The 115,343-nt window shown below is 37.2% G+C and carries 119 protein-coding genes, 1 pseudogene and 1 riboswitch (2 of these 121 cut by a window edge); of the genes and pseudogenes, 83 read left to right on the forward strand and 37 right to left on the reverse strand.

The window, feature by feature from the left end; translation table 11 throughout:
• Nucleotides 1-527, reverse strand: the 5' portion of a protein-coding gene (gene mutL / locus ACZZZC_RS04970; protein ID WP_463485091.1) for a DNA mismatch repair endonuclease MutL. It extends 1,309 nt beyond the left edge of the window; only the first 527 of its 1,836 coding nucleotides appear in the window; its start codon is at nt 525-527; its stop codon lies off the left edge, out of view.
• 275 nt (nt 528-802) lie between these two features.
• On the opposite strand from mutL, the gene ACZZZC_RS04975 reads away from it, so the two are divergent.
• Together ACZZZC_RS04975 and ACZZZC_RS04980 are read left to right on the forward strand one after the other, a co-directional pair.
• On the forward strand, nt 803-2,437 hold the full coding sequence (locus ACZZZC_RS04975) for an amidohydrolase (protein WP_463485092.1): 1,635 nt from the start codon (nt 803-805) through the stop codon (nt 2,435-2,437).
• On the forward strand, nt 2,424-4,241 hold the full coding sequence (locus ACZZZC_RS04980; protein WP_463485093.1) for a serine hydrolase domain-containing protein: 1,818 nt from the start codon (nt 2,424-2,426) through the stop codon (nt 4,239-4,241). The genes ACZZZC_RS04975 and ACZZZC_RS04980 overlap by 14 nt, the downstream gene beginning before the upstream one ends.
• Nucleotides 4,242-4,350: 109 nt before the next feature.
• Here the strand turns inward: ACZZZC_RS04980 and ACZZZC_RS04985 are convergent, their stop codons facing one another.
• The 5 genes from ACZZZC_RS04985 to ACZZZC_RS05005 all read right to left on the reverse strand — a co-directional run bounded on the left by ACZZZC_RS04985 (nt 4,351) and on the right by ACZZZC_RS05005 (nt 8,343).
• Complete coding sequence (locus ACZZZC_RS04985; RefSeq protein WP_463486672.1) at nt 4,351-4,953, reverse strand: tetratricopeptide repeat protein; 603 nt, start codon at nt 4,951-4,953, stop codon at nt 4,351-4,353.
• A gap of 91 nt (nt 4,954-5,044) precedes the next feature.
• The gene (locus ACZZZC_RS04990) at nt 5,045-5,764 is read right to left on the reverse strand and encodes a sterol desaturase family protein (protein ID WP_463485095.1); all 720 of its coding nucleotides are present in this window, start codon (nt 5,762-5,764) and stop codon (nt 5,045-5,047) included.
• Between the two features lie 67 nt (nt 5,765-5,831).
• The gene (locus tag ACZZZC_RS04995) at nt 5,832-6,425 is read right to left on the reverse strand and encodes a Crp/Fnr family transcriptional regulator (RefSeq protein ID WP_463485096.1); all 594 of its coding nucleotides are present in this window, start codon (nt 6,423-6,425) and stop codon (nt 5,832-5,834) included.
• 13 nt (nt 6,426-6,438) lie between these two features.
• Nucleotides 6,439-7,281 carry a DUF6929 family protein gene (locus ACZZZC_RS05000; RefSeq protein ID WP_463486673.1) on the reverse strand — a complete coding sequence of 281 codons (843 nt, stop codon included), beginning with the start codon at nt 7,279-7,281 and terminating at the stop codon, nt 6,439-6,441.
• Nucleotides 7,282-7,380: 99 nt separating this feature from the next.
• Complete coding sequence (locus ACZZZC_RS05005; protein WP_463485098.1) at nt 7,381-8,343, reverse strand: isopenicillin N synthase family dioxygenase; 963 nt, start codon at nt 8,341-8,343, stop codon at nt 7,381-7,383.
• A 246-nt stretch (nt 8,344-8,589) separates the two neighbouring features.
• Here ACZZZC_RS05005 and msrA point away from each other — a divergent pair, with 246 nt between their 5' ends.
• On the forward strand, nt 8,590-9,189 hold the full coding sequence (msrA, locus tag ACZZZC_RS05010) for a peptide-methionine (S)-S-oxide reductase MsrA (RefSeq protein WP_265801735.1): 600 nt from the start codon (nt 8,590-8,592) through the stop codon (nt 9,187-9,189).
• Nucleotides 9,190-9,524: 335 nt separating this feature from the next.
• Nucleotides 9,525-10,985: a cysteine--tRNA ligase gene (cysS, locus tag ACZZZC_RS05015; protein WP_463485099.1), complete on the forward strand. Its 1,461-nt coding sequence runs from the start codon at nt 9,525-9,527 to the stop codon at nt 10,983-10,985.
• 21 nt (nt 10,986-11,006) lie between these two features.
• Here cysS and ACZZZC_RS05020 read toward each other — a convergent pair whose 3' ends face one another.
• Complete coding sequence (locus ACZZZC_RS05020; RefSeq protein WP_463485100.1) at nt 11,007-11,171, reverse strand: hypothetical protein; 165 nt, start codon at nt 11,169-11,171, stop codon at nt 11,007-11,009.
• A 15-nt stretch (nt 11,172-11,186) separates the two neighbouring features.
• Between ACZZZC_RS05020 and ACZZZC_RS05025 the strand changes: the two genes are divergently transcribed.
• The 3 genes from ACZZZC_RS05025 (at nt 11,187) to ACZZZC_RS05035 (ending at nt 14,212) form a co-directional block, all read left to right on the forward strand.
• Nucleotides 11,187-12,167, forward strand: a complete 981-nt coding sequence (locus ACZZZC_RS05025) for a M28 family peptidase (RefSeq protein ID WP_463485101.1) — start codon at nt 11,187-11,189, stop codon at nt 12,165-12,167.
• Between the two features lie 80 nt (nt 12,168-12,247).
• Nucleotides 12,248-13,105: a DUF4440 domain-containing protein gene (locus tag ACZZZC_RS05030; RefSeq protein WP_463485102.1), complete on the forward strand. Its 858-nt coding sequence runs from the start codon at nt 12,248-12,250 to the stop codon at nt 13,103-13,105.
• Between the two features lie 222 nt (nt 13,106-13,327).
• Nucleotides 13,328-14,212 (forward strand): glycerophosphodiester phosphodiesterase family protein, encoded by an 885-nt coding sequence (locus ACZZZC_RS05035; protein WP_463485103.1) that lies wholly within the window; start codon nt 13,328-13,330, stop codon nt 14,210-14,212.
• Between the two features lie 107 nt (nt 14,213-14,319).
• Here ACZZZC_RS05035 and ACZZZC_RS05040 read toward each other — a convergent pair whose 3' ends face one another.
• The 4 genes from ACZZZC_RS05040 to ACZZZC_RS05055 all read right to left on the reverse strand — a co-directional run bounded on the left by ACZZZC_RS05040 (nt 14,320) and on the right by ACZZZC_RS05055 (nt 17,809).
• Complete coding sequence (locus ACZZZC_RS05040; RefSeq protein WP_463485104.1) at nt 14,320-14,520, reverse strand: hypothetical protein; 201 nt, start codon at nt 14,518-14,520, stop codon at nt 14,320-14,322.
• A gap of 377 nt (nt 14,521-14,897) precedes the next feature.
• Entirely contained in the window at nt 14,898-15,860 is a 963-nt protein-coding gene (locus tag ACZZZC_RS05045; RefSeq protein WP_463486674.1) for an AAA family ATPase, read from the reverse strand.
• A 5-nt stretch (nt 15,861-15,865) separates the two neighbouring features.
• Entirely contained in the window at nt 15,866-17,233 is a 1,368-nt protein-coding gene (locus tag ACZZZC_RS05050) for a peptidylprolyl isomerase (RefSeq protein ID WP_056848484.1), read from the reverse strand.
• 51 nt (nt 17,234-17,284) lie between these two features.
• On the reverse strand, nt 17,285-17,809 hold the full coding sequence (locus ACZZZC_RS05055; protein WP_463486675.1) for a hypothetical protein: 525 nt from the start codon (nt 17,807-17,809) through the stop codon (nt 17,285-17,287).
• Nucleotides 17,810-17,976: 167 nt separating this feature from the next.
• Here ACZZZC_RS05055 and ACZZZC_RS05060 point away from each other — a divergent pair, with 167 nt between their 5' ends.
• Nucleotides 17,977-18,633 (forward strand): hypothetical protein, encoded by a 657-nt coding sequence (locus tag ACZZZC_RS05060; protein WP_463486676.1) that lies wholly within the window; start codon nt 17,977-17,979, stop codon nt 18,631-18,633.
• A 59-nt stretch (nt 18,634-18,692) separates the two neighbouring features.
• A complete protein-coding gene (locus ACZZZC_RS05065) occupies nt 18,693-19,268 on the forward strand; it encodes a non-canonical purine NTP diphosphatase (protein ID WP_463486677.1) in 576 nt (191 codons plus the stop codon).
• 194 nt (nt 19,269-19,462) lie between these two features.
• Here ACZZZC_RS05065 and ACZZZC_RS05070 read toward each other — a convergent pair whose 3' ends face one another.
• On the reverse strand, nt 19,463-21,778 hold the full coding sequence (locus ACZZZC_RS05070) for an OstA-like protein (protein ID WP_463486678.1): 2,316 nt from the start codon (nt 21,776-21,778) through the stop codon (nt 19,463-19,465).
• Nucleotides 21,779-21,843: 65 nt separating this feature from the next.
• Between ACZZZC_RS05070 and tilS the strand changes: the two genes are divergently transcribed.
• From tilS to ACZZZC_RS05105, 7 genes are all read left to right on the forward strand, one after another.
• Nucleotides 21,844-23,175, forward strand: a complete 1,332-nt coding sequence (gene tilS / locus ACZZZC_RS05075; RefSeq protein WP_463486679.1) for a tRNA lysidine(34) synthetase TilS — start codon at nt 21,844-21,846, stop codon at nt 23,173-23,175.
• Nucleotides 23,176-23,664, forward strand: a complete 489-nt coding sequence (locus ACZZZC_RS05080; RefSeq protein WP_029282618.1) for a hypothetical protein — start codon at nt 23,176-23,178, stop codon at nt 23,662-23,664.
• Between the two features lie 135 nt (nt 23,665-23,799).
• On the forward strand, nt 23,800-24,258 hold the full coding sequence (locus ACZZZC_RS05085) for a hypothetical protein (protein ID WP_463486680.1): 459 nt from the start codon (nt 23,800-23,802) through the stop codon (nt 24,256-24,258).
• 84 nt (nt 24,259-24,342) lie between these two features.
• Nucleotides 24,343-24,693, forward strand: coding sequence for a GxxExxY protein (locus ACZZZC_RS05090; protein ID WP_463486681.1), 351 nt, complete (start codon nt 24,343-24,345; stop codon nt 24,691-24,693).
• 242 nt (nt 24,694-24,935) lie between these two features.
• Nucleotides 24,936-26,078 carry an N-acetyl-alpha-D-glucosaminyl L-malate synthase BshA gene (bshA, locus tag ACZZZC_RS05095; protein WP_463486682.1) on the forward strand — a complete coding sequence of 381 codons (1,143 nt, stop codon included), beginning with the start codon at nt 24,936-24,938 and terminating at the stop codon, nt 26,076-26,078.
• A 247-nt stretch (nt 26,079-26,325) separates the two neighbouring features.
• Nucleotides 26,326-28,206: a glycoside hydrolase family 35 protein gene (locus tag ACZZZC_RS05100; RefSeq protein WP_463486683.1), complete on the forward strand. Its 1,881-nt coding sequence runs from the start codon at nt 26,326-26,328 to the stop codon at nt 28,204-28,206.
• A 235-nt stretch (nt 28,207-28,441) separates the two neighbouring features.
• A complete protein-coding gene (locus ACZZZC_RS05105; protein ID WP_463485115.1) occupies nt 28,442-28,888 on the forward strand; it encodes a KTSC domain-containing protein in 447 nt (148 codons plus the stop codon).
• A 191-nt stretch (nt 28,889-29,079) separates the two neighbouring features.
• On the opposite strand, the gene ACZZZC_RS05110 is transcribed toward ACZZZC_RS05105, so the two are convergent.
• The 3 genes from ACZZZC_RS05110 to ACZZZC_RS05120 all read right to left on the reverse strand — a co-directional run bounded on the left by ACZZZC_RS05110 (nt 29,080) and on the right by ACZZZC_RS05120 (nt 32,427).
• On the reverse strand, nt 29,080-29,574 hold the full coding sequence (locus ACZZZC_RS05110) for an SRPBCC family protein (RefSeq protein WP_463486684.1): 495 nt from the start codon (nt 29,572-29,574) through the stop codon (nt 29,080-29,082).
• A gap of 5 nt (nt 29,575-29,579) precedes the next feature.
• Nucleotides 29,580-30,689 carry a lactonase family protein gene (locus tag ACZZZC_RS05115; RefSeq protein ID WP_463486685.1) on the reverse strand — a complete coding sequence of 370 codons (1,110 nt, stop codon included), beginning with the start codon at nt 30,687-30,689 and terminating at the stop codon, nt 29,580-29,582.
• Between the two features lie 139 nt (nt 30,690-30,828).
• Entirely contained in the window at nt 30,829-32,427 is a 1,599-nt protein-coding gene (locus ACZZZC_RS05120) for a pseudouridine synthase (RefSeq protein WP_463486686.1), read from the reverse strand.
• A gap of 265 nt (nt 32,428-32,692) precedes the next feature.
• On the opposite strand from ACZZZC_RS05120, the gene ACZZZC_RS05125 reads away from it, so the two are divergent.
• The 8 genes and pseudogenes from ACZZZC_RS05125 (at nt 32,693) to ACZZZC_RS05160 (ending at nt 44,872) form a co-directional block, all read left to right on the forward strand.
• Nucleotides 32,693-33,475: a lytic transglycosylase domain-containing protein gene (locus ACZZZC_RS05125; protein WP_265799082.1), complete on the forward strand. Its 783-nt coding sequence runs from the start codon at nt 32,693-32,695 to the stop codon at nt 33,473-33,475.
• A gap of 308 nt (nt 33,476-33,783) precedes the next feature.
• A complete protein-coding gene (locus ACZZZC_RS05130) occupies nt 33,784-34,827 on the forward strand; it encodes a 2Fe-2S iron-sulfur cluster-binding protein (protein ID WP_463485120.1) in 1,044 nt (347 codons plus the stop codon).
• A 759-nt stretch (nt 34,828-35,586) separates the two neighbouring features.
• Complete coding sequence (locus ACZZZC_RS05135) at nt 35,587-36,495, forward strand: hypothetical protein (protein WP_463485121.1); 909 nt, start codon at nt 35,587-35,589, stop codon at nt 36,493-36,495.
• 112 nt (nt 36,496-36,607) lie between these two features.
• Nucleotides 36,608-39,441: pseudogene (gene uvrA / locus ACZZZC_RS05140) on the forward strand (excinuclease ABC subunit UvrA); the annotation flags it as partial.
• Between the two features lie 214 nt (nt 39,442-39,655).
• Entirely contained in the window at nt 39,656-40,423 is a 768-nt protein-coding gene (locus tag ACZZZC_RS05145; protein WP_463485123.1) for a TatD family hydrolase, read from the forward strand.
• Nucleotides 40,424-40,924: 501 nt separating this feature from the next.
• Nucleotides 40,925-41,944, forward strand: a complete 1,020-nt coding sequence (locus tag ACZZZC_RS05150; protein ID WP_265799077.1) for an asparaginase — start codon at nt 40,925-40,927, stop codon at nt 41,942-41,944.
• A gap of 332 nt (nt 41,945-42,276) precedes the next feature.
• Nucleotides 42,277-43,689 (forward strand): MBL fold metallo-hydrolase, encoded by a 1,413-nt coding sequence (locus ACZZZC_RS05155; protein ID WP_463485124.1) that lies wholly within the window; start codon nt 42,277-42,279, stop codon nt 43,687-43,689.
• A 274-nt stretch (nt 43,690-43,963) separates the two neighbouring features.
• Nucleotides 43,964-44,872: a YpdA family putative bacillithiol disulfide reductase gene (locus tag ACZZZC_RS05160; RefSeq protein WP_463486299.1), complete on the forward strand. Its 909-nt coding sequence runs from the start codon at nt 43,964-43,966 to the stop codon at nt 44,870-44,872.
• Here the strand turns inward: ACZZZC_RS05160 and ACZZZC_RS05165 are convergent.
• Together ACZZZC_RS05165 and ACZZZC_RS05170 are read right to left on the reverse strand one after the other, a co-directional pair.
• On the reverse strand, nt 44,869-45,681 hold the full coding sequence (locus ACZZZC_RS05165; protein ID WP_463485125.1) for an alpha/beta hydrolase: 813 nt from the start codon (nt 45,679-45,681) through the stop codon (nt 44,869-44,871). The genes ACZZZC_RS05160 and ACZZZC_RS05165 overlap by 4 nt on opposite strands.
• Nucleotides 45,682-45,704: 23 nt before the next feature.
• Nucleotides 45,705-46,736 (reverse strand): alpha/beta hydrolase, encoded by a 1,032-nt coding sequence (locus ACZZZC_RS05170; protein ID WP_463485126.1) that lies wholly within the window; start codon nt 46,734-46,736, stop codon nt 45,705-45,707.
• 282 nt (nt 46,737-47,018) lie between these two features.
• On the opposite strand from ACZZZC_RS05170, the gene ACZZZC_RS05175 reads away from it, so the two are divergent.
• The 4 genes from ACZZZC_RS05175 (at nt 47,019) to ACZZZC_RS05190 (ending at nt 51,549) form a co-directional block, all read left to right on the forward strand.
• Nucleotides 47,019-47,990 carry a polyprenyl synthetase family protein gene (locus ACZZZC_RS05175; RefSeq protein ID WP_463486300.1) on the forward strand — a complete coding sequence of 324 codons (972 nt, stop codon included), beginning with the start codon at nt 47,019-47,021 and terminating at the stop codon, nt 47,988-47,990.
• Entirely contained in the window at nt 47,990-49,039 is a 1,050-nt protein-coding gene (locus ACZZZC_RS05180) for a TerC family protein (RefSeq protein WP_463485127.1), read from the forward strand. The genes ACZZZC_RS05175 and ACZZZC_RS05180 overlap by 1 nt, the downstream gene beginning before the upstream one ends.
• 300 nt (nt 49,040-49,339) lie before the next feature.
• Nucleotides 49,340-49,567 (forward strand): hypothetical protein, encoded by a 228-nt coding sequence (locus ACZZZC_RS05185; protein WP_463485128.1) that lies wholly within the window; start codon nt 49,340-49,342, stop codon nt 49,565-49,567.
• A gap of 533 nt (nt 49,568-50,100) precedes the next feature.
• Nucleotides 50,101-51,549, forward strand: coding sequence for a M20/M25/M40 family metallo-hydrolase (locus ACZZZC_RS05190; protein WP_463485129.1), 1,449 nt, complete (start codon nt 50,101-50,103; stop codon nt 51,547-51,549).
• 147 nt (nt 51,550-51,696) lie between these two features.
• On the opposite strand, the gene ACZZZC_RS05195 is transcribed toward ACZZZC_RS05190, so the two are convergent.
• On the reverse strand, nt 51,697-52,125 hold the full coding sequence (locus tag ACZZZC_RS05195; protein ID WP_463485130.1) for a CBS domain-containing protein: 429 nt from the start codon (nt 52,123-52,125) through the stop codon (nt 51,697-51,699).
• Between the two features lie 318 nt (nt 52,126-52,443).
• Here ACZZZC_RS05195 and ahcY point away from each other — a divergent pair, with 318 nt between their 5' ends.
• The 10 genes from ahcY to ACZZZC_RS05245 all read left to right on the forward strand — a co-directional run bounded on the left by ahcY (nt 52,444) and on the right by ACZZZC_RS05245 (nt 63,019).
• Complete coding sequence (ahcY, locus tag ACZZZC_RS05200) at nt 52,444-53,760, forward strand: adenosylhomocysteinase (protein WP_463486687.1); 1,317 nt, start codon at nt 52,444-52,446, stop codon at nt 53,758-53,760.
• A 337-nt stretch (nt 53,761-54,097) separates the two neighbouring features.
• Nucleotides 54,098-54,433, forward strand: coding sequence for a DUF6370 family protein (locus ACZZZC_RS05205; protein WP_463486688.1), 336 nt, complete (start codon nt 54,098-54,100; stop codon nt 54,431-54,433).
• Between the two features lie 135 nt (nt 54,434-54,568).
• On the forward strand, nt 54,569-57,382 hold the full coding sequence (locus ACZZZC_RS05210; RefSeq protein ID WP_463486689.1) for a TonB-dependent receptor: 2,814 nt from the start codon (nt 54,569-54,571) through the stop codon (nt 57,380-57,382).
• Between the two features lie 92 nt (nt 57,383-57,474).
• Complete coding sequence (locus ACZZZC_RS05215) at nt 57,475-57,933, forward strand: hypothetical protein (RefSeq protein ID WP_463485134.1); 459 nt, start codon at nt 57,475-57,477, stop codon at nt 57,931-57,933.
• A 419-nt stretch (nt 57,934-58,352) separates the two neighbouring features.
• Nucleotides 58,353-58,763, forward strand: coding sequence for a RidA family protein (locus tag ACZZZC_RS05220; RefSeq protein ID WP_463486690.1), 411 nt, complete (start codon nt 58,353-58,355; stop codon nt 58,761-58,763).
• A gap of 191 nt (nt 58,764-58,954) precedes the next feature.
• A complete protein-coding gene (gene rpsL, locus ACZZZC_RS05225; RefSeq protein WP_010599925.1) occupies nt 58,955-59,368 on the forward strand; it encodes a 30S ribosomal protein S12 in 414 nt (137 codons plus the stop codon).
• 17 nt (nt 59,369-59,385) lie between these two features.
• Complete coding sequence (gene rpsG / locus ACZZZC_RS05230; RefSeq protein ID WP_056848515.1) at nt 59,386-59,853, forward strand: 30S ribosomal protein S7; 468 nt, start codon at nt 59,386-59,388, stop codon at nt 59,851-59,853.
• 131 nt (nt 59,854-59,984) lie between these two features.
• The gene (gene fusA / locus ACZZZC_RS05235) at nt 59,985-62,099 is read left to right on the forward strand and encodes an elongation factor G (RefSeq protein ID WP_056848516.1); all 2,115 of its coding nucleotides are present in this window, start codon (nt 59,985-59,987) and stop codon (nt 62,097-62,099) included.
• A gap of 140 nt (nt 62,100-62,239) precedes the next feature.
• Nucleotides 62,240-62,545: a 30S ribosomal protein S10 gene (gene rpsJ / locus ACZZZC_RS05240; RefSeq protein ID WP_008244591.1), complete on the forward strand. Its 306-nt coding sequence runs from the start codon at nt 62,240-62,242 to the stop codon at nt 62,543-62,545.
• A 228-nt stretch (nt 62,546-62,773) separates the two neighbouring features.
• Entirely contained in the window at nt 62,774-63,019 is a 246-nt protein-coding gene (locus ACZZZC_RS05245; RefSeq protein ID WP_463485136.1) for a hypothetical protein, read from the forward strand.
• 3 nt (nt 63,020-63,022) lie between these two features.
• On the opposite strand, the gene ACZZZC_RS05250 is transcribed toward ACZZZC_RS05245, so the two are convergent.
• Nucleotides 63,023-63,682 (reverse strand): response regulator, encoded by a 660-nt coding sequence (locus tag ACZZZC_RS05250; RefSeq protein ID WP_463485137.1) that lies wholly within the window; start codon nt 63,680-63,682, stop codon nt 63,023-63,025.
• A 308-nt stretch (nt 63,683-63,990) separates the two neighbouring features.
• Between ACZZZC_RS05250 and ACZZZC_RS05255 the strand changes: the two genes are divergently transcribed.
• Nucleotides 63,991-64,260, forward strand: coding sequence for a hypothetical protein (locus ACZZZC_RS05255; protein WP_463485138.1), 270 nt, complete (start codon nt 63,991-63,993; stop codon nt 64,258-64,260).
• Between the two features lie 263 nt (nt 64,261-64,523).
• On the opposite strand, the gene ACZZZC_RS05260 is transcribed toward ACZZZC_RS05255, so the two are convergent.
• Together ACZZZC_RS05260 and ACZZZC_RS05265 are read right to left on the reverse strand one after the other, a co-directional pair.
• Nucleotides 64,524-64,718 carry a YtxH domain-containing protein gene (locus ACZZZC_RS05260; RefSeq protein ID WP_463485139.1) on the reverse strand — a complete coding sequence of 65 codons (195 nt, stop codon included), beginning with the start codon at nt 64,716-64,718 and terminating at the stop codon, nt 64,524-64,526.
• Between the two features lie 10 nt (nt 64,719-64,728).
• The gene (locus ACZZZC_RS05265; protein WP_463485140.1) at nt 64,729-65,091 is read right to left on the reverse strand and encodes a hypothetical protein; all 363 of its coding nucleotides are present in this window, start codon (nt 65,089-65,091) and stop codon (nt 64,729-64,731) included.
• Nucleotides 65,092-65,205: 114 nt separating this feature from the next.
• Here ACZZZC_RS05265 and dgt point away from each other — a divergent pair, with 114 nt between their 5' ends.
• Nucleotides 65,206-66,546: a dGTP triphosphohydrolase gene (gene dgt, locus ACZZZC_RS05270; RefSeq protein ID WP_463486691.1), complete on the forward strand. Its 1,341-nt coding sequence runs from the start codon at nt 65,206-65,208 to the stop codon at nt 66,544-66,546.
• Nucleotides 66,547-66,611: 65 nt separating this feature from the next.
• Here the strand turns inward: dgt and ACZZZC_RS05275 are convergent, their stop codons facing one another.
• On the reverse strand, nt 66,612-67,223 hold the full coding sequence (locus tag ACZZZC_RS05275) for a hypothetical protein (RefSeq protein WP_463486692.1): 612 nt from the start codon (nt 67,221-67,223) through the stop codon (nt 66,612-66,614).
• A gap of 173 nt (nt 67,224-67,396) precedes the next feature.
• Between ACZZZC_RS05275 and ACZZZC_RS05280 the strand changes: the two genes are divergently transcribed.
• The 34 genes from ACZZZC_RS05280 to ACZZZC_RS05445 all read left to right on the forward strand — a co-directional run bounded on the left by ACZZZC_RS05280 (nt 67,397) and on the right by ACZZZC_RS05445 (nt 87,090).
• A complete protein-coding gene (locus tag ACZZZC_RS05280; protein WP_463486693.1) occupies nt 67,397-68,653 on the forward strand; it encodes an NAD(P)-binding domain-containing protein in 1,257 nt (418 codons plus the stop codon).
• The gene (locus ACZZZC_RS05285) at nt 68,653-69,234 is read left to right on the forward strand and encodes a hypothetical protein (protein WP_463485143.1); all 582 of its coding nucleotides are present in this window, start codon (nt 68,653-68,655) and stop codon (nt 69,232-69,234) included. The genes ACZZZC_RS05280 and ACZZZC_RS05285 overlap by 1 nt, the downstream gene beginning before the upstream one ends.
• A gap of 244 nt (nt 69,235-69,478) precedes the next feature.
• Nucleotides 69,479-70,312, forward strand: a complete 834-nt coding sequence (locus ACZZZC_RS05290) for a sulfite exporter TauE/SafE family protein (RefSeq protein WP_463485144.1) — start codon at nt 69,479-69,481, stop codon at nt 70,310-70,312.
• A gap of 1 nt (nt 70,313) precedes the next feature.
• The gene (locus ACZZZC_RS05295; RefSeq protein ID WP_463485145.1) at nt 70,314-70,709 is read left to right on the forward strand and encodes a DUF1634 domain-containing protein; all 396 of its coding nucleotides are present in this window, start codon (nt 70,314-70,316) and stop codon (nt 70,707-70,709) included.
• A gap of 172 nt (nt 70,710-70,881) precedes the next feature.
• Nucleotides 70,882-71,499 carry a 50S ribosomal protein L3 gene (gene rplC, locus ACZZZC_RS05300; RefSeq protein WP_056849254.1) on the forward strand — a complete coding sequence of 206 codons (618 nt, stop codon included), beginning with the start codon at nt 70,882-70,884 and terminating at the stop codon, nt 71,497-71,499.
• A 4-nt stretch (nt 71,500-71,503) separates the two neighbouring features.
• Nucleotides 71,504-72,133: a 50S ribosomal protein L4 gene (gene rplD / locus ACZZZC_RS05305; RefSeq protein WP_010599909.1), complete on the forward strand. Its 630-nt coding sequence runs from the start codon at nt 71,504-71,506 to the stop codon at nt 72,131-72,133.
• A gap of 1 nt (nt 72,134) precedes the next feature.
• The gene (gene rplW, locus ACZZZC_RS05310) at nt 72,135-72,425 is read left to right on the forward strand and encodes a 50S ribosomal protein L23 (protein WP_056848527.1); all 291 of its coding nucleotides are present in this window, start codon (nt 72,135-72,137) and stop codon (nt 72,423-72,425) included.
• Between the two features lie 20 nt (nt 72,426-72,445).
• Complete coding sequence (gene rplB / locus ACZZZC_RS05315; protein WP_056848528.1) at nt 72,446-73,270, forward strand: 50S ribosomal protein L2; 825 nt, start codon at nt 72,446-72,448, stop codon at nt 73,268-73,270.
• Nucleotides 73,270-73,536, forward strand: coding sequence for a 30S ribosomal protein S19 (gene rpsS, locus ACZZZC_RS05320; RefSeq protein WP_010599906.1), 267 nt, complete (start codon nt 73,270-73,272; stop codon nt 73,534-73,536). The genes rplB and rpsS overlap by 1 nt, the downstream gene beginning before the upstream one ends.
• Before the next feature lie 7 nt (nt 73,537-73,543).
• On the forward strand, nt 73,544-73,903 hold the full coding sequence (gene rplV, locus ACZZZC_RS05325; RefSeq protein WP_056848529.1) for a 50S ribosomal protein L22: 360 nt from the start codon (nt 73,544-73,546) through the stop codon (nt 73,901-73,903).
• A gap of 9 nt (nt 73,904-73,912) precedes the next feature.
• Entirely contained in the window at nt 73,913-74,758 is an 846-nt protein-coding gene (gene rpsC / locus ACZZZC_RS05330; protein WP_056848530.1) for a 30S ribosomal protein S3, read from the forward strand.
• A gap of 40 nt (nt 74,759-74,798) precedes the next feature.
• Nucleotides 74,799-75,221, forward strand: coding sequence for a 50S ribosomal protein L16 (gene rplP, locus ACZZZC_RS05335; RefSeq protein ID WP_010599903.1), 423 nt, complete (start codon nt 74,799-74,801; stop codon nt 75,219-75,221).
• 71 nt (nt 75,222-75,292) lie between these two features.
• Nucleotides 75,293-75,505 carry a 50S ribosomal protein L29 gene (gene rpmC / locus ACZZZC_RS05340; RefSeq protein WP_025145217.1) on the forward strand — a complete coding sequence of 71 codons (213 nt, stop codon included), beginning with the start codon at nt 75,293-75,295 and terminating at the stop codon, nt 75,503-75,505.
• A gap of 13 nt (nt 75,506-75,518) precedes the next feature.
• Complete coding sequence (rpsQ, locus tag ACZZZC_RS05345; protein WP_010599901.1) at nt 75,519-75,773, forward strand: 30S ribosomal protein S17; 255 nt, start codon at nt 75,519-75,521, stop codon at nt 75,771-75,773.
• A 1-nt stretch (nt 75,774) separates the two neighbouring features.
• Nucleotides 75,775-76,143, forward strand: a complete 369-nt coding sequence (gene rplN / locus ACZZZC_RS05350) for a 50S ribosomal protein L14 (RefSeq protein WP_010599900.1) — start codon at nt 75,775-75,777, stop codon at nt 76,141-76,143.
• Nucleotide 76,144: 1 nt separating this feature from the next.
• Entirely contained in the window at nt 76,145-76,486 is a 342-nt protein-coding gene (gene rplX, locus ACZZZC_RS05355; RefSeq protein WP_029282701.1) for a 50S ribosomal protein L24, read from the forward strand.
• Nucleotides 76,483-77,049 (forward strand): 50S ribosomal protein L5, encoded by a 567-nt coding sequence (rplE, locus tag ACZZZC_RS05360; RefSeq protein WP_086547740.1) that lies wholly within the window; start codon nt 76,483-76,485, stop codon nt 77,047-77,049. The genes rplX and rplE overlap by 4 nt, the downstream gene beginning before the upstream one ends.
• Nucleotides 77,049-77,318 carry a 30S ribosomal protein S14 gene (gene rpsN / locus ACZZZC_RS05365; protein ID WP_025145214.1) on the forward strand — a complete coding sequence of 90 codons (270 nt, stop codon included), beginning with the start codon at nt 77,049-77,051 and terminating at the stop codon, nt 77,316-77,318. The genes rplE and rpsN overlap by 1 nt, the downstream gene beginning before the upstream one ends.
• A 148-nt stretch (nt 77,319-77,466) precedes the next feature.
• A complete protein-coding gene (gene rpsH / locus ACZZZC_RS05370; protein WP_025145213.1) occupies nt 77,467-77,865 on the forward strand; it encodes a 30S ribosomal protein S8 in 399 nt (132 codons plus the stop codon).
• A gap of 18 nt (nt 77,866-77,883) precedes the next feature.
• Nucleotides 77,884-78,441, forward strand: coding sequence for a 50S ribosomal protein L6 (rplF, locus tag ACZZZC_RS05375; protein ID WP_056848531.1), 558 nt, complete (start codon nt 77,884-77,886; stop codon nt 78,439-78,441).
• A gap of 5 nt (nt 78,442-78,446) precedes the next feature.
• Nucleotides 78,447-78,800, forward strand: coding sequence for a 50S ribosomal protein L18 (gene rplR / locus ACZZZC_RS05380; RefSeq protein WP_025145211.1), 354 nt, complete (start codon nt 78,447-78,449; stop codon nt 78,798-78,800).
• Nucleotides 78,801-78,817: 17 nt separating this feature from the next.
• Complete coding sequence (rpsE, locus tag ACZZZC_RS05385; protein ID WP_056848532.1) at nt 78,818-79,336, forward strand: 30S ribosomal protein S5; 519 nt, start codon at nt 78,818-78,820, stop codon at nt 79,334-79,336.
• 4 nt (nt 79,337-79,340) lie between these two features.
• Nucleotides 79,341-79,520, forward strand: a complete 180-nt coding sequence (rpmD, locus tag ACZZZC_RS05390; protein WP_010599892.1) for a 50S ribosomal protein L30 — start codon at nt 79,341-79,343, stop codon at nt 79,518-79,520.
• Between the two features lie 136 nt (nt 79,521-79,656).
• Complete coding sequence (gene rplO, locus ACZZZC_RS05395) at nt 79,657-80,103, forward strand: 50S ribosomal protein L15 (protein WP_056849255.1); 447 nt, start codon at nt 79,657-79,659, stop codon at nt 80,101-80,103.
• Between the two features lie 7 nt (nt 80,104-80,110).
• On the forward strand, nt 80,111-81,451 hold the full coding sequence (gene secY / locus ACZZZC_RS05400; protein WP_056848533.1) for a preprotein translocase subunit SecY: 1,341 nt from the start codon (nt 80,111-80,113) through the stop codon (nt 81,449-81,451).
• Between the two features lie 99 nt (nt 81,452-81,550).
• Entirely contained in the window at nt 81,551-82,336 is a 786-nt protein-coding gene (map, locus tag ACZZZC_RS05405; RefSeq protein WP_463485146.1) for a type I methionyl aminopeptidase, read from the forward strand.
• Nucleotides 82,337-82,407: 71 nt separating this feature from the next.
• A complete protein-coding gene (gene infA / locus ACZZZC_RS05410; protein ID WP_010599888.1) occupies nt 82,408-82,626 on the forward strand; it encodes a translation initiation factor IF-1 in 219 nt (72 codons plus the stop codon).
• Nucleotide 82,627: 1 nt separating this feature from the next.
• On the forward strand, nt 82,628-82,744 hold the full coding sequence (gene rpmJ / locus ACZZZC_RS05415) for a 50S ribosomal protein L36 (protein ID WP_010599887.1): 117 nt from the start codon (nt 82,628-82,630) through the stop codon (nt 82,742-82,744).
• 70 nt (nt 82,745-82,814) lie between these two features.
• The gene (gene rpsM, locus ACZZZC_RS05420; RefSeq protein ID WP_010599886.1) at nt 82,815-83,192 is read left to right on the forward strand and encodes a 30S ribosomal protein S13; all 378 of its coding nucleotides are present in this window, start codon (nt 82,815-82,817) and stop codon (nt 83,190-83,192) included.
• A gap of 151 nt (nt 83,193-83,343) precedes the next feature.
• On the forward strand, nt 83,344-83,733 hold the full coding sequence (gene rpsK, locus ACZZZC_RS05425; RefSeq protein WP_010599885.1) for a 30S ribosomal protein S11: 390 nt from the start codon (nt 83,344-83,346) through the stop codon (nt 83,731-83,733).
• Nucleotides 83,734-83,794: 61 nt separating this feature from the next.
• The gene (gene rpsD, locus ACZZZC_RS05430) at nt 83,795-84,403 is read left to right on the forward strand and encodes a 30S ribosomal protein S4 (protein WP_056848535.1); all 609 of its coding nucleotides are present in this window, start codon (nt 83,795-83,797) and stop codon (nt 84,401-84,403) included.
• A gap of 85 nt (nt 84,404-84,488) precedes the next feature.
• Nucleotides 84,489-85,481 (forward strand): DNA-directed RNA polymerase subunit alpha, encoded by a 993-nt coding sequence (locus ACZZZC_RS05435; protein ID WP_056848536.1) that lies wholly within the window; start codon nt 84,489-84,491, stop codon nt 85,479-85,481.
• Between the two features lie 119 nt (nt 85,482-85,600).
• Nucleotides 85,601-86,134: a 50S ribosomal protein L17 gene (gene rplQ / locus ACZZZC_RS05440; protein ID WP_265799048.1), complete on the forward strand. Its 534-nt coding sequence runs from the start codon at nt 85,601-85,603 to the stop codon at nt 86,132-86,134.
• Nucleotides 86,135-86,220: 86 nt separating this feature from the next.
• On the forward strand, nt 86,221-87,090 hold the full coding sequence (locus ACZZZC_RS05445) for a glycoside hydrolase domain-containing protein (protein WP_463485147.1): 870 nt from the start codon (nt 86,221-86,223) through the stop codon (nt 87,088-87,090).
• Here the strand turns inward: ACZZZC_RS05445 and ACZZZC_RS05450 are convergent, their stop codons facing one another.
• From ACZZZC_RS05450 to ACZZZC_RS05460, 3 genes are all read right to left on the reverse strand, one after another.
• Nucleotides 87,091-88,509 carry a TlpA family protein disulfide reductase gene (locus ACZZZC_RS05450; RefSeq protein WP_463485148.1) on the reverse strand — a complete coding sequence of 473 codons (1,419 nt, stop codon included), beginning with the start codon at nt 88,507-88,509 and terminating at the stop codon, nt 87,091-87,093.
• Between the two features lie 75 nt (nt 88,510-88,584).
• Nucleotides 88,585-89,217: a gluconate 2-dehydrogenase subunit 3 family protein gene (locus tag ACZZZC_RS05455; protein ID WP_463485149.1), complete on the reverse strand. Its 633-nt coding sequence runs from the start codon at nt 89,215-89,217 to the stop codon at nt 88,585-88,587.
• Between the two features lie 11 nt (nt 89,218-89,228).
• Complete coding sequence (locus ACZZZC_RS05460) at nt 89,229-90,965, reverse strand: GMC oxidoreductase (RefSeq protein ID WP_463485150.1); 1,737 nt, start codon at nt 90,963-90,965, stop codon at nt 89,229-89,231.
• 280 nt (nt 90,966-91,245) lie between these two features.
• On the opposite strand from ACZZZC_RS05460, the gene ACZZZC_RS05465 reads away from it, so the two are divergent.
• On the forward strand, nt 91,246-92,433 hold the full coding sequence (locus tag ACZZZC_RS05465) for a class I SAM-dependent methyltransferase (RefSeq protein WP_463486694.1): 1,188 nt from the start codon (nt 91,246-91,248) through the stop codon (nt 92,431-92,433).
• A gap of 164 nt (nt 92,434-92,597) precedes the next feature.
• Here ACZZZC_RS05465 and ACZZZC_RS05470 read toward each other — a convergent pair whose 3' ends face one another.
• Nucleotides 92,598-92,960 carry a DUF1304 domain-containing protein gene (locus tag ACZZZC_RS05470; protein WP_463485152.1) on the reverse strand — a complete coding sequence of 121 codons (363 nt, stop codon included), beginning with the start codon at nt 92,958-92,960 and terminating at the stop codon, nt 92,598-92,600.
• 731 nt (nt 92,961-93,691) lie between these two features.
• On the opposite strand from ACZZZC_RS05470, the gene dnaK reads away from it, so the two are divergent.
• Entirely contained in the window at nt 93,692-95,596 is a 1,905-nt protein-coding gene (gene dnaK, locus ACZZZC_RS05475; protein WP_056848543.1) for a molecular chaperone DnaK, read from the forward strand.
• A 378-nt stretch (nt 95,597-95,974) separates the two neighbouring features.
• On the forward strand, nt 95,975-96,466 hold the full coding sequence (locus ACZZZC_RS05480) for a hypothetical protein (RefSeq protein WP_463485153.1): 492 nt from the start codon (nt 95,975-95,977) through the stop codon (nt 96,464-96,466).
• 64 nt (nt 96,467-96,530) lie between these two features.
• Here the strand turns inward: ACZZZC_RS05480 and ACZZZC_RS05485 are convergent, their stop codons facing one another.
• From ACZZZC_RS05485 to ACZZZC_RS05515, 7 genes are all read right to left on the reverse strand, one after another.
• Entirely contained in the window at nt 96,531-97,604 is a 1,074-nt protein-coding gene (locus ACZZZC_RS05485; RefSeq protein ID WP_463485154.1) for a phosphotransferase enzyme family protein, read from the reverse strand.
• Nucleotides 97,595-98,494 (reverse strand): nucleotidyltransferase family protein, encoded by a 900-nt coding sequence (locus tag ACZZZC_RS05490; RefSeq protein WP_463485155.1) that lies wholly within the window; start codon nt 98,492-98,494, stop codon nt 97,595-97,597. The genes ACZZZC_RS05485 and ACZZZC_RS05490 overlap by 10 nt, the downstream gene beginning before the upstream one ends.
• A gap of 135 nt (nt 98,495-98,629) precedes the next feature.
• Nucleotides 98,630-100,201, reverse strand: a complete 1,572-nt coding sequence (locus ACZZZC_RS05495; protein WP_463485156.1) for a helicase HerA-like domain-containing protein — start codon at nt 100,199-100,201, stop codon at nt 98,630-98,632.
• A 104-nt stretch (nt 100,202-100,305) separates the two neighbouring features.
• Nucleotides 100,306-100,602: a chaperone modulator CbpM gene (locus ACZZZC_RS05500; RefSeq protein ID WP_463485157.1), complete on the reverse strand. Its 297-nt coding sequence runs from the start codon at nt 100,600-100,602 to the stop codon at nt 100,306-100,308.
• A gap of 5 nt (nt 100,603-100,607) precedes the next feature.
• A complete protein-coding gene (locus ACZZZC_RS05505) occupies nt 100,608-101,495 on the reverse strand; it encodes a DnaJ C-terminal domain-containing protein (protein WP_463485158.1) in 888 nt (295 codons plus the stop codon).
• Between the two features lie 160 nt (nt 101,496-101,655).
• Nucleotides 101,656-104,073, reverse strand: coding sequence for an alpha/beta hydrolase family protein (locus ACZZZC_RS05510; protein WP_463486695.1), 2,418 nt, complete (start codon nt 104,071-104,073; stop codon nt 101,656-101,658).
• A 972-nt stretch (nt 104,074-105,045) separates the two neighbouring features.
• Nucleotides 105,046-105,462 (reverse strand): DUF1810 domain-containing protein, encoded by a 417-nt coding sequence (locus ACZZZC_RS05515; RefSeq protein ID WP_463486696.1) that lies wholly within the window; start codon nt 105,460-105,462, stop codon nt 105,046-105,048.
• A 142-nt stretch (nt 105,463-105,604) separates the two neighbouring features.
• Between ACZZZC_RS05515 and ACZZZC_RS05520 the strand changes: the two genes are divergently transcribed.
• Nucleotides 105,605-106,003 carry a LytR/AlgR family response regulator transcription factor gene (locus tag ACZZZC_RS05520; RefSeq protein WP_463486697.1) on the forward strand — a complete coding sequence of 133 codons (399 nt, stop codon included), beginning with the start codon at nt 105,605-105,607 and terminating at the stop codon, nt 106,001-106,003.
• A 114-nt stretch (nt 106,004-106,117) separates the two neighbouring features.
• Entirely contained in the window at nt 106,118-107,836 is a 1,719-nt protein-coding gene (locus ACZZZC_RS05525) for an FAD/NAD(P)-binding protein (RefSeq protein WP_463486698.1), read from the forward strand.
• 44 nt (nt 107,837-107,880) lie between these two features.
• Here the strand turns inward: ACZZZC_RS05525 and ACZZZC_RS05530 are convergent, their stop codons facing one another.
• The 4 genes from ACZZZC_RS05530 to ACZZZC_RS05545 all read right to left on the reverse strand — a co-directional run bounded on the left by ACZZZC_RS05530 (nt 107,881) and on the right by ACZZZC_RS05545 (nt 110,138).
• Nucleotides 107,881-108,468: a DUF4142 domain-containing protein gene (locus ACZZZC_RS05530; protein WP_463485163.1), complete on the reverse strand. Its 588-nt coding sequence runs from the start codon at nt 108,466-108,468 to the stop codon at nt 107,881-107,883.
• Between the two features lie 78 nt (nt 108,469-108,546).
• Nucleotides 108,547-109,128, reverse strand: a complete 582-nt coding sequence (locus ACZZZC_RS05535) for a DUF1543 domain-containing protein (RefSeq protein ID WP_463486699.1) — start codon at nt 109,126-109,128, stop codon at nt 108,547-108,549.
• 73 nt (nt 109,129-109,201) lie between these two features.
• Nucleotides 109,202-109,705, reverse strand: a complete 504-nt coding sequence (locus ACZZZC_RS05540) for a hypothetical protein (protein ID WP_463485165.1) — start codon at nt 109,703-109,705, stop codon at nt 109,202-109,204.
• A complete protein-coding gene (locus tag ACZZZC_RS05545) occupies nt 109,695-110,138 on the reverse strand; it encodes an RNA polymerase sigma factor (protein WP_463486700.1) in 444 nt (147 codons plus the stop codon). The genes ACZZZC_RS05540 and ACZZZC_RS05545 overlap by 11 nt, the downstream gene beginning before the upstream one ends.
• A gap of 193 nt (nt 110,139-110,331) precedes the next feature.
• Between ACZZZC_RS05545 and xth the strand changes: the two genes are divergently transcribed.
• From xth to ACZZZC_RS05565, 4 genes are all read left to right on the forward strand, one after another.
• Nucleotides 110,332-111,114: an exodeoxyribonuclease III gene (xth, locus tag ACZZZC_RS05550; protein WP_463486701.1), complete on the forward strand. Its 783-nt coding sequence runs from the start codon at nt 110,332-110,334 to the stop codon at nt 111,112-111,114.
• Nucleotides 111,115-111,309: 195 nt separating this feature from the next.
• Nucleotides 111,310-111,503: riboswitch (cobalamin riboswitch) on the forward strand.
• A 97-nt stretch (nt 111,504-111,600) separates the two neighbouring features.
• On the forward strand, nt 111,601-113,634 hold the full coding sequence (locus ACZZZC_RS05555) for a TonB-dependent receptor plug domain-containing protein (protein ID WP_463486702.1): 2,034 nt from the start codon (nt 111,601-111,603) through the stop codon (nt 113,632-113,634).
• Nucleotides 113,635-113,640: 6 nt separating this feature from the next.
• Nucleotides 113,641-114,750: a YncE family protein gene (locus ACZZZC_RS05560; RefSeq protein ID WP_463486703.1), complete on the forward strand. Its 1,110-nt coding sequence runs from the start codon at nt 113,641-113,643 to the stop codon at nt 114,748-114,750.
• Nucleotides 114,751-114,771: 21 nt separating this feature from the next.
• Nucleotides 114,772-115,343, forward strand: the 5' portion of a protein-coding gene (locus tag ACZZZC_RS05565; protein WP_463486704.1) for a PKD domain-containing protein. Its footprint extends 553 nt past the window's final position; 572 of the gene's 1,125 nt are visible here — the first part of the coding sequence; it begins with the start codon at nt 114,772-114,774; its stop codon lies off the right edge, out of view.

The raw sequence follows: 115,343 nt of genomic DNA on the forward strand, positions 1-115,343 counted from the left end.
AATTCATCAATAATATGACGCATTTCTACCGGATTGCTCTTTAAAAAATTACGACGGGCAGGGGTATTGTAAAACAAATTTTTAATGGCAATCTGTGTGCCCGCAGGCGTCGCCACCGGTTCTTGTGCTGTTACTACAGCACCTTCAATAGAAATGCAGGTACCAATTTCGTCTTCATGGCGGCGGGTTTTCATTTCTACCTGAGAAATTGCAGCTATCGAAGCCATCGCTTCGCCACGAAAACCCATTGTACGAATAGCAAATAAATCTTCGGCCTTTTTTACTTTTGAGGTGGCGTGGCGCTCGAAACACATTCTGGCATCGGTAACGCTCATGCCGCAACCATTGTCAACGATCTGAATGAGTGCTTTTCCGGCATCTTTTATCACCAATTGAATTTTATCTGCGCCAGCATCAATTGAATTTTCAAGTAATTCTTTTACAGCAGAAGCAGGTCGTTGAACAACTTCTCCGGCAGCAATTTGATTGGCAACAGCATCAGGCAATAAGTGAATAATATCAGTCATGTATTAGGGCAAAGTGAATTTGCTAAATTATGCAAAATAAGCTTAAGGATTTGGCTTTGTTTAAAACTCAACATGTAAATGACGGTTCGAAAAAGTCCAAAGTCAACAGTCTGAAGTCCTAAGTCTTTTGACTTGAACATCACCTATCAATTGTGCATCTCCTTTTAATCTTGATAAGAAAATATTAATGATCGCCAGCCGAATTTAAGAGCTAACCAATTTCGTAATCGGCATTTTACAAAGCCAATTCATTTCAATTTTCTATCTTTAACAACATGAAATCATTTCTCTGCGTCCTTTCTTTGGCGTTGTTTTTTTCTTCCTGCGGGAAAAAAGAACAAGCTGACCTGATCATTTATAATGCCACTATTTATACTGTTAATGATCAATTCGAAAAAGTTGAAGCTTTTGCCGTTAAAGATGGAAAAATTCTAAGTTTAGGTTCTTCAAAAGATATTCAGTCAAAATACGAGGCTAAAGAAGAAGTTGATGCCGATGGAAAATCTGTTTACCCAGGTTTTATTGATGCACATGCACATTTTTTTGGATACGGACAAAGCCTGCAAACAGCAGATTTAAGGGATACCAAATCCTGGGACGAGATTTTGGAGAGATTGAAAGCGTTCGCTAAAACCCATCCGGATGGTTGGTTAATTGGCAATGGCTGGGATCAAAATGATTGGGAACATAAAGCTTTCCCCACCAATGAAAAATTAACGGAATTGTTTCCAAACCGGCCAGTATTGTTAAATCGCGTAGATGGACATGCTGCTGTGGTTAATCAAAAAGCCTTCGATGAAGCTGGGATAAAAGGCGAGCAGAAATTAGTGGGTGGTGATATGCTTACCGCAAACGGGAAATTGACGGGAGTTTTAATTGATAATGCGGTTGGCCTTGTAGATAGCAAAATTCCTTCCCCAGATGAAAAACTGGCAACTAAAATTTTAACCGATGCGCAAACAAATTGTTTTGCCGCTGGCTTAACAACGATCGATGATTGTGGCTTACCCTTCCAAGCGGTAGATTTTATCGAAAAAATGCAAAAGAACGGAAAGTTGAAAATGCGTTTATATGTCATGTTATCCGATGCTGAACAAAATTATGATTACCTGTTTAAACGCGGAGCGATAAAAACCGATCGACTAAATGTTCGCTCATTTAAAGTTTATGCTGATGGCGCTTTGGGATCAAGAGGAGCATGTTTATTGCATCCTTACAACGATATGCCAGCGAAAAGCGGTTTCTTGTTGAGCAATCAGAAGCATTTTGAGGAGGTAGCTGCAAAAATTGCAGCGCATAATTTTCAAATGTGCACCCATGCCATTGGCGATTCTGCCAACCGGTTAATGCTCAACATTTATAATAAAGTGCTCAAAGGCAAAAACGATAAACGCTGGAGAATTGAGCATGCTCAGGTGGTAAACTCAAATGATTTCGCTCTTTTTGGAAAAGCGAATATTATTCCTTCCGTTCAGCCAACACACGCTACTTCGGATATGTATTGGGCTGGAGAAAGATTGGGGCCAGAGCGGGTTAAAGATGCTTATGCCTATAAACAACTCCTTAAACAAAATGGCTGGATACCCCTGGGAACTGATTTTCCGGTGGAAAACATTAATCCATTATTAACGTTTTATGCTGCAACAGTAAGAGAAGATGGAAAGGGTTTTCCGAAAGGCGGTTTTCAAATGGAAAATGCGCTTACACCAGAAGAAGCTTTACGTGGAATGACCATTTGGGCCGCAAAAGCGAATTTTGAAGAAAAGGAAAAAGGCAGTTTAGAAAAAGGTAAGTTTGCCGATTTTGTTATTCTTGATCATGATATTTTAACATCAACCCCACAAAACATATTAAAAACCAAAGTTTTAAAAACCTATTTGAACGGAGAAAAAGTATATGAAGCGAAATAGATTAGTCATTCTGGCCGTAGCGAGTTTCTTTAATGTTTTATGTTTAATGGCTTGTGCCCAAGACCATGCTACAAACGAAAAAAAGCTTTCTGTTGCCAATAACATTACCAGTTCAACCATTTTGCTGAACAATAAAGATGCTGTTATACCCTTAAAATCTCTCGATAAAATAAACATTGCCTCAGTAAGTCTGGGGTTTTCTTACAGCTTAGTTTTTGATAGTTTAGCTAACAAATATGATAAAATTACATCGTTTTCTGCAGATAAATATAAGGATAGCGTAAACTTGAATGATCTGGAAGACGACCTTAAGTATTTCAACGTTGTGCTGATTGCCATTGATGATCAGCAAACCAACAATGCCAAATACATCAATTTTATTAACAGTTTAAGCAAAACAAAAAAGGTGATCATTTCCCTTTTTGGAAATGGAACAGCATTAAAATCGTTTGATTTACTCCAGTCGCCCATTATTTGGACGGGAGAAAATACTGCAGACGCGGCGGCCATTGTTCCGCAATATATTTTTGGTGGCATTGCAGCGGTAAATAAATTAACTAAAGCCTATTCTGCAAAATATACCATAGGCTCTGGCTTTACAACTGACAAAACCCGGTTGAAATATACTGTGCCAGAAGATGCTGGTGTAAACTCTAATAACCTAAAAGAAATTGATGCGATTGCCGAGGAAACCATTAGAGAAAAGGCAGCCCCAGGTTTGGTGGTTTTGGTGGCGAAGGATGGGAAAGTGATTTTTAATAAGGCTTACGGAACACACACTTATGATACTAATCTTCCTGATAAGGTTACCGATATTTTCGATTTGGCTTCGGTAACGAAAGTTACAGCCACCACACCTTCGGTAATGCGTTTGTTCGAGGAGGGGAAGTTGAAATTGGATACTAATATCGGCGCCTATATTCCGAAAGCCCGAACCACACCTATGAACAACATTCAAGTTCGAGAGGTGATGCTGCACCAGGCTGGTTTTATTCCCTATATTCCATTCCACAATTACGTAAAAACAGGCGATTACAGCGTAGATTCTTCTGCTGCTTTCCCAACAAAGGTTGCCGATGGTTATTATATCAAAAAAGACTTTTTTAAGGATTTCATGTGGCCAAAAATGCTCAATTCGCCTATTAAAACCAGAGGGCAATATGTTTACAGCGACATTAGTATGTACGTTATGAAAGATATTGTAGAGCATATTAGTGAGGAACCGTTAAACCAATATACATACGAAAACTTCTACAAACCTTTGGGGATGCAGACGGCCGGATTTTTACCTAGAAATCGTTTCGGTAGAGATCAAATTATCCCTACGGAGCAGGATACCTATTTTAGAAAAACGCTTTTAGTAGGTTATGTTCACGATCAGGGTGCGGCCTTGGCTGGCGGTGTTTCTGGTCATGCGGGCTTATTCTCCAGTGCCAATGATTTGGCCATTATTTACCAAATGTTGCTAAACCGTGGAACTTATGGTGGTACGCAATATTTTAAACCAGAAACGGTTGATATGTTTACATCAAAACAATCAAATGTGAGCCGCCGTGGTTTAGGTTTCGATCGTTGGGACCCGGATAGTACAAAACACTACCCATCCAATCTGGCTTCACCGCAAACTTATGGGCATACCGGGTACACAGGCACTTGTGTTTGGGTAGATCCATCAAGAGGTTTGGTATATGTTTTCCTTTCCAATAGGGTTAATCCAAGCGTGAGCGATAAGCTTGGGAACTTAAGAATCAGAGGACGGATTCAAGATGTAATTAACAAAGCGATTGACGAATCGAAGAAATAGAATAGGGTTAATATTCGTTATTGCTAAGTTTAGAATCACGTCATTGCAAGGTACAAAGCGATTGAAGCTTAATAGATTGCTTCGTACCCCGCACTGACGAATATTTCAATTATTCATCATCCAATAAGGTGATGCAATTATCAGAAAGTTTCTTTATTCGTGTATCAAATGTTTTAAGCGCTTCATTGTTTTTAGATGTTTGATACAGATAAGTGATGATACCTTTAGTCGAATCATCCGGGTCGCAGGCGTAAGATTTTTCTAAATATGCAGCGGTTTTTGTCGATAGTTTTTTATAATCTTCTACCAATTTGCCATAAATGACAACGCTTTTTGAATCAACTGCGGCATTCATCTTTTTAATCATCGCCTGGCAGTCCTTAAAATAATGATTTCCTAAAGCAAGATAAGGCACGTAATATCCAGGCGTTATTTTGATACTTCTTTCATAATATGGAATCGCAAGATTCATTTGATCGGTTTCTTCATAAAGCCTTGCCAGGTGATAGGTTACACTACCCAATTGTTTTTGGTTTAATTCGGATGATCTTTTAATTAATGCTTCTGCTAAATTAATGGCTTTGCTTTTTTCACTTACCTCCAATCTGATTTGCAAAAAGTCCCAGTAGAGGTCTTTAATATCTTGAGTTTGTGAGAAGGCGAACTGCGTAGCGGATAACAGAAATAAAAGTGTCAAGAAGCGTTTTTTCATAGATTAAAATTTTGATGAAGATAAGCATTATGCTACTAGAATTTAAATTCGGCTGGTGTAGACACCAGCCGATAAAACAATCGAAAATGACTTAATGTTCATGCACATCTTTAAATTTGATCATCTCCAATAGTCTTTGCTCCTTTTCATCATCAAATCCGCAGGTGCTTTTAAATTCCTTTGGATTTTCATAGGTGCCAAATAGCATATCCCACCATACAATGTCGCCATAATTATTGCTATGTTTTTCATATTGATGATGAATTCGGTGCATTTCTGGTCGCTGAAAAATGTACCCAATCCATTGTGGTGTTTTCACGTTTGTATGATAAAAAAATTCTCCAAGTGCTGTGCATAAAGTATAGATGGCTCCGGCTTCAGGATTGAGCCCTAATAATGTGTAAACCAAAAGACTTCCAATAATCGAATTTACTGTCATTTCTAAGGGATGTTTGTAGAATGAGGTAATCACTTCTAGGCGTTGCGGACTGTGGTGAATTTGGTGAAAACCCAGCCATAAAAAATCAACAGTATGCCTCCAGCGATGCCACCAATAAAAAATAAATGTGGCAATAAAATAGGCAATAATACCGCCGAGCCAATTGGGAACAAAATGAGAGAGTTGAAAAACGGAGATAGATGAGAGCCATTTTTCCCAGGTAAATCCAGCTAAGACAACTATACTTAACTGAATGAAGTTAACTCCTAAAACCCTGATGGTCCATGTGGAAACGTTTGGCAATTTCCAGCCAGGTTTAATCCTTTCGAGTAAAAAGCAAAAACCAAATACGATAAAAATGATGATTAACATAGATTTAAAATTTATTGCTCAAATCTATGGTGTGTTAGTCTGCTGGCTTTTGACAAAAGTCAAAAAATTATTTTTGCTTTCTAATTCTACTTAAGGTTTCTTGAGAGATCCCCAAATATGAAGCAATGTGTCCTAAAGATACCCTTTGAAAGAGTTGAGGATTTCTTTCCAGTAAATTTTGATACCGTTCTTTTGCGCTCAACATACGCAGTTCGTTTGCTTGTATCTCGTTCCGCATGTGGTAAAATTCGGTTAACTTTCTGCCTGAAAAGTTAAATTCCATAAAGTTTAAGTATAGTTCATCCAGTTTTTCTCTTTTTACAGCAATTAGTTTGCAGTGTTCTAAAGTTTCAATGTATTCAAAACTCGGATTGCCTGTATAAAAGCTGTAGACAGAAATGAGAAGTTGATTTTCGAATAAAAACCAGGTATTTGTTTCTTTACCTTCTTTATCGAGATAGAATATTCTAGCGGCTCCTTTTACAATAAAGTAAATGGTGTTGCTGCGCTCGTCAACACTTAAAAGTTTTGTTTTTTTTGCAACTTCAATAACCTCACTGTTGGCAATGATGGCCGATTTTATTTCATCCTTTAGTGGATAAATATTATCAAAAAGGTTGAAGAGATTTTGATAATCTCTTAGAAATAACTGATTAGCCATAAAAATTTATCAATTATACGGATAATCGCAATTTATAAACGGTGGTTTTCAGTTCATCCGTATCTCTATCTTCACAGAGTAAAAATTCAAGTGTACTTGCCGTTTTCCTGAATAATGAAATCCCTTCAAACTTATGTAAGCCAGGGATCCTGTAGGAAAAGTTGAGTTTCAAACTTTCTGGATTTATACTGCCGATAAAACTGCCCAGGATATCTCCATCGGTATAAGTTGATTTGGTATCTTCGGCCGTAGAGATGAAATAGACATCGTTATTAACAAGTACTGCGTCGGTAAACGAAGATTCTACATGGTTAATGTTAGCGAGCTTCAAACTGGTAAAAGCTATTTTTTCAGCCTTTGCTAAATCTTTTTCAAGGATGCGGAATATTCCGTTTTTGCCATCGTTGCCATTTCCCCTGTTAAAAAGCAACCAGAACCGACCGTTAAAAATTGCTCCTTCGATGTTGAAATTTTCATCGTTAATTTTTGCAATGACCTTCATTTTTTGATAGATACTTGTCAAGTCTTTTGTTAGGATTCGTTGTGATTTAGTGTCAAATTCTACCATCAAATTTCTTTTTGAGGTAGACCCTGATCCTAAAATATAAAACTGATTGGCATTTTGACAAAGCACTTCGAAATCTGGCTTTTGTGGTTTAGGAATGTTTTCTAAGCCTTTTAGTTCACTACCAGGTAAGATTTGAATTTTTCGTAGTTTTTCACTTTTGATATTGGACTCATTCAGGTAACCGCTGTTATCACCAATAATGTAAAGCAAATCCAGCTTAGAAATAATGCCCGAAGCAGAACCAATTCCTTGTATTTCCTTAAAAATTTCTAAATTGATTGAATACATAATTTTAAAGTAACAAAAAAAGCACCGAATTAATCGGTGCTTTTATTCAAATTTGAGCCTGTCGCGGTCCTTCCCTTGGGGGAGGATTTAGGTGAGGCTTTATTTCTTCAGCCCAATTTCTCTAAGTCTTTCATCAAGATATTCGCCAGCTGTCATGTCGCTATAAGCCTTCGGATGTTCGGCATCAATCGTTGAAGGCAGACTTGTCAAATCCATATCACTGCGTGGATGTAAGAAAAATGGAACTGAGAAACGAGAAGTTTTCATCAATTCGCGAGGTGGATTTACCACTCTATGTGTGGTTGATTTTAATTTGTTATTGGTTAAACGTTGCAGCATGTCGCCTACATTTACAACGATATCGGTGTGGTGTGCTTTAATTGGCAACCATTCATTGCTGCGGGTTAAAACCTCCAAGCCGTCTGCGCTGGCTCCAATTAAAAGGGTGATTAAATTGATGTCTTCATGTGCGCCGGCACGAACGGCATCATCAGGAATTAATTCCGGGTTTTCAATAGGAAAGTAGTGAATGCCTCTTAAAATCGAATTTCCGTTATGCACATGTTTGTCAAAATAATCAACTGGCAATTCCAGGTAAGTAGCAATGGCACGTAATAAGTGTGTGCCATTTTCCTGGAGTTTTTTGTAGATATCGCCAGTTACTTTGTTAAATTCTGGAAGCTCTTCTAACACTTCGTTGTCCGGATATTCCTCTTTCACTGGGTCGCCATCGGTAACTTCCTGTCCAATTTGCCAAAACTCTTTCAAATCTGGTGTTTTAGCACCCTTTGCTGTTTCTTTACCGGCACTGGTGTAACCGCGTTGTCCGGCCAATTCTGGCTTCTCGTATTTCCTTTTGGTTTCTACAGGAAGTGAAAATGCAGCTTTAATATTGTCATAAAGCTTATCAATCAATTCCTGACTTAAACCATGATTGGTGATGGTTACAAACCCCGAATCGTTGAAGGCTCTGCCCAACTCATCAGAGAATTTTTTACGTTCTTCTTCAGTTCCGTTGATATAAGAACCTAAATCCAAACAAGGAATATACGGTGTAGACATAAATTTATTTTTAATGTGATACGAATTTAAAAAAGAATTGTTAATAAGTGCGATCGTGGCTAAAATTGTAGCTATAAAAATTTAATTACCAGTAATTTAAGTTATTAACATTAACAGATGAGTTAACAATTTGTTGCGATTGTCATTCAAAATCCATTATTGTGTCCACACAAACTAGTTGCACTTTATTTTCGTAATATTATTAACGAATGCAAATGAAAGCTGCTTCAATAACTAACACACAAAATGAAAAAAATAATTTTAATTTTATTATCAATCCTGGCATTGAACCAAGTTCAGGCGCAGGGGAAAAAAACTGAGAAGGCCACATTTGGAATGGGTTGTTTTTGGTGTACAGAGGCCATATTTCAAAGGCTTAAAGGTGTTACCGCTGTAAAATCTGGATATGAAGGAGGGCGCTTAGCAAACCCAACTTATGAAGAAGTTTGTACAGGTGCAACAGGACACGCAGAGGTTTTAGAGATTACTTATAACCCAATGGTGATTACTTACGATGAGTTGTTGGAAGTTTTTTGGAAAAGCCATGATCCCACTACACTAAACCGCCAGGGTGCAGATTCGGGTACACAGTATCGATCGGTAGTTTTTTATCATAACGCTGAACAAAAAGATTTAGCTTCTAAGTATAAAGCAGAATTGAACAAGAAAAACGCTTTTGGCAAACCTGTGGTCACTGCTATCGAGGCTGCGAAACCTTTTTATGTAGCCGAAAATTATCATCAAAACTATTACCTGAAAAATGGCAGTGAGCCATATTGCAGAGCGGTAATTTTGCCAAAAATGCAAAAACTGGAGAAAATATTTAAAGATAAGTTGAAGAATTAATCATTAGAACGATCGTCATTCCTGACTTCAAGGGAATGACGATTGACTAAAAAAATTGATATAGCCACAGCAGTTGTACTTAGTAGAATGAGTAATGGCTCAAAACATAGTTTCTAAACCGCATTGAAGCGGTATCCCCCGATTCTTTTTTCATCGGGGAATTAGCTCCCGCCTGCCGGTCGGGCAGGAAAAGGCGGACTGCATTACCCGAATAGCACTACAGTACCTTTCTAAAAAATGCTTCTTTTGATTTAAGAATTGTCAATTATCTCATCGGTCAGTTAAACAATGAAGCATTCTTAAAACTTTACGCTGGTAAATATTACATTTGCAGTATGAATACTGGCTTACAGCTTTACAATACCCTTTCGCGTAAAAAAGAACTTTTTCAACCGTTAAACGCTGCTCATGTGGGCATGTATGTTTGCGGACCTACCGTATATAGCGATGTGCATTTGGGCAATTGCCGTACATTTATTTCTTTCGATTTGATTTTCAGATACCTGAAATATTTAGGTTTTAAAGTTCGTTATGTGCGTAATATAACCGATGCAGGACACTTGGAGGGAGATAGGGATGAAGGTGATGATAAGTTTGCAAAACGTGCGAAGCTGGAACAGTTAGAGCCTATGGAAATTGTACAAAAGTACACTCTGGGTTTTCATGATGTGTTACGGATGTTTAATACCTTGCCACCGAGCATCGAACCAACAGCCACTGGCCACATTATCGAACAAATTGAGATGATAAAAGTAATTATTGCCAATGGCTATGGTTATGAGGTGGGCGGAAATGTTTATTTTGATGTAGAAAAATACAGTAAAGAATATAATTATACTATCCTCACCAATCGCAATTTAGAGGATATGTTGAATAATACCCGAGAGTTAGGCGGACAAGATGAGAAACGTGGGCGTTTGGATTTTGCCTTATGGATTAAAGCGAAGCCTGAAACTTTAATGCAGTGGCAATCGCCCTGGGGATTAGGTTTTCCGGGTTGGCATATCGAATGTTCTGCCATGAGCGCAAAATACCTGGGCGATGAATTTGATATTCACGGTGGAGGGATGGATTTAGCCGCTACGCACCACACCAATGAAATTGCACAATCTGAAGCTTGCAGTCACAAACAACCTGCCCGTTATTGGATGCACACCAATATGCTTACCGTAAATGGAACGCGAATGTCTAAATCGGCTGGCAATGGTTTTCTGCCGCTGGAATTATTTACCGGTGCCCATCCGCTTTTGCGAAAAGGTTATAGCCCGATGACGGTTAAGTTTTTCATGCTTCAGGCACATTATCGCAGTACTTTAGATTTTTCTAATGATGCGCTTGATGCTTCTGAAAAAGGTTTCCGCAGGTTGATGGCTGCAGTGAGTTTGCTGGACAAATTAGCCGTTTCTGATCAAAATGATTTCGATATTGTTGCCCTTAAAGAGAAGTGCATTGCCGCAATGAATGATGATTTTAATAGTCCGATTTTAATTGCAGAGCTGTTTGAGGCGGTAAGAATTATTAATACAGTTTACGATGGAAAGGCGAAGATTTCAGCTGAATCTCTTGAGCAGCTGAAAGCATTAGTGAACGATTTTGTTTTCGATATTTTAGGTTTGAAAGACGAAGATGCTGGCAGCAACGATTTAAATGGTGTTTTGGAAATGGTGATCGATCTTCGTACTGAAGCGAAAGCCAATAAAGATTATGCTACCTCAGATAAAATTAGAATTAGATTACAGGAGTTGGGGATTCAACTAAAGGATAGCAAAGAAGGAACGACCTGGAGTAAGGTTTAGGTTTAGTGAGGATCCTGTGGTTTAATAATTAGAAGCATCAATGAGATTGCCACGTCCAGATGAAAAATCCGGACTCGCAATGACGAACTTATTGATGGACTTGATTTTTTTGATACCCCGCTCTTCCGTCCTTGCGAGAATATTCTCCAATTTTTCATCGGTAATATTCGTGGCAATCTCCTTCATAATTTAACATTAACAATGAATAAAAAACTTTTATTTTGGCCTCTAATTGCTTTACTGAGCTTTCAGGCCTGTAAAAATAAATCAGATAAGGCTAGCGATACCGAGACAAATGCAGCTATAACTTTAGTTTCGCCAGAATTTAATGCAGATAGTGCTTATGCTTATGTGAAAGCACAGGTTGATTTTGGACCAAGAATTCCTGGTACTTTGGCGCACCAAAAATGTGCAGAATATTTGGTTAATAAATTGAAGTCATTTGGTGCTGAGGTCAAAATTCAAGGAGAGAAAACGCAAACTTACGATGGCAAGACCTTCCAACTGAAAAACATTTTGGCCAGTTTTAATCCTGAAAATAAAACAAGGGTTTTAATTACGGCCCATTGGGATGCCCGTCCGTTTTCTGATCAGGATTCGAATCCTGCAAACCACAATAAGCCTTTCGATGCGGCAAATGATGGGGGCAGTGGTGTTGGTGTGATCCTTGAAATTGCAAGGCAAATTCAGAAAAAATCGCCAAACGTAGGTATTGATTTTGTATTGTGGGATTTGGAAGACTATGGTAAAGCAAATGATGAAACGCCCGACGAGGTAACCTGGTGTTTAGGCTCACAATTTTGGGCAAAAAATGCGATTGCTGCAGGCTATAAAGCTGGTTACGGGATTAATCTCGACATGGTTGGTGGTGGGAATGCCCAGTTTACGCAAGATGAAATTTCGAGGCAGGCAGCGCCTGACGTAGTGAACAGGGTTTGGGATATTGGTAACGAAATTGGTTATTCATCGTACTTTGCCCGCATTCCGAGCGGGAAAATTGTTGATGATCATTTCTGGATGAACAAAGCTGGAGTGCCATCCATTGATATTATTCACTATAACGATAACAGTGGTTTCTATATCAATTGGCATACCCAACTGGATAACCTCGCAAATATTGACAAAAATACCCTTAAAGCAACCGGGCAGACTGTTCTGGAAACGATTTATCGTGAAAAATAAAATGTGTAATTGTTAATTACTTTTGAAAAGACGGTATCTAAAAAATTCTATATTCGCCAAACATATATCTAAAATTTATAATGAAACAATTATTTTCAACTGCAATATTATCACTTTTGGCAATTGGTGCATGGGCACAAAAAAATGATGGAACCACGAAGTCATTGGTAAGTGCAGAAAAAGATTTCGCAAAATCTATTGCAAAAAATGGAGATAAAGATGCTTATCTGGAGTATTCACTAGCAAGTGCGTTGGTTTTCAGGCCGAATCCGGTAAATGTTAGAACGTTTTACAATGCAAAGAAAACAGATGAAAATACCGTTACCTGGGAACCAAATTTAGCAAAGGTTTCCCGTAGTGGCGATTTAGGTTTCACTACCGGCCCTTACGCGGTGAGTGGTTCGGAGAAAAAATATGGTCAGTATCTATCCATTTGGAAATCGGAGAATGGCAAGTGGAAATTAGCCATTGATTTAGGCACATCGAGCAATAAACCTTTAGATAAATCTGCTCCGAAATTTATTGAACCAAAAGACCATGTTGCCCCAAAATTCTTGAATGAGAAACAATTAAAGGCTGGAAAGGATATCATTTCTACAACTGAAAAAACTTTGAACACGCTTTTGAAAACACATGGTATTGCCGCTTTTGGTGGCTTTTTAACAGAAGATGCCCGTCTGTTATTTCCAGGTAACGAAGCCATTAACGGAAAAGGCAAAATCATTTCTTTTTATAACGGAATGATTAGTAAAATTAACTTAAAAACAACTGGTGTTGATAAGGCAATTGGAAGTGATTTGGCTTATACTTATGGCGTGGCCACAATAGATTATAAAGCCGATTTACGCGAAAGTTTTAACTACGTTTTTGTTTATGAAAAAGCTGCAGATGCCAGTTGGAACTTAATTGTTCAGGCTTTTGTACCTGCAGAAAGATAAATTTACAACGTGAATTACAAGGGCTCTCCTAAAAAGATAGCCCTTTTTTTATGTGCTATAGAGCTGTTCTTTGCACTTTCGTTTCCTTTTAGCCCCGATTGACGCGGGCACGAATCGCGGTTTTCTAGGGAGAGTAAAGCGAAAAGCGGGAACAACATTAAAAATAGTACTGTTTATGCGCTCCAGAAAATATAATAACAAATCATTTTACGTTTTAAGTTCATGAATAAAAGATTACAGATCATACTTCTGCTCTCGCTTACATTTTTACAGGTTTCGGCTCAAAAGCAAAAATTTGATTTACAGGGTAAAGCTGGGGCACGTGGAATAATGCCCGAAAATACAGTTGAAGGTATGCTTAAAGCCCTCGATTTAGGGGTAACGACCATCGAGATGGATGCCGTTATTTCGAAAGATAAAAAAGTTGTGCTATCTCAAGAGCCCTATTTTAACAATGAAATTTCTTTAATGCCGAATGGTAAACCGATTTCTTTGAAAGACCAAAAGAAATACAACATTTACAAAATGGATTACGAGGAGGTGAAGACGTTTGATGTTGGAAGTAAAGTTCATGCTCGTTTTCCCGGTCAGGTGAAGTTTAAAGCCTATAAGCCTTTGCTTCGTGAGACGATTGACGCGGTAGAAACTTATGTGAAAGAAAAAAGGTTAAAAAAGCCTGTTTATAGTATTGAAACGAAAACAATTAAAAATGGAGATAACGATTTTCATCCTGAGCCTGCTGAGTTTGTAGAATTGATTATGGAAGTGGTCAACGCAAAAAAGATTTCGAAACGGGTAATTATTCAATCTTTTGATATGCGAACGCTCCAGTATTTGCATGAGAAATATCCTAAAATACAAACTTCGCTTTTGATTGATGAAAAAGAACCCTTCGAAGATTATATTGAAAAATTAGGTTTCAAGCCTACCATTTACAGTCCATATTCGGTTTTAGTAGGTAAAGGATTGGTAGATCGCTGCCATGCCATGGGCATCAAAATTATTCCGTGGACGGTGAATAGTTTAAAGGAAATTAAATATTTTATGAGTCTGGGCGTTGATGGTGTAATTACCGATTTCCCGAACTTAATGGGGCAGCTGAAATAAATTTGAACTACAAAAAAAGCGTCTCGATTTTAACCTCGGGACGCTTTTTTCTATCGCTATCTGAACTAGTCGGTATAAACTTTTAATTTTTGACCTTCACCTTAATCCTAGTGATGTGATGATTCAGCCTCTTCTGCTTTTGAATGCGGTTTCTCTGTTTCATGGTGACCAGATCCTTCTGGTGCGTCAACGAAAATTGGTCTGGTAAAGGCTACAAGAAGGATTAAAACAATAATCCAAGCTGTTAATGGCAATGCCCAAATGCCTTTTGTTTGATGAACTGGTGCGTGTGAATCGTGAGCTGACATGTTAAATATTTTTGATTTGAAAAATTTTGCTTTTTAATTGGCATAAAGATAAGAACAATTATCCTAAATTATAAAGTAACCATCTGCTGTAGGTTAAATTATTTGATTGCTTTTCCAATCTATCTTTCACATTTAAAATGGCAACAGGCGTATTCGATCATTGATTAAAATGATACAACCTGCTCTTCTATCTTATTTCAGAAAGCCGATTACATAGGTGTTACAAAAGAGGCTTTATGACAAATAAGAAATGTCATCCTGAGCCTGTCGAAGGACTTGCGAAATATGCCTTTTGGGGAGTTTAGAAAAGCTCAACGTGACAAGATTCAAAGATAAATTGATTTATAAGACAACCTCTTCTAAATTGGATTGAACTTCTATAACAGATCTTTTATGATCTTTTCTATTGATAATCCTTCTGCTTCAGCACGGTAATTTCTAACAATACGGTGGCGTAAAATAGGTTCTGCTACCGCTTGAACATCTTCAATGTCTGGAGCATATTTTCCTGAAATAGCCGCATGGCATTTTGCACCTAAAACCAAAAATTGTGATGCTCTTGGCCCGGCACCCCAGCTAATATATTTGTTTACCGCTTCTGTTGCAAACTCACTATTTGGTCGGGTTTTAGAAGCCAGCTTTACCGCATATTCCAAAACATTATCCGTTACTGGAATATCGCGAATCAGCTTTTGGAAAAACAGAATATCATCAGCTTGAATAATTTTCTCGAGCGCTATGGTTTTATTGCTTGTAGTATTTTTAACAATATTCAGCTCATCGGCAAATGCCGGATAATTTAATTGAATATTGAACATGAAACGATCAAGTTGCGCTTCGGGTAGGGGATAAGTCCCTTCTTGTTCAATTGGGTTTTGCGTAGCCAACACAAAGAACGGCTTTGGTAAGGTATGGGTTAAGCCAGCTGCTGTAACCGATTTTTCCTGCATGGCCTCTAGTAAAGCGGCCTGCGTTTTTGGCGGAGTACGGTTAATCTCATCAGCTAAAATAATATTCGAAAAAACAGGACCTTTAATAAATTTAAAGTGCCTGTCTTCTCCTAATATCTCTGCGCCAATGATATCGCTTGGCATTAAGTCGGGGGTAAATTGAATTCTATTAAAATCCAGATCTAAAACCGAGGCAATAGTTTGAACGAGTAAAGTTTTAGCCAATCCGGGTACGCCAACCAACAAACAATGTCCGTTACTAAAAATGGCGATTAAAACTGATTTAATGATATCATCTTGTCCAACAACAACCTTACTAATTTCGGTTTTAATTTTGTTGAAAGTGTGATGAAGTGCGTCAACGGCTTCTACTTCGTTTTTGTACTGCATTCGTGTTATTTTGCGGCTGTAGTGGTCTTAGTCCAAATTTTTAGTTCATCGCAGGTATTAAACTCGTCGTCGATTTTAATGTAAGTACTTTCACGACGTTTTTCAAACCATTCGCTTAAAGTACGATTTATTTTATCACTTTGAGCGGCGTCTCTAATTTTTGGAAAATCTTGTGCCATGTTCGCTTTGTGAGGCGGAATTTTAGATTTTAAATAAAGTAAGCGATAGCCTTGTTTGCCATCAGCTGCAGTATATAAATCAGGCTTAGAAATGCCGCCAATTTTCATAGTATCGATTACCAAAAATACGGATGGATCTAATTTATCGATAGGGATAAAAGTAGTTCTGGCTTGAACATTTTCTGCGTTTAGCATCATACCGCCATTATATTTCGATTCTTTATTGTCTGAATATAAGTTTGCCGCAGCTGCGAATGATAGTTTGTTAGCGATGATTTTGTTGTAAACACTATCGGCATGAAGCTTTAAGCGGGTTAAGCTTTCTGGTGTTGTTGCGGGTCTCACTAAGATGTGACGGGCGTGAACCTGCTCACCACGACGTTCAATTACCTGAAGGATGTGGAAACCAAATTCAGTTTCAAATACCGGAGAAATTTCTCCTGCTTTAAGTTTAAAAGCCCAGGCTGTAAATTCCTTTGCCATCATACTTCTATCAAAGAAACCTAAATCTCCACCATCTGCAGATGATCCCGGATCTTCAGAATATGTTTTAGCCAGAACTCCAAAATCGTCGCCACCTTTAATTCTTAAACGTAACGCTTCAATTTTATCCCTAAATCTTTGCTTTTCAGCTCTTGATAATTTTGGATCCAGAATGATCTCTCCAACTTCAACTTCTGTGTTAAATTCTGGAATGCTATCACCCAACGATTTGAAGTATTTTTCAACCTCCATTGGCGTAACATTAATATTTTCGGTGATTTTACCTTGCATTTTCTGAGCGATTAAACCATCTTTAATCGTTGGTCTCATCTCATCCTTATATTGCAAAACCGATTTATTTAAGAATTGCTCTAAACGCTCCTGCCCACCGGCACGTTGCATCATCGAACGCATACGTTTATCAACCTCATCGTCTACCTGGCCATCTTCTACCATAACCGAATCGATTTCTGCCTGTTGTTTCAGCAGTTTTTGGGTCAGGGTGTTTTGTAAAATTTTACACTTTATGCTCTCGTTTGGAGGGTTTCCCTGGTATAGGTACTGTGTATACTCCTGATTCAAATCTGATAGTAAAATAATATTATTACCTACCACAGCAGCAACTTTATCGATGTTATGTTTTCCTGGTTGGGCATAACTGTTTAACAATGTGCAAATTAATGCTGTTGCTACTAAAAAAAACTTCTTCATTCTTTGTGTTATATTTTGCAAATTTAATACTAATCTTTTACCAAAATAGAGTTACTGTTTTGCGAGTTTTCTTAACTCTTGCTCATTAATCTTAATCTGGTGTTTTTGTCTAAGCCCTTTCAGCCAGTTTTCCTCCAGGCTTTGCTGGTAATCGGCTATTACCTGGCCTCTCACATCACTCAATGGCTTATTGTAATTCTGTTGGTTTTTATTATAAAATTCCTGTAATGCTTGCTCATCGTCTTGCGCTTTGTTCCAAATCTTTTTTTCGGAGATGTTGAACATCAAAACGCCTTCTTTATATTCATTGAGCAAAAAATCCTGATCCTTATGTCTTGCATCAGTCTTTTTATGTGCTACTAGTGCAGTTTCGTAAGTTTTAATCTCTTCCTGATAAATGGAATTCTTATCTAAACCCATTTCTCTGGCATCCAGGACTTTCAATTTAAAATTTATATACAAGGTCAAATAGTTTTCCAAACTAGCATAATCCGTATTCGAAATACCATTATGACTCTTTTTATAAGCCCATAAAAACTCTTTGCTACTTATTGATTTACCATTGATTGCAGCCACGTTTTGTGCAAACGAATAACCGAAAATAATACTAAAAATAAATAAGCAACAAGCCTTTTTTAAGCAGAGCACTCTATAAATTTTAAGGGATAAAAGTAACAATTAGCGGCGCTATTATAAGATATTTAACTAATTTTAACAGAAATTATTATCCTACAAAAATACAAATGGAAAACCAGCTTACCAACAATGAGAATGCTTTACGCTTATTTTTTACTGAAGATATTTTTTTAGTGAAGGATGAGTCTGTTCAAATCGCACTTGTTGATAACGAAAAGCCTGTTAGTAACCCGATTGTATCTGAGACTGATTTAATTGAAGAAAAAGTTTTACAACCTAAAAGTGAGTCATTTTCAGTAGAAACAAATGAAGGATCTGCTAAAAGCTACACCCCTCAAGTAGAAATTCCCCGTGTTTTAGCTGAACCAAAATTACCAAAAACCTTTAAATTTTTGGGCGGAAATAAAAAGTCGGTTTTGATTTTAGTGAATGATAAACTGAATGATGTAAGCACTCCTGAAGGAAGGGAATTGCTGCGCAAGATTGTTAAGGCAGTAGATTTGAGTACGCCCGACTTTGCGGTAGTGAATTATACACAATATATGGGAACCGACTATGTTGATTTCCATGAGTTTTTTAAGCCGGCAATTATGCTTTCGTTTGGGGTAGAAATTTCTGATCTGAAACTGAATGTGGTTTGGCAGAATGAAATTATTGAGCATGAAAGTACAAAAATCATCTTTGCACCCAACCTTCATCAATTGGATAGCGATTTAACCGCTAAGAAATTACTTTGGGGAAATTTGCAAAAAATTAAGTTATAGATTTTAAATATCAGAATCTGTTTATCCCATTACCTATTTACTATTTTCCATCTAACAGCATGAATAAACTTGTTTTTGCCACCAATAATCAACATAAAACAGAAGAAATCCGCCTGGCATTGGTTGGAGAATATGAGGTTTTAAATCTGAATGATATTGGCTGTAATGTAGATATACCCGAAACTGCTAACACATTTGAAGGGAATGCCACTTTAAAGAGTAAATATGTTGTAGCGAATTTTAATTTAGATTGCTTTGCTGATGACAGTGGTTTAGAGGTAGAAGCCTTAAATAATGAGCCTGGCGTTTTTTCTGCAAGATACGGTGGGAATAGAGATAGCTTAGAAAATATGCAGCTGGTTTTGCAAAAACTGGAAGGGCAACACAATCGTAAAGCACGGTTTAAAACTGTTATTTCTTTAATGCTGAATGGTGTTAATCATATTTTCGAAGGAACGATTGAAGGTACGATAACTCAACACTTAACTGGATCAAAAGGATTTGGTTACGACCCAATCTTTCAACCTGATGGTTATGATGCTACTTTTGCAGAAATGGATATGGCTGAAAAAAACAAGATTAGCCATAGAGCCATTGCGCTAAAAAAGATGATTGAGTTTTTGAAAGCCGGCTAAACGTCATTGCGAGTCCCGATTTTTCATCGGGCGTGGCAATCTCATTGAGGTAACTAACAACAAAGAAATAGAACTAAAATGACGATTGGAAGGTTACGCTATGTTAGAGATTGCCACAAACATTACCGATGAAGAATCGGAGAATGTTTTCGCAAGGACGTTACAGGTGCTTGTAAAACTCCGTTTGCAGTAATTTACAACTTCTTTATCGCTTTCTTTAATGTATCTACTTTTGGCAAAATAGGTTTAATCCCAAAATTAACTGTATCTAAAGGGTTAGCCAAAGGCACATTTTTGTTCAAATTAAAGTTTACTTTTCCATTGGGTAGTGTTACCGTTTTAGTAGGAATCTTGTTAACATTTTTTTGAGCTGGAACGGTACCCTTGCTTGCCAAATTAGTTTTAGCGGGAGGTGTTTTACTTTTTGATTTCGTTTTGCCCGAAGAGCCAACGGCATCTTTCTTAGCTTTTGGTCTTTCTTTAGGTTTCCATGAAAAGCCTTTTAACACGTTATCTTTAGCAACCTTATTTTCTGGGTTTAGCGCACCTTCAACACCTTTAATGTAAACAATGTCTTCAATATCATTTTCATTATCCTGGAAAATAAATTTAATCCTACTGCTCAAAGTCTGATTCATTTCCTTGTAAACCTTTGTGCTATCATCCTGCGTGTAGTAAATACTTTCAGCATTACCATCAACGTACATAGTTTTGAGCTTGCCATTTTTAAAAAAGCCAGTCATTAATCTGCCTTTTATCTGGTTAAAACGCAAAGAATCTTTTGGTGTGTTTACTAAGAAAGCATTTTTAATGGCTTGCAGGTTGTTTAACTTCTTGTTTTTGAACTGAACATAAATCGTATCTGCAATTTGCTGTGATCCTTCTGACCAAATAATCGGATTTAGAAAACAACGAAGGGTAGAGTCGGCGCTGGTGTAAAATAAACTATCGGTTTTAGCCTGAATATTTGTTTTGAAAATTTTCACGCCGTGATAAGCCTTAATTATCCTGGCCTGAACGGTATCTGCCGGATTGAATTTTGCGGTATCGTTTTTTAGGGCACCTTTTAAACCGGCTAAGGTTTTATTTAAGCCATCTTTGGTTACTACTTTCAACGCAGGCTTCAATAAACTATCCACTTTTAATGGATTAATATTTTTTATCTCGCCAGCCTTTGCAGTAAGTTTTTTGGTTAAGCTATCCTGCTTTAATTTCGGCTGATTTTTAACAATAGAATCTGCTTTCGCCTTAAGCAGATTTATTGTACTATCCCCCTTTATTTTAGGTGGAATTTTACTTAAAGAATCTATATTTAAACTGTCTGTAGATTTACTAACGGATAAACTCTTTTCATCATTTGGACTAGCCTCATTCTTCGATTTGTTTTTGGCTTTTTTATCGTTTTTAACCTTTTCTCCAACTACTTTATCAGCGCCTCTTGTTGGTGTTTGCTGATTTGGGTTTTCTTTCTTTTCTTTAGTTCCGCCATCTTCTTCATCGTCTTCTCCAACTTCGTTATCTGCTTTGATAGAAATTTTTGGAATCAACTTTAAGGTTTTTTGTAATACCATTTGGGTTTCCAGGGTATCCGCACCCATCCATAAACTATCCGGGCGTTTTTTTCCTTTCACCAAAACCGAATCTTCAGTACCAATACCTAAATAAGCATTTCGGGTTACGAGTGTCCGTTGATCGGCTTTGTAGTAATAACCTAAATCGCCAAACATTTTCATTTTGTCCTTCGTATCTGAAAAAACAATGTTTTTAACCGCTTTGCCATAACCTATTTTTCCAAAATAATAAAGACTATCCCCCTTTAAAGATCTTGTACCTTGCGTATATAAATTTTTCTTCCCAAAATAGGCATCTTCTGTCGCCGTATTATAGGCGCCATTTTCTGTGTAAAGGTTATCGTCTTTTCCTTTAATGTTGGTAGGACCGTAAAAATATGTCCATTTGGTTTGGGTATTGTAACGCAATGTATCCGATTTGATGGTTACTTGAGGCGTAACTACAACTACATTGTAGCGAAAGTAAGCATCGCTAGAGGTGCTAAAATAGTAACCATTCTTACTGGTAAGCGTTACATCTTGATTTACTATTTTTCCTCCACTGGTGTAGGTCCCGATTTTGCTCAAGGTATTATAATCCAAAACATTTGTTGTTAAAACCGATGTCGGATCGACCATTCTCACATTTCCGGTTAAGTGTGCCTGCTTTTTATTTCCATCATATTCCAATTGATCAGAGTAGATATCAGTTGTTAATTGATTAATGTGAACATTTTTAAAGGCCTCGAAATAGTTTCGCTCACTGTAAAATACAGCACTATCGCAGGTTAGTGTTGCGTTATCTTGCTGGAAAACGGGAAAGCGTAAGTAGCTGATCTTATTTTTTGTATCGCCACTTATTTTCGCAAACGAAACAATTTTGATCTTTGTTGCCTTTTGTTGGCTAAAAAGATATACCGGAAAGAATATTAAAAATAAAAAGACAAATAGTTTTTGCACTTTACAAAGTTAGTTTTTTGTTCCGAACGTTCGGAATACCAGTTAAAATTAAATATTTTTGGTGGATGTTACCCTTAAAACAATTTCAGGATTTTATTAATCAGCATGAGCTGTTTGCCAGGGATAATAAGATTCTTTTAGCCATAAGCGGCGGGAAAGATTCGGTTTTAATGTTGCATTTGTTTAAGGCAATAGGCGTTAATATAGGTGTGGCGCATTGTAATTTTAACTTAAGAGGTGATGAAGCGCAACGTGATGAAAATTTTGTTAAAATGCTTTCTGCAAGTCTTGATGTTCCTTTTTACCTAACGCATTTTGATACCAAAAAATATGCCGCAGAAAATAAAATTTCTACCCAGATGGCTGCCCGAGATTTGCGTTACCAGTGGTTCGAAGAAATTAGGATAAAATACGGTTACGATTTGGTTGCTTCGGCACACCATCAAAACGATACGGTAGAAACCATGTTAATCAACCTTACTCGTGGTACAGGAATAAGTGGCTTACACGGCATTTTACCAAAGCGACAACATTTAATCAGGCCATTATTGTTTTTAAATCGAAATGAGATTGATGAAATAATCGACAAAAATCATTTAGATTTCGTTGAAGACAGTTCGAATCAAAGTACACACTATACCAGAAATAAAATTAGGTTAGGCGTAGTTCCAAAACTTAAAGAGATCAATCCAGATTTGGAAAAAACCTTTATAGAAAATGCCGTTCGATTTGCCGAAGTAGAGACATTTCTAAATATAGAGGCGGAAAAATTAGCTACAAAAATTCTCAATAAAAAAGGTGATGGCATTTACATTGCAATGGATGAAATAGTAAAGCTGAATCCAAAAAGGCTGCTGCTATTCGAATTGCTAAAACCTTATGGATTTACAGAATCGGTTGTTCAGGAAATTTTAAGTCATTTAAATTCATTGAGTGGTACGCATTTTTTCAGCTCAACTCATCAGGCTATTATCAATAGAGATTATCTGGTAATCGCCGAAAAGAATGTTGACTCAATCTTCAATCAGTTTATTCACCCATCAACACAAAATATCCTATTTGGAAAGGATGAAATAGCACTTTCGTTTTCTTCTGAAATAAAATTCGAAGTCGATCATTACAAAGCCTTCGTTAATGCGGATAAATTAATTTTTCCGCTGATAGTAAGAAATTGGCAGAATGGCGATAAGTTTATCCCCTTGGGTATGCGACAGCCCAAAAAGGTGAGCGATTATTTTATTGATGAAAAGGTGCCAATTCATTTAAAAGCCACCACACCGATTTTAGTAAACGGGAATGGCGATATCGTTTGGATTGTGGGTATGCGTCAGGATAATCGATACAAATTAACCGCAGCAACAAAAAAAGTTGTTATATTCGAACTCAAAAAAAAATAAGTGGAAAGCAAATACGCCTACATCGAAAAACAATATATCGGTCGCGATTATGTTCGCATTTTCATCAGGTTAATAATGGCCGCTTTCTGTTTTGCAGCTTATGTTTACGAACGCGATCGCGATAACACCCAAGACTTATTTTTGGTGGTTGGCTTCGGCATTATCGGTGTTTCCATGTTACTGCTTTTCTTAATCCAGTATAAAATTGTAGTTGATAATGGCAGTATGATCTTAGATGGCCTTTGGACTACAAAACGCGTTAAAATTGATTTAAATAGCATTGTTGATGTTCGTAAGGCAACTTACAGCCGTTATTTTTTTAATAACCCGGTTTATAATCTTCATACTAAAGGCACCATTCGCTTTTATTCTTCAGGTAAAGATGCCGTTGTTTTAACGGATCGGGATGGCCTGGAATATTTCATCGGCACCCAAAGACCAAACGAACTTTTTCTTGTGATTAAAGAGGAAATGAGAAACCTGAAATAATTTCCGGGTAAAAATTTTCTCAAAAATCAGCATCTAAAACTTCTCTATAATTCATTTAATGCCACAGCTATACGTTGAAGGTATTTTTTCGCTTTAGGCATTTTAATTGAAATATGCAATCGATAAATGATTGTTATGAAGAAATTAATATTTGCTGGTTTGCTAGGATTTGCATCTATTCCGGCTATGGCGCAAACTTATAACGCGAAAGTTTCGAAAGATTCATTAGGGGTTTTAAATACCAGAGTTGAGGTATTGAAAATGAGTATGAAAGTTTTAGAGCTTAAAATTAAAGAAGCGGAAGAAGAGGCTGATGTAGAAAAATTGCGATTGAAGCTTCTAGAAGCAAATGGAAATGCCAAAGCTTCTTCTGAAAAGCATAGTGAAAATATCAACAAATCTGGAACGATGGTCGATCAAAAAGCTGCAGAAAAATTGACGAAAAAAGCCAAAGGAGATGCTGATGATGCACAAAAGGCTTTGGAGCGATACAATAAACAAATTGCGAAAGTAGAAGACATTCGTACTCAAATACAAGGCGAGGAACGCAAACTAGGGTACAAAAAACCGCAGATTATTTTTGATTACAAATAGTGTTAGCCGCAGATTCGCAGATTTTTTTAAATTATTTATTATGAGCACCTATTACAATGGAGATGATTATCCTTTTCAAGAAGAATGTCATTTAATAATAGGGATTACTATGGAAATTCATCGGATCCAAAAGGGTTTTCTGAAATAGTATATAAAGATGCTTTTGAATATGAGTTAGTATCTATAGGTATCTCTTATGAAAGAGAAAAAGAATTTTTGATTAATTACAAGGAGGTCATTCTTAAGCATAAATTTTATGCTGATTTTGTGATTGATGATAAAATAATTCTTGAGGTGAAATCCAGCAGTATAATAGTTGACGAGCATTATGCTCAAGTTTTAAATTATTTAAAGATCTCGAATTTGCAGATAGGCTTACTTGTTAATTTTACTGACAAATCTCTTCAACACAAAAGAATAATCAATAGTAAATAGAAATTAACTTTCTCGGTCCTATAGAATACCTTAAGTGCTAGTCTCAGCTTCTTGATTTTGGAGTTACACTTAGTTAAAAAGAAAATCTGCGAATCTGCGTCCCACCTTAACAAGCCTGCCTTATCACTTATTTCTCTAAAGCTCCAAAACTTATCACCATAACTCAGTTTTTATTGCAATATCCCGACATGCATTTCAGCTAAAAATGGGCTACATTTGTGTTGTTAACAACACATTTACAGATGAAGATAGGAATTGTTTGCTACCCCACTTTTGGTGGTAGTGGAGTAGTTGCAACGGAGCTTGGAAAAGCACTCGCCAACGAGGGTCACCAGGTTCACTTTATTACCTATAGCCAGCCTGCCAGGCTTGACTTTTTTTCTGCAAACCTTTTTTATCATGAGGTTTCTGTAAGGGATTATCCACTTTTCGACTATGCACCCTATGAATCTGCTTTGGCGAGCAAACTGGTAGATGTGGTTCGTTTCGAGCAGTTGGATGTTTTGCATGTGCATTACGCCATTCCACACGCGTCTGCAGCTTTCATGGCTAAGCAGATTTTAGCCAGTTATGGCATTCATATTCCGGTTGTGACCACTTTGCATGGTACCGATATCACTTTGGTAGGTAAAGATCCAACCTATAAGCCTGTAGTAACCTTTTCAATCAATCAAAGCGATGGTGTAACAACCGTTTCTCAGGATTTAAAAGAGGATACTTATAATCATTTTGCAATCACTAAAGAAATTAAGGTGATTCCGAATTTTATCGACTTCAGTCGTTTTAGCCTGCAGGCAAAAGATCACTTTAAAAAGGCGATTGCGCCCAATAATGAACGTATTTTAATTCATACTTCAAATTTCCGGAAAGTGAAGCGCACTTCAGATGTGATTCGGATTTTCGAAAAAGTACAGGCTGTTATTCCTTCAAAACTCTTAATGGTTGGCGACGGTCCGGAAAGGTCTTACGATGAACAGCTTTGCCGATCTTTAGGGATTGACGATCATGTGCGTTTCTTGGGTAAACAAGATGCAGTTGAAGAAATTTTATCGGTTTCTGATTTGTTTTTGATGCCTTCAGAATCAGAAAGCTTTGGTTTGGCTGCCCTGGAAGCAATGGCTTGCAAAGTGCCTGCAATTACTTCAAATGCTGGTGGTTTGCCTGAATTAAATATTGATGATTATTGTGGTTACATGTGCGATGTTGGTGATGTTGAAGACATGGCTAATAAAGCGATAACCATTTTAAGTAATGATGAAACGCTGAAATATTTTAAGGAAAATGCATTTACAAGAGCGCAGGATTTTGATCTGAAAAAAATCCTACCTTATTATGTTGATTACTATAAAGAGGTGATTGAAAATTCGCTGCAGGCGAAATACTAAAATTTGGTTTTTTATTGCCTAAACGCTTATATTTAAAGGTTTGGGCATATTATTTATAGAAAAAAATATTCGTTTCCGCGAAGTTGAACGCAATCAAACGTTTGACTTAAGTCTGAAAAAAATCCTTTAAAAATGGCAGAAACTTGCTCTTTTTAAGAGAACTTAAATTTTAAGTGAATTATTTTTGAATAAATATGTGCCTGTTATTCGGTTGATTCCGATTAGAAATGAAACTTTTAATAAACGTATGAGAGCAAAAATTTTTATGCTTGCACTGCTACTGGGCATTGCGGTAGCAGTAAATGCCCAATCTAAAAAGGTAGCTGTAAAACACACCTTCGCTATTGCAGATGGAAATTTCCTTTTAGATGGAAAGCCGATCCAAATTCATAGTGGCGAAATGCACTATTCGAGAATCCCGAAACCTTATTGGCGCCACCGTTTGAAAATGATGAAAGCAATGGGTTTGAATGCAGTAGCAACCTATGTTTTCTGGAATTATCATGAGATTGCACCTGGCGTTTGGGATTTCAAATCGGGAAACAAAGACATAGCCGAATACATCAAAATTGCTGAAGAAGAGGGGCTGTTCGTAATCCTTCGCCCCGGGCCATATGTTTGTGCCGAATGGGAGTTTGGCGGCTATCCATGGTTTCTAACCAAAATTCCTGGAATGGTAATTCGAGGTAATAATCCTCAATATTTAGCAGCAACGAAAGCTTATTTTACAGCCTTATATGGTCAGGTTAAGCCACTTTTAGTTAGCAACGGTGGACCAATTGTAATGGTTCAGGGAGAAAATGAATTTGGATCCTACGTAGCGCAACGGAAAGATATTAGTCTCGAAGATCACAAAAAATATAGCGCTGCCGTGTTTCAGCAACTGAAAGATGTTGGTTTTGATATACCTTTTTTCACTTCTGACGGCAGCTGGCTTTTTGAAGGAGGCGCATTACCTGGCGCTTTACCAACTGCAAATGGTGAAGATGATGTTACTAAACTGAAAGAAATTGTCAATCAATATAATGGAGGCAAAGGCCCTTACATGGTTGCCGAATTTTATCCGGGTTGGCTAGACCATTGGGCAGAACCTTTTCCAAAGGTTTCTTATAAAAGTACAGCCAAGCAGACTCAAAAATATTTGGATGCCGGTGTTTCCTTTAATTATTATATGGTTCATGGGGGCACAAATTTTGGTTTTACCTCAGGAGCCAATTATGACAACAAGCATGATATTCAACCTGATTTAACCAGTTACGATTATGATGCGCCTATTAGCGAAGCCGGCTGGGCAACCAAAAAGTACGACACCTTACGCTCGATGCTTAAGACCGCTACAACTCCTGCGGTACCAGCAAAAAATCCTGTTATTTCAATTTCGACTATTGCATTAACTAAGGCAGTAGATTTAGAGGATATTAAAAGCAAAATTGTTCCAGTTAATGACGATAAGCCCTTAACGTTTGAAGAACTTAACCAAGGACATGGTTACGTTTGGTACAGTAAAAAATTCAATCAGCCTATAAGTGGCAAACTGGAATTAGCTGGCCTTCGCGATTATGCCATTGTTTATGTGAATGGGACGAAAGTGGCAGAATTGAACAGTTATTATAAAAAATACGACTGCGAAATTGACATTCCATTTAATGCGACGTTGGATATTATTGTGGAGAATATGGGACGCATCAACTACGGTGCTAAGATCGTGAACAGCTTTAAGGGAATTGTTTCGCCCGTAATCATCAATGGCCAAACCATCACCGGAAACTGGGATATGTATAAATTGCCTATGGATGTGGTACCAAATATCACATCGGCTAAAAACACGGCTACTGCGGGCAAACCAGCAATTTACCAAGGGAATTTTACGCTAGCTAAAACGGGAGATACATTTTTAGATATGCGCTCTTTTGGCAAAGGCATCGTGTTTATTAATGGAATAAATATTGGCCGTTATTGGAGCGTTGGCCCTCAACAAACTCTATATGTTCCCGGTTGTTGGTTAAAAGTTGGAAAAAATGACATTGTTATTTTCGAGCAGAAAAATGATGTGATGCAGAAGTCAGTTAAATCTTTAACAACACCAATTTTGGAAGAACTGAAGCCTGAGAATGGTTTAACAAAATAATTTTAATCCCTTTTATCTGGAGAAGTCACCTGATGTTTTTTAGGTGACTTTCGCAGATGTTAGATGTCGATTTAAGAAGTTTTGCTGCCTGTATTTCCTTTCCGAATGACCGTAGGTAATTAAATTAAACTTTCTCAAAATCAAATGATTATAAATTGTATCTTTGCGCCTTCGAAATCATCGATCACACAAAATGAAAACTGATTTCTTGAAAACTAAAAATAGGTTAGCATAAATGAAAAAAATAGTTGATTACAGAAAGCTTTTGAACGTAGATAAAGAGGCTGAATTAAAGGATCTTAAATCGATATACCGTACGTTAATGAAAGATTGTCACCCAGACAAATTTCAGCAAGAAGAAGAGAAATTAGATGCAGAAGCAAGAAGTAAGGAGATTATCGAAGCTTACCATTTTTTAGTAAGTATTGCACCAGAAACCCGCGAGCAAAATATAGAAACCTATACGCAAACTACAACTTTATCAAACATTCAGGATTTTGAATACAAGCAACAAGTATTAAACATTCAATTTTACGATGGCAGTGCTTACGAATATTTTGATGTGCCAAAAGCAATCTATGTTAAATTAGTTAACGCAGATTCTCCAGGCCGCTTTGCCCGTAGACATATTTTTAATGAATATCCTTATCGTAATGTTGCAAGGGTAGCAGAACCTGCGTAATTTTAAATAAAAATATAAATGAAAGACTTGCTTGGCAGGTCTTTTTTTTTGTTTGTAGCAAATTTTCACAAAAACTGCTATTCCGTCATTTTCTAAAACGGTCGTCATCGCGAGGCACGAAGCAATCTCTTTCGTAATAGATTGCTTCGAACCTCGTAATGACGAATTTATTTTCGGAAATGATTAGAAATCTAATTATTCAGCATTGGTTTAAAGCGATTGTCTTTATTGCGCAAATCTAAGCCGCCCTCGTAAACTGATTTCAAATTTACTAGGTAGAAACTCCAGCCTCCATGGCAACCTATTCGAATATTTCGCTTCGATTGATCATCAGTTGGAATATTATTTTGAGTGAGTTCAACTATTACATATTCGTATTCTTCCCGAAGGAGAATATCTACTACGCAATCGCCAGCAAAGGTGAACTGAAAATGATTTTTACCATTTGCTTCGGTTATTCGCCCATGCTCCACATCATCATACAAATACCAGATCCATTGGTATAAATCACCCTTAAGTACCTTTTGCGATTTGCTCAACTGCACATGGTTCTCGTCATAAAATTGCGAACTGCTTAAAAACCATTTTTCAATTTCTCCTGCCTTGGTCCATGCGTCATAGATATCCTCCAGCTTTGCTTTGATGGCGATCTTCAAGGTAAAGCTGGTCCAGTCGAAATCTTCCATTTTTTTTAATTAAAGACAAGACAAACAGGCGCACCCACTTCAATTCGTTTACCACTATCGGTAAGCTTTCCAGTCATTTTATTCCGATTAAAAACGACAATGTTATTGGTGTATTGATGGCCAATTAATAAGTACTTGCCACTTGGATCTATGGTGTAATTTCGTGGTCCTTTACCTAATGTACTCACTGTCTCTATAAATTTGAGTTTACCTGTTGGGAGGATTGAAAATGCAGAAATGCTGTTTGCATCGCCACGGTTAGTTTCATAAAGGAATTTTCCATCTGCAGAGACGTGGATATCAGCCGCATCAACCGATCCTGAAAAGTTTTTAGGCGTGGTTCCGATTTCCTGTAGCTTAGTTAGATTTCCGTTCAAATAGCTAAAAGCAGTTATGCTTCCATTAAATTCATGTACGAGGTAGGCAAACTTTCCATTTGGAGTAAAAGTGATGTGTCTCGGTCCGGTTCCGGCATTTGTTTTTAAAACCTTTTTTTCGGTAAGTGTTTTGTCTTTGCCTGTCGGATTATAATTGTAAATATAAATCTGGTCTTCTCCCAAGTCATTAACGACAAGATGTTTTTTGTCAGGCGTAAATTTCACCATGTGAACATGAGTACTTTTTTGTCTGCCTTTCGGATCGATACTTTTTCCGGTATGCTGAATCACCTGGCTGGCTTCGCTTAAAGAGCCATCGGCATTGCGTGGAAAAACCGCTAAACTACCGCCACTGTAGTTCGCTACAATTACATTTTTATTATCAACAGTAACGAAACAAGGATCAGCGCCATGAGTATCAACTTTGTTTAAAAAACTTAATAATCCGGTTTTTTGATCATAACTAAATGCGCTAACGGTGCTGGTATTTCCAGTTTCATTTACGGCATAAACGAAATTGTTATCGGGCGAAACTGCCAGATAGCTTGGATTGGCGATCCCTTTTGCAATCTGCTTTAAATTCGATGCTGCGGTAGCAGTATTAAAGTTGTAGGTATAAATCCCTTCGCTTTTGCCGGGTGCGGTGTATGTGCCGACCAGCAGGTTGTAATTGGTTTTTTGTGCAAAAGCAATGGTTGATAGAAGTGACATTAAAAATATGATGATGTTTTTTTTCATGATGATGACTATTATAGAAACAAATATGGCGAAAAAAAAGTTTGCTGCAATTTTAAGCAAGGAGGTTAGCGATTTAGAAAATGATCGGTAACGAGTTGTGCTCAAACAGAAAAGGCAATCGTTCGATTGCCTTTAAATATTATTTGATTAAATGTTTAATCTGGATTAACTCATGATCTTCCAGGTATCTCCATCTTCCTCGAGGTAAATCTTTTTTAGTTAAGTTGCCATAAACTACGCGATCTAATTTCTCTACGCTATAACCCAGGTGTTCGAAAATACGACGAACAATTCTGTTTTTACCGCTGTGAATTTGAATACCGATTTCTTTTTTGGTTCCACCGGCAACGTACGAGATGTTGTCTGGTTTAATCAAGCCATCCTCAAGCTCTAAACCGAAAGCGATTTTATTTAAATCTCCCTGAGATAATGATTTGTCTAACTCAACATTGTAAATTTTGGTGATGCCATTTTTTGGGTGCGATAATTTATCCGCTAAATCACCATCATTTGTCATCAACAATAAACCAGTTGTGTTACGATCTAAGCGGCCAACTGGGTAAATGCGCTCACGACTAGCTTTGTCTACCAATTGCATTACAGTACGGCGCTCTTGAGGATCATCTGTTGTTGTGATGTAATCCTTCGGCTTGTTTAACAACACATAAACTTTTTTCTCCCGCTTAAGTAATTCGCCATTGTAACGAATTAAATCTTTTGCTGGATCAACTTTATGGCCTAATTCTGTAACAGCTTCGCCATTTACTGTTACTACGCCTGCAGCAATTAACTCATCAGCTTTACGGCGAGAGCAAATGCCGGCGTTTGAAATATATCTATTAAGGCGAATAAGGCCTTTGTCTTCGTTTGTTTTGCGTGCAGGTGCAATCACCGTTCTTTCCGGACGGTTAAACTCTGTATCTCTAGGTTGCGATTCTTCGCGTTTTCTAAACGGACGAGAATCGCCTTCTCTTGCTTCCCTTGGTTTTACATCTCTTGAACTTCCAGCACTTGGTCTGAATCCATCAGATTTGCCTTTGGATTTGAAATCCTTGTAACCACCTTCTCTTGGTTTAAAATCTCTTGATCCACCATCTTTCGATTTGAAATCGCGTTCGCCGGTTCTTGGTTTATAATCTCTCGGTCCACCTTCTCTTGGTTTGAAGTCACGTTCGCCAGTTCTCGGTTTAAAATCTCTCGAATCTCCATCCTTAGATTTGAAATCACGCTCTCCACGCTCTCCTGTTCTTGGTTTATAATCTCTTGAGCCACCTTCTCTTGATTTAAAATCTCTATCTCCTGTTCTTGGTTTGTAATCTCTTGATCCACCTTCTCTCGGCTTGAAGTCGCGATCGCCACTTTTTGATTTGTAATCCCTTGATCCGCCATCTTTTGATTTGTAGCTACGTTCTTCTGATCTTGCTCCAGAATCTTTCGATTTGAATTCACGATCGCCAAATTTAAAACTTTGTGGTTCCGAATCTTTCGATTTGAAATCGCGGCTTCCTGATCTAGGTTTGAAATCTTTTTTGTCTCCGAATGATTTTGATTTGAAATCTTTATTGTCTGAACTTCTAGGTCTGAAGTTATCTCTTGAGTCGGATGATTTTTTGAATTTACTGTCTTTGTCGTCTGATTTTCTTCTATCAGATCCGGCATCATTGCTTCTGCCTTCTGTTCTCCGGTTTCCCGATTTGGACTTGTCATCCCGACTGTTCCTGTTGTCTTTATTTATCATGATACGCTTTTAGCCGCATCCTAAAATGCGGGCTGCAAATTTATGAAAAATTGATGAACATTACAATTGTTGAGTAGCGAAAATTTTAATCAAAAAATAGCCTCTAAAATAGAAAAAAGCATCGAAAAATCAAAATTTAAAATCCACGTTTAAAGCACTTTAGACGCCGATTTCAGAGGGTATTTCTGTAACTATTTGATAATGTGGTTATTATTTTTTAGCTTTGCCGACGTTTTTATATAAGTTCACCAAAAAAAGGAGGAAGATGTTAAAGAAACACAGCGTACCATTTGCGGTAGTGGCAACACTATTTATCTTGGCAAAAGTGTTCACTTACCAAATGCCCTTAGTACCAAAAAGTCTTTCAAAAGAAGCAAATTTAAACACTACAATAACAAAAACTGACAGCGTAAAAGTTGTAGAGGTAGCCAAACCTCAGTCGTTAATGGCTCAGTTAAACTTCGCGGATGAAACCTTGCCATTAGGCGATAAAAAGGTAGAGAGAAAAATGAAAAAAATTCTTGCCGCACACAATTTCAAGCACATGCAAACAAATGTTTTGCATCAAAAAGCAGCCAAATGGTTCCCGGTAATTGAACCAATTCTTGCTGCTTACGGAATCCCTAATGATTTCAAGTATTTAGCTCTGGTTGAATCTGGAACGGCTATGGGTGTTTCGCCAAAAGGTGCTGCTGGTATTTGGCAATTTATGCCTGGTACAGCCCGTACTTACGGCCTAAAGGTAAACAGCAGTGTTGATGAACGCTATAATTTGCGAAAATCTACAGTTGCTGCCTGTAAATACATTAAAGAAATGTATAGAGGTTTAGAGAGCTGGACTTTAGTTGCTGCAGCCTATAACGTAGGCGATGGCCGCTTGCGTAAGCAGATCAATAATCAAAATCAAGACAATTATTACAAAATGAAGTTAAACCGCGAAACCGGTGGCTACGTTTATAAAGTAATTTCGATGAAGCAGATTATGGAACATCCGAAACGCTACGGATACAAAAAAGAGCGAGTATTATTGGCCTATAACGGCGAATAACATTATTAAGGTAAAAACAAAGCATTTGGTAAGGCGTCCGGATTTAATTCTGGACGCTTTTTTTATGCAGATGATTTCATCATTGGCCGCAGATTAACAGATATCTTTATTAAATAGACGATGAGCGTTCGTTTTGCCCAGTCTTCCAGCTTTAGTTTCTGTGCTTTTAAATTTCATCCAGTTGTTTTTGGTCACACATTTTCAGTTTTCCTTTTTTATATGGTGATGGGAGATCTTGGACTCTTCTTAGGGTATTAATCTTTGCTCCTTGTTCTTTAATCCTTGTTCCTTTATCTTTGATCCTAACTATGTTCAAACTTCGCATTAACAATATCATCAATCAACCCGGAGATAACATTACATTCCAATTTGAGGATGTAGAAGGCAATTATCCAAAATATCTTGCTGGTCAGTTTGTGTCCTTGATTTTTGAAGGTAAAAACAGAGAAGTGCGTCGGTCGTATTCATTTAACAGCTCACCAGATGTAGATGAGCCGCTTGCGATTACCGTTAAGCGGGTAGAGAATGGAGAGATTTCCAGGTTTTTGCACCATAAAACAGCGCTTAATGATATTCTTTATGCACAAGAACCCCAGGGTTTGTTTAGTTATTTGCCTGAGGAGCAATTAAAAAGAGATCTGTTTCTTTTTGCAGCCGGAGTTGGCATTACGCCGCTTTTCTCCATTTTAAAAACCGCTTTGGTAAGAGAGAAATATTCCTTGATCACTTTAATATATAGTAACCGATCAAAAGAAGATGCGCTGTTTTACGATGAACTTAACGAGTGGCAGCAAAAATATCCCGAAAGATTAAAAATTGTTTGGGTATTTAGCAATAGCAAAAACCTGATGACTGCCCGTTTGAACAAATTTTATATCGAAAAGTTACTCAAAGAACATTTGCACTTCAAAAGAGAGGATGCTTTATTCTATACTTGCGGGCCAATTATTTATATGGATTTGTGTAGAATTACTTTGTTAGGGATGGGTTTTGATATCAAGCAGATTAAAAGAGAAACTTTTGTATTGCCAGAAGATGAAGTTGATGAAGATGATAGTACGGAGAAAGTGGTTGATAAAAATAGCTACTCTGTAATTTTATGTTTTCAGGGTACACGTTACAACCTCGATATTCCATGGCCAAAGCGAATTTTAGATGTGGCACTGGAGAATAAAATTAAACTTCCTTACAGTTGTCGCGGCGGTGTTTGCAGTACTTGCGTAGCCAACTGTACTAAAGGCAATGTCCGGATGGATTACAACGAAGTGCTAACTGATGAAGAGATTGAGCGGGGTAGGGTTTTGGTGTGTACCGGTCGCCCGACAGAAAATGGAACGACGATTGAGTGGTAAAGGATGAGACTTTGTTAATGTAACGTTATAATGCTTGGAGATGTGGGAGTGAGTGAAATTACTAGAAGCATGGAGAGCTTGAAGAAAAGATTTTCGGACTTTATCAAATCATTGTTACCTACAGTTTTATTACGCTGTTTAGTTTTTTCTTGCAAGAAATAGTAGTCCGAATGTCAGAGGTGCAATTATAAAATATAAAATTCCTGAGATGTATGTCCAATTATGATACTTGGAGATTGTCCTTGTCAGCCGATGTCTATAAGCAATTAGCCCCATAAAAATTGGTGCTACAAGAGTTAAATACAAACTCCCTACAGAAGCCATTCCTGACCATTTCCAAAGTAATGTCGTAAGTACAACAAGTAAAAGTCCTCCATAAGTTACAAAAACCATAAGTAGTTCTGGTATCGGGGCATTCAATATCTCTTCATTTTTTATCTGCCTAATTAGCATCAAAAAATATAAAAGTCCTATCAACGGGAGAATGACATGGATTACCAGCACTATAATTATCTCCTTAGTTGTCATTGGTTATAGTCAGCTTGTTGGTAAAGTTGCAGTCAACCGCTAGCTTTACGCAACCCATTTCGTTTTAAACATCTTTAAGCGAATATAAGAGTTTGGCTCAACTATTAACTCCTTTAAAACCCGTTGCCCAAAAACCAAGAGTCAAAAACCGACGTTTATTGATTGATGAAAAAACATTTTCTTTATTTTATTTTTTTTAATCTTTTCTGCCTATTTGCTTTTGCGCAAAGTATGGATAAAGATTCACTCTCCATCAAAAGAGAAGTTGCAAATAAACAATACGTAAATCTATACAAAGAAAACGCCGATTTTTCCTATACTTCTCCTGCAGGCGAACTCGGTGCGCCATCAAAATATGTAATCAATGGCAGGTTAACTACAACTTATATGCTTTTGGGCAGTTATAAATCACCAATAGCGTTCGCAATTATTCCCGATTTTACCGTAAGGGTTAGAAATGAATTTTCTGCTGGCGTTCGAACGCCGAGTTATCGTTTAGGTTTTGCTGCATATGCTCGCTTAAATACCAATCCTGAAAATTACAAGTATGCAGAGATGGCGTTTACGCACCATTCTAATGGGCAGGACCAAGAGGCGATTAATCCGGATGGAACGGTCAACACCCTTACGGGGAATTTTAATGCCAACTATTTAACCGCATCATATCGATTTGGTCATCTTATTCCAGGCCGCACCGATGAAAATTATTATTCCGTTAATCATCGTGTAGGCTTGCAATGGCATAAATTCTTTAGATATGAACCTGCCCTGGATTTGGGTTTTGGCTTTACAAGGATCGTCTATAATTTCTCCTTGAGAAAATACGATGATATTGAAAAAAAAGCCAGAAACAAAGCGAATGTTAAAACCGAGAAGGAAACCTGGCGTTTAAATAGTGAGATTTCTTACGCAGTGAATAAAATTCCATCGAAAAATCTAATGAATTTACAGAAGCGGTTAAATGCTGAAGTTAACTTCAATTACAGTTTTCCGTTTATGAATAACGTGTTTCTGATGGCTGCAGTTGGTTATTATGGAGAAGATAATTATAACATTTACTTCCAGGATCACTATGGCTATTTGCGTTTCGGTTTTTCGTCAGGTTTTCTGCGAAACAGGAGTAAACATTATGACAATTAATCCTTAATACAGATTGGTTTAGACTTTCTTTTTGATAAAATTTTTAGCATTTTTGCGGATTGAAATTTAGTGTGTTTTCAGCCTGAATTTCATCCCAACTTTTGAACAAAATATGAGCAATAAATCTGTCGACCTCGGCGAGCAAAAAGATGTAGAAGTATATGGTGCGAGGGTACATAATTTAAAAAATATAGATGTAAGTTTCCCCCGAAACCAACTGGTAGTGATTACCGGTTTAAGTGGAAGTGGGAAATCATCCTTAGCTTTTGATACCATTTACGCAGAAGGCCAGCGCCGCTACATGGAAACATTTAGTGCTTACAGCCGACAGTTTATGGGGGGGATGGAGCGCCCTGATGTAGACAAGGTATCTGGTTTAAGTCCGGTAATTGCCATTGAACAAAAAACCACCAGTAAGAATCCACGCTCTACCGTTGGAACCATCACTGAGATTTATGATTTTATGCGTTTGCTTTACGCCCGTGTAGCCGATGCTTACTCGTACAATACAGGTGAGAAAATGGAACGCATGAGCGAAGATCAGATTCTGCAAAACATCTTCAATAAATTTGATGGGAGTGCTGTAAACATTCTGGCGCCTGTAGTTAAGGGTAGAAAAGGCCATTATCGTGAGCTTTTTGAACAAATCCGTAAACAAGGTTATGTTAAAGTTCGCGTTGATGGAGAAATCAAAGATATTACGGCCAAAATGCAGGTCGATCGTTATAAAATCCACGATATTGAAGTGGTTATTGATCGTTTAATTGTTGATGATAAAGACAAGAAGCGTCTTTTGGATTCGGTTCAAACGGCCATGAAAATGGGTAAAGGCGTCATCAAAATCAGTGATAAGGATAATAATGTCGCTCACTTCAGTAAATTCCTGATGTGCCCAACTACCGGTATTTCTTACGATGAGCCTCAGCCAAATAGTTTTTCGTTTAACTCACCTTATGGTGCTTGCGAACGTTGTGATGGTTTGGGATATATCTTCGTTGTGGATAAGGAATCGGTTATGCCGAATCCAAAATTGAGCATCTTAAATGGTGGTTTGGCTCCACTTGGCGAATATCGCGATATCTGGATGTTCCAGGTATTAAAAGCTTTGGCAAAAAAATACAGTTTCTCTTTATCTACACCGATTGATAAATTGAGTGATGAGGTGATCAATATTATTTTAAATGGTTCTCATGATCTGATCAAAGTTGAAGTAGAATATAACAAATGGAATGTTCAGAATTATAACATCACTTTCGATGGTATAATTAAAATGTTAGAGGAGCAGAACGAGAAGCGAAGCGAATCTGCATCTGATGATATGGATGCTTTTCGGAAATTGAAAACTTGTCCGGAGTGCCATGGTGCTCGTTTGAAAAAGGAAAGTTTACATTTCAAGGTTGATGGCAAAAATATTTTTGAGCTTGCTTCGATGGATATCAATAATCTTCATGCCTGGTTTGAGCATGTTGATGACCGGCTTTCTGATCGCCAGCATATTATCGCAAAAGAAATTTTAAAAGAGATAAAAGCGAGGATTGGTTTCTTAACCGATGTTGGTCTAACTTATCTAACGTTAGATCGTACTGCCCGTACGCTTTCTGGTGGAGAAGCACAACGGATCCGTTTGGCTACTCAAATCGGTTCGCAACTAATGAATGTAATGTACATTCTGGATGAGCCAAGTATCGGTTTACACCAGCGAGATAACGAGCGCCTGATTAATGCGTTAAAAAATCTCCGTGATTTAGGTAATACCGTTTTGGTTGTTGAACACGATAAGGATATGATTTTGGAAGCCGATTGGGTGATTGATGTTGGGCCAGGAGCAGGGATTCATGGCGGAACAGTAGTTGCTGAAGGAACTGCGAAAGAAATTTTAAAATCGAAAACCTTAACCGCGGCATACTTAAATGGCGAGAAAAAGATAGAAACGCCGAAGGTTCGTAGAAAAGGGAATGGACACAAACTTTCCATCATTAAAGCTACAGGTCATAACCTGAAAGAAGTTTCTGTAGATTTTCCTTTAGGCAAATTTATTGCGGTAACTGGGGTTTCAGGATCAGGGAAGTCGAGTTTGATTACAGAAACGCTGTATCCAATTTTAAATCACCATTTTTTTAGAGCGAAGAAAACACCGCTTCCTTACGAAAAAATTACTGGTTTAAAAGAAATAGATAAGGTGATTGAAATTGATCAGGCTCCAATCGGGAGAACGCCACGTTCAAATCCATCAACATATACGGGTGTTTTTTCTGATATCAGAAATCTATTTGTACAACTTCCTGAAGCGAAAATTCGGGGTTATAAACCTGGCCGTTTCTCTTTTAATGTAAAAGGAGGAAGATGCGAAACTTGCCAGGGCGCTGGATTGAAGGTAATAGAGATGAACTTTTTACCAGACGTTCAGGTTCCTTGCGAAGAATGCGGTGGAAAGCGCTACAATAGAGAAACTTTAGAAGTTCGTTTCCGTGGAAAATCTATTAGTGATGTGCTGGACATGAGTATAGAAGACGCCTGCGTGTTTTTCGAAAATATTCCGATCATTTATCGTAAGATCAAAACCCTTAAGGATGTTGGCTTAGGTTATATCACTTTAGGACAATCATCGGTTACTTTATCTGGTGGTGAAGCACAGCGGGTTAAGTTGGCTACTGAACTTTCGAAGAAAGACACCGGAAAAACCTTTTATATTTTAGATGAACCTACTACAGGACTTCACTTTGAAGATATCAATGTGCTTTTGGGAGTTCTGCAGGAGCTTGTAGATAAAGGAAATACCATTTTAGTGATTGAGCACAACCTGGATGTAGTTAAGGTGGCCGATTGGGTAATTGATTTGGGAGAAGAAGGCGGAGCCGGAGGGGAAGAATTCTTTTCGAGGGTACGCCCGAAGGTTTGATCCAAAACCCAATTAGCTTGACCGGAAAATTTTTGAAAAAGGAAATGGAGTGGGAGTTTAGTCATCAGTCTGAAGTCGTGAGTCAAAAGTCCGAAGTCAAAAAAGAGAAGGTCATCAAAAAAGTTAAGCAAAAAGATTAGGCTTTCATCCTTGCGAGGCACGGATCAATCTTATGACATAAGGTTGCCAATAGGGGATTAGGATTGCTTCGTTCCTCGCAATGACGGCCAGTTCATACATCATCCATTTTACACTAAAGAAATGATTTTTACCGATACCCATACCCATTTATATTATGAGCAAGATGCTGAAAAGCAAAGCCAGTTAATGGAACGTTGCTTTGAAAATGATGTAAATAGACTTTTTCTTCCCAATGTTGATGTCAAATCGATTGCAATGATTGATGATTTGGTAAGCAAATATCCAGAGAATTGTTTTGCAATGGCTGGTCTTCATCCATGTGATGTGAAGGAAGATTATCTGTCAGTTTTAGATGAAATTTACCAAAGCATTGCTGGCAGAAAAATTTATGCCATTGGTGAAATAGGAATTGATTTATATTGGGATAAAACCACATTAACTATTCAGCAAGACGCCTTCCGCAAACAAATTGCTTGGGCAAAAAAACTCGGCTTACCAATCGTAATTCACTGTCGTGAGGCTTTCGATGAAGTTTTTGAGGTATTAGAAAGCGAGCGTGACGAAAAGCTGCGGGGAATATTTCATTGCTTTACCGGCAATTTAGCTCAAGCTAAACAAGCCATCGATTTAAATTTCTATTTAGGCATTGGAGGCGTAGTAACCTATAAAAAAGCAGGACTAGATCTTGTTTTGTCGGAAATTCCTTTGGAAAATTTAGTTCTTGAAACTGATTCACCATATTTAGCGCCTGTTCCTTTTCGTGGAAAACCAAATGAAAGCAGTTATCTAATTTACATTGCTCAAAAATTAGCTGATATTTATGGTGTTTCGGTGGAAGCGATCGCCGATGTAACTACTGAAAATTCAAAAAAGATTTTTGGTGTTTAAATCACGGTAGTTTCTGCGTAAATCACCTTAATCTGCGGGAGATTTTCGTTTCTAATTGAGTCGATTTGATTTTTCCCGCTGATGCCGCAAATTTCGCAGATTTTTTGCCATGGATCGCTTCGATTGTTGATTTTTTTCTCAGCTTATACTGATTTTTCCTTTCTTCGTTTTTAGCATAACCATTAAGATCCTGAAATAAATTCAGGTTGACGATCGCTCATGCGGATCGTTCATCCCGAGTTCTTCCTGTAGATCGTTCATTCAAACAATTCAGTTTAGCCACCTTCTCAATCTCAATTCCGACCAGTATCAGCGCAAAACTATCACTCAATTATATTCGTTGTATTAACAGTTATAATTAATATTTCATTTTTGTTTAGCTATATAATCAATCTCATAAATAAAATGCCAAATTCGCCTAAATAATTATCAATATTAAAAATAACTATTTTCATCTCTAAATTTTTAGTTTCTTTGCGTTGAGCAACCAAAACCAACCAAATGACAAAGATTCTAATAATTTATACCGGTGGTACCATCGGTATGGTAAACGATCCCGTAAACGGAATGTTAATTCCTTTCAATTTCGAACAGATTAAAGAAAATGTTCCGGAATTAAGTCGTTTAGATTATCATTTAGATGTTCACTCGTTCACTCCTGTATTAGATTCTTCTAACATGGATCCAGAGATTTGGAAAACTTTGGCAGAGTTGATTAACACCAAATATGATCTTTATGACGGCTTTGTTATTTTGCATGGCTCAGATACCATGGCTTTTACGGCCTCGGCGCTCAGTTTTATGCTCGAAAATTTAGGTAAAGCTGTTGTTTTAACAGGTTCTCAGCTGCCCATCGGCGAAATCAGGACAGATGCAAAGGAAAATCTCATCACTGCGTTGGAAATCGCAGCGACAAAAGAGGATGGAAAATCACTGTTTCCGGAAGTTTGCATTTATTTCGACGCTCAGTTATTCAGAGGTAATCGTTCTATAAAATACAATAGCGAAAAGTTTGAGGCTTTCCGTTCACCAAATTATCCTGTTTTGGCCGAAGCTGGTGTGCATTTGCAATTCAACACCAATTATGTAATGAAAGCGCCAGATGGGAAACTTAAACTCAATACCAACTTTAATTCTAACATCGGTGTGTTAAAGTTATATCCAGGCATAACGCCTCAGGCTGTGTCAGCGATTACCGATTCTAAAGTCGACGCCATCATTTTAGAAGCTTTTGGATCTGGCAATACCACTACTGCCCAATGGTTTTTAGATAGTCTTCGCAAGGCTATTTTAAACGGTAAAATCATCATCGATATTTCTCAATGCAAAAAGGGATCGGTGCACTTAGGTAGGTACGAAACCAGTCGCGAGTTATTAAAAATGGGCATTATTAGTGGTTACGACCTTACTTTTGAAGCTGCGGTAACTAAACTAATGTATGTTTTAGGCCTCGGCTTACCTTTAGAAGAAAGCCGGAAGTTAATGGATGAATCATTACGTGGTGAATTAACAAAAGATTAATTATTGGTTTGAAAGGCAAATGCAGGTGCATTTTTTAAGGCAACTCCCGCTATCCGTTTAATCTTTTTGTCAATGTGTTCGCAACTCCCATCGGTTGAGCTACAAAAAGTATTTCACTACTATCGGGCTTAGGTGGCCAATTACTGCAAAAAAACATCAAACAAGGGTTCATCAAGAAATTCGGTAAGTAAAACTTCTGCAATTATGAGCACCATCATTTCGGTTGTTCGTATTTAGCACTATTTTTGTTAATAAATCCGTCATGCTGAACTTGATTCAGCATCTATTCAATAAGACCCTGAAATAGATTCAGGGTGACAAACAGATAAATCATGAAAATAGAACAAATATATACTGGGTGTTTGGCAGAGGCCGCTTATTACATTGAAAGTAACGGCGAAGCTGCGATTATAGATCCACTGAGAGAAGTTGGAACTTATTTGAAGAAAGCTGAGAAAGCTGGCGCAATAATTAAGTATATTTTTGAAACCCATTTTCATGCAGATTTTGTTTCTGGCCACGTGGATTTAGCCGATAAATCTGGCGCTAAAATTATCTACGGACCAACCGCCAAAACAGAATTTGAATCGCACATTGCTAAAGATGGCGAGAAGTTCCAAATAGGCGATTTAACCATTACGGCTTTGCATACGCCTGGTCATACCTTAGAATCGACCACTTATTTATTAACTGATGAGAATGGAAAAGATCATTGTATTTTTAGTGGCGATACGCTATTTATAGGAGATGTTGGTCGTCCGGATTTAGCGCAGAAAGGTAATTTAACCATGGAAGATTTAGCAGGAATGCTTTACGATTCTCTAAATGAAAAAATCAAGCCCTTAGCCGATGATGTGATAGTGTATCCTGCACATGGTGCGGGTTCTGCTTGCGGAAAAAGCATGAGCAAGGAAACTTTTGATACCTTAGGTCATCAAAAAGAAGTGAATTACGCACTTAAGGCACAAACCAAAGAACAATTTATATCAGAAGTTACGGATGGTATTATGCCTCCTCCACAGTATTTTGCTAAAAATGCTGCGATAAATAAAGGCGGTGTAGAAAGTATTGATGGCATTTATGAAAAAGGTTTAAATGCTTTAACGCCACAAGCTTTTGAAGATACCGCGAACCAAACCGGAGCAATTATGCTCGATACCCGCGACCCACAAGTCTTTGCAAAAGGATTTATTCCTAATGCCATTAACATCGGCCTGAATGGGCAGTTTGCCCCTTGGGTTGGCGCACTAATTACCGATTTAAATCAACCCATTTTGTTGATTACTGATGGAGGAAAAGAGGAGGAAACCATCACCCGCTTAACTCGTGTGGGTTATGACAGTACAATTGGATATCTGAATGGTGGTTTTGAACGGTGGACTGATGCCGGAAAAGAAATTGATACTATCGAAACCATTTCAGCAGAAATTTTTGAAAAAGCCGTAACAGAACAAGAAATAATCGCCCTTGATGTTCGTAAACCGGGTGAATATGAATCGGAACATTTGGAATTTACTTTAAGTCGCCCTTTGGATTTTATTAACGATTGGATGGGAGAGATTGACCCAAATAAAACTTATTATATTCATTGTGCGGGCGGTTACCGATCGATGATTGCGGCCTCTATTCTAAAATCTCGTGGCGTAGAGCATGTAATTGATATCGCTGGTGGTTACGGGGCTATTAAGAATACAGGTTTAAAAAGAACCGATTTTGCTTGCCCGAGTAAGGCGATGAAAGTTTAGCAGGAAGTGGAAAGTAGTGAATGGGAAATAGAAAATTTGGAAATAGAAAAACGCATATCTATTATTAATGCGGTTGATTAAAACATTTGATCAATACCTATTCGCAAATTTCTATTGAGAAGTAAATTGATGTAAGTACTTATCTATTTCCTATTCCCAATTTCCGTATAAATAAGCACTCTCCTATTCCAAATCTCTATTATCTTTTAAATCATTAAAATTGACAAAATCTACTCAATACGATATCATCATCATTGGCGCTGGGCCGATTGGAATGGCTTGTGCAATTGAAGCGCAGAAGGCTAATTTGAGCTACCTGATTATTGAAAAGGGTGCTTTAGTAAACAGCCTTTTTAATTATCCGGTTTTCATGACATTCTTTTCCACGTCTCAAAAGCTGGAGATTGGTGATACGCCCTTTGTTACCATCAACCCGAAACCAAATCGCAACGAAGCCGTTGAATATTATCGTAGAGTTGCTGAAAAGTTCGATTTAAAAATCAACCTTTTTGAAACAGTTAAACAGGTTTTGAAACAAGGTGAGGACTTTGAAGTTAGTACGACAAAGGCAAGTTATACTGCAAAAAATGTAGTGGTAGCTACAGGATTTTATGACGTTCCATTATTAATGAATATCCCTGGCGAAGATTTGCCCAAAGTGACTCATTATTACAAAGATCCGCATTTGTATGCTTTTCAAAATGTGGTAGTAGTTGGAGCAAACAATTCTGGCGTTGATGCTGCTTTAGAAACTTACCGTAAAGGGGCAAATGTTACAATGGTGGTTCGCAGCGGCGAAATGGGTCCTCACGTAAAATATTGGGTTCGTCCAGATATTGAAAACAGGATTAAAGAAGGAGCAATCACTGCTCATTTCCATTCAGAATTACTCGAAATTAGAGAAGGCGAAGTTGATATTAAAACGCCTGATGGTATTAAAACAATTGCCAATGATTTTGTAATCGCTATGACAGGTTACCAGCCAGATTTTTCGATGTTGAAAAGGTTCGGAATTGATTTGCCGGAAAGTCTTTGTCCGGTCTATAATGAAGAAACCATGGAAACCAATGTCAAAGGTCTCTATTTGGCCGGTGTGGTTTGTGGAGGATTGGATACACACAAACTCTTTATCGAAAATTCAAGAGTTCATGCCGAAATGATTATCCGCAATATCATCAATTAATTTGCGTTAGCATCAAATAAGAATTCCAGACCTTGATAGGCGCTGTTGTGCAAAATAGTGAGGTGACTCTCTTTTGGTAAAGGATTAAACTTCACTGATATTTTTTTATTCATACGAATCAAGTCAGCTAGGTTTTTAGCATCATCTTCCATCTTTTGGCCTTCTTTGCCAACAGCTATATAAACTTTTTTGCCATCAGTTTTATTTATTTCTGTTAATGGGTTGCGGAGCAACGATTCATTATTCCACCAAAGACTCGGACTTACAATCAGGTAATTGGAGAAAAGCTGCGGTTTCTTTAACAAAATTTCTGTAGCCAGTAATCCGCCTAGCGATTGCCCTATAATAGTTTTTGAGCTACTTGTAGTGTATTTAGAATGGATGAAGGGTTGTAGTTCCTTCTCAATAAAAGAGATGAATTTGCTTGAAAAACCTGTGGTTGGAAAATCCAGCAGATCTTTTTTAATAGTTGTTGGAAAGGTGAAGTCACGCTTCCTATCTACATTAGCAATACCAACAACAATGGTTGGAGGCATTTTCTCAATCATAGTTAAGAACTGAGCGAGGCCGGCGATGTGTATAAAGTCTTCATTCGCAGATCCATCTAAAAGATAAATTACAGGGCATGTTTTCAACGTATCTGCCGAATATCCAACCGGCAGATAAATATTTAATTTTCTGGTTTCATTTAAAATAGCCGAATGAATTTCTTCGATTGTACCAATTTCGAAAGATTGATTGGGCTTTGTGTTTTGTGCAGAAACACAATTCGCAGTAAAAAGAAAAAGGATTGAAAGAAGAAATCTCATTATTTTATGGCTTTAGGCGTCAATTATACGGGATTAATTTCTTCCTCAGCGATAGGTAAAGGATGTTTCAGCTGTAGTTTTAAAATATTTTCTACAAAATTATGAATAGCAGTTTCTACACTAGGTAAATCTTTTGAGGTAAGATACGAACCCAAAACATGATTTCCGGCTCCTGGAATGGCTATTTTCCGTTTCAAATGATCTGGTGTTCCTAACTCAGTAAACATTTTTAACATCGCATCTACGCGTACAACCGGATCTTGTTCTGTTAAGCTTTTGTAGTAATACAACATCAGCAAAGGTTGTTTTACTTTTTGGAAGGTACTTCTGGTCATCGTTCCTTCAATAAATTCCTGTAGTTCTACCAAAGATTCTATCCGGTAATTGGTGTACCAGTATTTTCGATATTCGTCAGTTCTACCCTCCACTTTTCTTTCGTCGCCTCCAACAACTTTTCTGGCAATTTGTAAGCCCCATGGATTATTTAACAACCAGGCATTTTTATCGTTTATGGCCACATTCGGAGAAAGTAAGATTAAACTATTAATCTCTGGGTAGGTTGCCGCTAATTTTAACGCAACCGTACCACCCGTAGAAGTGCCAACTAGAATTACCTTTTTTCCGAGTTTTTTACCGATGGCATAGGCCAGTTTACTGCTCTCCCACAATCGGTCAGCAGTAAAATTTTGCATAGGTGCAATGGTATCAATACCGTGATCGGCTAATCGTGATAGGTATAAATTGGCGCCAATCGCCTTCGCTAAATTTAGGTGAACCGGGTTTCCTTCAGTTTTTGATGCAGAAAATCCATGTAAATAAACTACTGCATATTCGGTTTGCTGCTGTGCGCCATTAGCCCAAATAATTTCTGCTTCATTGCCCGGTTTAATTTTATTGAGTTGCTCAATATTTTGAACATAGCCTTCCAGCTCGTTCAATTCCGGAACTTGTATTAACGCTGCGTTATACAATGGTTTTTTAGGTTTTGGGCCAAGCAAATAGCTGATCGCCAACAGTGCTGAAACCCCGAATAGAACTTTGTAACGCCTTTTCATTCTAACAAATTACTGCATTAAATGTAGCGGTTTAGCCGAAATAACAAAGAATATATTAAATAATGGTTTGGCTTTCGAGGGGATTTATTGCAGAGACTGATGTTGTTAAACCTGATCGGAGCGAACACGAATCCCAATTCTTCATTGGGAGAAGTAAAGCGGAGCGCAGGACTGAAGCAGTTTATGGCACTTCCGATGCTTTTCAAATCCTTAATATTAACGTTATTGATTCACTTTTTATGGGAAATTAGCTTAAGTTTGCAATCAAAATTTTTCGACTTAATGCCGGGAATCGATCAGATAAAAAAACCTATAGCAGCCGATATTAAAGCGTTTGAAAAAACCTTTAAAGATTCTATGCACAGCGATGCTCCATTGCTGGATAGGATTACCCATTATATTGTAAAGCAAAAGGGCAAACAAATGCGACCGATGTTTGTGTTTTTTGCAGCTAAACTGTGCGGCGGAATTACCGAATCTACCCATCGTGGTGCTGCTTTGGTGGAGCTTTTGCACACAGCTACACTTGTACATGATGATGTAGTTGATAATGCTTACGAGCGCCGGGGCTTTTTCTCCATCAATGCGTTATGGAAAAATAAAATTGCTGTTTTAGTCGGCGATTATTTATTGGCCAAAGGATTGCTACTTTCCGTAAACAATAACGAACACAGATTGTTACAAATTGTATCAGAAGCAGTAAAGCAAATGAGCGAGGGTGAATTGTTGCAGGTGGAAAAAGTGCGAAAGATGGATATTTCGGAAGAGTTGTATTTCGATGTGATTAGGCAGAAAACAGCTTCTTTAATTGCTTCCTGTTGTGCTGCAGGAGCAGCTTCTGCTGGTGCAAGTGATGAAATAATTGAAAAGATGCGCCTATTTGGTGAAAAAGTTGGAATTGCTTTTCAAATTAAAGATGACACTTTTGATTTTGGTACGGATGACGTAGGCAAGCCTTTAGGAATTGATATTAAAGAGAAAAAAGTGACTTTGCCACTAATATACGCGTTGAATAAGGCTGACAAAGCAGATAGAAAACGGATAATCAATCTGGTGAAAAATCATCAGGATGATCCGTTAAAGATTCAACAGATTATCGATTTTGTTAATGCACAACAAGGTGTTTATTATGCCAACCAAAAAATGCTGGAATACCAGAATGCTGCATTTGATATTTTGCATCAATTTGATGCAGGAGAAGCCAGAACTGGCTTAGAACAATTAGTACTTTACACTACCGAACGTAAAAAATAATGAGCAGCGAATTACTCTTCAGTTTAGGTTTCCTTTTATTTATTGTGCTGGTACTGGCTTTAGATTTGGGTCTTTTTAGCAAAAAGGAACATGTAATCAGCCTGAAACAGGCAGGTATCATGAGTGTTATCATGGTAGGTTTAGCCATCGGTTTTTACTTTCTTCTACTTACCGAAGGTCATCAGCTGCATGGAATAAGGGATTTTGCCCATTTACAGGAAATTGTAACCAAGCATCAACACCATATAACCTTAAATGCTAATGATTTCCAGGCCAGTCTCTCTACTTACAGGCAAAATTTAGGATTGGAATTTTTAACTGGTTATGTAATTGAGTATGCCTTATCTGTTGATAATATCTTTGTTATTGTATTGATATTTTCTGCATTTGCAGTGGAAGAAAAGTATTATCACCGCGTTTTATTCTGGGGTATCCTGGGCGCTATTATCATGCGTTTCATTTTTATCTTCGTTGGTGCAGCGTTGATCGCTAAGTTTGCATGGATCTTGTATCTGTTTGGTGCGTTTCTAGTTTTCACCGGTATAAAAATGTTCTTCAGCAAAGGAGAAGAAAAGATAGATCCAGAAAATCATCCGGTGGTGAAATGGGCCTCGAAAATATTCTCTATCCATCCAAAATACGAGGGCAAGAACTTTTTCGTCACCATTAACCATAAAAGATTCGTTACGCCATTATTTTTGGTCTTACTCATAGTAGAATTTACCGATTTATTATTTGCTGTCGATTCTATTCCCGCAATTTTTGCAGTAACTAAAGACCCTTATATTGTGTTTTTCTCCAATATTTTTGCCATTATGGGCTTGAGGTCAATGTTTTTCTTACTGGTTAACATTATCCATAAATTCCATTATCTAAAGGCTGGTTTGGCTGTTTTATTGGCATTTATTGGGGTAAAAATGTTGGGTCACGTTTATTTAGAGAAATTGGGTTTCACCACGCAACATTCATTAATTGTAATTTTGAGTATTCTGGTGATCAGTATTGTGGCATCACTGGTTTTCCCGAAGAAGAAAGCAGCGCATCAATAGTTTCCCCAGCGCTAAATCTTATATCCCCTTACATTTCTTATGGTATAGCTTATTCAGATCAAAAATGCAAGGTAATTAAGCGCATTGCTCTAAAGCTGAAATTTCGTGTGCGATTACAGAGGTTTGGGAAAGCAAAGGCGCTATTTCATTTTAACGGTAGTCCTGCTTTTCATTATAGCCCCGAGAAAATCGGGGGCTGCCATTTAAATCAGGTTTATATACCTGTTGTATTGAAACAGCGCCAATCCTCCGCTGATATCAACATCGAAAAATCCTAAGAATTATTCATTATATTTGATCATGCAAACATTTATAATTCAGACTGAAAGTACAGCACAAACCAAAGCAGTAAAAGATGCTTTGGATGCTTTGAATGTAAAAATGGAGCCAATAAAGGAAATTGACAATACCCCTTTACCAAGTCATATATCACAATTGCTTAATAAGTTTTTAACAGAAGCTGACAATGAAAATTTCGTTTTGCATGAAGATTTTATGGAGTACGTAAATACGAAATACGTAAAATAATTGGCTCGAAAAATCATTTGGACTCCCACAGCTAGAGAAACTTACATCTATATTCTTGAATATTTGGATGAATTTTGGGGCCAGAAATACGTAAATCATTTTATAGGCCGATCAAATAAAATTTTCAAATTAGTTTCGTTGAATCCTCAATTATTTGAAAATATTTATCAGGGAAAAGATGTGAGAAAAGGGATTCTTCATAAAAATTGTTCGTTTTTATATCGTTTTACTGAAGACCGAATTGAGTTGCTTGTTTTCTGGGCCCTTTCTGTAGAATGATGATTTATTTATTCCGCAAATGTTTGCAGAGTTAAGCACTTAAATCTGTGAAAATTCTATTAAATCTGCGGGAAATATTTTTCGCTAAAACCAATAATATTCATTTGTATTTGCACCATGGTCTCCCGCAGATCACGCTGATTTTCGCAGAATTTTAAGAGTAATCCACTAATCCATAAGCAAAATAAACGTTACAGCTTAATAGCTAACCGTAAAATTTGTACTTTCAACCCATCAATCAGCAAACCATATTCATGAAATACTTTTTATCAGCGGCACTTCTTTGTAGTGCTTTATTCGCAAATGCTCAAGATCAATTTGGAGGCGTTTTCGCGAAAATCAATACCGAAGTACAACAAAATTCCAAAGCATATCAAACACTTAAGTACGAAACTGAAAATATCGGTCACCGGTTAACGGGTTCAGCTAATGGAGCAAAGGCAGAGCAATATGCATACAACTTATTAAAATCTTACGGTTGCGAAGTAAAGTTCCAACCTTTTGAAGTGGAAAGTTGGGCGAGAGAAACAATCACTGTAGAAATTGGCGCAGACAAAAATAGCTTAGCTGCAGTTAAGGCCGTTACTTTGGCACATTCTCCTGTTAGTGCAAATATCACAGGAGAAATTGTTGATGCCGGAAATGGGTTGGAAAAGGATTACCAAACCAATCCTTCAAAATTTAAAGGGAAAATTGCTTTGATTTACCTTGGTGTTTTGCCAGGTTCTCCCGCCGGAACAAAATCATTGCACCGTTCAGAAAAAACTGCCATCGCTACTAAATATGGTGCCATTGGGGTAATTATCGTTAACACCGTAAAAGATGGTGTTTTGTTAACGGGCACAGCATCTGTTACAGGTAAACTTATTCCAATTCCTGCGGTTTGCATTGGCTTGGAAGATGGGATGGCACTCAAAGAAAAACTAAAAAGCAAAACGCAAATGGCGCATATTGGCATGATGAATTTTTCAGGTTTAATCAAGGCAAGAAATGTGATCGCTATTTTCAAAGGAACCGAAATACCAAAAGATAAAATTGTTGTTGGTGGGCATTTAGATAGCTGGGATTTAGCTACTGGAGCAATTGATAACGGGATCGGCTCGTTTGCCATTATGGATATGGCCCGTACCTTTAAAAAGTTAAACTTAAAAACGAAACGAACAGTGGAATTTGTGCTGTTTATGGGCGAAGAGCAGGGTTTACTAGGTTCTAAAGCCTATATTGATCAGGCTAAAGAAGATAAAAACCTTGGTCAAGTTAAGTTCATGCTGAATTACGACATGACCAATGATCCCAAAGGGTTTTCGACCTCTCGTGCTGAAATGAAAGATTTATTTACCGCTTGGGGCGCTGATATTGTAAAAATTGACACTGGCTTCAAGAATCTGTTCAATGCTGGCGCAGGTTTACATAGCGATCACCAACCATTCATGTTAGAAGGAATTCCGACAGGCGGTGGCTTTGGCGGAAAGTTGCCAAATAACTCCGGTCCTTTTTATCATTCTGATGGAGACTCTTTCAAACTGGTTGATGAGCAAGAACTAAAAAACACCGTTCGTTATAGTGCTATGCTAACTTATGCTTTAGCCAATACGCCCAAAATTCCAGTGGGTTTACAAGATGACGAAGAATTAAAAACGTTTCTAGAATCGCAAAACTTAAAGGAGCCGTTAACCATTGCTGGCGAATGGCGGTGGAAATAGTCTGACATAAAAGTTTAAGATTAAACCTATCATTCCGAACGAAGCGAGGCAAAAATGCTGAATTTAGCCGGTCGGAATGATAGGGTTTAAGTTTATGCTCGAGGCTTTCAGCTTTAAACTTTTCACCTTCAACTTTTCATTTTCTATTTATCCACTAATATAACTTTCCAACTGCGATATCGTTTGCTTTTGGTCGGCAATAATAAATTTTACCACATCGCCAATTGACATCATTCCTTTTACTTCGTTGTTTACAACAATAGGTAAGTGACGAATGTGCTTTTCCGTCATGAGTTGCATACAATGGTCAATGGAATCACTGGTATTAATGGTGATCGGATCAGCAGTCATTACTTCTTTGATTAGGGTGTCCTTCGAAGATTTACCCTGAAGGATGATCTTGCGGGCATAGTCGCGTTCTGTAAAAATACCGGTAAGTTTTTCGTTTTCCATCACCAGCATGGCACTTATGTTTTTCTCTGTCATTATTTTGAGCGCATCTAATACCGAAATATTCTCAGGTACTGATATCACTCTTGCTTGTTTGGTATCGAGAAGGTGTTTTACTGTTTTCATAATTGATTTATTTGGTTGAATCAATTTAAGAAATAATAAACTGAAAATCAAAGGTTTGTTTTGCATCATGCAGTTTTACAAAAGTGATACGGATATTGGTAACCTAAACCCGGCAGAAACAGCAGCCTCCGATTTTTTTTATCGGAGCTACAGTGTATGGCGGGACTGAAATAGCCGAAAATACACTGAATTTGCTTTTCAAAATCTTTCCAGAAACGCTCCTTTATTTTACATTTTATAAACCAGCTTGCTCTTTTAATTATTTGGCTTTCACAAAGCTATGCCGTAACTTTGTTCCACATTTAAAACAAATAAAATATGTCATCAGTAGAGACAACTTATATCCCTTACAAAGTTAAGGACATTTCACTGGCAGAATGGGGCCGTAAAGAAATCGAATTAGCCGAAGCAGAAATGCCAGGTTTGATGAGTTTACGTAAAGAATTCGGCCCAACGCAACCGTTAAAAGGTGCTCGTATTGCAGGCTGTCTGCATATGACGATTCAAACGGCTGTTCTAATTGAAACGTTAGTGGCTTTAGGTGCTGAAGTTACCTGGTCATCTTGCAATATTTTCTCAACACAAGATCATGCTGCTGCTGCAATTGCCGCTGCTGGTATTCAGGTTTATGCCTGGAAAGGTTTAAACGAAGAAGAATTCGACTGGTGTATTGAGCAAACTTTACACTTTGGTACGGAGCAACAACCACTAAACATGATTTTGGATGATGGTGGCGATTTAACCAATATGGTTTTTGATAAATACCCAGAATTAATTGCTGGCATTAAAGGTTTATCAGAAGAAACAACCACTGGTGTTCACCGTTTATACGAAAGAATGAAAAACGGAACATTGCACTTACCTGCAATTAACGTTAACGATTCTGTAACTAAATCAAAATTTGATAACAAATACGGATGTCGTGAATCATTGGTTGATGCAATTCGTCGTGCAACTGACGTGATGATGGCTGGTAAAGTAGCTGTTGTTTGCGGTTATGGCGATGTGGGTAAAGGTTCTGCAGAATCTTTAAGTTCACAAGGTGTACGTGTAATTGTAACTGAAATTGACCCGATTTGTGCTTTACAAGCTGCAATGGAAGGTTATGAAGTTAAAAAATTCGCTACTGCCGTTAAAGAAGCAGATATTATTGTAACCACAACGGGTAACCGTGATATTGTTCGTGGCGAGCATTTTTTAACAATGAAAGACAAAGCGATCGTTTGTAACATCGGTCACTTCGATAACGAAATCGATGTTGCCTGGTTAAATGAAAAATATGGTTCAACCAAAGTTGAAATCAAGCCTCAGGTAGATAAATATACTATCGAAGGTAAAGATATCATCTTATTGGCCGAAGGTCGTTTGGTAAACTTAGGTTGCGCAACTGGTCACCCAAGTTTCGTAATGAGTAACTCATTTACCAACCAAACTTTAGCACAATTAGAGCTTTGGACGAACACAGATAAATACGAAAACAAAGTTTACGTTTTACCTAAGTATTTAGATGAGAAAGTTGCTCGTTTACACTTAGAAAAAATCGGTGTAGAATTAGATGTTTTAGATCAACACCAGGCTGATTATATTGGCGTTCCGGTTGAAGGTCCATTCAAGTCAGACGAATATCGTTACTAAAAAAGAGTCGGAAGTCCTAAGTCGGAAGTCCGAAGCTGAATATCGAAAGGGATGTGCAATTTGCATATCCCTTTTTTTGCGTTTAAGCCTGCCATCTTGATCCTGCCGAAAGATTTAAACTTCCGTGCCTTCTGTGTTTCCGTGGCAAAAAAAGACATCGAAAACGCTACTTCAGTACTGCTTCGGAAACATCAGTCCTGTTATTCCTGCCCGGGCAGGCTAGCGCTTTATTTCTCACGATGAAATATCGGGATCCGTATTCGCTGCTACCAGGTTTATTTTACATAGACTTGTGATTCTTTTGCCAACAAAACCTACATTTGAAAAAATAGACATAATGAAAAATGTAGCTATCCTTTTGCTTTTTACACTATTCAGTTTCGGTTTAAAAGCCCAAACCGGCTCTAAAAAACAGGTATCAAATCAATTGATCACTAACCAGGTGGTAGAAATTGCATGTGGCGAATGCCAGTTTAAAATGAAAGGTAAAGATTGTGAATTAGCCATTAGAATAAATGGCAAGTCTTATTTTGTTGATGGAAAAGGAATAGATGATTTTGGCGATGCGCATGGCGAACACGGTTTCTGTAACGCTGTAAGCAAAGCCGAAGTATCTGGTAAAATTGTAAATAACAGATTCAAAGCCACAAATATCAAATTGCTTACTAAGTAGGTTGATGTTGGGCTAACATTTTAACTGTTTTTATTAAAAATAAACCGTCGACTGTCACACTTTAATTTTTCTTGCGTCTTATATCTGAACATTGAGCCTAACTTCTCAATACGAAACAAAAAAACAAACTCAGATATGAAACCTTATTTATTGATTTTGCTATTCCTTTTATCTACGAAAGTCTTCGCACAGGAGAATACTATCATCACCGGAAAAACTATTGATAGTAAAACAAACTTAGCGCTTGAGTATGTCGGCATTATTTTGTCAAGCAAAATTGATTCAAATAAAAAAGTTGGCGTGGTTACCAACAAAGCAGGGGAGTTCCTTTTTAAAGATATTAGTAAGGGCGATTATACCTTGAAAATATCCGCAATGGGCTATAATCCAATTTTAAAAACCCTCACATTTTCAGGAAAGAATATTGATTTAGGGGTATTGAAAATGAAAGAAGATGCGATAGCTTTAAAAGATGTTTCGGTAGCAGGAAAATATGCCACGGCAACTGTGAAAAAAGATACCGTTGAGTTTAATGCCGATGCGTATAAAACGCAACCCAATGCTGCAGTTGAAGATTTGTTAAAAAAACTCCCTGGCGTAACCATTGATAAAGATGGTAGCATTTTAGTGCAAGGACAAAAAGTAACCCGATTAACCGTTGATGGAAAAGATTTTTTTGGTACCGACCCAAAGACAGCTACCAAAAATTTACCAGCCGATGTGATCGCAAAAGTTCAGTTGATAGATGCCAAAACCTTAGAGGCAAAAGCTACAGGGATTGATGATGGACAGCGGGAAAAAGTCCTCAACCTCACCATTAAAGAGGATAAAAAGAATGGGTGGTTCGGCAATGCCAATTTATCTGGCGGCACTACCGATCGGTATAGCGGCTATTTAAGCGCCAACCACTTCACTAAAAAAATGCAGTTCGCCATTTTAGGGATGAGCAATAATGTAAGTAATGCCAGTTTTCAATACGAAGATTTAAATAGTTTTACCAGTGGAAACATTGGTAACCTTTTTGCCCCTCCCGGAGGCGGAGGATTTTCCATCAACGTAAATAACGGACGAACAACCATTGGCGGTTCAGGTGTTTTTGATAATAGTGCCATTGGCGAAGTAACTACGCACAGTGGCGGATTAAACTTTAGTAACAGCTGGGGTGCGAAGGATAAATTGACTTTAAGTAGCAGCTACTTCACATATTTCAGCAAAGGTTTAGGTAATCGGTTTTCGAACGTTCAGGATATTAATCAAGATGATGTACTTAGAACTGACGAAGTTTCAAACCGCAATTCTGATAACCAAGCGCATCGATTCAATTTCAAAGTAGAATACCATCCAGATTCGCTTACCGATCTAACTTTTCGCTCAAATGCAATTCTTAATTACACCACCAATATCAATAATAGAAATTTCAATTCTGCTTTTGATCTCACTGGAAAAATTAATGAAGGTAGTCAGCTCCTGGACCAAAGAAATTCTACCCCTGCTTTTTTTGGAGAGCTTTCTGCCACAAGGCGATTAAAGAAAGGATCGATTATTATTGGTTTAAATGGTTCGCAAAATACTTTCAACTCCAATTGGCTAAATAAATCGCTAATAAACAATTATAGAGCGGGGGTTGTCGATGTAACCGATTTAAACCAGCAGGCAGAGCAGGAAAATAAGTCGCAAAACTATAGTGTTGCAGTAAATTACATTCGCCCAATTGTGGATAAAAAATTGAATAGCAATATAGCTTATATCCGCAACGAGGGTAAAGTAGATGCGCAGCAGTTAACTTTAAGTTACAATCCATTAAATAACACTTATGATGCTGTTGTTCCAGATTTTTCGAATACACTCGAGAACAAAACATGGACACAAACCGCCAGGCTAGGGCTCATTTATAACCGCACGGAATGGACTTACAATTTTGGTTTGGGATTTCAGGAAACAGGGTTAGATGCCTCAACTTTTAGCAGTTCTGGTGTAAACACTAATAATATAGATAAGAAATATTACAATATTTTGCCTCGATTAAACATTAGTTTCAGGAATAAGAATAAGCACACTTTACAGTTGAATTATAACGCCAACGTGAATCTTCCTTCGGTAAATGATTTGCAGCCTGTTCAAAATAACAGCAATCCGCTTTATCAAAGGATAGGTAATCCAGAGTTGGAGGCCAGAAAAAGTCACCGCATGTCAGTTAATTTTAATACGTTCAGTGCCGACAATAATAAATACTGGAATGGTTACTTTTTAGTGAATTATGCCCTGGATGATGTTGGGAACAGCATTAATTATGTAGATGGTGTACAATATGTTCAGCCCGTTAATGTAGATGGTAACTATTACATCAATACCGGTACTTATTTTGGGCAGCCAACTAAGTTAAAGGGACTAAGAATGGGGTATGGAGTCAATCTGTCACTTTCGCACAACACTTCATTTATTAACCAGGAAAGAAATATTACCAATCGATATAATTTTGGACCGAATGCAAACTTTAGCTATGATATTGATGATAAATTAAACGCCGGAATTTATATTGGAGTCCAGTATAGCAAGGTAAATAATTCGCAGCCAAGTGCGCTGGATAATAAATATTTTAATTTCTCAAATAGTGCTAGCCTAAGCTATGAGTTTATTAAAAATACGAGGATCAATACAGAACTAAACCACAATGGGGCTGCCGGTAGAGCCGATGGCTTTAATAACAATGTATTTCTGCTCAATGCTGGTTTAGATCAATATTTTATGCAGCGCAGAATAACACTAAGCTTAAAAGGATTTGATATTTTAAATCAAAATACCAATATCGATAGAACTGTAAATGGCAGTAGGATAGAAGACATTCGTTTTAATTCGATCACCAGATATTTTTATGTTTCGTTGAATTATAAGATTACAAAAGTTGGCTCTAAAAGTGAGAAAAGTAATCCGAGAAGTACGGTGAATTAGGAAGTAAATAGATTTAATCCGCAAGACTCCCTAAGTTTTCGCGGTTTTTTATTAAGGATAAATATTATCTTTAAATATAATCCAATCTGTGTATGAAAACGAATCTAATATTTATGGTGAGTGTTTTGAGTGTTTTACTTTTCTCAACCTGTAAAAAGGGAAAAATCAAAAATTTAAATAGTATTAGTTATGGTACTTCTTTTGGAATGTGCGGTGGATATTGTGTTCAAAGTATTTCAATTAGTGATGCTAAACTTACTTTTACAAAGAGCAAACATGGACAAACACCTGATACAAAAACTTGTTCAAAAAACATTTCTGATGAAGAAGTAAATTCAATTAAAGATTTATTAGATGCGAGCCAGATTGCTAATTTGCCTGAAGTGATTGGTTGCCCAGATTGTGCCGATGGAGGTGCGGAATGGATTTCGGTAACAGCAGATGGGATAACTCATAAAATCACTTATGATTATGGCAAACCACCAAAAGAATTGGAGGCTGCAGCCGCTAAATTGAAAGTTCTAAAAGATGGTTTTAAGGATTGTAATTAAATGAAACTCATTATGAGGTGGAAATTAGCGATATTAAAAATAGTTAAAATACAGGAAGAGTATGAGTTAGCTTTAAAAAGGCCTATTGGTTAGTACGAAATGATATTGTGCTAGACTCTAAGCAAGCTGATGAACTTGAATTGCTTACACTATCAATTGAGCATTATGAAGAATCTGAATATAAAATTGCTACCGTCTCCAAGAGAAACCATAAAATTAGATTAGAACAATTGGTTGGAGCACAAACTGTGGGATAGAATACATTTGTTTTAATTCGACCCCAGAAGTACAGTAAATTAATTTTCATCCCTCGTGCTAGGTTAACTGTCTTAAGTTCGTTGTCACATCAAATCAGCTATTACGTTTCGCTGACTATTAAGGAATCCAGTCTGTTTATCTTCCCCCTTTAAATATAGCAGATGAAAAACCAGAATTTCGAAATAAAAAATCCAGAAGGATTATATGATCCAAAACCTCATGGATACTCTCATATTGCAACCGTTAACTCCAATAGTAAAATAATATTTATAGCTGGGCAAGGTGGTAGCAATATGGATGGCGTTTTAAGTAATGATTTCAAGGTACAGGTAGATATTGTGTTTGAAAATATTGAGATCGCACTTAAAAGTGAAGGATTGCTGTGGAGTGATGTTGTAAAGTTGACCACACTTGTGGTTGACTATGATTCAAGTAAACATGAAATTTTGATTGCTGCATCTCGAAAAATATGGCCTGATTTGAAGTTTCCCGTGAATACTCTAATACCAGTTTCGAGACTAGCATTAGATGGGATGCAGATAGAAATCGATGTAACCGCTGTGGGCAGGTAAATTTGGTTTCCGCTTAAATTCGCAACCCCTTAATCTTCAACTCCAAACTAAAAACTCAACACGCTAAATTTTTTGCGCTAACCCCTTGATTTATAAAAAGAATTGTTCTACTTTTGCAGTCCGTTTTATGGGCTATCTGCGAGGATGCCGGGGGAGCGGTAAATAATTAAATAAAAAATTAAAAAAGCACAATGCCAACTATTCAACAATTAGTTAGAAAAGGTAGAGTAGCACTGGAGTTCAAGAGTAAGTCTCCAGCGTTGGACAGCTGTCCACAGCGAAGAGGTGTATGTACACGTGTGTACACCACTACCCCTAAAAAACCAAACTCAGCAATGCGTAAAGTAGCCCGTGTTCGTTTAACGAACGGTAAAGAGGTGAATGCATACATTCCTGGGGAAGGTCACAACTTACAGGAACACTCAATCGTTTTGATTCGTGGTGGTCGTGTGAAAGATTTACCAGGTGTACGTTACCACATCATCCGTGGTGCATTAGATACATCAGGCGTTGCTGGTCGTAACCAACGTCGTTCGAAATATGGTACTAAACGTCCTAAGCCAGGTCAAGCTGCTGCAGCTCCTGCTAAAGGAAAGAAAAAATAATCGGGAGGAAATAAGAAATGAGAAAGTCAAAACCAAAAAAGAGAATTATTCTTCCTGATCCAAAATTTAACGATGTTCAAGTAACTCGTTTTGTAAACAATATGATGTACGATGGAAAAAAATCTATCGCTTACTCTATTTTTTACGATGCTGTTGAAATTGCTGAGAAAAAAGCAGGCGAAAACGGTTTAGAGATCTTCAAACGTGCTTTAACTAACATTATGCCAGCTGTAGAGGTTAAATCTCGTCGTGTTGGTGGTGCTAACTTCCAGGTTCCAACTGAGGTTAGACCAGAACGTAAAACAGCTTTAGGTATGAAATGGTTAATTTCATACGCTCGTAAACGTGGCGAAAAAACCATGAAAGAGAAATTAGCTGGTGAAATGGTAGCTGCTGCTAAAGGTGAAGGTGCTGCTGTTAAGAAGAAAGAAGATACGCACAAAATGGCTGAGGCTAACAAAGCGTTCTCTCACTTCAGATTCTAGTAATTAGGATTAACAGATTAGTAAGATTACACAGATTTAATTAGAAGATTATACTGATTAGATAAATTACACCGATTTGTTTTTACATAATCGGTGTAATCATTTAAAATCAGATAAATCAAAAACATAAGATGGCAAGAGATTTAAAATTTACAAGAAATATTGGAATTGCAGCTCACATTGATGCAGGTAAAACTACAACAACAGAGCGTATCCTTTATTATGCTGGTGTGAGTCATAAAATTGGTGAGGTGCACGAAGGTGCTGCAACAATGGACTGGATGGCACAAGAGCAAGAGCGTGGTATCACCATTACTTCTGCTGCAACTACTGTTGATTGGAATTACAGAGGTCAAAAATATCATGTAAACGTTATTGATACACCAGGTCACGTGGATTTTACCGTAGAGGTAAACCGTTCGTTACGTGTATTAGATGGTTTGGTATTCTTGTTTTCTGCAGTTGATGGTGTTGAGCCTCAATCAGAAACCAACTGGCGTTTAGCCAACAATTATGCGGTTCCTCGTATTGGTTTCGTTAACAAAATGGACCGTTCTGGAGCTGACTTCTTAAAAGTTGTTAAGCAGGTTAAAGATATGTTAGGTAGTAATGCAGTTCCATTGCAATTACCTATCGGTTCTGAAGATGCATTTAAAGGTGTGGTTGATTTAATTAACAACCGTGGTATTGTTTGGAATGAGCATGATAAAGGTATGACCTTTACTGAAGTGCCAATTCCTGATGATATGTTAGATGAGGTTGCTGAGTGGAGAGAAAAATTACTGGAATCAGTAGCTGATTATGATGAGACTTTGATGGAGAAATTCTTCGAAGATCCTAACTCAATTACTGAACGTGAAATTTTAGATGCTTTACGTGCGGCTGTTTTAGATGCTAAAATTGTTCCTATGGTTTGTGGTTCATCTTTTAAAAACAAAGGTGTACAAACTATGCTTGATTATGTGATGGAATTATTGCCTTCACCTATGGATAGCGAAGGTGTAATTGGTACTAATCCAGATACTAACGAAGAAGTTTTATTAAAACCAAGCATTAATGAGCCATTTGCAGCTTTAGCATTTAAAATTGCAACTGACCCATTTGTAGGCCGTTTATGTTTTATCCGTGTTTACTCGGGTAACTTAGAAGCTGGTTCTTACATTTACAATGCTCGTTCTGAAAGTAAAGAGCGTATTTCTCGTATCTTCCAAATGCATGCTAACAAGCAAAACCCAGTGCCAAACGTGGCTGCGGGTGATATTGCTGCTGTAGTTGGATTTAAAGATATCAAAACTGGTGATACACTATGTGATGAGAAACACCCAATCGTTTTAGAATCTATGGATTTCCCTGAGCCAGTTATTGGTTTAGCTATTGAGCCTAAAACTCAAGCTGACGTTGATAAATTGGGTATGGGCTTAGCTAAATTGGCTGAAGAAGATCCTACTTTTAGAGTTCAAACTGATCAGGAAACTGGTCAAACGGTTATCTCTGGTATGGGTGAATTACACTTAGATATTTTAATTGACCGTTTAAAACGCGAATTTAAAGTTGAAGTTAACCAAGGTGCACCACAAGTAGCTTACAAAGAAGCTATTTTCGGTACTACTCAACACCGTGAAACTTATAAGAAACAATCTGGTGGTCGCGGTAAATTTGCCGATATCCAAGTGGTTATCTCGCCAATCGATGCTGATTTCGAAAAAGGTGGTTTACAATTCGTAAATGAAATTACAGGTGGTTCAATTCCACGTGAGTTTATTCCTTCAGTAGAAAAAGGTTTCGCAGCAGCGATGGTTAACGGTGTGTTAGCAGGTTATCCACTTCCTGATATGAAAGTACGTTTGATTGATGGTTCATTCCACGCAGTCGATTCAGATGCTTTATCATTTGAGCTTGCAGCTAAAATGGCATATCGTGAAGCTTTACCTAAATGTAAACCAACTTTGATGGAGCCAATCATGAAAATCGAAATCTTAACCCCTGAAGAAAACATGGGTGATGTAATCGGTGATATGAACCGTCGTCGTGGTCAGTTATTAGGTATGGATACACGTAACGGTGCCCAAGTAATTAAAGCAACTGTGCCTCTTTCTGAAATGTTTGGTTATGTAACGCAGTTACGTACTATCACTTCAGGTCGTGCAACTTCTACAATGGAATTTGACCATTACGAAGCAGCGCCTAAAAACGTACAGGATGAAGTAATTGCTAAATCAAAAGGAAGAGTAAAATCTGAAGACTAATTCTTAGTATTAAGATAAAAGTATCAAGTATCAAGATGGATTATCGGTCTTGATACTCGATACTAAATACTTGCTACTAAAAAAATAAATCCGATTTCTGTTGTTAATAGCTCTAACAGGAAATCATAATTAAAAATAAGATGAGCCAAAGAATCAGAATTAAATTAAAATCTTACGATTACAACTTGGTAGATAAATCTGCTGAGAAAATCGTAAAAACTGTTAAACCTACGGGTGCAGTTGTAAGTGGTCCAATTCCACTTCCTACAGAGAAAAAAATCTTTACTGTATTGCGTTCTCCACACGTAAACAAAAAAGCTAGAGAGCAATTTCAATTATGCGCTTACAAACGCTTATTAGATATTTATAGCTCTAACTCTAAAACAGTTGATGCTTTAATGAAACTTGAATTACCTAGCGGTGTTGAGGTTGAAATCAAAGTTTAATTGATTTTAAAAAGATTAAAAATCCTGATGAAAGTCAGGATTTTTTTTTGCCCTATTTTTTGTGAGGCGTATGGAATAGCAGTTTCTGACCTGGATGTTTTTGGTTGCCATTATGGGATTTCAATAAGCATTTAAGAGAAGCTTAGCGTAATAAATCACGGATTCTCTGGCGGCAAATATGTTTAAACTAGCCGTTAAACAAATTAGGTTTTTATTCGTTTAAATGATATGAATAAACCAACTAAAAAGGAAGAAAATCTTCCTATCGAGGGTCAGGATTTTGCCAATCCTGAAGAAGAATTAAAGGAAAAACCCTCTTCGCATGGGGAAGTTGGAAATCAGAAAGGAAGCGATTTTTCAGAATTGGAGGAGAGCAGAATGGACAATCCACCTAAACATAGAGATGAGAATGGATCAAGTATAAAGGATACAGATGTTCCTGTTAAATCTGACCAAAGTAAAGGAGTGGATTGAAAGCTAATCAATAATTGCATTTCTAATTGCAAAACCGATTAACTCAGCAGTATTTTTTTTGCCTGTTTTATGTAGCAAATTTTGTCGATTGCCCTCTATTGTTCTCTTACTTGTAAATAGTTTATCTGCAATTTCAGTATTGGTAAAGCCTTCGGCAATGAGCTTTAGTATTGTCATTTCTCGTTTCGAAAACTGAACACTCCGTTTCATGCTTCCTGCTTCTACCGAATATTTTTTCTGAACTGGATCCAGTAATTTCATCCCAATTGAAGTGCTGAGGTATTTGTAACCTGCGTTAAGTTGTTCAACTGCGAACACAATTTCTGATGTAGTCACATTCTTTAACAAGTAACCATCGGCACCAGCATCAAAGCATTTAGTAATTAATTTTTCTTGATCAACAGACGTTAAGATTAAGACTTTAATTTGTGGATAGTTACTTTTGATCAATTTGGTCAATTCAATTCCATCCAAGTCGGGCGTTTCAATATCTGTTATAAGTATATCTGGAAGATTCCCTTTCTCCAAAAAATCGATTACCTCGAAGCCCTTTGAAGCTTCGGCAATAACTTCGATATTATCCTGGGTTCCAACTAACGATGTGATACCGTTTCTAATAATGGGGTGGTTATCGGCTATTATTACCTTTATAGGGATTTTCAAATTTGAGGTTGTTGGATAGTCAAATCAAATATCGATATAATCAAGCGTCCATAATCTCTGTTTAAATACGTAAAAGCGATGTATTTATACGCCTTTTTTATGGCAGCGCTGATCATTGTTAACTACCTTTATCACAATGGAACGGAGGTGCAAATTCTTTCTTGAAATAGTGTATTTAATTACACCTGAATAATTATCCGCTAAACTTTAGCTAGTGAGATTAGGTAATCTAACGTATTTGTAAATTGTTTAAACCTTATTAACCATCTAGGTGTTATTCATATTAACGGATTAAATTTTTAGGTGTGATGAACAAGGAGCTTGATAATAACAGAAATGATCAAAATGAAAATACTGATCGTAATATAGAATGGGATAATGGAGAGGCAACTTATGGCCATACCATTAGCGACTCTGAGTTTAAGCGTAAAAACACGCCAAGTAAGGATCATATTTCTAATACAGAAAATGAATCCAATACAATAGATAATTTAAAGAACGAAAATCTAAGTCAAGGTGAAGATATTGGAAGTAGAAATAGTATCGATGAGAAAGGTTTGGGTGGGAAAGATTTATAAAGAAGGATTCGTTAAAATCCCTCTTTATAGTTAATGATTTTTCCGGTAGAGGAATAATTCTGATAGTACTCAACAGCTAGATGTTTTTTAAAGTAGCCATTTTTATAGCCCAATAAATTAGTTTTAGCCTTAGGATGATTAAGATGTGGCTGCGAGTGCTAATGTGTTTGCAAATTTGCTAATTAAACAAACTTATTGCAAATTTTCAGTCCTAAAAGTAATTGATATAAATCAAATTTTGTAGTATAAAGTAGTTGTTGATGTCAGTAAAGTTTTGTAGTTTGATTATAGTCCATCGCTAATCTGTTTTTGTATTCCTTGGCTTGACAAAAAGCATCGTTCAAACCATCTTTTAAATCATCCAATAGTGATTTTCCGTCAATTTCTCTTTTTTTGCTGGCATATTTAAAACCGTAAACGGCCACCGCCCCAATTACAACATATTTTAGTAATCCCATAATAAGCCTCTTAAATTCCAGTATTTAAAACATCATCTTCATCTCTTTGGTTAATTTCTTTTTGGCTTGGCGAATCAAAATCATCCGAAGAACTTCCAGTTTTACTTGCAGAACTTTCAACTGTGGGGTGTTTATCTTTACTATTATAAGCATCATCACTTAAAGAATCCTTCCCCTGCGTTCCGCTGTTATCAAAGCCATCCTTAGCAGCTATATTGCCTGCTATTGCATCGCTTTCTTGTCCATAACTGGTTACTTCGTTGCCCTCATTTCCTTTTTCGTATTCCTTTTGAAGCTTTGATTTAGTGCTATCGTCACCATTGCTAACATAACCTTCAATATGCTCTTCCTTATTATAAATACTCGTTTTCATAATTGTATTTTTTATTAAGAACAGCTTTAAGCAAAAATGGTTTTAAGTCAAGTTTCTCTAAATTATTATTGATGGGATTTTCTGCTTTTAACTAACTTGCGCCAAATTTTAAAAATGGAGTGGAAAAATTTACTTTCAAATAAACGATTTGGCCAAGAAAGTTGGACGGGTGATAGAGATAAAGCAAGATCGGATTTTCAAAGAGATTACGATAGATTAATATTTTCGTCGCCTTTTAGACGTTTGCAAAATAAAACTCAAGTATTTCCATTACCTGGAAGCGTTTTTGTTCATAACCGTTTAACTCATAGTTTGGAAGTAGCAAGCGTTGCTCGTTCCATGGCGAATATTTTCCTGAATACTTTGGAGGAAAAAAATCCTCAGTTAATAAAAGATGTTCCACTTATAAATGAAGTTGGAAATATTGTTGCAGCTGCATCGCTCGCTCACGATTTAGGAAATCCTGCCTTCGGGCATTCTGGAGAAGCTGCGATTTCACGTTATTTTACTGATGGAGATGGCAAGGTTTATCAAAATAAAATGAATGAATCGCAATGGCATGATTTGATAAATTTTGAGGGCAATGCGAATGCGATCAGGATTCTTACTCATCCCCTAAAGGGCAAAGGTAATGATGCCTATGCACTTACTTATTCTACACTGGCCTCAATTGCAAAGTATCCTTGCGCTTCTATTGCAGGCAAACAAAAAGGTTTGTTGCACCGGAAAAAGTATGGTTTTTTCCAGTCAGAGGAAGAAACGTTTAAAAGAATTGCGGATGAGCTTCACCTTGAGAAAGAAGAAAACGAATATTTAATTTACAAACGCCATCCTTTGGTTTATCTGGTAGAAGCTGCTGACGATATTTGTTATAGCATTATTGATTTGGAAGACGCACATCGTTTAAAAATTCTTTCTTACGAGGAGGTGAAAAATTATTTGCTGCCTTTCGCGAATTCAAAAACTATCGAAGATAGACTTAAAAATGATTATGAGGATGATGATGCCAAAATTGGTCTTCTTCGAGCGAAGGCAATAAATACATTAACCAACATTTGCGCAGACATTTTTTATCGTGAACAAGAAAGTTTGCTTCAGGGAACTTTGAATAATAGCCTTACAGATCTGATACCAGAACCATATCGCTCTGCGTGGAAAGAAATTGAGAAAGTTTCTATTGAACGCATTTACAATTTCTCTTCAGTGATTCAAAAAGAAGTTGCAGGTTACAAAATTATGGCGGGTTTACTGGAGGAGTTTGTGCCAGCTTTGAATAACAACACGCACTATTATAAAAAGTTGGTAAAACTGATACCAAAGCAATACCATACTGATTTGCCTGATATTTACTCCCGCACCCAAAGTGTATTAGACTTTGTTTCGGGGATGACTGATCTTTATGCTGTAGATTTATATCGAAATATTAAAGGAATTTCATTTCCATCTGAAACCTAATTTGGTTGAGATCAAGATCAAGGTTGAGATTTTTGCCCCAACCTTGATCTTGATCTCAATCTCAACTATCTTCCTCGAGAATCATCCCATCTATTTCTTTCGTCCTGAAGTTCACGAGCCAACTTCATTTCTTTATCTTTCGCTTTAACCTTGTGTGCCTGGAATTCATCTGCAACTTCCTGGTAAAGCTGTGTTCTGTAAGTCGCTTCCTTTCTATATTTACCAGATTGAAAAATTACTATTGCCAAGCCAGCGCCCAGAATAATAATAATTGCCCAAACGATGGTGTTATAGGTTCCTTTGTTAACAGATATCCCCAGAAATTTAATTTCATTAACGGAAGCTGTGGCATCTGCCAATGAGTTTTCTTTTCCAGAAACTTCGCCTTTCAATGTAGAAATGGTTTGTGCCTGTGTTTTAATTTCTTGTTTTGCCTCTTGCAGTTGTTTGCGTTCTTTCCTCAAGGTATCGTTTACACTTTTCCACACTCCAGATAATCTTGAAGGGTTAATCAGCCTTGCGCCATATAAACTCTTAGATTTTTTTAACATAAACTGATACTGGCCATTTAGCGATGGATCGGTGTTTTTTGTTGTATCTGGCAAAGTTTGACCAAAAGCAATGTTTAAAAATAGCATAGCGCCTAAAAACAATAGGGTGTGTTTAATTTTCTGCATAGTTTAAATATAGGTGTTTGAGTGTAAAACTACATTTTTATCTATTTCCTAGTTAATAATTTTTAACTAATGGCTTTATAGATTTTAATTGTTGTGCGTTTTCGTTATCTGTTAAATAACAATTTTATCTACGTTTTATTATAATTTACTTATTGATAGATTACATTTGCCTCATGCAAATAGGAATTATCGGTTTGGGCGATATGGGCAAATTATATGCGCTGTCGTTTGCAAGCGAAGGTTATAAAGTATGCGGGGCAGATATGCCTTTAAGGTTTTCGGATTTAAAAAATGAATTAGAGCCGAAAGGAATCGAGGTATTAATTGATGGTCATGAAGTGGCCCGCAAATCAGACTTTATAATTTACTGTGTGGAAGCAGAAAAGATTGATGAAGTAGTTTCTACGTTTGCCCGTTCTACAAAGTTCGGCGCAATTGTATCCGGACAAACCTCTGTTAAACATCCGGAAATTGCAGCTTTTGAGAAACATCTTCCAGATGATACACAGATTGTAACCTGCCACTCTTTACACGGGCCTGCTTTTAGTCCAGAAGGGCAAACGCTGGTGGTCGTTCGCCACCGGGCTTCCGATGAAGTTTATGCTAAAGCTTTAGCCGTTTACCGTTCGCTTAAATCGAATATTATCGAAATGGACGATTATCGTGAGCATGACCGTATTGTGGCCGATACACAAGCCGTTACCCACATGGGCTTCGAGAGTATGGGTTCAGCATGGAAAAATGCAGGTTTCTTTCCATGGGATAACCCAGCTTATGCTGGCGGAATAGATAATGTGAAAATCTTAACCACGCTCAGAATTTTTAGTTACAAATCACATATTTATGCTGGCTTAGCAATATTGAATCCTTATGCCCAGAAGCAGGTGAAATACTACGCTCAGGCAGAATCTGAATTATATAAGCTGATGATTTGTGAAAATGAAATTGAATTTAGGGAGAAAATTTATGCTGCCCGCGATTTTGTATTTCATGAGAGCAGAACGCTTCTGCTCCTTGATGACAACATTATGAAAGAATTTAGCCTTTCTGATGCAAATCATAAACAAAAGCCAAATTCGCACTTAAGTTTGCTAAGTATGGTTTATGCCTGGTATAAAATGGGCGTAAATCCTTATGATAACCTAATTTGTCAAACCCCTCCTTTTAAATTGAGGCTTGGCATAGCTGAGTATCTTTTCAAAAATGAGGAGATGTTGGAAGAATCGATCACCACCGCTTTATACGATAAATCTATCCGCGGCGACGATTTGGAATTTCATACCGCTGTTCATGAATGGGCATCGATAATAGGATACGGTGATTTGAAAGGATATAAGGAACATTTTGAGGCTGCAAAATCATTTTTTGCCAATCGATTGAATGATGGGAGAGACCTGAGTGCGGAAATGATTAGGAGGTTAGGGAAGTAGTGGGAAAATCAGAATTAGTTGTTGAATTGCAAACTCATTTGGCTGATATTGAAAGTTTATGCCAGGAATATGATTTGGGAAATAAACAGGTGGTTTCTCAAATTGCTAAACGAGTTTTGATCCTATTCCAGAATGCTGAACAATCCAAATCATTACTTACTAAATTAAAGCTTAATCACATTCAGCTTAGCTGTAGTTCAGAAACTTATCAATCGAAAAGTATAAACAACTTTATTGGCTTGTTAAAGCTGGAGCATACAAAAGGAGCAGGCTGGGATTATCTGCCGAAGCTTGAGCAGTCTAATCTGATTAGAGTATCGTTAGAAAACTGGTGGAACAACAAAAAGATAATAGTTGATTCCAGTTCAATTGCATTTACGAGAGCTAAAATCACAAAAGCGCTAGCCGGGAATGATCAAATAGTTATAGATACATCAGGATGGAAGCTTACTGATGCTCATGTAAACAAAAATACAATCAATCCAATACCAGCAACGGTTAGGCAAATTGCTTACGAACTCATTGAGACTTTCAAAAATATGGATATCAATAAGGAGAGTAAGCTTCATCAAAAATCCTGAGTTAAATTTTCAGTTTGCACCTGTTTTCGACGTATGCTATAGTTATACTACAGCATGATTGAAATTAATAACTGCTAACACGGTCGTTAAAAAGAGAGTGAGAATAGAGCGTAGCTAACACCTGTAACACGTTGATAAATTTTAATTACCAGGTCCCAATTTATATCATCCATATAATATATAGACTTTATTTTATTCCATAAATCCTTCGTTTAGCCAAAAACTGTCCCTTATATTTGCCCGCATGTCGGTTTTGTTATTTACCATCATCGTTTTGTTAGGCGCTTTTTTGGCAGGTTTATTAGGTTCATTAACAGGCTTGGGTGGGGGTGTAATTATTATCCCTCTATTAACACTAGCATTAGGGGTTGATATCCATTATGCCATCGGTGCATCAATTGTTTCGGTAATAGCCACTTCATCGGGTTCTGCGGCAGCCTATGTAAAAGAAGGAATTACAAATATTCGAATTGGTATGTTTCTCGAAATTGCCACTACGATAGGAGCCATTTCTGGCGCAGTAGTAGCCGTTTATCTCAATGCAAATTATATCGCCATCATATTCGGTTGCATCTTAATTTTCTCCGCCATCATGACGTTGAAGAAAAAGATCGATCATACCACTTTAGACAAGACTGATAAATGGGCAAAATTTTTCAAACTTAACAGTAGTTATCCTGATAAAGGCGTAGATCATCCTTATGCAGTTAAAAATGTGCCTGCTGGCTTTGCGATGATGCTTTTTGCTGGTACGCTTTCTGGTCTTTTAGGTATTGGCAGCGGTGCTTTAAAAGTAATTGCGATGGATAACATAATGCGTTTGCCTTTTAAGGTTTCTACAACCACGAGTAACTTTATGATGGGTGTAACGGCAGCTGCAAGTGCGATTGTTTATTTGCATCGCGGTCAGATAGATCCTGGAATTGCAATGCCCGTTTGTATTGGAGTTTTAACCGGCGCTTCGATTGGATCGAAAGTTTTGTTGCGAACTAAGACCGACAAACTAAAAATTGTTTTTGCAGTTGTAGTTACTTTTTTAGCACTACAAATGATTTACAAAGGAATTAGCGGCTTGTAAAATGAACGAAGAGAAAAACGAAAATATTAGCGATAAGGATATCCAGGTTGTATTGGGTACGCTTCTGCGTGCTGGTGTAATCATATCGATGAGTATTGTACTGATTGGTGGTGTCATTTTCCTTATCCATAACAAAGGGGTAATAACCGATTATAAAGTTTTTAAACCAGAACTCTCAAAATTTTCATCTATTGGTGAGATTTTTAAAGGCTTATCGAGCTTTCATGGCGATGCCATTGTTCAGTTTGGTATCCTAATGCTCATTTTTACCCCAATCGCCCGCATCATTTTTGCCATATTTAGCTTTTTGATAGAGAAAGATTATCTCTATGTTCTTATCGGATTTATCATCCTTGCCATCATAACCATCAGTTTAAATGGTGGTTTGGCACATTAACATCTGGTTAAAAGTTAAAAGCCAACATATCAACAATTTATTTGAAAAAATATTTGGCTAACTATTTGAAAATTAATAATTCTTGTCTATCTTTGCCGTCCCTTTCGGGGGATGTACAACCACCTTGAACGAAGCCCTACTGCTTCGATGGGTGTTAAAAAGAAAAGATAAAATGTCAGGAATTATTGGAAAAAAAGTAGGAATGACCAGTATCTTTGATGCCGAAGGAAGAAACATTCCTTGTACGGTAATCGAGGCTGGGCCTTGTGTAGTTACACAAGTGAAAACCGAAGAAAAAGACGGGTATTCATCAATCCAATTGGGTTACGATGAAAAAAAAGAGAAAAACACAACTCAACCGTTAAAAGGCCATTTCGCGAAAGCAAACACAACTCCGAAACGCAAACTTGTTGAATTCGATTCGTTTACAACTTCACTTAATTTAGGTGATGTAGTAACCGTTGATGCATTCGCAGAAGGCGATTTTGTTGATGTTGTGGGTACCTCAAAAGGTAAAGGTTTTCAAGGTGTTGTAAAACGCCACGGATTTGCCGGTGTTGGTATGCAGACTCACGGTCAGCATAACCGTTTACGTGCCCCAGGTTCATTGGGAGCATCATCATTCCCTTCACGTGTATTCAAAGGAATGCGCATGGCAGGAAGAACAGGTGGAGACAGAGTAAAAGTTCAAAACTTACAGGTTTTGAAAGTTTATGCTGAGCAAAACCTATTAGTAGTTAGTGGTTCCATTCCAGGAGCTAAAGGTTCTTACGTAATCTTAGACAAGTAATCAGATGGAAGTTAAAGTATTAAACATTTCAGGTAAAGAAACAGGTGCCAAGGTGCAACTTCCTGAATCGGTATTTGGTATCGAGCCTAACGACCACGCGATTTATTTAGATGTAAAACAGTATTTGGCTAACCAACGTCAAGGTACTCATAAATCTAAACAACGTAATGAGATTGCTGGTTCAACTCGTAAACTATACAAGCAAAAAGGTACAGGTGGTGCCAGAGCTGGTAGCATTAAATCTCCGTTATTTAACGGTGGTGGTCGTGTTTTCGGTCCTCAACCACGTGATTATAGCTTTAAATTGAACAAGAAATTAAAATCATTAGCACGTAAATCTGCTTTAGCTTATAAAGCAAAAGATAACAGCGTGGTAGTTTTAGAAGATTTCAACTTCGATACAGCTAAAACAAAAAACTATACAAGTTTATTGGCTGCGTTAAACGTAGGTACTCAAAAAACTTTATTGGTTTTACCTGCACAAAATAATAATATCTATTTATCAAGCAGAAACGTTCAGAAAACTAAAGTAATCTCGGCAGCAGATTTAAATACTTATGATGTATTAAACGCTGGTGTACTTGTGTTAACTGCAGATTCTGTTAAAACTTTGGAGGAGGCATTTGCCAAGTAATATGGAAATTTTAAAAAAACCAATATTAACCGAAAAAGCTTCAGCTTTAACTGAAAAATCTAACCGTTTCACATTCGCTGTTAACCACAAGGCTAACAAAATCCAAATCAAAGCGGCTATTGAGAAATTGTACGGTGTAACCATCGTTGCAGTTAACACCATGGTTGTTGATGGAAAAGCGAAATCTCGTTACACTAAAGCAGGTTTTGTTTCTGGCCGTAGCCCGAAATACAAAAAAGCAATCGTAACGTTAAAAGACGGCGAAACAATAGATTATTACGCAACTCTTTAATTTAATAATTAATTATAACTATGGGCTTAAGAAAATTTAAACCAGTTACTCCAGGTACCCGCTTCAGAGTTGGTGCTAGTTTTACGGAGATTACAGCAACCAAGCCCGAAAAATCATTGGTTGTATCATCAAAAAAGTCTGGTGGACGTAACAACACAGGTAAAATGACTATGCGCTACATGGGTGGTGGTCATAAAAAATCATATCGTTTAATCGACTTCAAACGCGATAAATTCGATATTCCTGCAACAGTAGCTACTGTTGAATACGATCCAAACCGTACTGCCCGCATCGCATTATTACATTATGCAGATGGCGAGAAGCGTTACATTATTGCTCCAGAAGGTTTGCAAGTTGGTTCGGTATTATTATCGGGCGAAACAGCAGCTCCAGAAGTAGGTAACACTTTAAAATTATCGAACATTCCATTAGGTTCTATCATCCACAACGTGGAGATTCACCCTGGAAAAGGAGCACAATTAGCTCGTAGTGCAGGTGCTTATGCACAATTAGCTGCCCGCGATGGTAAATATGCTACTTTGAAAATGCCTTCAGGCGAAACCCGTTTAATCTTGACTACTTGTCTTGCTACTATCGGTGCGGTATCTAACTCAGATCACGCAAATGAAGTATTAGGTAAAGCTGGTCGTAAACGTTGGTTGGGCCGTCGTCCGAGAACTAGACCGGTAGCGATGAACCCTGTCGATCACCCAATGGGTGGTGGTGAAGGTAGATCATCAGGTGGTCACCCACGTTCAAGAAATGGCGTTTTAGCTAAAGGCTACAAAACCAGAGAACTTAAAAAATATTCTAATCGTTACATCATAGAGAGAAGGAAGAAATAATGGCTCGTTCGATAAAAAAAGGACCTTATATTGACCATAACGTAGAGAAAAAAGTAAACTCTATGAATGATTCAGGCAAAAAGTCTGTAATCAAAACTTGGTCTCGTAGATCAATGATTTCACCAGATTTCGTTAATCATACATTTGCAGTACACAATGGTAATAAATTTATCCCTGTGTATGTTACAGAAAACATGGTTGGTCACAAGTTGGGAGAATTTGCTCCAACCAGAACATTCAGAGGACACGCTGAAAAGAAAAAATAATTAGACAATGGAAGCAATAGCAAAATTAAACAATTGTCCAACCTCACCGCGTAAGATGCGTTTGGTTGTAGATCTTATCAGAGGTGAACGTGTAGAAAAAGCATTAAGTGTTTTAAAGTTTACCAATAAAGAAGCAGCAATAAGAGTTGAGAAATTATTATTATCTGCTATCAACAACTGGGAAGCTAAAAATGGCAAAACTTCTGATGGAAGTGAGTTATTTGTTAAAACCATTATGGTAGATGGTGGTCGTCAACTTAAACGTTTACGTCCAGCACCTCAAGGCCGTGGATATAGAATTCGTAAGCGTTCAAACCACGTTACGCTGATTGTAGATAGTAAAAGTACAGAAACAACTCAAAACTAATTTTAGGAAATGGGACAAAAAGCAAATCCAATAGGTAACAGGTTAGGTATCATCAAAGGATGGGATTCTAACTGGTTCGGTGGCAACAACTACTCCGATAAATTAGTTGAAGATGAGAAAATAAGAAAATACCTTTCTGCTCGTATCGCTAAAGGTGGTGTTGCTAAAGTGGTTATCGAGCGTACGTTAAAACGTATCACGGTAACAATCCACACAGCTCGCCCAGGTATCGTAATCGGTAAAGCAGGTGCTGAGGTTGATAAAATCAAAGAAGAGTTAAAGAAATTGACTAAAAAGGAAATTCAAATTAACATTTTCGAGATTAAACGCCCAGAACTTGATGCACAATTAGTTGCAGAAGGTGTTGCAAAACAATTAGAAGCAAGGATCTCATTCCGTAGAGCAATGAAATCTTCTATCGCATCAACCATGCGTATGGGTGCTGAAGGTATCAAAATCATGACTTCTGGTCGTTTAGGTGGTGCTGAGATGGCACGTACTGAGCAGTACAAAGAAGGAAGAGTGCCTTTGCATACATTCCGTGCTGATATTGACTATGCTTTAGCTGAAGCTTTAACCACTTATGGTAAAATCGGCGTTAAAGTATGGATCTGTAAAGGTGAGGTTTATGGAAAACGTGATTTGTCTCCAAACATCGGTTCAACAAACAACGGTCCAAAAGGCGCATCAGATAAACCAGCTTTCGGTGGAAGAGATAACCGTGGTGGTGGAAGAGATAACCGTGGCGGTGGTAACGACAGACGTGGTGGAAACCAAGGCGGCGGTCGTGGTCCAGGCCAAGGTGGTGCAAACAGAGGTGGTGGCGCAGGCGCTAACAGAGGTCCTCGTAAATAATTGATTTATTAACATCGTTTAACGATTAGAACAAAATAAAATGTTACAGCCAAAAAGAACGAAGTTCAGGAAGATGCAAAAAGGCAGAATGAAGGGTTTAGCTTCTCGTGGAGCTGAATTAGCATTCGGATCTTTCGGTATCAAATCTTTAGAAGCAACTTGGATTACAAGTCGCCAGATAGAGGCTGCTCGTATCGCGGTAACCCGTTTCATGAAACGTGAAGGCCAGGTATGGATCAGAATTTTCCCGGACAAACCAGTAACTAAAAAACCTGCTGAGGTACGTATGGGTAAAGGTAAAGGTGCTCCTGAGTATTGGGTAGCAGTTGTTAGACCTGGACGCGTAATTTTCGAAGCTGAAGGTGTGCCTTTAGAAGTAGCTAAAGAAGCATTGCGTTTAGCAGCTCAGAAATTACCAATCCAAACCAAATTCGTAGTACGTAGAGATTACGTAGAAGCATAGTAAAATGTTGAGGTGAATGTTGTAAATACTTGTTTATTATAACCGCTACACTCAACTTAAAAAAAAGAAAAATGAAAAATTCAGAAATCACAGGGCTTTCAAAAGAAGAATTAGTAGCTAAGATTGCGGAAGAAAAAGAGAACTTATCAAAATTAAAGTTCGCACACACTATTTCAGCTATCGAAAATCCTTCGCGTATTGCGAAAGTAAGGAAAGACATAGCCCGTTTAAACACTGAGTTGACTAAAGTGAAAAACACTGAGTCAGCTACTGAAACTAAATAATTTGAGAGTCGACATGGAAAGACAATTAAGAAAAACAAGAACGGGATTAGTGGTAAGCAACAAGATGGATAAATCTGTTGTAGTGAGCGTGGAACGTAAAGTAAAGCACCCGATTTATGGTAAGTTCGTTAAGAAAACTACCAAATTTATGGCTCACGACGAGAAAAACGAATGCGGTATCGGTGATACAGTATTGATTATGGAAACTCGTCCCTTGAGTAAAAACAAGAACTGGAGATTGGTACAAATTTTAGAAAGAGCTAAATAAGATGGTACAACAGGAATCGAGATTAAACGTTGCTGATAACAGCGGCGCAAAAGAAGTATTAGTAATTCGCGTGCTAGGTGGAACCGGCAAACGTTATGCTTCAATTGGTGATAAAGTAGTTGTTACCGTAAAAAGCGCATTACCGTCAGGTAATATTAAAAAAGGTACAGTTTCAAAAGCAGTTGTTGTAAGAACTAAAAAAGAAATCCGTCGTAAAGATGGTTCTTATATCCGTTTTGACGATAATGCTGCTGTATTATTGAACGCACAGGATGAGCCAAGAGGTACACGTATCTTTGGCCCGGTTGCGAGAGAACTACGTGAAAAACAATTCATGAAAATTGTATCATTAGCACCGGAGGTATTATAAAATGGGAAACAAAGTAAATACACCATCAAAACTTAAAATCCGCACTGGAGATTTAGTTAAAGTAATTGCTGGCGATTCAAAAGGTCAACAAGGAAAAGTACTTTCAGTACAAATAGATAAAAACAGAGCCATTGTAGAAGGCGTTAACTTAGTGTCTAAACATACTAAACCAAATGCTGCAAATCCGAACGGTGGTATTATTAAAAAAGAAGCTGCTCTTCACATTTCTAACTTGATGTTGGTTGATCCAAAATCTGGTAAAGCCACTCGCGTTGGTCGTAAACTTAACGCTGATGGTAAAATCGTTAGAGTTGCTAAAATTTCAGGGGAGGAAATTAAATAATGGCTACACCTAGATTAAAAAGCAAATACAAAGAAGAAGTTGTAAATGCATTAAAAGAGAAATTTCAGTACAAAACTGTAATGCAGGTTCCTAAATTGGAAAAAATCTGTATCAATCAGGGTGTTGGTCGTTTTTCTGTTACTGATAAAAAGATTATGGATACCACAATCGTTGAGTTGACTACTATTACTGGTCAGCAAGCGGTTCCGGCTAACTCTAAGAAAGATATCTCTAACTTTAAATTACGTAAAGGTATGCCAGTAGGTGTACGCGTAACATTACGTGATAACAATATGTATGAGTTCTTAGATCGTTTGATTTCTGTAGCTTTACCACGTATCCGTGATTTTAAAGGTATTAACGATAAAGGTTTTGATGGTAAAGGAAATTACACATTAGGTGTAACTGAGCAAATCATCTTCCCAGAGATTAATATAGATAAAATCAATAAAATTTTAGGGATGGATATAACTTTCGTAACTTCGGCAAAATCTGACGTTGAGGCTCTTGAGTTATTGAAACAATTCGGATTACCATTTAAAAATCAAAAAACAGCAGAATAATGGCAAAAGAAGGTGTAAAAGCACGCGAAGTTAAGCGCCAAAAATTGGTAGCTAGATACGCTGAAAAACGTGCAGTATTAAAAGCTGCAGGAGATTTCGAGGGTTTAGATAAATTACCTAAAAACTCATCTCCAGTACGTTTACACAACCGTTGTAAATTAACTGGTCGTCCACGTGGTTATATGCGTACCTTTGGTATTTCAAGGGTAACGTTTCGCCAAATGGCACTAGACGGTAAAATACCAGGTGTTAAAAAAGCATCTTGGTAATAAAAGTATAAAGTAATTAGTATAAAGTATTTAGATCAATTGGTCTTTATACTTTATACTATTGTATATATACTAAAAAAGAATTTTAACCGATAGCAGGTCCCACAGCTGAGTAGCAGAAGGAAACCACTATCAAAAACAATAAATAATGAATACAGATCCAATAGCAGATTATTTAACAAGAGTAAGGAATGCCATTAAGGCCAACCACCGTGTTGTAGAAATTCCTGCATCAAACCTTAAAAAAGAAATTACTAAAGTTCTTTTCGATAAAGGTTACATCGCGAACTACAAGTTTGAAGATACAACAGTTCAAGGCATCATTAAAATTGCATTGAAATACAATCCAATTACTAAAGTTCCTGCTATTCGTACATTAGTGCGAGTAAGTAAACCAGGTTTGAGAAACTATGCTGGTGTTGAAAATATGCCAAGAGTATTAAACGGTTTAGGTATCGCAATCTTATCTACTTCTAAAGGTGTAATGACTGATAAAGAAGCAGCCAAATTAAACATTGGTGGTGAGGTATTGTGTCACGTTTATTAATATTAGGAGAACAGCACAATGTCAAGAATAGGAAAAGCCCCAATTACAATCCCTGCAGGTGTTACCATTACTGTATCGAAAGATAACGTAGTAAGTGTAAAAGGCCCTAAAGGTGAATTAACACAAGCAGTAGATTCAGATATCACTGTAAGTCAAGAAGATGGAATTTTAACAGTTCAACGTCCATCAGAACAAAAGAAACATAAAGCATTACACGGTTTATATCGCTCATTGCTTAACAACATGGTTGTTGGTGTTACAGAAGGTTATAAATTAACTCAAGAATTAGTAGGTGTTGGTTACCGTGCTACAAACCAAGGTAATACACTAGATCTAGTTTTAGGTTATTCTCACCATTATGTATTTCAATTACCAGAAGAGATTAAAGTAACTACATCTTCAGAAAAAGGTCAAACTCCTAAAATCATTTTAGAAAGTATTGACAAACAATTGATCGGTCAGGTAGCAGCGAAAATCCGTTCGTTACGTGCACCAGAGCCATACAAAGGTAAAGGTATCAAGTTTGTAGGTGAAGTGTTAAGAAGAAAAGCAGGTAAATCAGCGTCTAAAAAATAGTAATCATGGCAGGTAAAAAATTATCAAGAAGAGATCGTATTAAAAAAGGGATCAGAAAAAGACTTACCGGTTCGGAAGAGCGTCCAAGGTTATCTGTATATAGAAGCAATAAAGGGATTTATGCGCAGGTAATTAACGATGTAACCGGTACTACAATAGCTTCAGCATCATCTTTATCAAAAGATTTTTCTGGAACAGGTAACAAAAGCGACCAATCAGTTGCAGTAGGCAAATTAGTTGCTGAAAAAGCAATCGCTGCTGGTGTTAAAGAAGTTGTTTTCGATAGAAATGGCTATTTATACCACGGTCGTGTAAAATCGTTGGCAGAGGGTGCCCGCGAAGCTGGTTTAGTATTTTAATCTGAAGAAAAAGTAAGATGTCAACTATCAATATAAAAAGAGTTAAAACCACCGATATCGAATTAAAGGATCGTTTGGTTAGTATACAACGTGTTGCCAAAGTAACCAAAGGTGGTCGTACTTTCAGCTTCTCAGCAATTGTTGTTGTTGGAGATGAGAACGGTGTTGTTGGTTTCGGTTTAGGTAAAGCGAAAGAAGTAACAGAAGCAATCGCTAAGGGTGTGGATGATGCTAAAAAGAACTTAGTTAAAGTTCCAATTTTACACGGTACAGTTCCTCACGAGCAGATCGGTAAATTCTCAGGTGGTTTTGTTTTAATCAAACCAGCTGCAGTAGGTACCGGAGTAATTGCTGGTGGTGCGATGCGTGCTGTATTAGAAAGTGCTGGCGTTCATAACGTATTAGCAAAATCTAAAGGTTCATCAAACCCACACAACGTGGTAAAAGCAACTGTAGATGCGTTAACAAAAATGCGTGATGCTTATACAGTAGCTCAAACTCGTGGTATAGATTTAAACAAAGTATTTAACGGATAATATCATGGCTAAGATCAAAATAACACAAGTAAAAAGCGTTATCGACAGAAGCGAGCGCCAAAAAAGAACCGTTCAAGCTTTAGGTTTATCTAAAATGAATCAAAGTGTTGAGGTAGAAGCTACACCACAAATTATTGGTATGGTTCGCAAAGTGAACCACTTAGTAGCTATCGAAGCAATTTAAGACAATTATCAAAATGAATGAGTTTTGAGTGAATGAATAGGCAAATTGCTAACATTCAATCATTCAAAATTCAATCATTATTTATTTATCGTTGTACCTGTTTAGTGAAAGCGAAGGGCAACACAAATTCAAAAAAATGAATTTAAGTAATTTAAAACCTGCAGTAGGTTCTACAAAAAACAACAAAAGAATTGGTCGTGGTACAGGTTCTGGTCGTGGTGGTACTTCAACCCGTGGTCACAAAGGTGCGGGTTCTCGTTCTGGTCACAAAACCAAAATCGGTTTTGAAGGTGGTCAAATGCCTTTACAACGTCGTGTGCCTAAAGTTGGTTTCAAACCAATTAACCGTACCGAATATGTTGGTGTTAACTTAGATGTTTTACAAGCATTAGCCGAAAAACATAACTTAACAACTATTGATTTCGCTGCTTTACAAGCGCATGGTTTAGCTTCAAAAAACGACTTAGTTAAAATTTTAGGTCGTGGTGAAGTAAAAGCAAAATTAGAAATAACTGCACATGCGTTTTCTGCAACCGCACAAAAAGCTATTGAAGCTGCAGGTGGTTCAATTGTAAAATTGTAATTATTAAATGAAGAAGCTATTTACTACTTTAAGTAATATCTGGAAAATTGAAGAATTAAAAGAGCGTATATTGTTTACGCTCTTAATTCTTTTGGTATACCGTTTTGTATCTCACGTGGTTTTGCCAGGTGTAGATCCAACTGCTTTAGGCGCTAACGAAAAATCAGGACTTTTAGGCATTCTGGATATGTTTGCCGGAGGTTCGTTCTCTCGTGTGTCTATTTTAGCATTGGGGGTAATGCCTTATATCTCTGCATCCATTGTGGTGCAACTATTAGGTATTGCTGTTCCTTCTTTCCAAAAAATGCAGAAAGAAGGCGAAAGTGGTAGAAAGAAAATGAACCAGATCACTCGTTACCTTACGGTAGCGATTACAATCGTTCAATCTGTAGGTTACGTTAAAACGCAGGTTCCGGCAGAAGCTATTTTATTACCAAATACCTTATTTTTAGTGTTATCTACGTTTGTATTAACGGCAGGTACATTATTTGTAATGTGGTTAGGTGAAAAAATAACTGATAAAGGTATTGGTAACGGTACTTCACTAATCATTATGGTTGGTATTATTGCTCGTTTACCTATTGCAATTTCTCAAGAGTTTAGTGCACGTGTAGGTTCTGCCAGTGAAGGTGGAGGCCCGGTTGCCTTAGTTTTAGAGATTGTTGCCTTGTTTGCAGTGGTAATGTTTACCATTTTAATTGTACAAGGTGTACGTAAGGTACCAGTGCAATACGCAAAGAAAATTGTTGGTAACCGCCAGTTTGGTGGTGTTCGTCAATACATTCCATTAAAGGTAAATGCTGCCGGTGTTATGCCAATCATTTTTGCTCAGGCTTTGATGTTTATTCCAGGTGCTTTAACACAATTCGTTCCTTCATTGCAAGGTTCATGGTTAATTCAGTTTAGCAATACTACTTCATTAGCGTATAGCTTAACTTTCGCATTTTTAATTATCGCATTTACTTTCTTCTATACTGCTATTACAGTAAATCCAACTCAAATGAGTGACGATATGAAGAAAAATGGTGGTTTTATTCCAGGCGTTAAGCCAGGCTTTGCAACATCGACTTTCATTGATGATGTAATTTCTAAAATCACTTTTCCAGGTGCAGTATTTTTAGCGATTATTGCTATACTACCTTCAATTGCGGTGAAATTTGGTATTAAACAAGAATTTGCTCATTTCTTTGGTGGTACATCACTATTGATTTTAGTGGGTGTTGTCTTAGACACTTTACAACAAATTGAAAGTTATTTATTGATGCGTCATTACGATGGATTAATGAAAACTGGTAGAGTTACTGGCAGAACAGGCGTACCTGCTGCAAGTAGCAACGCAGCTTTGTAGGCTGAACAAAATTGATTAAAACTTTTGAATGATAGAATGAGTGAATGGCCCAACAGCTCTTCACTCATTTACAATTTACGCATTCGAAACTTAAAATGAATGTCTAGAATCTATTACAAGTCTCTTGAAGAGATTGAGTTAATAAGAGAAAGTTCAATGCTTGTTTCAAAAACTTTGGCTGAAGTGGCAAAGGTAATCAAGGCAGGCATCACCACTTTAGCCTTAGATAAGCTGGCATTTGAGTTTATTAATGATCATGGTGCGATACCTGCATTTTTAAATTATAATGGCTTTCCTTACTCTTTATGCATATCGCCAAATGAACATGTTGTTCATGGTTTCCCGAGCGAATACATCATACGAGAGGGTGATTTAATTTCGGTGGATTGTGGTGTGATCAAGAACGGATACTTTGGCGATTCGGCTTATACATTTTCTATTGGAGAAGTTGATGCCGAAAAACAAAAGTTAGTTGAGGTAACCAAACATTGCCTTGATTTAGCAATTGACAAGGCGGTAAGCGGAATGCGTGTTGGAGATATCGGCTTTGCTGTTCAGCAGCATGCAGAAGCTCACGGTTTTGGTGTGGTAAGAGAGTTAGTAGGGCATGGTGTTGGTGTAAAGCTTCACGAAAAACCAGAGGTTCCAAATTATGGGAAACGCGGTGTTGGTCCGAAACTGGAAGAAGGATTAGTGATTGCTATTGAACCGATGATCAATGCCGGTGTTGCTGGCGTACTGTTTCACAATGATGGATGGACGGTGACGAGTAAAGACAATAAACCATCAGCACATTTTGAACACACGGTGGCGATAAAAAAGGGCAAAGCAGACGTTTTATCAACGTTTTCATTAATTGAAGAAGTTTTACAACAAAAAAAATAAATAATTAAAATTTTTTATTTAATTTTGCAACCCTGTTTAGAAGCAGCTAATTAAGTAACAATCAACAAAATATGGCTAAACAAGCCTCAATTGAACAAGACGGAGTAATAAGAGAAGCATTATCGAATGCGATGTTCCGAGTAGAACTTGAGAACGGACACGAGATTATTGCTCATATTTCAGGAAAGATGCGGATGCACTACATCAAAATTCTTCCTGGTGACAAAGTAAAACTGGAAATGTCGCCTTATGATTTAACAAAAGGGCGCATAACCTATAGATACAAATAAAATGAAAGTTAGATCATCAATTAAAAAACGTAGCGCTGATTGCAAGATTATTCGCCGTAAAGGTAAACTTTACGTTATTAACAAGAAAAATCCTAAATACAAGCAACGTCAAGGGTAATTAAAAAACATTGTAATGTACCGCACAACGGTGGCCCGCCGTTCGGAATTACTTCAAAAGATAAATAAATATGGCAAGGATTTCAGGTATTGATTTACCAAGAAACAAAAGAGGAGAGATTGGTTTAACTTATATCTATGGTATTGGGAGAACTACTGCACAACGTATTTTAACTACTGCAGGTATCGATCTAAACAAGAAAGTGCAAGATTGGTCTGATGATGAGTTATCAGCAATCCGTACAATGATTAACGATGAAATTAAAGTAGAAGGTGCTTTAAGATCAGAGGTTCAATTAAACATTAAACGTTTAATGGATATTGGTTGTTACCGTGGTTTACGTCACAGAAAAGGTTTACCTTCTCGTGGTCAGCGTACCAAAAACAACTCACGTACTCGTAAGGGTAAGAGAAAAACAGTTGCTAACAAGAAAAAAGCTACTAAGTAATAGATAGATAGGAGATTGAGGTTTTAGATGTGAGTATCATGTCTATTTAATCTGCTCAAATCTGGAACAAAAGATAAAAAGTAGGATATTGAGTATCGGGGTAGAGAAAGTCTCATATCTCAAGTCTCATATCTAAAATCTAAAAGATAACATGGCTAAGAGTAAAAAAGTAACAAAAAAACGTATCGTTGTAATTGAGCCTGTTGGTCAGGCACATATCAATGCTACTTTCAACAACATCATCGTTACGTTAACCAACAACAACGGACAGACTATTTCATGGTCTTCTGCTGGTAAAATGGGCTTTAAAGGTTCTAAAAAGAACACACCGTATGCAGCTGGTCAAGCAGCTTCAGATTGCGGTAAAGTTGCATTTGATTTAGGTTTACGTAAAGTTGAAGTGTTTGTAAAAGGTCCTGGTTCAGGTCGTGAATCTGCAATCAGAACTTTGCAAGTAGCAGGTATCGAAGTAACATCTATCAAAGATATTACTCCACTTCCTCACAACGGATGTCGTCCTCCTAAAAAGAGAAGAGTTTAATTAATTTTAAAGCTAAGAATCTTCAGTTACAGGCTGAATGGTACTTTAAAAACAGAAAAAAATGGCAAGATATACAGGCCCAAAATCAAAAATCGCCCGTAAATTCAGAGAACCAATCTTCGGTCCTGATAAGGTGTTAGACAGAAAAAATTATCCTCCTGGCCAACATGGCGTTTCAAAAAGGAGAGGAAAACAATCTGAGTATGCAATCCAGTTAATGGAGAAACAAAAAGTAAAATATACTTATGGTGTATTAGAAAAGCAGTTCAGTAACTTGTTTAAAAAAGCATCTTCACGTGCTGGTATTACAGGTGATAACTTACTTCAATTATTAGAAGCACGTTTAGATAACACAGTTTACCGTTTAGGTATTGCAACAACCCGTTCTGGTGCACGCCAGTTAGTTAGCCATAAACACGTAACCGTGAATGGTGAAGTTGTAAATATCCCTTCATATCAGTTAAAAGCTGGTGATGTTGTTGCGGTTCGTGAGAAATCAAAATCATTAGAATCAATTAGTAACTCAGTTGCAGGTAGAACAATTAATAAGTTCTCTTGGTTAGAGTGGAATGCTGGTGAATTAACTGGTAAATTCTTAACCTACCCACAACGTGATGAAATTCCTGAAAACATTAAGGAAAACTTAATCATCGAGTTATACTCAAAGTAATAAATAAGATAGTTAATTACCTCGAAAGGGTAATTAACTTTTTTCTTGTTACTATATATTCAATAACGAATTTAAAAAATTATAAATGGCAATTTTAGCATTTCAGAAACCTGATAAAGTGATCATGCAGAAATCAACAGATTTCGATGGCACATTTGAATTTCGTCCTTTAGAGCCCGGTTTCGGTGTAACAATTGGTAATGCCTTAAGAAGAATATTACTTTCTTCATTAGAAGGTTATGCTATTACTACTATTCGTTTTTCAGGCGTTTCGCATGAGTTTTCTACCATGAAAGGTGTTGTAGAAGATTTAACTGATATCATCTTAAACTTAAAGCAAGTTCGTTTTAAGAAAACTGGTGATTCTGGTGATGCTGAAAAAGTATTCATCATTGTTAACGGCCAAGATCAATTCAAAGCTGGTGATATCACTAAATTCTCTAACAACTTTACAGTTTTAAATCCTGAGCATGTTATTTGCAACATGGACAAATCTGTAACTTTAGAAGTGGAATTAACCATCAATAAAGGACGTGGTTATGTACCTGCTGAAGAAAATAAAGTTGCTGATGCTGTTGTAGGTGTTATCGCGATCGATTCGATCTACACACCAATGAAAAATGTTAAATACACAATTGAAAACTTCCGTGTTGAACAAAAAACGGATTATGAGAAATTGGTATTAGATATTTCAACTGATGGTTCAATTCATCCAGAAGAAGCATTAAAAGAAGCGGCTAAGATTCTTATCCAACACTTTATGTTATTCTCTGATGAGAACTTGGTATTAGAATCTCAAGCAAAAGAAGAAACTAAAGAAGTGGATGAAGAAATTTTACACATGCGTAAAATCCTTAAAACTGAATTAGTGGATATGGATCTTTCAGTTAGAGCATTAAACTGCTTAAAAGCTGCTGATATCCGTACTTTAGCTGATTTAGTATCTTACGATGTTGCTGATATGTTGAAATTCAGAAACTTCGGTAAGAAATCTTTAACAGAGATTCAAGAACTAGTAAAATCAAAAGGTTTATCTTTCGGTATGAACCTGTCTAAATTTAAATTAGACGAAGAATAAAAAATAGTCTAGAGTTCGGAGTCATTAGTCTTGAATCCAAACTCTTCTATAAATATAATAATATTCACTGTGTATAATTCCCTCTGAGACAGAGACGGTATACACTTTATAAAAAAACAATGAGACACGGTAAAAAAGTAAACCACTTAGGTAGAACTGCAAGTCACAGAAAAGCGATGTTAGCCAATATGGCATCATCACTTATTTTGCACAAAAGAATTACAACAACTTTAGCTAAAGCAAAAGCTTTACGTACTTATGTTGAGCCAATTATCACTAAATCAAAAAATGATACTACTCACTCACGTCGTACTGTATTTGCTTACTTACAAGATAAAGAAGTAGTAACTATTTTATTCCGCGAAATAGCTGAGAAAGTTGCAAATCGTCCAGGTGGTTACACTCGTATCATTAAATTAAACAACCGTTTAGGTGATAACGCTGAGATGGCTTTAATTGAATTGGTAGATTATAACGAAGTTTACGGTAAAGATGTAGAGGCTAAAGAAGAGAAGAAAACTACTCGTCGTGGTAGAAGTAAAACTGCTGCTGCTCCTAAAGCTGCTGAAGCGAAAGCTGAAACTGCTGAAGAAGTTGCTCCAGAAGCTACTACTGAAGAAGCTCCTGCTACTGAAGAACCAAAAGGAGAATAATTTATTCTGCTTTAAAATTTTAAAAAGTCCTGTTCGAAAGAGCAGGACTTTTTTGTTTATATTGGATTGTAATTGTAACCCCTAAAATGAACAAGTCATTCTTCATTATTCTACTTTTCTTGAGCTTTTCAAGTATAGCTCAGCAGAAAGTAATATCTGTTGCTGATAAAGTAATATCTATTTCCGGTAGAAAATTAGAAATTAATACTGATGGTTTTCCAAAGCAAATCCAATCCTACTATGATTCTGATTTAAAAGCTTTCGGTGATAAATCTACCAACTTGTTTTATGAGCCCATACATTTTCATCTGTTTACATCTTCTAAAATACAGGAGAAGGTAGTTGCAAACACATTTAACATATTATCCGAAAGTTCAAATTCCATTTCCTGGGATGCTACAAGCTCTTCTGCCAATATGTTACACCACGTACAGGCTGTAATGAATGCAGATGGGATTGCTAAGTTTCATGTAGAACTGAAAGCTTTAAATGATATTAACTTTTCAAATATTAACTTCCATATTCCATTTGAAAAAAATGCCTCAAAGTACTTAGTGGGATTAGGAAACGACGGAAATATAAGACCAGATACCGTAAAGTGGAGCTGGAAAATGGTAGATAAAGTTAAGCCAGAAGTTTTAATTGGAAATGATAATGCGGCGCTTTTTATAAGTTTTGATCAGTATAAAAATGCAGATAGCCACCATATTAGAAATGGCTGGCGAAATGAAGATAAAGATGTATTGCAAATTAATATTAAGGGAAGTTCAATGCTTACTGATTTCTCTACAGGATTAGTGAAGTGTAAGAAAGGTGAAATATTGGTTTTTGATTTTACCATATTAGTATCACCAATGGATATTAAAGACGGGAAGAAAAAATTAGAGAAAAGATTTAAAGCCTATAAAACCGAGGTAATAGACTCTCAACTTTTCTCTAAAAAAGGTAGACCATGATCAATTAATATAATCAGCTATATATTTTTGCCAATCTACACCAAAGGGGATTACCACATATTTTCCTTGCGGACTAACCAAAAATTTCGATGGCCATGAAGCGACTTTGTACGCACTTTCTATTTGATTATCTGACATAGCAACGGGAAAAGTATAACTAAACTCTTTCATGTAAGCCCTAACAGCCTGTTCGTTGTCATTACTTGCAATAGTGATAATATTTAGGTTCGGCAATTTGCCATCTTGAGTTTTTTGGTACGTGCTTTGCAAATCGGGATGCTCTTTCCTACATGGCGAACACCAAGTACCCCAAAAGTCTACTAATGTCCATTGATTATTGTTGTTTACCATCTGATATAAGCTTCCATCCAATTTCGCCAACGAAAATATAGGGGCAATTTTGCCGTTTTTATTGAATTCAGTTAACCAATATTCACCAAACTTGCCACGTTCTTTGTATAAGGCCTTGGCACTTGCTTTATATTTTGGATCTTTCATAGACATGGCCATAACCATTTTAAGCTTGTCGTCATCGCTTGCTATCGTAGCTAAATAGTCTTCTTCGAAAGAATATTTCTCTTTGTTAAAAAGAAAAAACATATCGTAAAAATAGGCATATTTAACGGTGTTGTCTAGCGCATCAGGGCTGAATTCAGAAGCCAATTTTAAGAACTTAATTTGATCGGCTTTATCTATCGTGTTGCCTGCAGAAATAAAATTTATGGAAGCGAACATGTATCTATACCATGCCCGGTCCATTTTTTCCTCTCGCGACAGCTCGTTTTGTGTAGAGTGAGTACTTATATATTGTTTTAGATTATCGTAAATCAAATCTTGTAATTTAACCGCCAGAGGCTTCAGCTGATCACTCTTATTCATTATACCCGAAATCATCAAACCGTATCTTGCTTTCCTTTGATTGTAAAAGTCAGAATCTTCATTTAGGTAGGATAGATATTCGTTACCTATGTTTTGTAGTTCGATGGCATTGTCTTTATTTTTCATAGCTTCAACCCATTTCCAAATAGGATAGATATTTTCCTTGATCTGTTTATTTACACTGTTTTTTGTTTTGTCGAGAATGATGTAAGCATTAAATTGCTCTTCAGCAAACTTACGTCGGGCAGAATCAACCGTAACGTTGAATTTTTTGAGGTGAGCAAGGAATTCGGGATCTTTCAATAACTCTTCTCTTGATCCGAGCATAAAACTTTGAGCAAAACTGTTGTGCAACAAATCATCAGTTGCATTTGATTCAAGCATTGCCAAATTGGTGAGAAAGTAAATCGCTGAATCAGGATTTGTATCTTTTGTGCGTTGGAAACCATTAAAATAGTTGGCGTGTTGGCTAGGGCTATTCTGTGCAAATACACTGTAGGTTATGCACACAAGGAAAGATAACAGGGTTAATTTTTTCATTTTTTAATTGAGGTTATTTAGCTTATTAAATTAAAGAAGCCAGAATTGGGTTTCTGGCTTCACTGAAGAGGAAAATTAAACTTTTACATTTTCCATTCCATATTGCTTCAATACATCAGCTGGTACACCAGTCCATTGGTTTGGTGCGTTTCCTGCATAACCAATATCTTTCACACCGATTTCTGTAGTGTAGAAACCAGAAGCCGTTAAGCTTCTCATTCGGTTAAAAAAAGTAACGCCTGCCCGAACTTCAGGTTTCGCCTTTTTTGGATAGGCAATTTCATCAATAATTGAAATTTGCTGTTCTGCAGAAGCATCTACAAAAGATCTGCTAAATTTATTGAAGCAATAAACGTCCAGCCATTTTAAGCCACCACGCATAGGCACTTTATGTTCGGGGATATCTTTTACAATAAATTCAATAAACTCTGGTACTTTGGCATCAGAGGCACTTCCAGAGACATCATCTTTAGGAATTATAATATCTGCTAAAACAGTTATGGTTGCCATTTCATGTTTAGTGAAATAAGTTTCCGCTTTTAGTTCTTTATCCCGGTCTATTTCCCACTGTTCACGTCCAGCCTCTGCTTTCGTTTCTTGTGGAATAGGTTTGTCGCCGGTGTTTTCGGGTTGCTTGCAGGCTTCTAATAACACTGCAGTACTTACTGCTGTTAAGCCAATTGCTTTTAGGGAATCACGTCTGTTCATGTTGTAATTCTTTAAATGTTTTGTTTTTTCTTTTGCGCTAAAATGTATTCTGCCGTACGCATGGAGAGCGCAAGAATAGTCCAGGTTGCGTTTTTATCACCTTGTTGTACAAATGGACCTGCATCAACAACAAAAAGATTTTTGCAATCGTGTGCCTGGCAATATTTGTTCAGTGCTGATTTTTTCGGGTCATCGCCCATGCGGATAGTACCCACTTCGTGAATGATTTTTCCAGGAGGTAATAAACCATAATTGGTTTCTGGCCCCTGGATTTCTGACGTAACCACGCCACCCATTTCTTTCATCATGTGAAGGAAAGTATCCTGCATGTGTTTAGCCTGTAGAATTTCTTCCTTTGCCCATTTATAGTGAAACCTGAGAACTGGAATTCCGAATTTGTCAACTGCATTTGGATCAATTTCGCAATAGTTATCTTCCCGGGCTATTGCGGTTCCTCGGCCTGCCATACCAACGGTGGTGCCATAAAAACGACGGTAATCATCTTTTAATGATTTTCCGTAGCCGCCGGCATCTTTCATTTTTCCATCTCTACCTGGAACCATGCCATTCATTTGCGTTACACCGCCCCCAAAACCATAAGCTGGCATACCCATACCGCCCCAGTACTCGATGTGATATCCTCGAGGAAAATTGAGTTTTTTATTATCCAGCCACCATGGCGAATAGATGTGTACACTTCCTAAACCATCCTCATTATAACGTTTTCTATCCATTAACTGCGGAAGGAAACCTGAAACACTTACGCCGGTAGAATCATGTAAATACTTACCCACAATGCCACTGCTGTTTGCCAAGCCATTAGGATGTGACGAAGATTTCGAGTTCAATAAAATACGGGCAGATTCGCAAGCACTGGCACCAAGGATAACCATTTTTCCATTTACCTGATATTCTTGTAAATCTTTTCTATTTACATAAGAAACCCCTTTCGCCGACCCATCTTTATCAGTGATTACCTCACGCACCATGGCATCAGTAATAACCGTTAAATTCCCAGTTTTTACAGCCGGGATAACCAAACAAGAAGAAGAAGAGAAATCGCCGTAAACCTTACAGCTTCTTCCACATTGGCCACAATAAAAACAAGGTGCCCTGTCGCTGTTATTGGGTAATGGTTCTGTTAATACCGATCCACGACCAGCAATCACTTTAACGCCTGCTTTATCAGCTCCTTTTTTGATAAATAATTCAGTTAATCTTGGCTTTGGTGGTTTCATGAAGATGCCATCAGGCTCGTTTGGTAGTCCTTCTTTAGTACCATAAATGCCAATCAAGCGATCAACTTTATCGTAAAATGGTTTAACATCATCGTAGGTAATTGGCCAATCATCTGTTAAACCATCTTTTGCCTGAAAATCCAGAGGACCCATTCTGAGCGATATTCTTCCCCAGTGATTCGTTCTGCCGCCAAGCATTCGAGATCTGAACCATTCAAATTCCGTTTTATCTTTGGTAGTGTAGGGTTCCCCTTCTAATTCCCAGCCGCCATATGAGGCATCAAAATCGCCAAACGGACGGACCGTACTTGCTCCTCTTCGTGGAGATTCCCAAGGCCACTTCAGCTGATGGGCATCTATTCTTGGATCGAAATATTGCCCTGCCTCAAGCATTAAAACTTTTTGTCCGGCATTCGCTAAAACGTATGCCGCCATCCCACCACCAGCTCCAGATCCTACAATAATAGCATCATACACCGTTGGCGATTTTTTTATTTGAAATTCACTCATTTGTTTTGGTTAGAATTAAATGATATCCTAATCTAAAGCTAATTTTTAGGAAATAAAAGCAATTGTTCAATTTAGATGATTTCTGAGTAAACTTCATTTTAGTATGAACTAAATCGTATTAGGAAAATATTTTGCTTCATTTGATTAGAGACGGATATTTGATATCATACTTAATCAGTTAATTAAGTGGTAAGCTGAAATAGTCGCTTCATTGTTACATTATTTAGACCTCGCTAATCTCCAAATAAAATGAATTATCTTTGTGTTTTATTAATTATAGATGGTATTTTCAGAACAGATTGAACAATTTACTTCCGCTTTAGATTTAAGCTTATCTTCTAAAAACTTTGTGAAAGTTTCCCTGGGTAATTACAAAGGAAATGAAGAAGCGCTAAAGCAAATTCTGGTTCGCTCGGTTTTGATTAAACGAGAAAGTAAATTGACTTTCACATTCCGGTACAAAACCCGTGATGTGGTGAAGAATCTTGATCTGAATGAAGGTATTAATTTAATTTCTGAATACCTGACAACTGGTTTTAAAATCGGAACACTTTTTACCACCGAAAGAGACTTAATTCTTGAAGAGCTGAATAATGGTAAAATTGTTTTGAGAGAAACGAAAGCTTCAACGAAAGAAGTTCCGACAGAGAATCATGATAAAGAGAAATCGAGATTGATAAAACCGGAGTCGAAACCATATTTAACAGAACTAAAGATTACTGATACTGATGGAAAGGTTTTTAAAAATGCACAGGACAAGTTCCGTCAGATTAACCATTACGTTGAAATTTTAAGTTCGTTAATTAAGGAACTGCCTGAGGGAACCATTAAAAAAGTTGCTGATATGGGCTCGGGTAAAGGTTATTTAACTTTTGCCTTGTATGATTATTTGCATTCAGTTTTAAAGTTAAATTCTGAAGTGGTAGGGGTAGAGTATCGCAAAGATATGGTTGATTTGTGTAATTCAGTTGCCAGTAAATCTGCTTACGATCACCTTAATTTTGTTCAGGGAACCATTGAAGATTACAACGCTGAAGATGTGAATTTGCTCATTGCACTCCATGCTTGTGATACCGCCACGGATGATGCGATATATAAAGGCATCAAAGCCAATGCTGAATTAATTGTTGTTGCACCATGTTGCCATAAACAAATCAGAAGAGAAATTGAGCAAAACAAAGTGAAAAACGATGTTTCATTTTTAACTAAATATGGCATCTTCTTAGAACGTCAGGCTGAAATGGTGACCGATGGTATTCGTGCTTTAATTTTGGAATACTTCGGTTATAAAACGAAAGTTTTCGAATTTATTTCTGATGCACACACGCCAAAGAATGTACTGGTTGTAGGGATTAAGAGTAAGGATAAAGGAGCAAAGAATAAAGAAGAAATCCTCGAGAAAATTAAAGCAAGTAAAGCCTACTTTGGAATTGGTTATCATCATTTGGAACGACTTTTAAATCTATAGGATTTGCCTACTTCGTGCCTCGCAATGACGACCGTTTCAACGAACTTTTTATTCAAGAGCTAGTTCAGAAAAAAAATGACCATATAAGAAATGTAAGAAAATATAAGCCGAGCACTTAAATGGAACTTAAATGTCTTATATGGTTAGATGTCGATGTTATTAAATTATTTCAAATGCAATAGAATCATGGCTACCAATGCTGGGATAGATTGTACATAAAGAATTTTCTTACTCGCTGTTGTGGCGCCGTAAATACCTGCAATGATTACACAGGTTAAGAAAAATATCGCGACGTATAGTCTCCAGTGATGATCGGTAATGCAGAGCGACCAAATTAAACCAGCCGCCAAAAAACCGTTGTACAGGCCTTGGTTTGCGGCCAGTGTTTTTGTTTTTGGGAATAACTCTTCAGGGATGCTTTTGAAAACTTTTGGAGCTTTGGTTGTCCAAGCGAACATTTCCAGCCATAAAATATAAATGTGAATGGCGGCCACCAGGCCAATGATGATTTGTGCTGCTAATTGCATGATAATTTGATTTGGTAATTGAAGGTACAATAAATTCTGTCTTGGCCAGACAGGCTTTTTTCTTTTTCTTGATAAAAAGAAACAAAAACCGAGCTTTTCTGAGAGCTCATGAATACCATTAAAAAAAAATAGACACTAATGAATAATCAAAGCTTGCGCCTGATTGGGTAAAAAGGCGTCAAATCGTTTTGAAACTAATTTGAGGGCTTTGCCTTTGCTCTAAATCGACTACACAGCCTGCAAATTCTTTTAGTTTGTGGTTTGTAAAAGGATTTGATAACGATTTCAACGATTTTCGCCACTCAGGCTGAGGCCAATTCTTGCTACTTTGAAAGGTTGTGGTAGGGGAAACGATCCCAAAAGCTACAAACTGCGTTCATAAACCCGATGGGAGTGAAAATACTTTTATTTGTTTTGAGAGTTGACAACTTTAATAGCTGATAAGGAAGAAAGTTGTCAACTCTACAAATAAAAGATTGAAACGTACAGCGGGACAGGTGATTCCGAAGAACTACTACTGTTCGTTTTCAAATTATTTAAATTGCCTTTCACTTTAGTCTTTCAGCTTTAACCTTTAGTCTTCTTTCTGTCATGCTGTCAGTAATAAAAGACATCATTTTTTACATTTTATCAGTCTTTTAGCAATAATTTCTGCCAAAACCCAATTGGCACAAGCATTGTTTAATAGCTGTAGAAATTATAATACTTTAAAAAGAGAAAACAAAAATACAATGGGAAAAATTATTGGAATAGACTTAGGAACAACAAACTCTTGCGTGAGCGTAATGGAGGGCAATGAGCCTGTAGTTATCGCGAACAGTGAGGGTAAACGTACTACACCGTCTATTGTTGCTTTTGCAGAAAACGGTGAGCGTAAAGTTGGCGAGCCTGCTAAACGTCAGGCTATAACCAACCCAACAAAAACGATATATTCGATTAAACGCTTTATGGGTAACAGCTACGACGAAAGTGCGAAAGAAGCTGGACGTGTACCTTATAAAGTTGTTAAAGGTGATAACAACACACCTCGTGTAGAAATCGACGACAGAAAATATACTCCACAGGAGATTTCTGCAATGATTCTACAAAAAATGAAAAAAACTGCTGAAGATTTCTTGGGTCAGGAAGTTACTGAAGCAGTTATTACTGTGCCAGCTTACTTTAATGATGCACAACGCCAGGCTACGAAAGAAGCAGGTGAAATTGCAGGTTTAACTGTAAAACGTATCATTAACGAGCCAACTGCAGCTGCTTTAGCTTATGGCTTAGATAAAGCACACAAAGACATGAAAATTGTTGTGTTCGATTGCGGTGGTGGTACACATGACGTTTCTGTTTTAGAATTAGGTGATGGCGTTTTCGAAGTAAAATCTACTGATGGTGATACTCACTTAGGTGGTGATGATTTTGACCACATCATTATCGATTGGTTAACTGAAGAGTTTAAATCAGAAAACAGCATGGACCTTGCGAAAGATCCAATGGCATTACAACGTTTAAAAGAAGCTGCTGAGAAAGCTAAAATTGAGTTATCAAGCACAACTTCTACAGAAATTAACTTGCCATATATTACTGCTGATGCTAGCGGCCCTAAACACTTAGTACGTACATTATCTCGTGCTAAATTTGAGCAATTAGCTGATAGCTTAATCAAACGTACTATTGAGCCTTGTAAATCTGCATTGAAAAATGCTGGTTTAAGCACAAGCGATATCGACGAAATTATCTTAGTAGGTGGTTCAACTCGTATCCCTGCAATTCAGGATGCTGTTAAAGCTTTCTTCGGTAAAGAGCCAAGTAAAGGTGTTAACCCTGATGAGGTTGTAGCAATTGGTGCTGCTATTCAAGGTGGTGTGTTAACTGGTGATGTAAAAGATGTATTGTTATTAGACGTTACACCTTTATCATTAGGTATCGAAACTATGGGTGGTGTAATGACTAAATTAATCGAGTCGAACACAACTATCCCAACTAAAAAATCGGAAACTTTCTCAACTGCAGCTGATAACCAGCCTTCAGTAGAAATCCACATTTTACAAGGTGAGCGCCCAATGGCTGGCCAAAACCGTACAATTGGTCGTTTCATTTTAGATGGTATTCCACCAGCACCTCGTGGTGTGCCTCAAGTAGAAGTATCTTTTGATATTGATGCGAACGGTATTTTACACGTAAGTGCAAAAGATAAAGCTACTGGTAAAGAGCAAAAAATCCGTATCGAAGCATCTTCAGGTTTAACTGATGCTGAGATCAAAAAAATGAAAGAAGAAGCTGAAGCTAATGCAGCAGATGATGCTAAGCAAAAAGAAGAAGCTGATAAAATCAACGGTGCTGATGCTTTAATCTTCTCTACTGAGAAACAATTGAAAGAGTTTGGTGATAAATTATCTGCTGATAAAAAAGCGCCAATCGAAGCTGGTTTAGAGAAATTAAAAGCAGCTCACTTATCTCGTAACTTCGCAGATATCGATGCAGCTTCTGCTGAATTGCAAGCAGCATGGAACGTAGCTTCTGAAGAAATGTACAAAGATGGCGGTCAGCCTCAAGGTGGTGAGCAACCACAAGCTGATGGTCAGCCTCAAGGTGGCGGTGACAATGTTACTGATGTTGATTTCGAAGAAGTAAAAGAAGAGAAATAAGTCTTTGAGTCTTCAGTCCTGAGGCGAAAGTCTTGGGAGTATAAAATAAAAGCGTCCCGATGTGAAAATCGGGACGCTTTTATTATAAGTCGTCATTGCGAGGTACGAAGCAATCTTAATGCGCTTGTTATTTCATCTAAAGTTGTAGGATTGCTTCGTACCTCGCAATGACGACTTTTTTTTTGGGGAAATGAACGGTTCGGTACTTTTCGGAAACTGCAGCCCCGCTTTATCTTTTGGCAGAAAAAACCAAAAGTATGCCACTACAATCGGGTTTAGGGATAATACGATTAGGTATTTTAGAATAGCTTTTGCTAAAAATGAATAATTAGAATAGAGTTTAGTACCTTTTCTGAAAGTTTATCAAAGTAACTCATTATGGGATTAAATGTATACGGAATTGCGATTGGCGCTAAAATATCAAATGTTTTAAGAGGAGCACAACAGTTAAATATTTCTACTGTTACCGAAGTTAATGGTGATTTTGCTTTTGAGAATGCAACCAGTAGTTTTGAAAATGATGACGAAATGTTTGTTACTGAAATTTTAAGCGGAACTTTATTAACCTTTAGTGACGTTTTAATAGTCTATAATTTAAAACTAGAAAACTTCCATAAACATGGAAAGGTATTAAAGTTTTTAATAAGCGAAACGTCAATGACATTTGCCTTTGAATATTATGATAATGGAAAATTGATTAGAAGTGGTGTAAGTGACAATGGAGTAAGGATAAAGGATGAAGAATTTGGTGTTCTACTTGAAATTGAAGAATATGAATCAGATTATTCGGAAATTATTATGCTGCTATCATCCCAAATAACGGGCAAGGCAATAGATGAGATTGATCCTAGTACCAAATCCAAAAAATAGCTGTTAGCTATGTGAAATCATTAATCAATTTCATCGCCAGTTGGCTTAGCAAACCGAATATAGATTATAAACACTCTTCAATCATTCCCTGTAAAACTTTTTCATTTTCAGACAGTTCGCTTAGTAGCTTAAATTGATTTTTTGTTCTATCTAAGTTTTGTGTAGGGTATGAGATAGTATAATACACGTTTCCATTGAGATAATCGGTCAAAAATCTCAGGGCTTGCATGTATATAATATATTTTCCTGAAAATAAAATGAGTTCTTTCTCAGTCTCAGTAAGGATGCTTTTCATTTCTGATAAATAACCCTTAACCATGGCTTCAAAATAAGGGAGCCTGATCTTAATTCTGCTTAAATCAGTTTCATTTTCCGAATAAGCACAAAGATAAGTACGCATCATATCGCCTAAGTCGGAAATGAATTTCCCAGGCATAATAGTATCAAGGTCGATTACGCAAACACCGATATAAGTTTCGGCATCTAGAAGTACGTTGCTGATTTTTGTATCGTGATGCATTACACGATCAGGAAAGTCGCCACGATGCGCATAGGAATTGTAATAATCAAGAATATAGCGGTGATGGAGCGCACTGTCTATTTCTAGCTTCGCCAAGCCTTTAAATTGTTTGCTGGTTTGGTTCAAAGCCAGCATAAACTGCTCATAACGCAAACCCAAATCATGAAAGCCTGGTATGGTAGGTTTAAGTGAGGTGGTATTGAAATTATTTAATAACCTGCTTAATTTTCCAAATTGTTTTGCTGCTTCATAAGCTTGTTTCGGATCACTTAATACGTCAAGCGAAACTGTATTAGAAACGAATGGCAGCATCCTCCAATATTCGTTCTGAATTAAAGCCATTTCTTCGCCACTTAGGGTAGAAATTGGCTTAATAAATAGATAATCTTTGTAATTTTTTGATAAATAATCAGCTATTGCTTTGAGATTATTGGCAATTGCTTGTGGATTTTTAAAAACCGAAGTATTAATGTTTTGAAGGATATACTTTTTGTCTTCCGATAGGGGCGAAAGCAAATAAGTACGGTTAATTAAACCCGTACCTATTTGTGTTATTTGAATATTTTCTTTGGTATATCCGTATGCGCTTAAAACTTCAGAGTCTAAATCTAGCTCCATAATTTGGTCGGATATGTTCCGTTTTTAACCAATTGATCAATAGAATCCTGAACGAAAGGTTTATCTTCTTTATAGGTTACACCAAACCATTTGTTAGAAGTTGGTACTACTTTAAAAGTTGCGGTATTACTTTTAACCAGGTTTTCGCCAATTAAAGGAATAAAAAATTCTGCTTTAGGTTTATCTTTGTTTGCCTTTGCAAACTCAACAAATAATTCTTCAGTAATTTTGAAAACAGCAGGAGTAAAGCCCCAGAAGTTCATTGAAACTGGTGTGCTAAAATCTAATGGAAATTCTTCTTCATCTTCCTCATAGAAAATTTTTCCATCTTTAGGGTAAACTTTTGTACGTTCCACAATTTCGGTTAAGTTGCCCGATTCATCTACTTTACAAACTCCTCTTGATACGGCTCCAAACTCAGAAAGTGTTTTTCCTATTTCATAACCAATGATCGAGAAATTGCTATCTGTAGCTTCGTTATTTAAAAAGTCAGCCATCTTTTTGAAAGCATCAAAGCCATAATAGTCATCAGCGTTAATTACGCAAAATGGCTCTTTAACTGCTTCTCTGCCAGATAAAATAGCGTGAGCTGTTCCCCATGGTTTTTCTCTGTAAATTTCTTCCTCGATACCAAACTGCTTTAAGTCGAAGTTTTGAAAAACATAGTCTGTTTCAATTTTTCCTTGGAGTTTAGGTTCGAAAATAGCTTTGAAATTTTCTACAAATTCTTCTTTAATGATAAATACAACTTTACCAAAGCCAGCGTTAATAGCATCGTAGATTGAATAATCAATAATGGTTTCGCCATTCGGGCCAAAGCCATCAATTTGTTTCATACTTCCATAACGGCTTGCCATTCCAGCTGCCAGTATTAATAAGGTAGGTTTCATTCTTTATCTTTTTTTTATGATCTAATCTCTTTTGCTACAATTAATATCAGTAGCTAGAGAACATTACATCGCGAAAATACTCTTTTGAGCGTTAATTATTATATAGGTGTTTTGTACTATTGCATTAAATTTATCTTAAAAACCAAAGAAGCCACCGCTTTTACTTCTTGTTTTTTTCCCTGTTAGCATACCGAAAATTCCTCTTACAATTTCTTTACCAATTTGGCGTGTAATTGTAGCGCCCATTACCTGTTCAACAATACTTTTTTCACCAGGCTTTGGTTTGTTTTCGGCTTCCTCTTGTTTTTTTGCCTCAACTTCTTGTTTCTCTTGTTCGGCCGCGGCAGTTTGTTCGTTAATTCGTTTGGTTAAAATATCATAAGCACTCTCCGGGTCGATCGCGTCTTTGTACTTCGCATACATCTGACTTGATTGAATCACTTTATCAAAATCTGCAGTAGTCAACGGACCCATCAATGCCCGCGGAGGGGTAAGCATGGTTGCCGAAACTTCTGTAGGGATTCCTTTCTCATTCAGTACCGTAATTAATGCCTGACCAGTACCCAGCGAAGTTAATACCTTATCGATTTCGTAAAATTCTGATTTTGGATAAGTGTTTACCGTTTTCTTAAGTGCATCCACATCGTTTGGTGTAAATGCTCTCAAAGCATGTTGCACTCGGTTGCCGAGCTGTCCTAACACACTTTCGGGTACATCTGTTGGCGCTTGTGTACAAAAGAAAACGCCAATTCCTTTTGATCTGATTAATCTGATTATGGTTTCGATTTGCTCTAAAAAAGCCTTCGATGAATTCTTAAATAATAAATGGGCTTCATCGAAAAAGAACACGAGTTTTGGTTTATCCAAATCGCCAACCTCGGGCATTGTATTAAATAACTCTGCTAATAAACTCAATAAAAAGGTGGAGTATAAAACGGGTTGGTTTTGAACATCTGAAATATTTAACAGACTAATTATTCCTTTTCCATCTACACGTTCAAATAAATCCTGGATATCAAATGATTTTTCTCCAAACATTCCGCCTAAACCCTGCTGCTCAATGGCCACAATTTTTCGAAGAATGGTGCCAGATGTTGAGGTAGAAATGCTGCCGTAACTTTCCTTAATTTCTGCTGCACCAGCACCTTCAGAAAGATAAGAAACCAGCTTTTTTAAATCATTTAAATCAATAATCGGCATTTTATTGTCGTCGGCATATTTAAAAATTACTGCCATTACGCCCGATTGCGTATCGTTTAAATCCAACACCTTTGATAAAAGGGTAGGCCCAAACTCCAAAACGGTAGCCCTCATTTGAGCACCCATTTTGCCAGACAAAGAATATATTTCTAATGGAAATCCCGAAGGAGAAAAAGCTTTATTTAGCTGTTGAGATCGTTCTTCAATTTTTGGATTGATGGTTCCCGCTTGGTTTAAACCCGATAAGTCACCCTTTACATCCAACATGAAAACCGGAACACCCGCATCTGAAAGTTGCTCCGCAAGTAACTGTAGTGTCCTTGTTTTTCCGGTACCGGTAGCACCAGCAATGAGCCCATGTCTATTCATCATCTTTAAAGACAGGTTTACTTCTGCAGCTCCGTAAACTTCCCCATCTAACATTCCTGCTCCTAAATAAATATAAGAGCCAGTTGGTGCATAAGATAATTTTATTTTTTCGATGAACCTGGAAGACAAATCACTCATTTTTTAAAAATTAGATTGCCAATTTAAGAAACTAATCTTAAAAAGAATGCGTTTTGGTCGCTGCTTTTACGGCAAATTTTTGCACAAACGATTGTCTTTGCTAATTAATTGATTTGCTTATAATAATTTAGTTCGTTTCTGAGAGATAGAATCTCTTCCTGCATATCGTTTAACTGAGTTAATAAATGAGCAACAGCATGCAAGCCTTCCAGGTTAATGTCTAAATCGTGGCTCAAACGCAGATATTTTTCCAGCTTTGAAAGTTCATCACTATCCAGCCAAATGCTTTTTTTGATTACTGTAGTGTGAATCAAACCAAAGTCTTCTAAAGACTGAATAAAATTTATTTGTACCTGATGATGTACGCAAACATCCTCAATTGATATCAGATTGTTTTCCATATTGGTTAGCTTTTGGAAAGTTTTTCGAATAATTCTTTTTGTTCAGGATTAAGATTGGTCGGCAACTTAACCTGCCACTTTACATATAAATCACCGAATTGATCTTCTTTTTTGTAAATAGGAAAACCTTTTCCTTTTAAACGTAAGGTGGTATCAGGTTGGGTACCTTCGGGTATTTTTAATTTCACTTTTCCGTTAAGGGTTTCAACAATTTTTTCTCCTCCTAAAATTGCAGTGTATAAATCTACCTCTTCCTGTATATAAATATCATTGCCCTTTCTTTTAAATCGGGGATGGTCGCTGATATTAAATTTGATGTATAAATCTCCGGGAGGGCCATTATTTACGCCTGGCGCTCCATATCCTGTCAATTTAATTTTTTGTCCATTTTCTACTCCAGCTGGAATGCTGATACGAACTTGTTTTCCATTAACCGTCAAAGTTTGCTTGTGCGTAGTGTAAGCATCTACTAAATTAAGCTGTAAATCGGCATTATAATCCTGCCCTTTAAATGGAGAATTGCGACTGCTGCGACCGCCACCGCCGCCAAACATGGATGAAAAAAAATCAGAGAAGTCTTCTCCGCCAAAACCGCCAGAGTAACTGCTACCACCACCTGGAGACTGATATTGCCGGCGCTGTTGTTCCTGTGCATCTAGCTGATCAGCGTGCTGCCAATCTTTTCCGTACTTATCGTATTTTTTCCGCTTATCAGGATCACTTAAAACTTCATTGGCCTCATTTATCTGCTGGAATTTTTTGTTGGCCTCTTCATTATTTGGATTTAAATCGGGATGATGTTTTCTGGCTAACTTTCGATATGCTTTTTTGATATCATCAGTTGAGGCATCTTTTTTTAAATCAAGGATTTTATAGTAATCGATATAGTCCATGGCATTTAAACAAATAAGTAGTTGTAATGTTCAATTTTGATGAGATAAATGTAAGTCTAAATGACAGAATTTTTGGAATAAAAAATGATTCGGAATTCATTGGGCATAAAAAAAGCTCCGAAAAATTTCGGAGCTTTTAAATTATAACGATAAAGAGAAATTATTTTTTGCCTTTAACATATTTTTCCAGCCATTGGTCTTCTTCCCAAAGGGTGTGGAGGATATTTTCTTTACCACGGTATCCATGCGCTTCATAAGGCAAGAATACAAAACGTGTAGTTCCGCCTGCACCTTTTATGGCATTGAACAAACGCTCACTGTTAATTGGGAATGTTCCTGGGTTATCATCAGAATCACCGTGAATTAATAGAAGCGGTGTTTTTATCTTGTCTGCATAACTAAAAGGACTCATCTCATAATACAATTGTGGTACCTGCCAGTATGTGCGTTCCTCATTTTGAAAGCCAAATGGCGTCAAAGTTCGGTTATAAGCACCACTTCGGGCAATTCCTGCTGCAAAAAGATCGGTGTGGGCCAATAAATTAGCGGTCATAAAAGCACCATAACTATGGCCGCCTACAGCCATCCGTTTTTTATCTCCAACACCTAAATCAGATAGCTTTTTTATTGCAGCTTCTGCATTTAACTTTAACTGTTCTATAAAAGTATCGTTAGGCTTTTTACCATCTTTTGCTACGATTGGCATTTCTGCATTATCTAAAATGGCATATCCCCGAGTTACCCAATAAATTGGTGAACCCCAACTAATGGCGGTAAATTTATCTTTCGAGCCCCGAATTTGGGCAGCATCTGCTGCAGAATTAAACTCACGTGGGTAAGCCCAAATCAATGTTGGTAATGGTCCGTCTTTTTCTTTGTTATAACCTTTTGGTAAATATAAGTCGCCAGTTAAATCTACACCATCGGCACGTTTGTAAGATATTTTTTCTTTGGTAATGCCGTCTAGCGAAGGATATGGGTTTGCAAAATCAGTGATTGGCTGATCTGCTATCCGAAGCATTAAATTTTTGATGAAATAATTAGGAACAAGTTTCTGACTTTCCTTGCGGGTAAGTAAAACCAATTTATCAGGATTAATTACGTCGCTCACATATTCAAAAGTTCCTTCTGCGCTGCGCCAAATGATCTCATTCTTTTTGGTTGATAAATCAAATTTAGCTAAGAAAGGTAAATCGCCTTTTTCTGACGAGCCTACAGGATTATTCATCAATAATTTTGTGCCGTTATCAACAGTTTTAATCACCTGGCGGCCATACTTATTTTTTACGGTAACAGGCGAGCCTGGATTTCCGTAAGCATCTGTTTGGTTTCGACTATATAGTTCTTCAACAGCTCCTGTTGCTGGGTTGTATCTGCTCACTTTCGAAGTTTGTTTGCTTCTCAAGCCTTCCATAATTAAGGCAAGGTTTGCATCGCCCCACTGTACTCCACGGAAACGAGTTTGCGTTTTAAACAATTCTTTTTCTGTTCCGGTAAATGGAGCACTTAAAGCATAAACCGCATCATGGAATGGTACATTCTTTTTGATTAAGCCACTGTCAAGCGGTTTCGCCCAAACGATGGTTGCAGGTTCATCATCTCTCCAATCAAAGCCGCGAGCCACATTTTGTGTGTTATCGTAACCTGAAGGCGTTCCTTCTGATGATGGTAATTCGGCAATAACTTTTACCGGTTTACCCGTTAAATCGGTAATGGTTACTGTTGATGGAAAGCCAAAAGCCGAAACCAGGTAAGAAAACGGTTTGCGAATGGTTTCTACCATCATGTAGTTTTTATCTGGAGAGATATTTACGCGTTGATAAATGGCTGGCTTGCCAATAGGCGTTTCTACACCAGCAGTATTTTTAACCAGTTGCGAAGTCGCAAAGAATTCGAACAGTTGCTCATCAAAAGGAGATTTAATCAAATCCTGGTAGGTAGCACTTGGAGCAGCCTTTCCTAAGTTTTGTTGGATGGTTGGACCTTTCGGCATTAATGGTTTTGTTGGTGCTGCACTTGCTGGTTTAGTCACCGTGCGATAAACAATGGTATTATCATTTAACCAGGTTAATCCGCTTCCTAAAACGACGTTTAAAAATGCTTTGTTAATTTTCATGGCTTTTTTTGTCGCCATATCAATCACGTATAAATCAACACCTTTCTGTGTAGTGTTTGTAAAAGCAATTTTGTTCTCCGCTGGATTCCAGCTTATGTTGCCTGCATACAGCGGACTTGGCAAACCGGTAACCTGAAAAGTCTGGTTTGATTTGATATTTTTCAGACTGAAATTGTTTATATAGTTCTGTCTGCTAGGTGAATAGTTATTGGGGTTTAGCCTTAATCCCGCAATACGATATTCTGGCATCGCCAACTCTTCAACAGAAGGATAAGAGTTGCGTTCGCTAAATAATATCCACTCGGCTTTACCATCTATACTTACACCCGGAGTAGGTTTTGCCAGTAGTAAATCGGCTATTTCTTTTGGAGGAGTTTGATAACTAATAGCATCTTGCGAATTTGCATGGATTGAAATGCACACTCCTGCTATTAAAAAATAAAATCGTAGTTTTTTAATCATTTCCTTGGTTTTAGTTGAAATATGAGAAGTTCAAATATTGGAAAATTTAATTTTACTAAGCGTAACTTCTTATTTACAACAATGTTTATTTCGTTAACGCCGGATACTGATTTTGGATAGCAGTTATGGAGTTTTTTATAACTAATTTTAATACTTCTATATTAATATCTCCCAGTTTTTTTACATAAACGCAGGATTTGGCCGCTTTATGTTTTCCAAGTTGCGAAAGCAGCTCTTCTTTATCAGACACCTCGTCATTCTCGCGAAGGCGGGAATCTTAATGCAGTATAAAGGAAATGGGATTCAGATCCCCAGGCAAGCTGAGGATGACGACCGTTCATGGTTTTTGGAGATAAAAATTATTAAAAAAGATAGTCGTCATTGCCTGCCGTCGACAGGCAATGACGGAAATAATAATGGCAATGGTAGATAATTGAAGGATGAATTTAATAAATGATTTCAAAATAATTATTATGCTTTTGACAATCAACCATCAAGCATTGAAGTAGATAGGCTAAACGACTTAGATCAATAGAAATAAGAATAGCCACTCATTTTGAAATAAGTGGCTATCATTTTTTTAAAAGGATTTCCCTTTTTATGGTGTGCCTGCCCTCCGCGGATCACCCGCTCACAGGACTTTTTTTGTCTTTTGTTTATGGAAAACAATTTAGTGAAATGTTAGTTTGGTTGAAAAAAATAATTTTACACAAAATGAAATAAATGTTGATAACTCAAAGGCCAATCTCAAATATCTACCAGCGAGTATGGCTAATCTGTTTGCATCAGTTTTATATAGTGAAATTGAAGTCTGCAGAGGTTCCTATTTTATTTGTCGATCTATTAATATAGATAGAACAAAAAAAGGATAGGCATTAAGCCTATCCCATATCTAAACCCAAACATGCGCTCAAACATGAATGAATTATAATTGAAACAGCAAATTAGCACATTGGTTTTAATCTATCCAAATTATTGTGTGCAAATTTCAATTGTTTTTATATCTGGCCTGCCGCTGAAAAAGGTCTGCAATGCGGTATTGAATAATGCATCGCTTCCAGGTATCAAAGAAAATAATGTCATCGATGAGTGAAATTTCAAATCATCAGGAGATCCAAAAATTTCATGGGCAGTTTTGTTTTTATGTTTGATCACTTCCGCTGTAATTTCTATTAATCTTTTTCCTAATATTGGATGCTCCAAAAAATCTTGCGCTTCTTTTAAATCGCGTAGCGAATAAAATTTAGCGGTTTCACTGTGACCTAGCCCGATAATCTGAGGAAATATATACCACATCCAATGACTGGTTTTCTTTCCTTTTTTTATTTCTGAAAGCGCTAATTTATAGTCTTTTTCCTGTGCCGAAAGAAATCTTTTTAATCGTTCCATAGCTCATTATCTCTTTTTATAACGCTAATTGATCAAGAAGGTTTTCGATGATAAAGGAGTAAAAACATCGATGTAGTCAAAAAACTACAGGTTGTAACGCAATATTTGGCTTATGGTTTGCTCCTATCGTAAAAAAATCTAAATGGACTACTCAAAAAATACTTTATATAAATGTGTAATCGTTGATGATGATCAACTCAGCATAGATGTTCTCGCCAACTTCCTAGATCAAATACCAGGGCTGCATGTAACCGAAACTTATACCGAACCAGCTGAAGCTATTATTAACATTAAAGATGAAGATAAGATCGACTTTTTATTTTTAGATATTAAAATGGATATCAGTGGTTTGGATGTTGCAAAGGTGCTTCGCGATAAAGTGAGGTTTATATTTTTTGTAACCTCGTACGATCAATACGCTTTAGAGGCCTTTGGGGCTAACGGAGACATGTTTCTAGTGAAGCCGGTGGTATTTTCTAAACTTCAGGCTGCAATTAATGAGGTTTTACATCGAGAAAACCGTCAAAAGGTGATGCGCTAATCGAGCTGGTTTTTAACATTGCATCAAAACAATTTTCGCTTTTAATGATTGTAAGAAAGGTTTCTTTATAATTCAAAGAAATTTTTTAATTATATCGCCTTTTTACATTATTAAATGAGCCTAAAAACTACTAAAAAAAGAATTGCTATACTTGGTGGAGGCCCCAGTGGCCTTTTTATGTATAAAAGACTTATTGAGTCTGAACTAAAAAATCTGGAGATAGAAATTTTTGAACGGAAAGCACATCTTGGCTCCGGTATGCCTTACAGTAGTGAAGGTGCAGAAGTAGAACATATTACAAATGTATCTGATAATGAAATACCCATTATTTTCAATTCTATTGAAGATTGGGTTAAAATTGCCCCAAAAAGTATTTTAAAAAAGTTCGACATTGATTCTGAAAAATTTAATGAATACAAGGTTTTGCCTCGATTGTTTTTTGGAGAATACCTTTCTGCACAATTCGATTTGCTGATGGAACAAGCAGAAAAAAAATCCATTATTACAAAAGTTCATTTAAACACCACGATAACGGATGTTCTGGATGATAAAGGCACAAAAAAAGTTACGGTAAAAGTAGATGGAAAAGAGGATGGGATTTTTGATGAAATTATTATTTGTACCGGCCACAATTGGCCCAAAAAACATGAAGGGAAAATCCCGAACTATTTCGATTCGCCATACCCACCAAAAAAGTTGGCTTTACGTTGTAACCACTCTATAGCACTTAAAGGATCATCTCTTACCGCGGTTGACGCTATACGAACACTTGCCCGTAGCAACGGTACGTTTACACAGAATGACGATGGGACCTATCTTTTCAAATTAGATGCTAATAGCAGTAAATTTAAAATTATCATGCACTCCAGAAATGGCCTTTTACCAGCCATTAGGTTTCATTTGGAGGATAGCCATTTAGGAAAAGATAATACGCTCACCAAAAAGCAGGTACAAGATCATATCAAGAAAAATGGAGGTTTTATATCCCTGGATTTTGTTTTTGACCGAAACTTTAAACAACAGTTTAAAAAGAAAGAGCCGAAGTTTTACGAACGGATAAAAGATATGGATCTTGAAACATTCGTAGAGGCCATGATGGATTATCGGGAGAAATTGCCGCCATTCGATTTGTTTAAGAAAGAATATGCGGAAGCAGAAAAGTCGATCGAAAAAAGAGAATCAATTTATTGGAAAGAGGTTTTGGCAGTTCTGAGCTTTGCCATGAATTACCCTGCAAAATATCTTCCTGCTGAAGATATGCAAAGGCTTCAAAAAGTATTAATGCCACTCATTTCAATTGTAATTGCATTTGTTCCTCAAAGTTCTTGTCGCGATTTAATGGCGCTCCACGATGCCGGGGTGCTCGATATTGTATCTGTTGGCGAAGATAGCAGGGTAGAGCCAAATCCTAAAGGAGGTGCTACTTACCACTATGAAGACGAAAATGGGAAGCCAATTGCCGAGCATTATAAAATGTTTATCGATTGTGTAGGGCAGCCTCATTTATCTTTTGAAGATTTCCCTTTTCAAGGTTTAATTGATGGGGGCATTGTTAGCCCTGCAAAATTGAACTTTAAGGATATTAAAAAAGGAAGTGAAGCGTACAAAAAAGGGAATAAATTAGTAGAGAAAACTGAGAATGGGCATTTCTCTCTCCGTGTTCCAGGGATTACCATTAACGATTATTTTCAGGTAGTGGATGAAGACGGTACTGCCAGTGAACGTGTTTATATTTTAGCCGTTCCCTACATAGGTGGGTATAATCCTGATTATTCGGGGATTGACTTCTGCGAGGCGGCATCCGAACAGGTAATGAAAAAACTAAGTGCATAAAAAAATCGAGGCGTCTGCCTCGATTTTTTTATTGGGATGGAAATTTATTTCATTCCATCTTTAATTTTATTGATCATAGTTAAATGCGTTTGTACTACCGGAGCCGTTTTGGTAGCAAAAGCTTTAAGTTCTGCATCAGCGCCATCTTTCGATTCATCTTCCATCAATTTTAAAGTCGATTTATGTCCATCAACCATGGCATCAACATAAGCTTTATCAAAATCAGATCCTGACTTTTTACTTAAATCGTCCATTTTCTTTTTGTGGTCATCATCAACAGTCGATGGTAAAGTGATATTTTTAGCAGCTGCAATTTCCATTAATTCGGTATTTGCTTTTCCGTGATCATTTACCATCATGGTAGCAAACTCTTTTACCTGTGCATTGCTGCTTTTTTGTAGGGCAAGTTTGCCCATTTCAACTTCTGCCATTCCGCCTACTGCTGCCTGTGTTGCAAATTTTGCATCTTCATTGTCAACTGATATGCCACCAGTTGCAGCCGTGTTGCTTGTGGTATCTTTACTCATGTTTAAGCTATCAGCTGTTTCTTTGGCGTCTTTATTTCCACCGCCACATGCTTGAAATGCTAAGGCCGAAACGGAAACGGCCATCAAATAAACTAACTTTTTCATATTATTGGTTTTTGTTGTAAACTAATAACATGTTTTTTTTAGAAAGGTTTAGCTTAGATATTTAAGGAGTACGTATTTCTAGATTTTATCGAGTTTAAAATAACCTAAATGAATCTCATCATCAGGAAGGGTAGCGTTTGGTGTAATCTTAATATGGTATTTTTCTTTATGCTGCGGACTTAGTATATCCTCAACCCTGTAAATGTCATCAATGTCGATACCATATTTTTCATCAATATGGGAGTTGGCGCCTTTAACTGAATTAGTCTTAAAAAAAACAGTTTTCTTTGCGTCCTGAATGGCCGAGGCCCGATCATCTTTTACGCCAAGAACGATATAATGTTGTTCTTCTAACTTCCCGGATTGATAACCACCGAGGTTGATAAAAAATAGTTTATGGGGAGCGGATGAATGGTCAGCCGTTCGAGGCTTAACTTCAATTCGAAAACCATCAACCTGGTTTACCTCACGCCAGCCATCGATATGAATACTATTGCCAGCCTCAGGCCAAAATGCTTTAATTTCTGGCACCAATTCTTTTAATGAGTTGGCAATGCCGAAGAAATAATCGTGTTGCTCCACATTTCTTTTGGGCGCCTTTGAGCCCAACAGTAACATATATAACTTGGGATTTCCGTTTTCTGATGACTGATTGTTCATATTGCTAAATTATATTAACTATAACCAGCAAACCCTGTTATCGTTTTAGGAAATAATATTTTATCACTATAGATTACTTAACAGTTTTGATTTGGTTAATCTCTAATTTCAAATCTTTAATCTGTTCTTGTGCCTGTCTGTTTTCGAGATAAAAGTAGATCGCGAATCCTAAAAATATCTTGCCCAAAACAAAAACAGCCGCAAAAACCCATCTCCAGGCTTTGCTGATGCGCATTTGGTTCGATTCGGACTCAACTTCTATATAGCGGTCTTGTTTTACTTTTTCTTGTTCCGCATGCTTAAACTTGCTTTCAGTTTCAGTGTATAGCTTTAAATTTTGCTCACGAAGTATAATCTCATTTACTTCTTGTTCGATTTTGGATAATGCATTGGCTGGAGGCGGAACAGCCATACTTTGCGCAAGGATTTCCATATCCATTTCTAACTTTGTTAACGCTTCGGCAAATTCTGGAAACTGTTTTTTTGCCCGCAAAACTTGCTGAATTTCATCGTCGGTGGCCACTCCCATAACATAGGTTTCCATTAGGCCGCTATCTATCAGTTGTTTAATTTCCACGAGCTTTCCTGATTTTATCTATTGATGATTTCAACTGGGTACGCAATATATTTTCACTCTTATTTAATAAATCTACAAGTTGATTGATAGATTTTCCTTGATAATAAACCATTTGGAAAATATATTGCTCCTCCTCATCCAGCAGATTTAAATACTCATTATTCGTGTGATTACCGCTTAGTTTTTCATTATTTATAGAAGAAAATTCGGGCAATTTAAATCTTGCAAATTGCCTTAACTGCAACCAGGAAGTAGGCTGGCCATTTGTTTCCAATACAAATGCAGAGATAATTTTAACTAAAATTTCTTCTGATTTAAGATGATCTTGAACCGTACCTCTTATAAAACCTAAAAGCATTCCAGCATACTTATCATATAACTGATGAATATCCTTCTGGTTACCTTTTGGGATGTTTATTGCAACTTCAGACATTTACTAACGGGAGTGATTAAATATAATTGCAAGATAAGCGCAAAAATTACAAATGCTTTCAATTAATGAAAAATTAATCAGTTTTTCGTGATTTTTAGATGTTTTAAAGTTAAAGCGAGTTGAATTTTAATTCCATTTTAACTTGTAGGGAAAAATTTGTTCATTAATTTAGCCTCATCAATTTTTTATAGCGATGAGAATAGCAACCTACAATGTAAACGGCGTAAATGGGCGCTTACCAGTTTTATTAAAGTGGCTCGAAGAAACGAAGCCTGATGTAGTTTGTTTACAGGAATTAAAAGCGCCTGATGAGAAATTTCCCGAAAAGGCTATTCTCGAAGCCGGCTACAACGCTATCTGGCATGGACAAAAAAGCTGGAATGGGGTGGCTATTTTATCTCGTGGACATGAAATAAAGGAACTTAAACGCGGTTTGCCTGGTGATCCTGAAGATTTACACAGTAGATATATTGAAGCCATGATCAATGGGGTTGTGGTGGGTTGCTTGTATTTGCCAAATGGAAATCCTGCGCCTGGGCCAAAATTGGAATATAAATTGGCTTGGTTTGAACGGTTAACACTCCATGCAGCGAAACTTTTAGAATTTAATTTACCCGTAGTGCTTGCAGGAGATTACAATGTGATGCCGACTGAATTGGACGTTTATAAACCGGAACGATGGGTTGACGATGCGCTTTTCAGGCCGGAAGTGCGTGAAGCTTTCCATAACCTGGTAGCACAGGGTTGGACAGATGCCATTAGAAAGCTGTATCCCGAAGAAGTGATTTATACCTTTTTCGATTATTTCAGAAATGCCTACGGCCGTAACGCCGGTTTACGCATTGATCATTTTCTTCTGAGCCCACAATTAGAAAGTAAACTTTTAAGCGCTGGAGTAGATAAGCATGTTCGGGGCTGGGAAAAAACAAGCGATCATTGCCCGGTATGGATCGAAATTAGTAACGTAGAACAATAAGCATCAGCAAAATAGCTTTGCAAATTTTTAAGCTTTTTAAAATTGATTAATTAAGAAAGTTTAAAAGCTCAAATTTATGCTAGCCTCAAATGCTAGTGCCTCGAGTAGGTGAGTTTCCACAACCGCAAGAAATTTTTGCTTTCTGAGAAATTTCAACAGCGGCTAAACTTTTCTAAAATCTTTTCAAAATTTGGCTACCTTTGCCATGCTTTTGGTTTCCGGTTAACACCCGGAATTAAAAGGGAATTTGGTGTAAATCCAAAACTGTCCCGCAGCTGTAAGCTCCATTAACGGATTTTCTATTCTTTAAGCCACTGCCCCGATTTCGAGGTGGGAAGGCAAGAAAACCGGGAGTAAGTCAGAAGACCTGCCTCTTGCAATATTTCATAGCTTTCGGGGATTGAAGCTAGAGATGAGGTACTTTCGGTATTCCGTATTTTCATTTCTTGTAATTCTGTTTGCTGTGGGGATTAAACTCACAACAAAATGTTTAGGTTTTTACATGCCTTTAATGGCATAAAATATTATCTGTTCCTATCGTTCATTTTCTGGACAGGCATTCTTATGCCTCAATCTGCCCTTGCCCAAACTGACTCATTGAAGGCAAATAATTTAAAAGAAGTCGAGATTCGGCATCAGCGAAAATTATTACAAAACATTTCGCCAACACCCTTGCAAATATTAAGCGGAACGGCATTAAAAAAATTAAATGCGCTCTCTGTTGCTGATGCCATCAGATACTTTTCTGGAGTACAGTTAAAAGATTACGGGGGCATTGGTGGCTTAAAAACCATTAACGTTCGCAGCATGGGTAGCAACCATACTGCAGTTTTTTATGATGGGATACAATTGGGAAATGCACAAAACGGGCAGGTAGATTTGGGTAAATATTCTTTGGATAACCTCGAAGAAATTTCACTTTATAGCGGTCAGAAAAGTGAACTACTGATGCCAGCAAAAGCATTTGCATCTGCCAGTTCGCTTTATTTAAAAACGCAAAGCCCTGTATTCGATCTTGGCCAGCGCCGAAGTTTAAAGTTAAGTTTAAAGGGCGGCTCCTTTGGCTTGTTCGATCCATCGGCTATTTTTCATCAACGTTTCACTGACCGTTTATCGCTAAGCCTAAACGCAGAATTGATTCATGCGGATGGAAAATACAAATATTGGTACACCAACAGTGTTTATGACACCACAGTAGTAAGGCATAATGGTGATATTTTTGCTAAAAGATTTGAAGCAGCGCTGTTTGGCAATACCGCCGATAGCAGTAAATGGCAACTGAGGATTTATAATTACGATAGCGAGAGGGGTTTGCCCGGCGCTATTGTGGCAAACAAGTTTGATTTTAGCCAGCGTCAATGGGATGATAATTTCTTTGTTCAATCTTCCTATCAAAGCAAAACAGATCAAAGGTATCAATTCTTGGCAAATGCAAAATACGCTTACGATTTTATCCGATATCTCGATCCGGAAAGGGTTTCACTCTTTGGCGCTTTAGACAATCGTTATGCCCAGCAAGAAATATATTTATCGTTAGCCAATCAATATCGGATTCTTAAATGTTGGGATATTTCCTTATCAACCGATTACAGTTATCAGCAATTAGATGCCAATCTGGAAAACTTTGCCTATCCTAAAAGGCAGACTGCTTTAATTGCTCTTGCTTCAAAATTTAACTGGCAACGCCTGAGTATCCAAGGTAACGTGTTGGCAACGTTGGTTAATGATCAGGTGAAAACCAATTCCTCAGCTCGCGATAAAACAGAATATACACCGACAATGATGGCCTCGTGGCAGCCTTTTAAATATAACGATTTCCGATTAAGGGCTTTTTACAAATCCATTTTTAGGATGCCAACCTTTAACGATTTGTACTACACGCTGATTGGGAACAGTAATTTAAGTCCAGAATATACCAAGCAATACGATTTAGGTTTCACTTATTCCAAATTCTTTGAGGCCGTAAAGCTCACTCAAATTTCTATCCAAACAGATATTTATTACAACACCGTACGCGATAAAATCATTGCCATTCCTACGCTCAGTCCCTTCAGGTGGAGCATGGTTAACCTGGGTAAAGTAGAAATCAAAGGTTTGGAAACCAACATCCAAAGCAACTGGAATTTTAATGGTTTTAATTTGAACACAAAATTCAATTATACCTATGAAAAGGCCATCGATATTACGCAGAATAGTACCGTTTTTGGTCAGCAGATTCCGTACATCCCATTGAATAGCGGCGCTTTAATGCTGGGCTTAGACTATCAAAATATCAGCTTCAATTATAGTTATATCTACACCGGCGAACGTTATAGCCAGAAGGCAAACATCCCTGTAAACTACGTAGAGCCATGGTACACACATGATTTGATTGTCAGGTTTGCCTTCAATTACGCAAAAGTAAATTATAGTATTGCTGCAGAAGTAAATAATGTATTTAATCAATACTACGATGTGGTACTCAATTATCCAATGCCTGGAAGAAATTTCAGGATCACACTTATCACCAAATTTAATTAACCTAAAATGAAAAAATCGCTATCAATTAAAGTATTAACTGCACTTTGCTTCACTACAATTTTGTGGTCTTGCCGGAAAGATAAAGGCGTTACTCCTGAAGAACAAACTCAACTTCCTGGCCAGGGAATTACAGCTGTAAATGGACTATATGTTTTAAACGAAGGAAATTGGGGTTCGAATAAAGCCTCCATAGATTATTATGATTATGCTACCGGTGTTTATAGAAAAAATATTTACGGACAAGCAAACCCATCTGCTACATTAGGTTTGGGCGATGTAGGGAATGATATCAAAATTTATGGTTCTAAGCTTTATGTAATTGTAAATGGATCTGGAAAATTGGAAATCCTTGATGTTAAAACAGCAAAAAAACTAGCTCAAGTAGATATTTCGAACTGTAGATACCTTACATTTTATAAAAACAAAGCATACGTAACCGCTTACGAGGGTTTTGTTGCAGTTGTAGATACGGCAACTTATAAATTGGATGCTAAAATCACAGTAGGCCGTGAGCCAGAAGAAATGGCCGTTGTTGGCGATAGACTTTATGTAGCCAATTCTGGAGGTTATACCAGCAGCAATTACGAGCGAACCTTATCTGTCGTTGATCTGGCAACCAATAAAGAAATTAAGCGCATTGATGTTGCCATCAACCTTCACCGTGTAAAAGCAGATCAATATGGTGATTTATATGTTACTTCCAGAGGAAATTATGGTGATATAAAATCGAATTTGTATGTGGTTGATACGAAGACGGAAGCGGTAAAAAAGAAGTTCGATATTGAAGCAAGCAATTTCGCAATTGATAAAGATTTTACTTACATCATTAGCACCGCCTGGAGCAATGCAACCATGTCTAATGTAATTTCTTATTCAAAAATCAATGTGAAAGATGAAACCATTATTCCAGGCGGCTTCATTAGTGATGGCACTGATAAAGAAATTGTAATGCCTTATGGAATCGCGGTTGACCCCATCTCATCTGGCGTTTACATCACCGATGCAAAGGATTATGTTACGCCAGGAACTTTATATTCCATCGATAATAATGGTAAAAAGAAGTTTTCGGTATCCACAGGAGATATTCCTGCTCACCTGGTTTTCTACACTAAATAATTTAACAATCAATATATAATAATGAAAATTAACAATTACCTAGTTGCAGTATTACTGGTTGCAACCCTATTTTTCGGTTGCAAAAAAGATGCAGAAACTGCTCCTGATGGAAAAATGGGGATCACTGAAAATTCCCTCACTGGAAAAGTGAATGCGAAAACGGAATTATATGCAGTTTCAAATGACGGCAGAGGCTTCCAGCACGAATGGAAATTGGATGGAAAAGTAGTAAGTACCGCGTATAATTTCGCTTTTATTCCCACTACTTCTGGTACATATATTATCGAATACAAAGGCTATAATGGGGCAGGCAGTTTTTCGCATACTTATACCATTAATGTTCCTGTACCTGTAATTGCAGTAACACCAACCAGTAGCAAATTTATCAGTAAAGTTTTCGAGTATGCGCCAGCACCTGGTCAGCACATTAACAATGCAAGTTTAGGCTCGCCAGAACAAGCACAAAAATTGATTGGGAGTACAAACAACATGGTTTCTTTGGGTGGTTTTGGCGGTTACATTGTTTTCGGCTTTGACCATTCTGTTGTTAACCAAAACGGGGCCGATTTGGCCATCTATGGAAACCCTTTCGG

The organism is Pedobacter sp. AC212 (assembly GCF_979258625.1).

Excerpts from the sequence above, each read along its gene's own strand:
- ACZZZC_RS04975 (WP_463485092.1), top strand. The coding sequence starts at position 803 with ATGAAATCATTTCTCTGCGTCCTTTCTTTGGCGTTGTTTTTTTCTTCC.
- ACZZZC_RS04980 (WP_463485093.1), top strand. The coding sequence starts at position 2,424 with ATGAAGCGAAATAGATTAGTCATTCTGGCCGTAGCGAGTTTCTTTAAT.
- ACZZZC_RS04985 (WP_463486672.1), bottom strand. The coding sequence starts at position 4,953 with ATGAAAAAACGCTTCTTGACACTTTTATTTCTGTTATCCGCTACGCAG.
- ACZZZC_RS04990 (WP_463485095.1), bottom strand. The coding sequence starts at position 5,764 with ATGTTAATCATCATTTTTATCGTATTTGGTTTTTGCTTTTTACTCGAA.
- ACZZZC_RS04995 (WP_463485096.1), bottom strand. The coding sequence starts at position 6,425 with ATGGCTAATCAGTTATTTCTAAGAGATTATCAAAATCTCTTCAACCTT.
- ACZZZC_RS05000 (WP_463486673.1), bottom strand. The coding sequence starts at position 7,281 with ATGTATTCAATCAATTTAGAAATTTTTAAGGAAATACAAGGAATTGGT.
- ACZZZC_RS05005 (WP_463485098.1), bottom strand. The coding sequence starts at position 8,343 with ATGTCTACACCGTATATTCCTTGTTTGGATTTAGGTTCTTATATCAAC.
- msrA (WP_265801735.1), top strand. The coding sequence starts at position 8,590 with ATGAAAAAAATAATTTTAATTTTATTATCAATCCTGGCATTGAACCAA.
- cysS (WP_463485099.1), top strand. The coding sequence starts at position 9,525 with ATGAATACTGGCTTACAGCTTTACAATACCCTTTCGCGTAAAAAAGAA.
- ACZZZC_RS05020 (WP_463485100.1), bottom strand. The coding sequence starts at position 11,171 with ATGAAGGAGATTGCCACGAATATTACCGATGAAAAATTGGAGAATATT.
- ACZZZC_RS05025 (WP_463485101.1), top strand. The coding sequence starts at position 11,187 with ATGAATAAAAAACTTTTATTTTGGCCTCTAATTGCTTTACTGAGCTTT.
- ACZZZC_RS05030 (WP_463485102.1), top strand. The coding sequence starts at position 12,248 with ATGAAACAATTATTTTCAACTGCAATATTATCACTTTTGGCAATTGGT.
- ACZZZC_RS05035 (WP_463485103.1), top strand. The coding sequence starts at position 13,328 with ATGAATAAAAGATTACAGATCATACTTCTGCTCTCGCTTACATTTTTA.
- ACZZZC_RS05040 (WP_463485104.1), bottom strand. The coding sequence starts at position 14,520 with ATGTCAGCTCACGATTCACACGCACCAGTTCATCAAACAAAAGGCATT.
- ACZZZC_RS05045 (WP_463486674.1), bottom strand. The coding sequence starts at position 15,860 with ATGCAGTACAAAAACGAAGTAGAAGCCGTTGACGCACTTCATCACACT.
- ACZZZC_RS05050 (WP_056848484.1), bottom strand. The coding sequence starts at position 17,233 with ATGAAGAAGTTTTTTTTAGTAGCAACAGCATTAATTTGCACATTGTTA.
- ACZZZC_RS05060 (WP_463486676.1), top strand. The coding sequence starts at position 17,977 with ATGGAAAACCAGCTTACCAACAATGAGAATGCTTTACGCTTATTTTTT.
- ACZZZC_RS05065 (WP_463486677.1), top strand. The coding sequence starts at position 18,693 with ATGAATAAACTTGTTTTTGCCACCAATAATCAACATAAAACAGAAGAA.
- tilS (WP_463486679.1), top strand. The coding sequence starts at position 21,844 with ATGTTACCCTTAAAACAATTTCAGGATTTTATTAATCAGCATGAGCTG.
- ACZZZC_RS05085 (WP_463486680.1), top strand. The coding sequence starts at position 23,800 with ATGAAGAAATTAATATTTGCTGGTTTGCTAGGATTTGCATCTATTCCG.
- ACZZZC_RS05090 (WP_463486681.1), top strand. The coding sequence starts at position 24,343 with ATGTCATTTAATAATAGGGATTACTATGGAAATTCATCGGATCCAAAA.
- bshA (WP_463486682.1), top strand. The coding sequence starts at position 24,936 with ATGAAGATAGGAATTGTTTGCTACCCCACTTTTGGTGGTAGTGGAGTA.
- ACZZZC_RS05100 (WP_463486683.1), top strand. The coding sequence starts at position 26,326 with ATGAGAGCAAAAATTTTTATGCTTGCACTGCTACTGGGCATTGCGGTA.
- ACZZZC_RS05105 (WP_463485115.1), top strand. The coding sequence starts at position 28,442 with ATGAAAAAAATAGTTGATTACAGAAAGCTTTTGAACGTAGATAAAGAG.
- ACZZZC_RS05110 (WP_463486684.1), bottom strand. The coding sequence starts at position 29,574 with ATGGAAGATTTCGACTGGACCAGCTTTACCTTGAAGATCGCCATCAAA.
- ACZZZC_RS05115 (WP_463486685.1), bottom strand. The coding sequence starts at position 30,689 with ATGAAAAAAAACATCATCATATTTTTAATGTCACTTCTATCAACCATT.
- ACZZZC_RS05120 (WP_463486686.1), bottom strand. The coding sequence starts at position 32,427 with ATGATAAATAAAGACAACAGGAACAGTCGGGATGACAAGTCCAAATCG.
- ACZZZC_RS05125 (WP_265799082.1), top strand. The coding sequence starts at position 32,693 with ATGTTAAAGAAACACAGCGTACCATTTGCGGTAGTGGCAACACTATTT.
- ACZZZC_RS05130 (WP_463485120.1), top strand. The coding sequence starts at position 33,784 with ATGTTCAAACTTCGCATTAACAATATCATCAATCAACCCGGAGATAAC.
- ACZZZC_RS05135 (WP_463485121.1), top strand. The coding sequence starts at position 35,587 with ATGGATAAAGATTCACTCTCCATCAAAAGAGAAGTTGCAAATAAACAA.
- ACZZZC_RS05145 (WP_463485123.1), top strand. The coding sequence starts at position 39,656 with ATGATTTTTACCGATACCCATACCCATTTATATTATGAGCAAGATGCT.
- ACZZZC_RS05150 (WP_265799077.1), top strand. The coding sequence starts at position 40,925 with ATGACAAAGATTCTAATAATTTATACCGGTGGTACCATCGGTATGGTA.
- ACZZZC_RS05155 (WP_463485124.1), top strand. The coding sequence starts at position 42,277 with ATGAAAATAGAACAAATATATACTGGGTGTTTGGCAGAGGCCGCTTAT.
- ACZZZC_RS05160 (WP_463486299.1), top strand. The coding sequence starts at position 43,964 with ATGGCTTGTGCAATTGAAGCGCAGAAGGCTAATTTGAGCTACCTGATT.
- ACZZZC_RS05165 (WP_463485125.1), bottom strand. The coding sequence starts at position 45,681 with ATGAGATTTCTTCTTTCAATCCTTTTTCTTTTTACTGCGAATTGTGTT.
- ACZZZC_RS05170 (WP_463485126.1), bottom strand. The coding sequence starts at position 46,736 with ATGAAAAGGCGTTACAAAGTTCTATTCGGGGTTTCAGCACTGTTGGCG.
- ACZZZC_RS05175 (WP_463486300.1), top strand. The coding sequence starts at position 47,019 with ATGCCGGGAATCGATCAGATAAAAAAACCTATAGCAGCCGATATTAAA.
- ACZZZC_RS05180 (WP_463485127.1), top strand. The coding sequence starts at position 47,990 with ATGAGCAGCGAATTACTCTTCAGTTTAGGTTTCCTTTTATTTATTGTG.
- ACZZZC_RS05185 (WP_463485128.1), top strand. The coding sequence starts at position 49,340 with ATGCAAACATTTATAATTCAGACTGAAAGTACAGCACAAACCAAAGCA.
- ACZZZC_RS05190 (WP_463485129.1), top strand. The coding sequence starts at position 50,101 with ATGAAATACTTTTTATCAGCGGCACTTCTTTGTAGTGCTTTATTCGCA.
- ACZZZC_RS05195 (WP_463485130.1), bottom strand. The coding sequence starts at position 52,125 with ATGAAAACAGTAAAACACCTTCTCGATACCAAACAAGCAAGAGTGATA.
- ahcY (WP_463486687.1), top strand. The coding sequence starts at position 52,444 with ATGTCATCAGTAGAGACAACTTATATCCCTTACAAAGTTAAGGACATT.
- ACZZZC_RS05205 (WP_463486688.1), top strand. The coding sequence starts at position 54,098 with ATGAAAAATGTAGCTATCCTTTTGCTTTTTACACTATTCAGTTTCGGT.
- ACZZZC_RS05210 (WP_463486689.1), top strand. The coding sequence starts at position 54,569 with ATGAAACCTTATTTATTGATTTTGCTATTCCTTTTATCTACGAAAGTC.
- ACZZZC_RS05215 (WP_463485134.1), top strand. The coding sequence starts at position 57,475 with ATGAAAACGAATCTAATATTTATGGTGAGTGTTTTGAGTGTTTTACTT.
- ACZZZC_RS05220 (WP_463486690.1), top strand. The coding sequence starts at position 58,353 with ATGAAAAACCAGAATTTCGAAATAAAAAATCCAGAAGGATTATATGAT.
- rpsL (WP_010599925.1), top strand. The coding sequence starts at position 58,955 with ATGCCAACTATTCAACAATTAGTTAGAAAAGGTAGAGTAGCACTGGAG.
- rpsG (WP_056848515.1), top strand. The coding sequence starts at position 59,386 with ATGAGAAAGTCAAAACCAAAAAAGAGAATTATTCTTCCTGATCCAAAA.
- fusA (WP_056848516.1), top strand. The coding sequence starts at position 59,985 with ATGGCAAGAGATTTAAAATTTACAAGAAATATTGGAATTGCAGCTCAC.
- rpsJ (WP_008244591.1), top strand. The coding sequence starts at position 62,240 with ATGAGCCAAAGAATCAGAATTAAATTAAAATCTTACGATTACAACTTG.
- ACZZZC_RS05245 (WP_463485136.1), top strand. The coding sequence starts at position 62,774 with ATGAATAAACCAACTAAAAAGGAAGAAAATCTTCCTATCGAGGGTCAG.
- ACZZZC_RS05255 (WP_463485138.1), top strand. The coding sequence starts at position 63,991 with ATGAACAAGGAGCTTGATAATAACAGAAATGATCAAAATGAAAATACT.
- ACZZZC_RS05260 (WP_463485139.1), bottom strand. The coding sequence starts at position 64,718 with ATGGGATTACTAAAATATGTTGTAATTGGGGCGGTGGCCGTTTACGGT.
- ACZZZC_RS05265 (WP_463485140.1), bottom strand. The coding sequence starts at position 65,091 with ATGAAAACGAGTATTTATAATAAGGAAGAGCATATTGAAGGTTATGTT.
- dgt (WP_463486691.1), top strand. The coding sequence starts at position 65,206 with ATGGAGTGGAAAAATTTACTTTCAAATAAACGATTTGGCCAAGAAAGT.
- ACZZZC_RS05275 (WP_463486692.1), bottom strand. The coding sequence starts at position 67,223 with ATGCAGAAAATTAAACACACCCTATTGTTTTTAGGCGCTATGCTATTT.
- ACZZZC_RS05280 (WP_463486693.1), top strand. The coding sequence starts at position 67,397 with ATGCAAATAGGAATTATCGGTTTGGGCGATATGGGCAAATTATATGCG.
- ACZZZC_RS05290 (WP_463485144.1), top strand. The coding sequence starts at position 69,479 with ATGTCGGTTTTGTTATTTACCATCATCGTTTTGTTAGGCGCTTTTTTG.
- ACZZZC_RS05295 (WP_463485145.1), top strand. The coding sequence starts at position 70,314 with ATGAACGAAGAGAAAAACGAAAATATTAGCGATAAGGATATCCAGGTT.
- rplC (WP_056849254.1), top strand. The coding sequence starts at position 70,882 with ATGTCAGGAATTATTGGAAAAAAAGTAGGAATGACCAGTATCTTTGAT.
- rplD (WP_010599909.1), top strand. The coding sequence starts at position 71,504 with ATGGAAGTTAAAGTATTAAACATTTCAGGTAAAGAAACAGGTGCCAAG.
- rplW (WP_056848527.1), top strand. The coding sequence starts at position 72,135 with ATGGAAATTTTAAAAAAACCAATATTAACCGAAAAAGCTTCAGCTTTA.
- rplB (WP_056848528.1), top strand. The coding sequence starts at position 72,446 with ATGGGCTTAAGAAAATTTAAACCAGTTACTCCAGGTACCCGCTTCAGA.
- rpsS (WP_010599906.1), top strand. The coding sequence starts at position 73,270 with ATGGCTCGTTCGATAAAAAAAGGACCTTATATTGACCATAACGTAGAG.
- rplV (WP_056848529.1), top strand. The coding sequence starts at position 73,544 with ATGGAAGCAATAGCAAAATTAAACAATTGTCCAACCTCACCGCGTAAG.
- rpsC (WP_056848530.1), top strand. The coding sequence starts at position 73,913 with ATGGGACAAAAAGCAAATCCAATAGGTAACAGGTTAGGTATCATCAAA.
- rplP (WP_010599903.1), top strand. The coding sequence starts at position 74,799 with ATGTTACAGCCAAAAAGAACGAAGTTCAGGAAGATGCAAAAAGGCAGA.
- rpmC (WP_025145217.1), top strand. The coding sequence starts at position 75,293 with ATGAAAAATTCAGAAATCACAGGGCTTTCAAAAGAAGAATTAGTAGCT.
- rpsQ (WP_010599901.1), top strand. The coding sequence starts at position 75,519 with ATGGAAAGACAATTAAGAAAAACAAGAACGGGATTAGTGGTAAGCAAC.
- rplN (WP_010599900.1), top strand. The coding sequence starts at position 75,775 with ATGGTACAACAGGAATCGAGATTAAACGTTGCTGATAACAGCGGCGCA.
- rplX (WP_029282701.1), top strand. The coding sequence starts at position 76,145 with ATGGGAAACAAAGTAAATACACCATCAAAACTTAAAATCCGCACTGGA.
- rpsN (WP_025145214.1), top strand. The coding sequence starts at position 77,049 with ATGGCAAAAGAAGGTGTAAAAGCACGCGAAGTTAAGCGCCAAAAATTG.
- rpsH (WP_025145213.1), top strand. The coding sequence starts at position 77,467 with ATGAATACAGATCCAATAGCAGATTATTTAACAAGAGTAAGGAATGCC.
- rplF (WP_056848531.1), top strand. The coding sequence starts at position 77,884 with ATGTCAAGAATAGGAAAAGCCCCAATTACAATCCCTGCAGGTGTTACC.
- rplR (WP_025145211.1), top strand. The coding sequence starts at position 78,447 with ATGGCAGGTAAAAAATTATCAAGAAGAGATCGTATTAAAAAAGGGATC.
- rpsE (WP_056848532.1), top strand. The coding sequence starts at position 78,818 with ATGTCAACTATCAATATAAAAAGAGTTAAAACCACCGATATCGAATTA.
- rpmD (WP_010599892.1), top strand. The coding sequence starts at position 79,341 with ATGGCTAAGATCAAAATAACACAAGTAAAAAGCGTTATCGACAGAAGC.
- rplO (WP_056849255.1), top strand. The coding sequence starts at position 79,657 with ATGAATTTAAGTAATTTAAAACCTGCAGTAGGTTCTACAAAAAACAAC.
- secY (WP_056848533.1), top strand. The coding sequence starts at position 80,111 with ATGAAGAAGCTATTTACTACTTTAAGTAATATCTGGAAAATTGAAGAA.
- map (WP_463485146.1), top strand. The coding sequence starts at position 81,551 with ATGTCTAGAATCTATTACAAGTCTCTTGAAGAGATTGAGTTAATAAGA.
- infA (WP_010599888.1), top strand. The coding sequence starts at position 82,408 with ATGGCTAAACAAGCCTCAATTGAACAAGACGGAGTAATAAGAGAAGCA.
- rpmJ (WP_010599887.1), top strand. The coding sequence starts at position 82,628 with ATGAAAGTTAGATCATCAATTAAAAAACGTAGCGCTGATTGCAAGATT.
- rpsM (WP_010599886.1), top strand. The coding sequence starts at position 82,815 with ATGGCAAGGATTTCAGGTATTGATTTACCAAGAAACAAAAGAGGAGAG.
- rpsK (WP_010599885.1), top strand. The coding sequence starts at position 83,344 with ATGGCTAAGAGTAAAAAAGTAACAAAAAAACGTATCGTTGTAATTGAG.
- rpsD (WP_056848535.1), top strand. The coding sequence starts at position 83,795 with ATGGCAAGATATACAGGCCCAAAATCAAAAATCGCCCGTAAATTCAGA.
- ACZZZC_RS05435 (WP_056848536.1), top strand. The coding sequence starts at position 84,489 with ATGGCAATTTTAGCATTTCAGAAACCTGATAAAGTGATCATGCAGAAA.
- rplQ (WP_265799048.1), top strand. The coding sequence starts at position 85,601 with ATGAGACACGGTAAAAAAGTAAACCACTTAGGTAGAACTGCAAGTCAC.
- ACZZZC_RS05445 (WP_463485147.1), top strand. The coding sequence starts at position 86,221 with ATGAACAAGTCATTCTTCATTATTCTACTTTTCTTGAGCTTTTCAAGT.
- ACZZZC_RS05450 (WP_463485148.1), bottom strand. The coding sequence starts at position 88,509 with ATGAAAAAATTAACCCTGTTATCTTTCCTTGTGTGCATAACCTACAGT.
- ACZZZC_RS05455 (WP_463485149.1), bottom strand. The coding sequence starts at position 89,217 with ATGAACAGACGTGATTCCCTAAAAGCAATTGGCTTAACAGCAGTAAGT.
- ACZZZC_RS05460 (WP_463485150.1), bottom strand. The coding sequence starts at position 90,965 with ATGAGTGAATTTCAAATAAAAAAATCGCCAACGGTGTATGATGCTATT.
- ACZZZC_RS05465 (WP_463486694.1), top strand. The coding sequence starts at position 91,246 with ATGGTATTTTCAGAACAGATTGAACAATTTACTTCCGCTTTAGATTTA.
- ACZZZC_RS05470 (WP_463485152.1), bottom strand. The coding sequence starts at position 92,960 with ATGCAATTAGCAGCACAAATCATCATTGGCCTGGTGGCCGCCATTCAC.
- dnaK (WP_056848543.1), top strand. The coding sequence starts at position 93,692 with ATGGGAAAAATTATTGGAATAGACTTAGGAACAACAAACTCTTGCGTG.
- ACZZZC_RS05480 (WP_463485153.1), top strand. The coding sequence starts at position 95,975 with ATGGGATTAAATGTATACGGAATTGCGATTGGCGCTAAAATATCAAAT.
- ACZZZC_RS05485 (WP_463485154.1), bottom strand. The coding sequence starts at position 97,604 with ATGGAGCTAGATTTAGACTCTGAAGTTTTAAGCGCATACGGATATACC.
- ACZZZC_RS05490 (WP_463485155.1), bottom strand. The coding sequence starts at position 98,494 with ATGAAACCTACCTTATTAATACTGGCAGCTGGAATGGCAAGCCGTTAT.
- ACZZZC_RS05495 (WP_463485156.1), bottom strand. The coding sequence starts at position 100,201 with ATGAGTGATTTGTCTTCCAGGTTCATCGAAAAAATAAAATTATCTTAT.
- ACZZZC_RS05500 (WP_463485157.1), bottom strand. The coding sequence starts at position 100,602 with ATGGAAAACAATCTGATATCAATTGAGGATGTTTGCGTACATCATCAG.
- ACZZZC_RS05505 (WP_463485158.1), bottom strand. The coding sequence starts at position 101,495 with ATGGACTATATCGATTACTATAAAATCCTTGATTTAAAAAAAGATGCC.
- ACZZZC_RS05510 (WP_463486695.1), bottom strand. The coding sequence starts at position 104,073 with ATGATTAAAAAACTACGATTTTATTTTTTAATAGCAGGAGTGTGCATT.
- ACZZZC_RS05515 (WP_463486696.1), bottom strand. The coding sequence starts at position 105,462 with ATGGAACGATTAAAAAGATTTCTTTCGGCACAGGAAAAAGACTATAAA.
- ACZZZC_RS05520 (WP_463486697.1), top strand. The coding sequence starts at position 105,605 with ATGGACTACTCAAAAAATACTTTATATAAATGTGTAATCGTTGATGAT.
- ACZZZC_RS05525 (WP_463486698.1), top strand. The coding sequence starts at position 106,118 with ATGAGCCTAAAAACTACTAAAAAAAGAATTGCTATACTTGGTGGAGGC.
- ACZZZC_RS05530 (WP_463485163.1), bottom strand. The coding sequence starts at position 108,468 with ATGAAAAAGTTAGTTTATTTGATGGCCGTTTCCGTTTCGGCCTTAGCA.
- ACZZZC_RS05535 (WP_463486699.1), bottom strand. The coding sequence starts at position 109,128 with ATGAACAATCAGTCATCAGAAAACGGAAATCCCAAGTTATATATGTTA.
- ACZZZC_RS05545 (WP_463486700.1), bottom strand. The coding sequence starts at position 110,138 with ATGTCTGAAGTTGCAATAAACATCCCAAAAGGTAACCAGAAGGATATT.
- xth (WP_463486701.1), top strand. The coding sequence starts at position 110,332 with ATGAGAATAGCAACCTACAATGTAAACGGCGTAAATGGGCGCTTACCA.
- ACZZZC_RS05555 (WP_463486702.1), top strand. The coding sequence starts at position 111,601 with ATGTTTAGGTTTTTACATGCCTTTAATGGCATAAAATATTATCTGTTC.
- ACZZZC_RS05560 (WP_463486703.1), top strand. The coding sequence starts at position 113,641 with ATGAAAAAATCGCTATCAATTAAAGTATTAACTGCACTTTGCTTCACT.